Source organism: Aquimarina gracilis, assembly GCF_035285365.1.
Classification (GTDB): domain Bacteria; phylum Bacteroidota; class Bacteroidia; order Flavobacteriales; family Flavobacteriaceae; genus Aquimarina; species Aquimarina gracilis.
Genome location: NZ_JAYKLX010000003.1, coordinates 1 through 115,343, shown reverse-complemented (window position 1 = coordinate 115,343; position 115,343 = coordinate 1). Strand labels below are relative to the sequence as shown.

Annotated in this window: 125 protein-coding genes and 1 pseudogene (1 of these 126 running past the window's edge); 66 read left to right on the top strand and 60 right to left on the bottom strand. The window is 34.4% G+C overall.

What is annotated here, in order from left to right:
* The 4 genes in view from U6A24_RS06530 to U6A24_RS06520 are tightly spaced (at most 47 nt apart) and all read left to right on the top strand, a layout consistent with a single transcriptional unit that may run on beyond the window.
* On the top strand, nucleotides 1-623 hold the 3' portion of the coding sequence (locus U6A24_RS06530; RefSeq protein ID WP_324179140.1) for an NAD(P)H-dependent oxidoreductase. It extends 10 nt beyond the left edge of the window; the window shows 623 of its 633 coding nt (coding positions 11-633); its start codon lies beyond the left edge, outside the window; it ends in the stop codon at nucleotides 621-623.
* Nucleotides 624-642: 19 nt separating this feature from the next.
* Nucleotides 643-930, top strand: a complete 288-nt coding sequence (locus U6A24_RS23200; RefSeq protein WP_407654008.1) for a UBP-type zinc finger domain-containing protein — start codon at nucleotides 643-645, stop codon at nucleotides 928-930.
* A gap of 2 nt (nucleotides 931-932) precedes the next feature.
* Nucleotides 933-1,559 carry an NADPH-dependent F420 reductase gene (locus U6A24_RS06525; RefSeq protein ID WP_324179139.1) on the top strand — a complete coding sequence of 209 codons (627 nt, stop codon included), beginning with the start codon at nucleotides 933-935 and terminating at the stop codon, nucleotides 1,557-1,559.
* Nucleotides 1,560-1,606: 47 nt separating this feature from the next.
* Complete coding sequence (locus U6A24_RS06520) at nucleotides 1,607-1,777, top strand: hypothetical protein (RefSeq protein WP_324179138.1); 171 nt, start codon at nucleotides 1,607-1,609, stop codon at nucleotides 1,775-1,777.
* A 48-nt stretch (nucleotides 1,778-1,825) separates the two neighbouring features.
* Here the strand turns inward: U6A24_RS06520 and U6A24_RS06515 are convergent, their stop codons facing one another.
* A complete protein-coding gene (locus U6A24_RS06515; RefSeq protein ID WP_324179137.1) occupies nucleotides 1,826-2,080 on the bottom strand; it encodes a glutaredoxin family protein in 255 nt (84 codons plus the stop codon).
* Nucleotides 2,073-3,374, bottom strand: coding sequence for a cation:proton antiporter (locus U6A24_RS06510; RefSeq protein ID WP_324179136.1), 1,302 nt, complete (start codon nucleotides 3,372-3,374; stop codon nucleotides 2,073-2,075). Before U6A24_RS06510 ends, U6A24_RS06515 begins: the two co-directional genes overlap by 8 nt.
* 346 nt (nucleotides 3,375-3,720) lie before the next feature.
* Between U6A24_RS06510 and U6A24_RS06505 the strand changes: the two are divergent.
* A pseudogene (locus U6A24_RS06505) lies at nucleotides 3,721-3,879 on the top strand (DUF1905 domain-containing protein); the annotation flags it as partial.
* Nucleotides 3,880-3,921: 42 nt separating this feature from the next.
* Here the strand turns inward: U6A24_RS06505 and U6A24_RS06500 are convergent.
* The 8 genes from U6A24_RS06500 to U6A24_RS06465 all read right to left on the bottom strand — a co-directional run bounded on the left by U6A24_RS06500 (nucleotide 3,922) and on the right by U6A24_RS06465 (nucleotide 17,145).
* The gene (locus U6A24_RS06500; RefSeq protein WP_407654015.1) at nucleotides 3,922-4,176 is read right to left on the bottom strand and encodes a hypothetical protein; all 255 of its coding nucleotides are present in this window, start codon (nucleotides 4,174-4,176) and stop codon (nucleotides 3,922-3,924) included.
* A gap of 320 nt (nucleotides 4,177-4,496) precedes the next feature.
* Nucleotides 4,497-7,370, bottom strand: a complete 2,874-nt coding sequence (locus U6A24_RS06495; RefSeq protein WP_324179135.1) for a WD40/YVTN/BNR-like repeat-containing protein — start codon at nucleotides 7,368-7,370, stop codon at nucleotides 4,497-4,499.
* Nucleotides 7,371-7,382: 12 nt separating this feature from the next.
* Nucleotides 7,383-8,966 carry a hypothetical protein gene (locus U6A24_RS06490; RefSeq protein WP_324179134.1) on the bottom strand — a complete coding sequence of 528 codons (1,584 nt, stop codon included), beginning with the start codon at nucleotides 8,964-8,966 and terminating at the stop codon, nucleotides 7,383-7,385.
* 16 nt (nucleotides 8,967-8,982) lie between these two features.
* On the bottom strand, nucleotides 8,983-10,227 hold the full coding sequence (locus U6A24_RS06485) for a dicarboxylate/amino acid:cation symporter (protein WP_324179133.1): 1,245 nt from the start codon (nucleotides 10,225-10,227) through the stop codon (nucleotides 8,983-8,985).
* Entirely contained in the window at nucleotides 10,224-11,396 is a 1,173-nt protein-coding gene (locus tag U6A24_RS06480; protein ID WP_324179132.1) for a pyridoxal phosphate-dependent aminotransferase, read from the bottom strand. Before U6A24_RS06480 ends, U6A24_RS06485 begins: the two co-directional genes overlap by 4 nt.
* Nucleotides 11,397-11,521: 125 nt before the next feature.
* Entirely contained in the window at nucleotides 11,522-12,652 is a 1,131-nt protein-coding gene (locus U6A24_RS06475) for a hypothetical protein (RefSeq protein WP_324179131.1), read from the bottom strand.
* A gap of 17 nt (nucleotides 12,653-12,669) precedes the next feature.
* Complete coding sequence (locus tag U6A24_RS06470; protein ID WP_324179130.1) at nucleotides 12,670-14,181, bottom strand: RagB/SusD family nutrient uptake outer membrane protein; 1,512 nt, start codon at nucleotides 14,179-14,181, stop codon at nucleotides 12,670-12,672.
* A 12-nt stretch (nucleotides 14,182-14,193) separates the two neighbouring features.
* Entirely contained in the window at nucleotides 14,194-17,145 is a 2,952-nt protein-coding gene (locus tag U6A24_RS06465) for a SusC/RagA family TonB-linked outer membrane protein (RefSeq protein ID WP_324179129.1), read from the bottom strand.
* Between the two features lie 111 nt (nucleotides 17,146-17,256).
* On the opposite strand from U6A24_RS06465, the gene U6A24_RS06460 reads away from it, so the two are divergent.
* The gene (locus U6A24_RS06460) at nucleotides 17,257-18,390 is read left to right on the top strand and encodes a hypothetical protein (protein ID WP_324179128.1); all 1,134 of its coding nucleotides are present in this window, start codon (nucleotides 17,257-17,259) and stop codon (nucleotides 18,388-18,390) included.
* A gap of 188 nt (nucleotides 18,391-18,578) precedes the next feature.
* On the opposite strand, the gene U6A24_RS06455 is transcribed toward U6A24_RS06460, so the two are convergent.
* The 5 genes from U6A24_RS06455 to U6A24_RS06435 form a co-directional block, all read right to left on the bottom strand.
* Nucleotides 18,579-18,941 (bottom strand): hypothetical protein, encoded by a 363-nt coding sequence (locus tag U6A24_RS06455; protein WP_324179127.1) that lies wholly within the window; start codon nucleotides 18,939-18,941, stop codon nucleotides 18,579-18,581.
* A 343-nt stretch (nucleotides 18,942-19,284) separates the two neighbouring features.
* Complete coding sequence (locus tag U6A24_RS06450) at nucleotides 19,285-19,743, bottom strand: DinB family protein (protein WP_324179126.1); 459 nt, start codon at nucleotides 19,741-19,743, stop codon at nucleotides 19,285-19,287.
* A 4-nt stretch (nucleotides 19,744-19,747) separates the two neighbouring features.
* A complete protein-coding gene (locus U6A24_RS06445) occupies nucleotides 19,748-20,098 on the bottom strand; it encodes a nuclear transport factor 2 family protein (RefSeq protein WP_324179125.1) in 351 nt (116 codons plus the stop codon).
* A gap of 2 nt (nucleotides 20,099-20,100) precedes the next feature.
* Nucleotides 20,101-20,676 (bottom strand): TetR/AcrR family transcriptional regulator, encoded by a 576-nt coding sequence (locus tag U6A24_RS06440; RefSeq protein WP_324179124.1) that lies wholly within the window; start codon nucleotides 20,674-20,676, stop codon nucleotides 20,101-20,103.
* A 113-nt stretch (nucleotides 20,677-20,789) separates the two neighbouring features.
* The gene (locus tag U6A24_RS06435; protein ID WP_324179123.1) at nucleotides 20,790-21,641 is read right to left on the bottom strand and encodes an AraC family transcriptional regulator; all 852 of its coding nucleotides are present in this window, start codon (nucleotides 21,639-21,641) and stop codon (nucleotides 20,790-20,792) included.
* A 125-nt stretch (nucleotides 21,642-21,766) separates the two neighbouring features.
* Between U6A24_RS06435 and U6A24_RS06430 the strand changes: the two genes are divergently transcribed.
* From U6A24_RS06430 to U6A24_RS06420, 3 genes are read left to right on the top strand one after another with little or no spacing between them, the layout of a single operon-like run.
* Complete coding sequence (locus U6A24_RS06430) at nucleotides 21,767-23,392, top strand: alpha-amylase family glycosyl hydrolase (RefSeq protein ID WP_324179122.1); 1,626 nt, start codon at nucleotides 21,767-21,769, stop codon at nucleotides 23,390-23,392.
* Between the two features lie 17 nt (nucleotides 23,393-23,409).
* Entirely contained in the window at nucleotides 23,410-25,704 is a 2,295-nt protein-coding gene (locus tag U6A24_RS06425; RefSeq protein ID WP_324179121.1) for a glycoside hydrolase family 31 protein, read from the top strand.
* Nucleotides 25,705-25,715: 11 nt separating this feature from the next.
* Nucleotides 25,716-26,570 carry a phytanoyl-CoA dioxygenase family protein gene (locus U6A24_RS06420; protein ID WP_324179120.1) on the top strand — a complete coding sequence of 285 codons (855 nt, stop codon included), beginning with the start codon at nucleotides 25,716-25,718 and terminating at the stop codon, nucleotides 26,568-26,570.
* A gap of 341 nt (nucleotides 26,571-26,911) precedes the next feature.
* Here U6A24_RS06420 and U6A24_RS06415 read toward each other — a convergent pair whose 3' ends face one another.
* The 4 genes from U6A24_RS06415 to U6A24_RS06400 all read right to left on the bottom strand — a co-directional run bounded on the left by U6A24_RS06415 (nucleotide 26,912) and on the right by U6A24_RS06400 (nucleotide 28,871).
* A complete protein-coding gene (locus U6A24_RS06415) occupies nucleotides 26,912-27,340 on the bottom strand; it encodes a hypothetical protein (RefSeq protein WP_324179119.1) in 429 nt (142 codons plus the stop codon).
* A gap of 160 nt (nucleotides 27,341-27,500) precedes the next feature.
* Complete coding sequence (locus U6A24_RS06410) at nucleotides 27,501-27,761, bottom strand: DUF1801 domain-containing protein (RefSeq protein ID WP_324179118.1); 261 nt, start codon at nucleotides 27,759-27,761, stop codon at nucleotides 27,501-27,503.
* A 53-nt stretch (nucleotides 27,762-27,814) separates the two neighbouring features.
* The gene (locus U6A24_RS06405; RefSeq protein WP_324179117.1) at nucleotides 27,815-28,291 is read right to left on the bottom strand and encodes a hypothetical protein; all 477 of its coding nucleotides are present in this window, start codon (nucleotides 28,289-28,291) and stop codon (nucleotides 27,815-27,817) included.
* A gap of 148 nt (nucleotides 28,292-28,439) precedes the next feature.
* Nucleotides 28,440-28,871 (bottom strand): SRPBCC family protein, encoded by a 432-nt coding sequence (locus U6A24_RS06400; RefSeq protein ID WP_324179116.1) that lies wholly within the window; start codon nucleotides 28,869-28,871, stop codon nucleotides 28,440-28,442.
* 165 nt (nucleotides 28,872-29,036) lie between these two features.
* On the opposite strand from U6A24_RS06400, the gene U6A24_RS06395 reads away from it, so the two are divergent.
* The 10 genes from U6A24_RS06395 (at nucleotide 29,037) to moaA (ending at nucleotide 36,323) form a co-directional block, all read left to right on the top strand.
* A complete protein-coding gene (locus U6A24_RS06395) occupies nucleotides 29,037-29,855 on the top strand; it encodes a helix-turn-helix domain-containing protein (protein ID WP_324179115.1) in 819 nt (272 codons plus the stop codon).
* 157 nt (nucleotides 29,856-30,012) lie between these two features.
* Nucleotides 30,013-31,188 carry a molybdopterin molybdotransferase MoeA gene (locus tag U6A24_RS06390; protein ID WP_324179114.1) on the top strand — a complete coding sequence of 392 codons (1,176 nt, stop codon included), beginning with the start codon at nucleotides 30,013-30,015 and terminating at the stop codon, nucleotides 31,186-31,188.
* A 132-nt stretch (nucleotides 31,189-31,320) separates the two neighbouring features.
* The gene (locus U6A24_RS06385) at nucleotides 31,321-31,656 is read left to right on the top strand and encodes a winged helix-turn-helix domain-containing protein (protein ID WP_324179113.1); all 336 of its coding nucleotides are present in this window, start codon (nucleotides 31,321-31,323) and stop codon (nucleotides 31,654-31,656) included.
* Nucleotides 31,653-32,237: a molybdenum cofactor guanylyltransferase gene (gene mobA, locus U6A24_RS06380; RefSeq protein WP_324179112.1), complete on the top strand. Its 585-nt coding sequence runs from the start codon at nucleotides 31,653-31,655 to the stop codon at nucleotides 32,235-32,237. Before U6A24_RS06385 ends, mobA begins: the two co-directional genes overlap by 4 nt.
* Nucleotides 32,221-32,457: a MoaD/ThiS family protein gene (locus tag U6A24_RS06375; protein ID WP_324179111.1), complete on the top strand. Its 237-nt coding sequence runs from the start codon at nucleotides 32,221-32,223 to the stop codon at nucleotides 32,455-32,457. The genes mobA and U6A24_RS06375 overlap by 17 nt, the downstream gene beginning before the upstream one ends.
* Before the next feature lie 10 nt (nucleotides 32,458-32,467).
* The gene (locus U6A24_RS06370; RefSeq protein ID WP_324179110.1) at nucleotides 32,468-33,562 is read left to right on the top strand and encodes a HesA/MoeB/ThiF family protein; all 1,095 of its coding nucleotides are present in this window, start codon (nucleotides 32,468-32,470) and stop codon (nucleotides 33,560-33,562) included.
* 7 nt (nucleotides 33,563-33,569) lie between these two features.
* Entirely contained in the window at nucleotides 33,570-34,013 is a 444-nt protein-coding gene (locus U6A24_RS06365; protein WP_324179109.1) for a molybdenum cofactor biosynthesis protein MoaE, read from the top strand.
* A 44-nt stretch (nucleotides 34,014-34,057) separates the two neighbouring features.
* Complete coding sequence (locus U6A24_RS06360; protein WP_324179108.1) at nucleotides 34,058-34,327, top strand: four helix bundle protein; 270 nt, start codon at nucleotides 34,058-34,060, stop codon at nucleotides 34,325-34,327.
* 42 nt (nucleotides 34,328-34,369) lie between these two features.
* Complete coding sequence (gene moaCB, locus U6A24_RS06355; protein ID WP_324179107.1) at nucleotides 34,370-35,281, top strand: bifunctional molybdenum cofactor biosynthesis protein MoaC/MoaB; 912 nt, start codon at nucleotides 34,370-34,372, stop codon at nucleotides 35,279-35,281.
* A complete protein-coding gene (gene moaA, locus U6A24_RS06350; protein WP_324179106.1) occupies nucleotides 35,274-36,323 on the top strand; it encodes a GTP 3',8-cyclase MoaA in 1,050 nt (349 codons plus the stop codon). Before moaCB ends, moaA begins: the two co-directional genes overlap by 8 nt.
* A gap of 15 nt (nucleotides 36,324-36,338) precedes the next feature.
* Here moaA and U6A24_RS06345 read toward each other — a convergent pair whose 3' ends face one another.
* Both U6A24_RS06345 and U6A24_RS06340 read right to left on the bottom strand, forming a co-directional pair.
* Complete coding sequence (locus U6A24_RS06345) at nucleotides 36,339-37,262, bottom strand: glycogen-binding domain-containing protein (protein ID WP_324179538.1); 924 nt, start codon at nucleotides 37,260-37,262, stop codon at nucleotides 36,339-36,341.
* 35 nt (nucleotides 37,263-37,297) lie between these two features.
* The gene (locus U6A24_RS06340) at nucleotides 37,298-38,287 is read right to left on the bottom strand and encodes a pepsin/retropepsin-like aspartic protease family protein (protein WP_324179105.1); all 990 of its coding nucleotides are present in this window, start codon (nucleotides 38,285-38,287) and stop codon (nucleotides 37,298-37,300) included.
* A gap of 161 nt (nucleotides 38,288-38,448) precedes the next feature.
* On the opposite strand from U6A24_RS06340, the gene U6A24_RS06335 reads away from it, so the two are divergent.
* The 8 genes from U6A24_RS06335 to U6A24_RS06300 all read left to right on the top strand — a co-directional run bounded on the left by U6A24_RS06335 (nucleotide 38,449) and on the right by U6A24_RS06300 (nucleotide 45,591).
* Nucleotides 38,449-39,285 (top strand): universal stress protein, encoded by an 837-nt coding sequence (locus U6A24_RS06335; protein WP_324179104.1) that lies wholly within the window; start codon nucleotides 38,449-38,451, stop codon nucleotides 39,283-39,285.
* Nucleotides 39,286-39,310: 25 nt separating this feature from the next.
* Complete coding sequence (gene cls / locus U6A24_RS06330; RefSeq protein WP_324179103.1) at nucleotides 39,311-40,729, top strand: cardiolipin synthase; 1,419 nt, start codon at nucleotides 39,311-39,313, stop codon at nucleotides 40,727-40,729.
* Nucleotides 40,730-40,739: 10 nt separating this feature from the next.
* Nucleotides 40,740-41,519: a patatin-like phospholipase family protein gene (locus U6A24_RS06325; protein ID WP_324179102.1), complete on the top strand. Its 780-nt coding sequence runs from the start codon at nucleotides 40,740-40,742 to the stop codon at nucleotides 41,517-41,519.
* Complete coding sequence (locus tag U6A24_RS06320; RefSeq protein ID WP_324179101.1) at nucleotides 41,516-42,148, top strand: Crp/Fnr family transcriptional regulator; 633 nt, start codon at nucleotides 41,516-41,518, stop codon at nucleotides 42,146-42,148. Before U6A24_RS06325 ends, U6A24_RS06320 begins: the two co-directional genes overlap by 4 nt.
* 63 nt (nucleotides 42,149-42,211) lie before the next feature.
* Nucleotides 42,212-43,009 carry a sulfite exporter TauE/SafE family protein gene (locus tag U6A24_RS06315; protein ID WP_324179100.1) on the top strand — a complete coding sequence of 266 codons (798 nt, stop codon included), beginning with the start codon at nucleotides 42,212-42,214 and terminating at the stop codon, nucleotides 43,007-43,009.
* A gap of 120 nt (nucleotides 43,010-43,129) precedes the next feature.
* The gene (locus U6A24_RS06310; RefSeq protein ID WP_324179099.1) at nucleotides 43,130-44,542 is read left to right on the top strand and encodes an MBL fold metallo-hydrolase; all 1,413 of its coding nucleotides are present in this window, start codon (nucleotides 43,130-43,132) and stop codon (nucleotides 44,540-44,542) included.
* Between the two features lie 73 nt (nucleotides 44,543-44,615).
* Complete coding sequence (locus U6A24_RS06305; RefSeq protein ID WP_324179098.1) at nucleotides 44,616-45,173, top strand: YeeE/YedE family protein; 558 nt, start codon at nucleotides 44,616-44,618, stop codon at nucleotides 45,171-45,173.
* A 4-nt stretch (nucleotides 45,174-45,177) separates the two neighbouring features.
* Complete coding sequence (locus tag U6A24_RS06300; protein ID WP_324179097.1) at nucleotides 45,178-45,591, top strand: DUF6691 family protein; 414 nt, start codon at nucleotides 45,178-45,180, stop codon at nucleotides 45,589-45,591.
* A gap of 159 nt (nucleotides 45,592-45,750) precedes the next feature.
* On the opposite strand, the gene U6A24_RS06295 is transcribed toward U6A24_RS06300, so the two are convergent.
* From U6A24_RS06295 to U6A24_RS06260, 8 genes are all read right to left on the bottom strand, one after another.
* Nucleotides 45,751-46,605 (bottom strand): hypothetical protein, encoded by an 855-nt coding sequence (locus U6A24_RS06295; RefSeq protein ID WP_324179096.1) that lies wholly within the window; start codon nucleotides 46,603-46,605, stop codon nucleotides 45,751-45,753.
* Between the two features lie 394 nt (nucleotides 46,606-46,999).
* Nucleotides 47,000-47,137 carry a hypothetical protein gene (locus U6A24_RS06290; RefSeq protein ID WP_324179095.1) on the bottom strand — a complete coding sequence of 46 codons (138 nt, stop codon included), beginning with the start codon at nucleotides 47,135-47,137 and terminating at the stop codon, nucleotides 47,000-47,002.
* Between the two features lie 738 nt (nucleotides 47,138-47,875).
* On the bottom strand, nucleotides 47,876-48,037 hold the full coding sequence (locus U6A24_RS06285; RefSeq protein WP_324179094.1) for a hypothetical protein: 162 nt from the start codon (nucleotides 48,035-48,037) through the stop codon (nucleotides 47,876-47,878).
* A 34-nt stretch (nucleotides 48,038-48,071) separates the two neighbouring features.
* Nucleotides 48,072-48,239, bottom strand: a complete 168-nt coding sequence (locus tag U6A24_RS06280; protein WP_324179093.1) for a hypothetical protein — start codon at nucleotides 48,237-48,239, stop codon at nucleotides 48,072-48,074.
* 112 nt (nucleotides 48,240-48,351) lie between these two features.
* Nucleotides 48,352-48,702: a hypothetical protein gene (locus tag U6A24_RS06275; protein WP_324179092.1), complete on the bottom strand. Its 351-nt coding sequence runs from the start codon at nucleotides 48,700-48,702 to the stop codon at nucleotides 48,352-48,354.
* Nucleotides 48,703-48,725: 23 nt separating this feature from the next.
* The gene (locus tag U6A24_RS06270) at nucleotides 48,726-50,912 is read right to left on the bottom strand and encodes a peptidase domain-containing ABC transporter (protein WP_324179537.1); all 2,187 of its coding nucleotides are present in this window, start codon (nucleotides 50,910-50,912) and stop codon (nucleotides 48,726-48,728) included.
* A gap of 157 nt (nucleotides 50,913-51,069) precedes the next feature.
* Nucleotides 51,070-52,242 (bottom strand): HlyD family secretion protein, encoded by a 1,173-nt coding sequence (locus tag U6A24_RS06265; protein ID WP_324179091.1) that lies wholly within the window; start codon nucleotides 52,240-52,242, stop codon nucleotides 51,070-51,072.
* 184 nt (nucleotides 52,243-52,426) lie between these two features.
* Nucleotides 52,427-52,696, bottom strand: coding sequence for a hypothetical protein (locus tag U6A24_RS06260; protein WP_324179090.1), 270 nt, complete (start codon nucleotides 52,694-52,696; stop codon nucleotides 52,427-52,429).
* A 1,038-nt stretch (nucleotides 52,697-53,734) separates the two neighbouring features.
* Here U6A24_RS06260 and U6A24_RS06255 point away from each other — a divergent pair.
* Nucleotides 53,735-53,860 (top strand): hypothetical protein, encoded by a 126-nt coding sequence (locus U6A24_RS06255; protein WP_324179089.1) that lies wholly within the window; start codon nucleotides 53,735-53,737, stop codon nucleotides 53,858-53,860.
* 103 nt (nucleotides 53,861-53,963) lie between these two features.
* On the opposite strand, the gene U6A24_RS06250 is transcribed toward U6A24_RS06255, so the two are convergent.
* The 15 genes from U6A24_RS06250 to U6A24_RS06180 form a co-directional block, all read right to left on the bottom strand.
* Nucleotides 53,964-54,968, bottom strand: coding sequence for a 2-hydroxyacid dehydrogenase (locus U6A24_RS06250; protein WP_324179088.1), 1,005 nt, complete (start codon nucleotides 54,966-54,968; stop codon nucleotides 53,964-53,966).
* Complete coding sequence (locus U6A24_RS06245; protein ID WP_324179087.1) at nucleotides 54,949-55,614, bottom strand: hypothetical protein; 666 nt, start codon at nucleotides 55,612-55,614, stop codon at nucleotides 54,949-54,951. The genes U6A24_RS06250 and U6A24_RS06245 overlap by 20 nt, the downstream gene beginning before the upstream one ends.
* Before the next feature lie 11 nt (nucleotides 55,615-55,625).
* On the bottom strand, nucleotides 55,626-56,129 hold the full coding sequence (locus U6A24_RS06240) for a hypothetical protein (RefSeq protein WP_324179086.1): 504 nt from the start codon (nucleotides 56,127-56,129) through the stop codon (nucleotides 55,626-55,628).
* A gap of 6 nt (nucleotides 56,130-56,135) precedes the next feature.
* Nucleotides 56,136-56,579 (bottom strand): hypothetical protein, encoded by a 444-nt coding sequence (locus U6A24_RS06235; protein ID WP_324179085.1) that lies wholly within the window; start codon nucleotides 56,577-56,579, stop codon nucleotides 56,136-56,138.
* A gap of 64 nt (nucleotides 56,580-56,643) precedes the next feature.
* Nucleotides 56,644-57,087 (bottom strand): Hsp20/alpha crystallin family protein, encoded by a 444-nt coding sequence (locus U6A24_RS06230; protein WP_324179084.1) that lies wholly within the window; start codon nucleotides 57,085-57,087, stop codon nucleotides 56,644-56,646.
* Nucleotides 57,088-57,182: 95 nt separating this feature from the next.
* Nucleotides 57,183-57,605, bottom strand: coding sequence for a hypothetical protein (locus U6A24_RS06225; protein ID WP_324179083.1), 423 nt, complete (start codon nucleotides 57,603-57,605; stop codon nucleotides 57,183-57,185).
* A 142-nt stretch (nucleotides 57,606-57,747) separates the two neighbouring features.
* Entirely contained in the window at nucleotides 57,748-59,118 is a 1,371-nt protein-coding gene (locus U6A24_RS06220; protein WP_324179082.1) for an MBL fold metallo-hydrolase, read from the bottom strand.
* Nucleotides 59,119-59,125: 7 nt separating this feature from the next.
* Nucleotides 59,126-59,968, bottom strand: coding sequence for an ATP cone domain-containing protein (locus U6A24_RS06215; protein ID WP_324179081.1), 843 nt, complete (start codon nucleotides 59,966-59,968; stop codon nucleotides 59,126-59,128).
* A gap of 74 nt (nucleotides 59,969-60,042) precedes the next feature.
* Complete coding sequence (locus U6A24_RS06210; RefSeq protein WP_324179080.1) at nucleotides 60,043-60,465, bottom strand: hypothetical protein; 423 nt, start codon at nucleotides 60,463-60,465, stop codon at nucleotides 60,043-60,045.
* Nucleotides 60,466-60,514: 49 nt separating this feature from the next.
* Nucleotides 60,515-61,366 (bottom strand): universal stress protein, encoded by an 852-nt coding sequence (locus U6A24_RS06205; protein ID WP_324179079.1) that lies wholly within the window; start codon nucleotides 61,364-61,366, stop codon nucleotides 60,515-60,517.
* 65 nt (nucleotides 61,367-61,431) lie between these two features.
* Nucleotides 61,432-62,280 carry a universal stress protein gene (locus U6A24_RS06200; protein WP_324179078.1) on the bottom strand — a complete coding sequence of 283 codons (849 nt, stop codon included), beginning with the start codon at nucleotides 62,278-62,280 and terminating at the stop codon, nucleotides 61,432-61,434.
* A 51-nt stretch (nucleotides 62,281-62,331) separates the two neighbouring features.
* Entirely contained in the window at nucleotides 62,332-62,823 is a 492-nt protein-coding gene (locus tag U6A24_RS06195) for a universal stress protein (protein ID WP_324179077.1), read from the bottom strand.
* A 65-nt stretch (nucleotides 62,824-62,888) separates the two neighbouring features.
* Nucleotides 62,889-63,737, bottom strand: coding sequence for a universal stress protein (locus tag U6A24_RS06190; RefSeq protein ID WP_324179076.1), 849 nt, complete (start codon nucleotides 63,735-63,737; stop codon nucleotides 62,889-62,891).
* A 17-nt stretch (nucleotides 63,738-63,754) separates the two neighbouring features.
* Entirely contained in the window at nucleotides 63,755-64,606 is an 852-nt protein-coding gene (locus U6A24_RS06185) for a universal stress protein (RefSeq protein ID WP_324179075.1), read from the bottom strand.
* A gap of 12 nt (nucleotides 64,607-64,618) precedes the next feature.
* A complete protein-coding gene (locus U6A24_RS06180; protein ID WP_324179074.1) occupies nucleotides 64,619-65,467 on the bottom strand; it encodes a universal stress protein in 849 nt (282 codons plus the stop codon).
* 140 nt (nucleotides 65,468-65,607) lie between these two features.
* Between U6A24_RS06180 and U6A24_RS06175 the strand changes: the two genes are divergently transcribed.
* Entirely contained in the window at nucleotides 65,608-65,832 is a 225-nt protein-coding gene (locus U6A24_RS06175; RefSeq protein WP_324179073.1) for a hypothetical protein, read from the top strand.
* Nucleotides 65,833-65,893: 61 nt separating this feature from the next.
* Here the strand turns inward: U6A24_RS06175 and U6A24_RS06170 are convergent, their stop codons facing one another.
* Nucleotides 65,894-66,793, bottom strand: a complete 900-nt coding sequence (locus U6A24_RS06170; RefSeq protein ID WP_324179072.1) for a universal stress protein — start codon at nucleotides 66,791-66,793, stop codon at nucleotides 65,894-65,896.
* A gap of 116 nt (nucleotides 66,794-66,909) precedes the next feature.
* Between U6A24_RS06170 and U6A24_RS06165 the strand changes: the two genes are divergently transcribed.
* Together U6A24_RS06165 and pdxH are read left to right on the top strand one after the other, a co-directional pair.
* Nucleotides 66,910-69,306: a heavy metal translocating P-type ATPase gene (locus U6A24_RS06165; RefSeq protein ID WP_324179071.1), complete on the top strand. Its 2,397-nt coding sequence runs from the start codon at nucleotides 66,910-66,912 to the stop codon at nucleotides 69,304-69,306.
* Nucleotides 69,303-69,908: a pyridoxamine 5'-phosphate oxidase gene (gene pdxH, locus U6A24_RS06160; RefSeq protein ID WP_324179070.1), complete on the top strand. Its 606-nt coding sequence runs from the start codon at nucleotides 69,303-69,305 to the stop codon at nucleotides 69,906-69,908. The genes U6A24_RS06165 and pdxH overlap by 4 nt, the downstream gene beginning before the upstream one ends.
* A gap of 35 nt (nucleotides 69,909-69,943) precedes the next feature.
* Here the strand turns inward: pdxH and U6A24_RS06155 are convergent, their stop codons facing one another.
* On the bottom strand, nucleotides 69,944-70,102 hold the full coding sequence (locus tag U6A24_RS06155; RefSeq protein ID WP_324179069.1) for a hypothetical protein: 159 nt from the start codon (nucleotides 70,100-70,102) through the stop codon (nucleotides 69,944-69,946).
* 166 nt (nucleotides 70,103-70,268) lie between these two features.
* On the opposite strand from U6A24_RS06155, the gene U6A24_RS06150 reads away from it, so the two are divergent.
* The 18 genes from U6A24_RS06150 (at nucleotide 70,269) to U6A24_RS06065 (ending at nucleotide 90,130) form a co-directional block, all read left to right on the top strand.
* A complete protein-coding gene (locus tag U6A24_RS06150) occupies nucleotides 70,269-71,054 on the top strand; it encodes a universal stress protein (RefSeq protein ID WP_324179068.1) in 786 nt (261 codons plus the stop codon).
* Between the two features lie 104 nt (nucleotides 71,055-71,158).
* Nucleotides 71,159-72,997 (top strand): SLC13 family permease, encoded by a 1,839-nt coding sequence (locus U6A24_RS06145; protein WP_324179067.1) that lies wholly within the window; start codon nucleotides 71,159-71,161, stop codon nucleotides 72,995-72,997.
* Between the two features lie 31 nt (nucleotides 72,998-73,028).
* Nucleotides 73,029-74,654, top strand: a complete 1,626-nt coding sequence (gene pckA, locus U6A24_RS06140) for a phosphoenolpyruvate carboxykinase (ATP) (RefSeq protein ID WP_324179066.1) — start codon at nucleotides 73,029-73,031, stop codon at nucleotides 74,652-74,654.
* A gap of 149 nt (nucleotides 74,655-74,803) precedes the next feature.
* A complete protein-coding gene (locus U6A24_RS06135) occupies nucleotides 74,804-76,114 on the top strand; it encodes a porin (protein ID WP_324179065.1) in 1,311 nt (436 codons plus the stop codon).
* A 99-nt stretch (nucleotides 76,115-76,213) separates the two neighbouring features.
* Nucleotides 76,214-77,500: an alginate export family protein gene (locus U6A24_RS06130; RefSeq protein ID WP_324179064.1), complete on the top strand. Its 1,287-nt coding sequence runs from the start codon at nucleotides 76,214-76,216 to the stop codon at nucleotides 77,498-77,500.
* A gap of 119 nt (nucleotides 77,501-77,619) precedes the next feature.
* Nucleotides 77,620-77,859, top strand: a complete 240-nt coding sequence (locus U6A24_RS06125; protein WP_324179063.1) for a hypothetical protein — start codon at nucleotides 77,620-77,622, stop codon at nucleotides 77,857-77,859.
* A 4-nt stretch (nucleotides 77,860-77,863) separates the two neighbouring features.
* A complete protein-coding gene (locus U6A24_RS06120; RefSeq protein WP_324179062.1) occupies nucleotides 77,864-80,191 on the top strand; it encodes a molybdopterin-dependent oxidoreductase in 2,328 nt (775 codons plus the stop codon).
* A gap of 4 nt (nucleotides 80,192-80,195) precedes the next feature.
* Entirely contained in the window at nucleotides 80,196-80,897 is a 702-nt protein-coding gene (locus U6A24_RS06115; protein WP_324179061.1) for a nitrate reductase cytochrome c-type subunit, read from the top strand.
* Complete coding sequence (locus tag U6A24_RS06110) at nucleotides 80,887-81,516, top strand: cytochrome c3 family protein (RefSeq protein ID WP_324179060.1); 630 nt, start codon at nucleotides 80,887-80,889, stop codon at nucleotides 81,514-81,516. Before U6A24_RS06115 ends, U6A24_RS06110 begins: the two co-directional genes overlap by 11 nt.
* Before the next feature lie 21 nt (nucleotides 81,517-81,537).
* The gene (locus tag U6A24_RS06105; RefSeq protein ID WP_324179059.1) at nucleotides 81,538-82,620 is read left to right on the top strand and encodes a 4Fe-4S dicluster domain-containing protein; all 1,083 of its coding nucleotides are present in this window, start codon (nucleotides 81,538-81,540) and stop codon (nucleotides 82,618-82,620) included.
* Between the two features lie 17 nt (nucleotides 82,621-82,637).
* Nucleotides 82,638-83,858 carry a sulfate reduction electron transfer complex DsrMKJOP subunit DsrP gene (gene dsrP / locus U6A24_RS06100; RefSeq protein WP_324179058.1) on the top strand — a complete coding sequence of 407 codons (1,221 nt, stop codon included), beginning with the start codon at nucleotides 82,638-82,640 and terminating at the stop codon, nucleotides 83,856-83,858.
* Nucleotides 83,859-83,962: 104 nt separating this feature from the next.
* On the top strand, nucleotides 83,963-84,157 hold the full coding sequence (ccoS, locus tag U6A24_RS06095; RefSeq protein ID WP_324179057.1) for a cbb3-type cytochrome oxidase assembly protein CcoS: 195 nt from the start codon (nucleotides 83,963-83,965) through the stop codon (nucleotides 84,155-84,157).
* 1 nt (nucleotide 84,158) lies between these two features.
* Nucleotides 84,159-86,366: a cytochrome-c oxidase, cbb3-type subunit I gene (gene ccoN / locus U6A24_RS06090; protein WP_324179056.1), complete on the top strand. Its 2,208-nt coding sequence runs from the start codon at nucleotides 84,159-84,161 to the stop codon at nucleotides 86,364-86,366.
* Nucleotides 86,367-86,370: 4 nt separating this feature from the next.
* Nucleotides 86,371-86,562: a CcoQ/FixQ family Cbb3-type cytochrome c oxidase assembly chaperone gene (locus U6A24_RS06085; protein WP_324179055.1), complete on the top strand. Its 192-nt coding sequence runs from the start codon at nucleotides 86,371-86,373 to the stop codon at nucleotides 86,560-86,562.
* Nucleotides 86,559-87,515 carry a cbb3-type cytochrome c oxidase N-terminal domain-containing protein gene (locus U6A24_RS06080; protein ID WP_324179054.1) on the top strand — a complete coding sequence of 319 codons (957 nt, stop codon included), beginning with the start codon at nucleotides 86,559-86,561 and terminating at the stop codon, nucleotides 87,513-87,515. The genes U6A24_RS06085 and U6A24_RS06080 overlap by 4 nt, the downstream gene beginning before the upstream one ends.
* 18 nt (nucleotides 87,516-87,533) lie before the next feature.
* The gene (ccoG, locus tag U6A24_RS06075) at nucleotides 87,534-88,955 is read left to right on the top strand and encodes a cytochrome c oxidase accessory protein CcoG (protein ID WP_324179053.1); all 1,422 of its coding nucleotides are present in this window, start codon (nucleotides 87,534-87,536) and stop codon (nucleotides 88,953-88,955) included.
* A 24-nt stretch (nucleotides 88,956-88,979) separates the two neighbouring features.
* Complete coding sequence (locus U6A24_RS06070) at nucleotides 88,980-89,426, top strand: FixH family protein (RefSeq protein ID WP_324179052.1); 447 nt, start codon at nucleotides 88,980-88,982, stop codon at nucleotides 89,424-89,426.
* A complete protein-coding gene (locus U6A24_RS06065) occupies nucleotides 89,426-90,130 on the top strand; it encodes a sulfite exporter TauE/SafE family protein (RefSeq protein WP_324179051.1) in 705 nt (234 codons plus the stop codon). The genes U6A24_RS06070 and U6A24_RS06065 overlap by 1 nt, the downstream gene beginning before the upstream one ends.
* Before the next feature lie 65 nt (nucleotides 90,131-90,195).
* Here U6A24_RS06065 and U6A24_RS06060 read toward each other — a convergent pair whose 3' ends face one another.
* A complete protein-coding gene (locus U6A24_RS06060) occupies nucleotides 90,196-90,810 on the bottom strand; it encodes a hypothetical protein (protein WP_324179050.1) in 615 nt (204 codons plus the stop codon).
* A gap of 213 nt (nucleotides 90,811-91,023) precedes the next feature.
* Here U6A24_RS06060 and U6A24_RS06055 point away from each other — a divergent pair, with 213 nt between their 5' ends.
* Entirely contained in the window at nucleotides 91,024-91,896 is an 873-nt protein-coding gene (locus U6A24_RS06055) for a sterol desaturase family protein (RefSeq protein ID WP_324179049.1), read from the top strand.
* Nucleotides 91,897-91,959: 63 nt separating this feature from the next.
* On the opposite strand, the gene U6A24_RS06050 is transcribed toward U6A24_RS06055, so the two are convergent.
* The 5 genes from U6A24_RS06050 to U6A24_RS06030 all read right to left on the bottom strand — a co-directional run bounded on the left by U6A24_RS06050 (nucleotide 91,960) and on the right by U6A24_RS06030 (nucleotide 97,233).
* Nucleotides 91,960-92,325 (bottom strand): rhodanese-like domain-containing protein, encoded by a 366-nt coding sequence (locus U6A24_RS06050; protein WP_324179048.1) that lies wholly within the window; start codon nucleotides 92,323-92,325, stop codon nucleotides 91,960-91,962.
* Between the two features lie 208 nt (nucleotides 92,326-92,533).
* Nucleotides 92,534-93,898 (bottom strand): oxygen-independent coproporphyrinogen III oxidase, encoded by a 1,365-nt coding sequence (gene hemN / locus U6A24_RS06045; RefSeq protein WP_324179047.1) that lies wholly within the window; start codon nucleotides 93,896-93,898, stop codon nucleotides 92,534-92,536.
* Between the two features lie 116 nt (nucleotides 93,899-94,014).
* Nucleotides 94,015-94,854 carry a universal stress protein gene (locus U6A24_RS06040; RefSeq protein ID WP_324179046.1) on the bottom strand — a complete coding sequence of 280 codons (840 nt, stop codon included), beginning with the start codon at nucleotides 94,852-94,854 and terminating at the stop codon, nucleotides 94,015-94,017.
* A gap of 85 nt (nucleotides 94,855-94,939) precedes the next feature.
* Nucleotides 94,940-95,998, bottom strand: coding sequence for a response regulator (locus U6A24_RS06035; RefSeq protein WP_324179045.1), 1,059 nt, complete (start codon nucleotides 95,996-95,998; stop codon nucleotides 94,940-94,942).
* Nucleotides 95,999-96,000: 2 nt separating this feature from the next.
* A complete protein-coding gene (locus U6A24_RS06030) occupies nucleotides 96,001-97,233 on the bottom strand; it encodes a PAS domain-containing sensor histidine kinase (RefSeq protein ID WP_324179044.1) in 1,233 nt (410 codons plus the stop codon).
* A 207-nt stretch (nucleotides 97,234-97,440) separates the two neighbouring features.
* Here U6A24_RS06030 and U6A24_RS06025 point away from each other — a divergent pair, with 207 nt between their 5' ends.
* From U6A24_RS06025 to deoD, 10 genes are all read left to right on the top strand, one after another.
* Entirely contained in the window at nucleotides 97,441-98,532 is a 1,092-nt protein-coding gene (locus U6A24_RS06025) for a site-2 protease family protein (RefSeq protein WP_324179043.1), read from the top strand.
* Nucleotides 98,533-98,625: 93 nt separating this feature from the next.
* On the top strand, nucleotides 98,626-99,030 hold the full coding sequence (locus tag U6A24_RS06020; protein WP_324179042.1) for a hypothetical protein: 405 nt from the start codon (nucleotides 98,626-98,628) through the stop codon (nucleotides 99,028-99,030).
* A 17-nt stretch (nucleotides 99,031-99,047) separates the two neighbouring features.
* On the top strand, nucleotides 99,048-99,932 hold the full coding sequence (locus U6A24_RS06015) for a J domain-containing protein (RefSeq protein WP_324179041.1): 885 nt from the start codon (nucleotides 99,048-99,050) through the stop codon (nucleotides 99,930-99,932).
* Between the two features lie 12 nt (nucleotides 99,933-99,944).
* Nucleotides 99,945-100,241 (top strand): chaperone modulator CbpM, encoded by a 297-nt coding sequence (locus U6A24_RS06010; RefSeq protein ID WP_324179040.1) that lies wholly within the window; start codon nucleotides 99,945-99,947, stop codon nucleotides 100,239-100,241.
* 77 nt (nucleotides 100,242-100,318) lie between these two features.
* Nucleotides 100,319-100,606: a hypothetical protein gene (locus U6A24_RS06005; protein ID WP_324179039.1), complete on the top strand. Its 288-nt coding sequence runs from the start codon at nucleotides 100,319-100,321 to the stop codon at nucleotides 100,604-100,606.
* 135 nt (nucleotides 100,607-100,741) lie between these two features.
* Nucleotides 100,742-100,882, top strand: a complete 141-nt coding sequence (locus U6A24_RS06000) for a ClbS/DfsB family four-helix bundle protein (protein WP_324179038.1) — start codon at nucleotides 100,742-100,744, stop codon at nucleotides 100,880-100,882.
* Nucleotides 100,883-101,093: 211 nt separating this feature from the next.
* The gene (locus tag U6A24_RS05995; RefSeq protein WP_324179037.1) at nucleotides 101,094-101,984 is read left to right on the top strand and encodes an RsiV family protein; all 891 of its coding nucleotides are present in this window, start codon (nucleotides 101,094-101,096) and stop codon (nucleotides 101,982-101,984) included.
* Nucleotides 101,985-102,039: 55 nt separating this feature from the next.
* On the top strand, nucleotides 102,040-102,339 hold the full coding sequence (gene trxA, locus U6A24_RS05990) for a thioredoxin (RefSeq protein WP_324179036.1): 300 nt from the start codon (nucleotides 102,040-102,042) through the stop codon (nucleotides 102,337-102,339).
* A gap of 2 nt (nucleotides 102,340-102,341) precedes the next feature.
* Nucleotides 102,342-102,986 carry a deoxyribose-phosphate aldolase gene (deoC, locus tag U6A24_RS05985; RefSeq protein WP_324179035.1) on the top strand — a complete coding sequence of 215 codons (645 nt, stop codon included), beginning with the start codon at nucleotides 102,342-102,344 and terminating at the stop codon, nucleotides 102,984-102,986.
* Between the two features lie 6 nt (nucleotides 102,987-102,992).
* The gene (gene deoD, locus U6A24_RS05980) at nucleotides 102,993-103,691 is read left to right on the top strand and encodes a purine-nucleoside phosphorylase (protein WP_324179034.1); all 699 of its coding nucleotides are present in this window, start codon (nucleotides 102,993-102,995) and stop codon (nucleotides 103,689-103,691) included.
* Between the two features lie 68 nt (nucleotides 103,692-103,759).
* On the opposite strand, the gene U6A24_RS05975 is transcribed toward deoD, so the two are convergent.
* Nucleotides 103,760-104,599 carry a universal stress protein gene (locus U6A24_RS05975; RefSeq protein ID WP_324179033.1) on the bottom strand — a complete coding sequence of 280 codons (840 nt, stop codon included), beginning with the start codon at nucleotides 104,597-104,599 and terminating at the stop codon, nucleotides 103,760-103,762.
* 128 nt (nucleotides 104,600-104,727) lie between these two features.
* Between U6A24_RS05975 and U6A24_RS05970 the strand changes: the two genes are divergently transcribed.
* Nucleotides 104,728-105,177: a DUF2267 domain-containing protein gene (locus U6A24_RS05970; protein ID WP_324179032.1), complete on the top strand. Its 450-nt coding sequence runs from the start codon at nucleotides 104,728-104,730 to the stop codon at nucleotides 105,175-105,177.
* Between the two features lie 8 nt (nucleotides 105,178-105,185).
* On the opposite strand, the gene U6A24_RS05965 is transcribed toward U6A24_RS05970, so the two are convergent.
* Nucleotides 105,186-105,704, bottom strand: a complete 519-nt coding sequence (locus U6A24_RS05965) for a hypothetical protein (RefSeq protein WP_324179031.1) — start codon at nucleotides 105,702-105,704, stop codon at nucleotides 105,186-105,188.
* A 202-nt stretch (nucleotides 105,705-105,906) separates the two neighbouring features.
* Between U6A24_RS05965 and U6A24_RS05960 the strand changes: the two genes are divergently transcribed.
* The 5 genes from U6A24_RS05960 (at nucleotide 105,907) to U6A24_RS05940 (ending at nucleotide 109,423) form a co-directional block, all read left to right on the top strand.
* The gene (locus U6A24_RS05960) at nucleotides 105,907-107,094 is read left to right on the top strand and encodes a hypothetical protein (protein WP_324179030.1); all 1,188 of its coding nucleotides are present in this window, start codon (nucleotides 105,907-105,909) and stop codon (nucleotides 107,092-107,094) included.
* A gap of 108 nt (nucleotides 107,095-107,202) precedes the next feature.
* The gene (locus U6A24_RS05955) at nucleotides 107,203-107,475 is read left to right on the top strand and encodes an acylphosphatase (RefSeq protein WP_324179029.1); all 273 of its coding nucleotides are present in this window, start codon (nucleotides 107,203-107,205) and stop codon (nucleotides 107,473-107,475) included.
* 80 nt (nucleotides 107,476-107,555) lie between these two features.
* Complete coding sequence (locus U6A24_RS05950; RefSeq protein WP_324179028.1) at nucleotides 107,556-108,179, top strand: WG repeat-containing protein; 624 nt, start codon at nucleotides 107,556-107,558, stop codon at nucleotides 108,177-108,179.
* 12 nt (nucleotides 108,180-108,191) lie between these two features.
* Nucleotides 108,192-108,872 (top strand): peroxiredoxin, encoded by a 681-nt coding sequence (locus tag U6A24_RS05945; protein WP_324179027.1) that lies wholly within the window; start codon nucleotides 108,192-108,194, stop codon nucleotides 108,870-108,872.
* Nucleotides 108,872-109,423 carry a hypothetical protein gene (locus tag U6A24_RS05940; RefSeq protein ID WP_324179026.1) on the top strand — a complete coding sequence of 184 codons (552 nt, stop codon included), beginning with the start codon at nucleotides 108,872-108,874 and terminating at the stop codon, nucleotides 109,421-109,423. The genes U6A24_RS05945 and U6A24_RS05940 overlap by 1 nt, the downstream gene beginning before the upstream one ends.
* Here the strand turns inward: U6A24_RS05940 and U6A24_RS05935 are convergent.
* The 6 genes from U6A24_RS05935 to U6A24_RS05910 all read right to left on the bottom strand — a co-directional run.
* Nucleotides 109,400-110,074, bottom strand: a complete 675-nt coding sequence (locus tag U6A24_RS05935; RefSeq protein WP_324179025.1) for a DUF4332 domain-containing protein — start codon at nucleotides 110,072-110,074, stop codon at nucleotides 109,400-109,402. The two genes, U6A24_RS05940 and U6A24_RS05935, sit on opposite strands and share 24 nt — an antisense overlap.
* A gap of 77 nt (nucleotides 110,075-110,151) precedes the next feature.
* Nucleotides 110,152-110,685 carry a flavodoxin family protein gene (locus U6A24_RS05930; protein ID WP_324179024.1) on the bottom strand — a complete coding sequence of 178 codons (534 nt, stop codon included), beginning with the start codon at nucleotides 110,683-110,685 and terminating at the stop codon, nucleotides 110,152-110,154.
* Between the two features lie 216 nt (nucleotides 110,686-110,901).
* Nucleotides 110,902-112,392: a serine hydrolase domain-containing protein gene (locus tag U6A24_RS05925; protein WP_324179023.1), complete on the bottom strand. Its 1,491-nt coding sequence runs from the start codon at nucleotides 112,390-112,392 to the stop codon at nucleotides 110,902-110,904.
* A gap of 472 nt (nucleotides 112,393-112,864) precedes the next feature.
* Nucleotides 112,865-113,167 carry a ribosome hibernation-promoting factor, HPF/YfiA family gene (gene hpf, locus U6A24_RS05920; RefSeq protein ID WP_324179022.1) on the bottom strand — a complete coding sequence of 101 codons (303 nt, stop codon included), beginning with the start codon at nucleotides 113,165-113,167 and terminating at the stop codon, nucleotides 112,865-112,867.
* 816 nt (nucleotides 113,168-113,983) lie between these two features.
* A complete protein-coding gene (locus U6A24_RS05915) occupies nucleotides 113,984-114,511 on the bottom strand; it encodes a hypothetical protein (RefSeq protein ID WP_324179021.1) in 528 nt (175 codons plus the stop codon).
* An 85-nt stretch (nucleotides 114,512-114,596) separates the two neighbouring features.
* A partial coding sequence (locus U6A24_RS05910) for a hypothetical protein (protein ID WP_324179020.1) occupies nucleotides 114,597-115,343 on the bottom strand: 747 nt, incomplete at its 5' end.

Below are 115,343 nucleotides of genomic sequence, written 5' to 3'. Positions count from 1 at the left end.
AAGCACACATCATTTTTGCCCATCCTGAAGAGAAATCTTTTAATGGTAGACTTCGCGACTTAGCTAAAGAAACCCTTGAAAATCAAGGTGTAGAAGTAAGTATTATTAATCTATATCAAGAAAAGTTCAAGGCCATTGCTGACAAGGATGATTTTACATCCATTCACCAGACAGAATATTTTGATTTACAAAGGGAACAATTGCATGCCTTTCGCGAAGCTAATTTTTCTGAAGATATACAGCGTGAACATTTAAGATTGAAATCTGCAGACCTTGTTATTTTTCAATTTCCACTTTGGTGGTATAGCATTCCGGCACTATTAAAAGGCTATTTCGACCGTGTTTTTTCCTTTGGGTTTGCTTATGGAAATGGTGGCCATCACTTAGTAGGAAAGAAAGCATTAATTAGCTTGACTACTGGAGCCCCTGAGTCTATGTGGCACCCAAAAGATAGAGGACATTTAGAAGGGCATTTGCATCACGTACTAAAGGGGACTTTAGAATTCTGTGGGATGGAAGTATTAGCCCCCACCATCGCTTATGGAAGTAAGCTGATGCGTCCTGAAGAACGACAGGTTTATGAGAAGCTATTTTCAGAAAGAATCCGCTCAATCTTTAAATAATTTATTTAAAAACTAAAGAATGAATAGCAAGGATAGATGTGAGCATACAACCAAAATTAAAAATGTCAAAGCATCAGCGTCCTATCAATGTGAGGAGTGTATAAAGACTAATAGTAGTTGGGTGCATTTAAGCACCTGTCAAACCTGTGGAGTAACACTTTGTTGTGATTCGTCCCCTAAGCAACATGCTTCAAAGCATTTTCGCTCAAGTACTCACCCGGTTATTGCACGGCAAAATCTGGAGAACGTTGGCTATGGGGTTATGTGGACAATACCTTTCAAAAATATTAAGAACTTAAATCAATAATTATGCAAATAGGAATCATTGGCTCAGGAAACATTGGCGGCACCATAGGAAGCCATTTTATTAAAGCTGGACATAAAGTAATGTTTAGCAGTCGTCATCCTAATAAACTGGAGGCTATGGCCTTACAATTAGGGATTAATGCACAGGTAGGCACTATTGCTGAGACGGCCAATTTTGGTGAGATTTTATTATTGGCAATTCCTCATGGAAAAGTTCCTGAAGTGAGTAAACAAATAGCACATTTTAAAAACAAAATAGTCATTGATGCTACTAACTATTACCCTCAAAGGGATGGTAATATGCCAAATAAGGAAGCAAATGAAAATAACTTTTCACAATCGCAGTGGACAGCAAGTTATCTGCCCCAAGCACATATTGTAAAAGCATTCAATACCATCTATTTTATGTCTTTAAGACAAAAAGCATTCAGCAAGGTTTTTAAAATGACCATTCCTATTGCATATGATAATGATACTGCTGGAAGTGTGATAAAATCTTTACTAAATGACATAGGGTTTGACAACGTAGTTATAGGAAATCTAAACGATTCGGCTATAATCGAACCCGATGCACCTTTATATGGATTAGAGGCAACTAAGGAAGAATTTATGATGCATTTAGAGGATTAGACGCACGACATAATATATATTTTTAAAGTTCCAAAATCTTACAATACATGAGGACATCCAATGACAGAGACAATCTCTTATACCAGGAGGCTTGGCCTAGGATTACTTATGCATTTTTATCTGTTATTAAAGAGCAAGGAACAACGGTACATCTTGATGAGGATGATGCCCTATTTAAAATAGGAGACTCTAGCTATGATTTTGCGTTTATAGAATAAGCTTGCATTAACATAATTTACCCGATAAACAATAGTGAAGTAATGTCATTATTTTAGATTGAATTTTTTAAGGAAATCATTTACTTCTGATATTGACGGATTTTTTAGAAAATCACTACCATAACTTAATGTTGGAAACTTCAATTCACCATTATAAAATGAGCGAACGGTTTTTTCTGCTTCTGCATTTGTTTCTACATTATAGTCTTCAAAAGTAACCCAAATTGATTGCAGATAGTTACGCAGTTTGGTTGATTTGATGCACCATTGCGTGCCAAAGAGTTTTAGTGTTTGGTCATTCATTTTTTTTGAATTTGATTGTGCTGCTCAGCAAAGGATGTATTGATTCAGATTTAATAACAATAAAAGGCGTTATAGACATTAAGAGAATTGAGACCGCCAGAAAGATTTGATAATTTTCAGCACTAATAAGTTGGTATTCTAAACCACTTTGGGCTAAAACAAAAGAGAATTCACCTATTTGGGCGATTGAAAAACCAACCGCTAAGGCTGTTTTCCATTCCATCTTCATAATTCTTACAGCAAGCATACCAGCAACTGCCTTTACCAAAAGGGTGAATAAGAACCAAAAGGCTATCCAACCAAAATCTGTTAAGAATATTTGATAATCCAAAAGCATTCCCATAGAAATAAAGAAGAAGCTCATAAAAACATATCTAAAAGGTAAAAAGCAAGAAATAGCCATATGGTTATAATCCGTTTCGGCAATAATTAACCCAGCAATAAAAGCGCCTAAGGCAAGTGAAAGCCCTAACTCTTCTGTTAAAAGTGCAATTCCCGTTACGATAAATACAGTAGCAATTAAAAACACTTCTTGACTTTGTATTTTCATAACCGTTTTTAAAAAAAACGGAATGATGAACCTAGCTAACAGATATGCCAGGCCACCCATAAGAACCAATTTACCAAGCAACCATAACAAAGCTTCTAACGGACTACTATCGGCAGCTCCTGCAAGTATGGGTGTAAAAAGCATTAAAGGGACTATCATAATATCCTGAAAAAGCAGGACCGCCAATATGAATCTTCCGTGGGGTGTATTAATCTTATTTGAATCCTGTAAAACTTTTACAACAATAGCAGTACTACTTAATGCATACAAGAAACCCCAGAAGATACTTTCTTGCCAACTTGGTTGCATTAGAACCCCGATTAATATTGCTGTAATGCCTATGGTCAAAAAGACCTGAGAGGCACCGCCAATTAACACGTAGTTTTTTATCTTCTTAAGATTGGTGAATGAAAATTCCAGACCTACAGTAAATAATAACAGAATAATACCAATCTCAGCATACACTTCAACCTCTTCCATATCTGCGAAGTAGGAGGAAGTATTTGGGCTCAATAATACACCTGTAATGAGATATCCTATGATGTAACGAATTTTTAAAAACTTACAGATAATAATTACAGCGGTTGCGACACCAAAAATGGCGCAGATGTTAATTAAAATGTGGTGTTGCATAGTGAAAAAATGTTTGCTTAAAACCATATTTGGTTTTATTTGCAATAAAACAAAGCAAGGTAAAAAGGCTTCGATTAATACACTTAGTAAAAAATGGAATATTACTGTCACATTTTTTCAAGTTTTTATTAATGAACTTTTGTTCGACACTCTATATTGTTCTTTTACCAAAAAGAGCCATTTTAAATATAAGATGTCTTCAGAATGTTTGACTAGTTGTTCACCCTTAGTATTTTGTTGAATAAAAGTATTTTGTTACATAAAGAACAATTAGCGGTTAATTAAAACATCACTTGAAACAAATAATTAGGTATAATTGCAGGCTAAAATTATATATAACTTCTCTGGGAAATTGTGGAAACATAATGGACAAGGTGGATAGCATTTTGTATCACTTCCAAACGAAATTTCAAAAGAAATCAGAGAAAACTTGCAATGACAAGAAGAGGGTTGGGGACGTATGAAAGTATCTGCCCGTATTAAAAACATAGAATGGGATACCGCTATATGGTTCGACAAGAAAAATAACATCTACTTGCTTCCAGTAAAAGTCGAGATTAGGAAAAAGGCATCGCTTAAATTGGACGATATAGTTGCGGTAGGCATAATACTATAAACTAGTCAGAATGAAGAGTTTTATACGCATAGTCTTTTGATGTTAACAGACTTTTCTAATAACGTTCTCCAAAGCGTCGTCAGCCGGTTTATGAATGAAGTTCTCCTGATAATTGATAGTAGTTTTCAAGTCACTATGGCGATATAGTTTCTGTAGCATTAATGGATGAATGTTGTCCCCAGCAATGTTGCCAAAGTTATGCCTTGCGATATGCATGTAAGTGGAACGATGATTTTTGGTTATCCTTATGGCAAGAGGGTACAACCCATTTTTATTGGGCTTTTCTCGTAGAACTATTTGTGTAGTAGCTGCCATTGTTGTCCTGTTTAGAAAGTCAAATCAGGTACAACATTTATTGATTTTTGATGGTTTTAATTGGTTTCAAATGAAATCAATAATAATGTAACTAATTAAATGTCAATGTATTTGTCTTTCTTTAAGCAAAATATAGCGGGAACTTAGGATCTAGTGCCGCGAGGTGTGAGAGTTCGAGTCTCTTCGCCCGCACAGCCTAAAAAAAACCCAGATCAAATGATCTGGGTTTTTTTGTTTTGGTTCAAACAAACAGTTTTTTTGAAACATCAAAAAAATAGTAATTCACTTATCAAACTTTCTGCTCACTTATTAGTAAAAAATTGTAACAGTTTATTATACCTAATAAAAGCATCCTCCCCTGGTCTTTGAGGGGATTTTGTGATCATTTTGTAAAGATATTTAGTATGGTCTAGCAATTTGGGTTGATCATATCTTTGATCTCCTTTAATAAATTTTGCCAATTGTAGTTTTAATATTTGTCTTTGTTCCTCTTTTTTAGTTTTCTGAATAGCTTCTTTCAATTTCTTTACTTTATCTTCAACCTTAATCAGAAACTGTGCAGTTTTTAGAGCAAGTTTTTCTTGCTCTAATAAATCCGAAGTACTGGTTCCTATTTTTTTTAGATTAGGGTGTAATAAAAATTCGAATTCTTCTTCATAGATATGTTCACCAACAGTAAATGATACTGAATACTTCCCAGGTGCTACTTTTGGTCCTGAAAAATCTTTTTCTCCACTCACTTTTAAATAATGTTTTAAATCCCATTTTGTACTTCGCACTCCAAAAACATTCTTTGGAGCATCCTTTAACTTCACCCATTTATCATGCACAATAACATCTTTTTCATTTTTGAAGGTGAAATGAATAGAATCCTGTTCCTTCGCTTCAGCGGAAAAATAAATATTGACATTTTCTCCTAGCGTATTTTCAGGAGTAAAAAGTTTGCTTTCAGAGGCTGTATTAAGTTCTAATTGGCGTAATACAGAAATATCTTCCATAATCCAAAAGGAGCGCCCTAATGTCGCTATATTGAGATTATCCCTGAATATTTTTATATCAGTTATTGGAACAATCGGAAGGTTTTGTTGAAATGGGTCCCAATTTTTACCATCATCAAATGAGACAAATAATCCAAACTCTGTTCCTGCAAACAATAGTCCTTCTTTTTCAGAATCTTCTCTAACCACACGGATGGGGTAATCTGTTGGAATCCCCTTAACGTTAAGTCTCCAACTTTTTCCATAATCATTAGTGATATAAAGATACGGTTTTTCATCCCCCAAATAATCACGATTTACGGTATAATATGCTTTGCCTTTTTGATGAGAGGACGCATGAACCTTTGACACTCTGCCTCCAGGAGGTAGGTTTTTTGGTGTAATATTGCTCCAATTTTTTCCGCCATTATTAGTAATATAAAATAAGCCATCATTAGATCCAGTCCAGATGACCCCTTCTTCTAACGGAGATTCCTCAATAGCATACAAAACATTATAATATTCTTCTCCCGAGATATCCTCATCTATTGGTCCTCCACTACGTATGTTGAATTTAGGATTATTTGCTGTAAGATCTGGTGATATTCTTTCCCAATGAATACCTCTATCTATAGTTTTATGCACATATTGAGAACCATAGTAAACGGTATTTGGATCATAGGGCGAAACCTCAATTGGCACAACACGTTGAAACCGGTAAGTAATATCATCAGGATGGTTGCCATATAGGCTTTCTGCTCCTACATAGTAGTTTTGTTGAAACCCGGTAATGGCATTATATACCCCAAATTGTCCTTTGCAATTAGCATACACGACATTAGGGTCACCAGGTTTTGGAACTACCGGACCTGTCTCACAACCTCCTACAGACTCCCAATATTGAATAGGCCCCAACCCATGTGCATCATTAGAACTTAACACATCTTCTCGAGGTCTTTTACTGGGGACTCTAATGGTTGAATTATCTTGTTGCCCTGAATATAAATAATAAGGGTATCTATCGTCAAGTTCTAATGTATATAACTCTGCTGTTGGTTGATTAAATAATGTAGACCAATTTTTTCCTGCATCTAAAGACACACTTGCTCCACCATCATTTCCAACAATAAAAACATTAGGATTATTAGGGTTGACCCATATATCGTGATGATCTGCATGTGGATAGGATGGGATAGAATCCCATGATTTACCCGCATCTTTGGTAGTCCAAAAAACTTTTGTGCCGGACCATAATTGATTGGCGTTTTTCGGATTTACATCTAGGTTTGTAAAGTAAAAGGGACGATAAGTGATAGATTTATGTATTTTCTTGGGCATTTTTATGTGCTCCCAGGTCTCACCATAATTATCACTTTTATATAATCCTTCGTCTTTGATTGGAGCTTGAATTAGAGCCCAGACTCTTTCTGGTTTGTCTGGGCTTACGGCAAAATCTATTTTACCAATTAAATTTTGGGGTAATCCTTTGGTCATTTTTTCCCAGTTTTCTCCTGCATCCGTAGATTTAAAAACACCACCTGTAGTATCCCCACTAATAATCGTCCATGGCTTACGCTCTACACGCCACATAGCAGCATATATAATATTGGAGTTGCCAGGAGCAAATTTCAGATCTATAGCTCCCACACTATCAGATAAGAATAATTTTTGCTCCCAGGTTTTCCCTCCATTTGTTGACTTATAAACTCCTCTCTCATTTGATTTCCTGAAGGGTTGGCCTATGACAGCAGCAAAAATGATATTAGTGTTTTCGGGATGAATTTCAATTGCACCTATTTGCCCTGCTTCCTTTAACCCTGAAAAAGACCATGTTTTTCCAGCATCTTCAGATTTGTATATTCCTCTTCCTACAATTACATTGCTTCTAATCGCATCGGATCCAGTACCTACATATATTATGTTTGGATTAGATTGATCAACCGTAATTGCTCCAATTGAAGGAGTCGAAAAATACCCATCTGAAATATTTTTCCAGTGGTTACCACTATCTTTGGTTTTCCATAGACCGCCACCAGTAGCTCCCATATAGAATGTGCTAATACTATCATTTACACCACAAACTGCTGTCACTCTCCCCCCTCGAGATGGCCCTATATTTTTAAATTGTAGTGTTTCGTGCTGGGCTACACTTACTACGGTTAGTATAGTACTTACAAATGTCAACCATTTTCTAATCATATCTAATGTCGATTATTTTTCAAGATATTCTTGTGCCTTTTTTAACAAGATGTTTTTATACTCTAGATAATTATCCTTTGTTATGGGGATATATTCATCTACCTGGATTGGGTTGCCTTCAAGAATTTCGTTATTGGGGCGTATTGTATGTCCTATATCCCACATAAATTCTGCTACAGGCTTTTTACTAATCGGAAATATAAGATCTTCGTGCCATTCCCATGTATTACTATATCCTCCATCTGGCATTCCCATAGTATACCCCAGATTATTGTCTTTAATCATGGCGGCAAACTGGCTTAAGTGTGATCCTCCCCAAGGCCCAAAAAACACTACCATTTTACCTGTAAAATGTATTGAAGCAGGTTGCATGATCCAATCTGTATTAGTGTGTGGTAAATGAGCGCATTTAAATGGCACATTCGTAGTGTATTTTTTACCTGCATCAAGCTCTTTCGTTACTGGTCCTTTCATCCAGTTATAGAGATATGAACCATCGTCTTCGGTTTCTTTTACATCATGATCCATTTGGATTTTTTTTTCATCATATCTTTTAATAATACCGTCCCTAAAATCATCGGCTATATCACTTAACCTTATGTTTCCTCCTGTAGTTTTAAAGGGCTTAGAAGTTAACCTGGCAATAGCGTATGCTCCTTGTGAGCCCCCTCTACTATTAATCGCATCAATAATTATGTCATAATCTAACATATTATTTTGTTTGGCATAATCAACCAGTTTATCACTGGCTTCTTTAAGGTCTCCTCTGAAGCCATACCACCATAGTAGTAAGGTTTTGTTTTTTGGATCTTTTGGTGCATACACCCAAAATGATTTGGCTTTCCAGGCAAGTTTGTATCCTTTATAATTTCTTATAAATCTTCCGTATTTTAAGTTAACTTCTTTTTTATAAGGGAGTACTGCTTCATATAACTGACCCTTTCGATTTTTAAGCTTTAGGTATAACTTATCTTTGTAAAAACTTCTAGGGAGAGAATTATCTTTTTTACCAATCCTATCGGCAAGGCGAACCAAAAAGTTGTTGGTAGTAGAATATCGCATATAAGGTTCTACCCATTTTATATACTCGTCGAGTGATGCCCCATTAATCTCTACCAGTTCATCTCCTATTTGAACTTTGTTATTATTTTCTTCAACATCAGACACGAAAAAGACCGTCTTCTCTAAAGAACTAAAATCGGGATAAAATACAATGGGTGCTCTTCCTTTTGAAACCTCTGGAGGTTTTATTCCTTTAGAAACCTTATCAATACTAAGATGGCGATCTTTTCTTGCGTTACTTAATTTTTGTAGAGCATACCATAACTCTTCTTCAGAACTAGCATTTACAAATTCTTGTTCACAGGCTTTCATATTTTCTATTGGACTAAAACCAAGCTTACTTTCTTTTATTGGAGAAAATGCCTCTCGTTCTTGAGTTTTGGTAATGATGTAATCAAATAGTGCTTTACGATCTTCTTTGGTACTAATACTTTCTGGAGATGAAATGTCCTGTCTAGAAGTTAAATTACTTTCATTCTTACAACTTGTTAAGAAGATTGTTGAAAATAGTAATAAAATGTTTAAAAGCTTCATCTTGTTATATATTGTATTATCGTTCTATTTTCTCAAAATCAATATCTTCTGCTTGCCATCCCATTTCATATTTAGATATAATTACGGTTGCCACCATGTCACTCATGCAATTTACAGTGGTATTACCCATATCTATTATTCTATATATGCCCCCTACGATTACTGCAACTTCAATAGGAAGTCCAAAGGCTTGTACAAACATAGTAGCTATAACAAATCCGCCACCGGGAATTCCGGTAGACCCCTCAGATAATAACAATCCCACGAGTATGATCTGTATCATTTCACTGAAACTTATTTCCCAACCAACGGCTTGTGCTGTAAAAATCAGGATAGTCGATAGCATAATCGATGTCCCGTCTTTATTAAATTGTGCTCCTAATGGTAGCGTGAAATTAAAAATACTTTGTGGTAGTTTCAGTTTATTATCGGCCACATCCAAAGCCACTGTAAGGCTTGCCAAACTACTAGTAGTTGCTATGGTAGTAGCATACAGTTCTTTCGTCTTTTTTAAAAACCATAAGGGTGATGTTTTTGTTAATACCAACATTAAAATCATATAAAATATTACCATTACTATTTGAGCTGCTCCTACGGTACCAATAAATTTTGCCACAGAACCTAATACTTTTGCACCATATTCGCCAATAGTTACGGCTATCAAAGCCCCTAAACATAATGGAGCTATTTTCATGATCAGTCCAATCAGCTTTTGCATGGCCTTTGCAATTAACTCAAAACCATTTTTTAGAGGTTCTTTATATTCTCTTTTCATAGATAATATCGCGATTCCTAATAATACTCCAAATACCACGATCTGTATCAGGTTACCATCTGTAAAAGATTTGAATATATTTTTGGGGTACATATTCATGAGGATTTCTACAATATCAGGTACTTCTCCTATTTTTCCTACTGAAACTTCTTTTACTTTAAAACCAATTCCTGGTTTTATAATTGAAGTAAAAACTATTCCTAAAACTATTGCAATAACTGTTGTTGTTATATAATACCCCATTACTTTGAGACCAACTCCTCCTAAAGTCTTGATGCTTTCCATAGAAAGTAATCCTGCTACGAGATTAAAAAACACTAACGGGATCGCAGCCATAATCAGTAGGTCAATAAACATATCCCCTAATGGTTTTAGAAATAGTATTTTATTGCCCCATAATATTCCTGCTAAAGCTCCCAGAAACATCCATATAAGAATTCGGTTTGATAAACTGATCTTATAGTATTTTTTGAAGATATGCATCATAATGTTTCAACAAATTTTTGAAGTCTATCTAGTCCTTCTTTTATTTCTTCCCAAGATTTCACACATGTAAATCTAAAATAATTCTCGCTTGTTTTACCAAAAGAAGCCCCATCTACAACCGCTACTTTATATTCTTCCAATAATCTGGTTGTAAATTCTAGTGATGAAATTCCAGGGATATTGATTTTGGTCCAGGCATAAAATCCTCCTTCGGGCATTTTACATTCTAATCTAGGAATATCATTAATTGCTGTGGTTACATATCTTATCTTATCTTCCCAATCTTTCCAATATTTTAGAACTTCCTTACTAGGAGGGTTTTCACATGCTATGGCGGCTCCAATCTGTACAAAAGAGTTAACACTTGTGATTAAATGTTGTTGTAGTTTCTCTAATTGTTTGATAATTTCTTCTGATGAGTATATGAATCCTACTCTCCATCCTCCCATTGAAAAACTCTTGGTAAAACTTATTAATGTAATGGTTCTTTCTTTCATCCCTTTGATTGTCGAGAGATTAATATGTCTATGCTTTCCCCAGGTAACACGTTCATATACTTCATCAGTGATTACAATGAGTCCATGTTTTATCGCAATATTGGCTATCATTTCGAGGTCTGATTTGGTATGCACTGTTCCGGTTGGGTTATGAGGTGAACACATAATGATTACCTTTGTTCGTGAAGTTATAGCTTCTTCTAACTCTTTTTTATCCCATCTGAAATTATTCTCTTCACGAAGAGGCACTTCGACTACTTTGCCACCTAGATATTGAATTGTTTGTTTATAACTTACAAAACAAGGATCTTCTACAATAACTTCATCTCCAGGGTTCATAGTTGCTAGTAAACCAATGGTTAACCCTTGTTTACAACCCATTGTTGCGATTAATTCTGTATCTGGATTCGCAATTATCTTGTTCTCTCTTGCTAGTTTTTTGGCTATGGCTTCTCGATAGATTGTTTTTCCTTTTGCCATAGTTTGATGAGTATCACCGTTGTTAATCGCATTTATTGTAGCTTTGGAAATATAATCAGGTGTTGGTTCAAAGGCTCTGCCTGCAGAAAAATCAAACACTACTTCTCCTTGTTCTCTCAACCTTTGTGCTTTATCAGCAATCCTTACTGTAGAGGAGGAAATAGATTCTTTTACTCTTTGCGATAATATCATTTCAATTTTTTATTTTTAATTTACACTCTTTCAAAAAGAAAGATTGCATTGCTTAGCAATCTTTCTTGTACGATATCTAGACTATATTGGCTAACTCAAATAAATTATAATGCCTATTATCGTTTTCAATTGGTTATTTTTCCTCCTATAAGAATATCATCAATAAAAGCAATCTCTGAACCGCTATTGGTTCCTATTTGTATTACCAATCTACCATCTGTGACATTGGTCACATCTGCAAAAAAGGTAGCCCATTCGTCTACCAATACATTCCCTGTCCCATCGGGTTGATCAGTCATTAACTCATCAGCATTAGATCTAAAGGACTTGATAAGTTCATCTCCATCATCTGTTCGCCAGAAAATATCAAACTCATCACTACTCTCCCAGGATGACTCTACAAAATAGACTGAAAATTTAACTTTTAACACATTATATGCTGAAGGTATTTTGATTTCATCAAAAACAATTTCTGCAATACCATCAGCATCTGAGGTAATATATGCCTGTGCTCCATCAGCAAAAAAACCAATATTATATTCATCGGGTTCGTTGGTTACATTGGTTACTCCAAAAAACAACCCACTGTCTTCTCCTCCTTCTTCTCCGGGCACATACGAGGTATCAAATCCTAATTCTTCGCCTGTCGAAACATAATCTACCGAATTTAACACATTGCCATCTGCATCTACTACATTTACCTGCTCTACCCCATCTTGTGCGGCATAATTGTTTATATCTCCTGCTCTAGGTTCTTCGAAACTTGTAAAGGCAAATGCATCTAAATTAAAATCCTGATCTTTTATAGTTACCTGATATATTCCTGATGTAGAAGATAATATCAAACCTCCTGAAACCTGATTTATCGATAAATTAATCACTCTGTCTGGTGTAGTGATATTATCTTGTACTATTATTGGAAATAACTGAATCGTAGCTTCTGTAGATCCGGCAGGAATGTCCAAAGTTATAGTCCCCGAAGACCCATCAGGTATGGTAGTATAATCTACTCCATACTCGAGATTGCCTATAGAGGATACTTCTAAAATTACTTGACTATCTTCTTTAGTTACAAATCCAATTGTTAAGGGAATTTCTAAAAATTCCTCATCTTCGAAGAGGATTTCACTACCATTTACTCCTACTAAAAACTGCTCTTTTTCTTCTACCTGATTAACATCATCATTTGCACATGAGGTACCGAGTAAAAAAACTCCTGGCAAAACGCATAAAAAATTATATATCAATCTTTTCATATTTCTATTTTTTGTAATTAAAACCCTGGATTTTGTTTCATATTAGGATTCCCGTTAAACTCATCTTGCGGAATTGGCCAAGCGAATAGTCTATCTTTTGCGTTCACTGTACAATTAGAAGGTAGTGTACAATCTGTACGAGTTACGCTGCGCTGTAATCGTTTAAGATCAAAAAGGCGGTTTCCTTCAAAAGCCATTTCTTTTCTTCTTTCGGTAATGATATCTTCGATTAATTGATTACCAGTAGAAGTAATTACCGAAGCATTAGCTCTTGTTGTTATTTGATTTACAAAGTTTCTAGCGACTTCTTCATTTCCATTACGGGCCTCTATTTCTGCTTTCATTAATATAAATTCTGAAAGTCTCATTATTGGGAACGAATGATCATCTTCATCAAATCCAAAGGTCCCTGGGTACTTAAAAACATGCAGATCAACTCCACTTCCTGAAACTGAGGGCGGTTCTACCTGGTACCAATTGCGCCTTATATCTGTAGCCTCATATAAATTGTATAAATCGTCCGAAATCCCGTGAGCAGCATTTCCTCCATAATTGGTATAAATATCGATCAACGATCTGTTTGCAAACACCCCATCATCGCTACTAATATCGAGCATAAATATGGATTCTTCTGGTATGATTTCCCTTTGAGACCACGTCTGGATCAAATCAAGTTCTGGCAATCCACTACCATCCAAAGTAATAGACGATATCTCATAAGAAGACAAACTATATGGACCATTAATAATAATGTTTACATCTTTTATAGCTTCGCTATAATCTGTGATATAAAAATTGACTTTGGCTCTAATTCCTAAAGCGCCATAATAGTTAAGAAAAAACTGTTCGTTTGAACCTGAACGACCATCTGGAGCATCATTATTTTGAATTAATGGTATCGCTGTATTTATATCATTAAAAATATTATCGAATACTTCCGTCATTGTATTTCTAGAAGGTTGTGCAGTTGCATCTACAATGGTTATATAAGGTACTCCTAGCAAATTATCTGGATCTGATATGGCAGTATTATAATCTTGAGAAAATATTTTCACTAATTCAAAATGCATTAAAGCTCTTAATGCCAAACACTCACCTATTACTCTATCTTTTAAACCTTCGGCAATAGGTATACCTTCTACACTGGTAAGTATAGAATTGATATTATTTATAACCACATAGGCGTCTTCCCAAGTAAAACTAGCAGTATTTACATCGTCTAATTCTAGGTTATATGCATGTGGCAATCGATCAAAGTTGGATCCTGACCCTTCTCTATCTGAAGGAAAAACTGTATTGTCTGCTGCTGCATCGCCAATAACTTCGATATGAGCTCCGTAGAGGCCTTGATCTTGTAGCGAAGCATAAACTCCATTAAGAGCAGAAATCACACCTTCTTCTGTTTGCAAAACTGCCTCAGAGGTAACCGCATTTTCATCTTCTATATCAAGAAAATCTTCACAGGAAATTATAAGCAAAGGCAGCATTATAAGAAAAAGACTCTTTATTGTATCTATTATCGTTTTCATCTGTTTATTTTTTTAAAATGACACGCTTGCTCCAAATGTTATTATTCTGGGGACTGGATATACTTCAGAGGTTGGATCATACCCAGGCCAGTCTGTAAATACCCATAAGTTTTGCCCTGTAATATTTAAGGATAAATCATTCAAATTCAAGTTTTCTTCGATATCATCGGGCAAACTATATGTAAGGCTTACATTTTGTAATCGAATAAAAGATTCGTCATAAAGAAACCGTGTACTCGTGATTTGATTACCAGTATTAATATCAGCCCGTGGGATATTTGTTACATCTCCTGGTTGTTGCCATCTGTTCAATTGGTTTACCCATATGTTGGCAGGAAAGTCTAAACCATCTGAAGACAAATCCAGGCCTAAGTCAAAAAAGCCTTCAGAACCAAAACTTCCATAAAACATAAAAGAAAATGATATTCCTTTATAGGTAAAAGTATTTGTAATTGACCCATAACTATCTGGTGTTGTTTGACCTGTGATTACTCTATTATCAGAATCCGGAGTGGTGGTTTGATTACCGTCTGCATCAAGATAAAGAGCTTCTCCTGTCGTTGGATCAACTCCATCATAACGCTGTAAATACCATGAATCACTTCGCTCCCCTTCTCTCCATATTAATTCGGAATCATTCGGGTTAATCACCTCTCCATCAGGAAGTTTCTTAATTTCTTGGTCATAAAATGCATAATTCACATTTGTAGACCAATTGAAGGTTTTACTTCTAATATTAAACCATTTCATGTCGAACTCCATCCCAGTATTGAGAAACTCCCCTGTAGAATTGATCGTATTGCTACTAAAGCCGGTGGTAAGCGATAAAGGAAGTGCAAAAATCAAATCCTGAGAATTTCTTCTAAAATAGTCTATACTACCAGTAATTCTATTATTAAGTAACCCAAAATCCAGTCCAATATCTAATTGAATATTTTTTTCCCATTTTAGATTGGGATTTGGAGCTCTAGTAGTTCTAACACCATTAAATACATTTCCTGATGGGGTAATACTATTTACACCTATATTGTACAGGTCTCTCCAAAGAAAATTACCTATATCATTATTCCCCGAAGTTCCATAACTAGAACGTATTTTTAATAGATTGACTACTGAAGAATCTTGAAATAAATCTTCTGTTAGAATATAACTAGCACCTACTGCTCCAAAATTACCCCATCGGTTTTCAGGGCCAAAATTAGAAGCTCCATCCCGTCTACCTGATAATTCTAAAAATAGTTTTTCTTTATAATCATATTTCAATCTTCCAAAAAAACCAACTGTATTGAGACCATCAAAATCAGAAGTGATATCTTCTGCTGTGGCTACGCCTCCATTACCAACATTATTTAGGTTTTCAAAAGCAAAATTATTGGCAGAGGCTTCTAAAGAATTAAATCTATCTCTAAAAAGTTCTCCTCCTAATTGTAAAGAGAAACCATGATCGTTACCTAGTTGTTTTATAAACTTTAGAGAACCTGTTACATTAGTTACATTCCTGACACCTCTTTCCTCTACTGTTGTACCTCCTTGGTTTTCTGCTCTATATAACTTGCTAGTTACTTCTTTATTGATGATTGAGTTTATTAAATGCGAAGCACGAATTTCTGCACTTAACCAATTTGTAAACTTGTATCCTGCATTAATCGAAGTATTAATGGTATAGACTTGGTTGTTATCAGAGTTTAATACCGCTGTTGCAACAGGGTTATGTGATGCATTACTAGGAATAGCAAAATTATATCCTGCTCCTTCTCCGTTTGTACCAAACAAATCTGGAGTAGCTAATATGGGTTCTATAGGAGCGGTTTGAAAAGCTCCAGATAATTGACCCGAACGACCCGTATTTGAAATTAGGTTATCTTGATTTCTGTATGTCACCTGTGCGCTACCACCAAAATTAAACCTTTTGTTGGCTCTATGATTAATTCTTATCAGGCCCGTAATTCTTTCAAAACCGGTTGCTACTATTGTTCCTGTTTGCTTATTATATCCTAAAGAAGTATAGAAGTTGGTACTTTCGTTTCCACCTTGAGCAGCAAAATCATATGTTCTATAAATACCTGATTGAAAAGCTTCATCAACCCAATCGGTATCAAACTCCTGTGTTACTGGTAAGAAAAAACCTGAGGTTGTATCATTGGGGTTTCCTCCTGCATTTATTATGGCCTCTCGATAATACTCCACATATTCTGAAGCATTAGCCACTCTAAAATTATTTGGATTTGTTACCTCCGAGATTCCTATAGAAGTACTAATTGTGTACGTTGTTTTACTTGAAGTTCCTGCTTTAGTTGTTATTAACACTACTCCATTACCTGCTCTAGAACCATATATAGAAGATGCGGAAGCATCTTTAAGAACCGATACACTTTCTATATCATTAGGGTTTATTGAAGCCAATGAGGCTTCATAAACCGCACCATCTACCACAATTAATGGTTCTATACCAGCATTTGCAGAACCAATCCCCCGAATTAAAAATTCTGCTGCTGCTCCTGGTTGCCCATTACTATTAAACGTCTGAAGGCCTGGAGCCAATCCTTGTAAACTATTTGTAAAATTAATACTTGGTTGCGAGGTTATTTCCTCTGCTTTAATGTTTAACACAGCTCCTGTAATAGATTTCTTTGTTTGTGAGCCATAAGCTACAACAACTACCTGTTCAAGTTCACTAATCGATTCTACCAAAATAACATTTAGTAAATCCGTAGAGTTGACTATAATCTCTCGAGCTATAAAACCTACATAGGTAAAGGCTAAAACATTACCTTTATTTATGGTTATACTAAAATTTCCATCAAAGTCAGTAACAACGCCATTGGCAGTTCCTTTTTCCACAACCGAAACTCCTGGTATTGGGTAGTTATCCTGATTCATTACAATACCATTCACTTGTATTTCTTGTGCATATCCCCATATTGCTACAAAAAAGAATAGTGATAGAATATATTTATTCCTCATGCTTTTAAATTTTATGTTAAAAACTTGTCTCTAAAGTAGTATCCTATATACTGTGCAGGTGTTAAATTTTGAAAAAAGAAAATTATTTCATAATTTTTCTGAAAATTTCTAATGGATACTCTTTCATCAAAAGAAGCTGCAATACTTATTTCTAAGGTCATTGAGTTCTTAAAAACAAAGAAAATTACGCAACAGGAAATCGAAAGCAGACTTAATTACACTTCTCTTAGTAAAGCTAAAAACAGTGAACGTTACCCACAAAGTGTAATTGAACGAAAAACTCGTCAGGAATTACTAAATGAATTATTAAATGAGTTTTCTCTACACTATAATGAAGTTTATGATCGAATAGAACTAGGGGCAGAAAAAAAAATAAATGCTTCATTAAGTGATGTATCCTATTATATTATGCATTATTATGCGTTTTCAAGAAATTTGGTGGATCGAGCATTGGTTCAAATTATTAATAAAAGAAAGGTTATTATTGATTACCACCTTGGAGATGAGCATTGGGAGGGCACTTTTAATGTTATAGAAAATTATACTTTCATAGAAGCCCAAAAATTAGGATATACCACTCCTGTTAAAAAGCTCATATGCTTATTTTCGGGAACCATGAAGTATGGAAGACCTATTCTATTAGGTACTTATAGTACTGTAAAAAGGGATGGGTATCCTGCAGCAGGAAGAATCGTTTTTCAAAAAATAGAAAATTTAGAATTGGCAGAAAAAGCTCTCAATCAAAACAGTGATGATAGAATTATAGGATATTTAAAAAATGATGTTATTATATCCAAAACAATTACTCCAAATTCATTAGACGAGCTTTTACCTATCAAAATTTCATTACTAAATACCATTTCGGGGGCTTATACCTTAATCTACCCAGTTAACAATAACAAATTAATCCAGACTGATTTAATTATAAAAGAGAATTTTCAGGCAGAAATACTTATCAATAAAACAATAATAAAAGGGAAATTATTTATCGAAAATATAAACACCGTTCAATGTAAATTTAATATCACAAAAGATTTAAATATTGATGATTTTTCTCTTCTAACTTTGATCATTAATATTAGAAAAAAATCTTCGGAGAATATATATTCTGCTACAGCTACTAGTAGTATTATTCATGGGGCAGCTTCTTCTTTTGGATGTTACTTAGTTAGGTCTAAAGATTTTAATAAAGTTGATATTGATAAATTACCTTCCAAACTTATTTTGTGTGAACCTTTAGAATAATGCATTCCATAAAAAAAGCTTCAATTTATCCTACTAATAAAGGTAGTAGCTCTAATTTTACAATAAACCTCTAATTGGTATTATCCGAAAACTCATAGAAAGAAATAATTTAAAATCTATTCAGAATTATATAAAACAGGGTTTTTACAAAACATCTGATTTACTTATAATTAACCTACAATCTTCCATCAAAAAGTTCGACAACTGTCTCTCCGCCCGAACTCAAAAAAATCAAAAGGATACAAATGTCTTTTAGTATTCCAAAGTGGTATGGCCGTATGCCCATCAGTTTTTCCATTACCAATTTTTCTGGTTAGCTTCATAAGTTCTGCTATCACCTGAAAATCTGTAAGATTTGGTAAGTTTGATTTAAGCTGTAATATATCTTTATTAAAATCTGCTTTGGATAGTGTGTGATATAAATCTATATGCTTTTCTTCTAATGTTTTTTGATAGAAATTAATGTCTTTTATCCAATGATCAACATTAACTTTTTGTGCTTTTCCAAAGCCGATAATGCATAAAAAAATGATAGTAAAGAAATATTTCATTCCATTGTTTTTTATTGATGATATAGTATTGATTTCAAATTAATAAGTTTGTTGCAGTTGTTGCTTGTGATATCTCTTATTTAATCACTTTTTAAGAATTATTTAGTAATCAGGACCCTTACACAGCTCTTTCCAAACAAGTTTATGAGCAACCAAGCTGTTCTACATTTCATTAACTAGTTGCTTCTTATTCTGTGATTTGAGTATAAGAATGCTCTGTTTCACTTCTTAAACATCAATGAAAATATTTTATTTGTTTCCTATACATTCGAGTATTTTTATTTTATCGTTTTTAATTTACATGTAACGTCGATTCGAAGTTGCTATGCGAAAAATTTGGTTATTATTTATTATTCCAATTCCACAAGCCAAAATTTACCGATTTGCTGATTTCTATATTGTTTCTTGTTATTGTAGCCATTATTTGTCCTCTATGATGAGATTCGTGGGCAATTATTTGAGAAAAGAAAGCTATAGGATGCGGTTTATAGCCTTTAATCCTTCCTTGTTCAAATATTTGGTGTAGCGTTTCTGACATTTTTTGAGCAGATTTACTGAGAGCTTCTACCAATTGTTGTTTGTTAGTAGCATGCTTTTTATCAATTTTCAAATCTATCTTTTCACCTACTTTACCTATCCAAAACGAGCGCATATTATTAATATGAACAAACTGTTCTCCAATACTCTTACCTTTTCCATTGATTTTTGAAAGAAGCCATAAGGGATCAATATTATCAAGAAGATAAAGTGTAACTTTATTGTTAATATTCCAAGTGTCAACCAAATCGGCTTTAAAATCCATTTTATTAATTTTCTTTGAAAAAACCTGTTATTTGTTGTATTCGTCCATTCTTGTAGTATGCAAAATCAATCCCATTCGCTATCATTTCTTTTTTTTCGTCAACCATATTCCAATGCGCCAAACTTCTGTTGTGATGGAAATTAAAATCTGAAATTACAAAAGACATACCTTTAAATTCTTTCTGAAACTGCTCCATATATTCAGCTAGCTGTTCATGTCCTTTCAGTGTTACATTAGGGTCATGATATTCAAAATCATTCGTCATTATCTTTTCTAATTTATTCATTCTTTCCTGGGGGTCCGTAACATTCCAACAGGCTCTGTATACTTCCCATATCTGGTTAATTGTGCTCATAATTATCTATTTTTAAGGATATTGAAAAATGAAGTCATCGCTTCATGATTAGTTGTCTTAGTACTCTTAGACCTTGTCAGAAATCCAAAAAACGTAGTGTGGATGATCTCTGCTAAGCATTCTGAACTTATATTATTATCAAAATCTCCAGCTTCTTGTGCTTCTTTTACCGCTGGTTCGATAACCATTAAAAATCTTTTGAATTGTTTTGCGGCCATTGCTGCTACAGCATCATATGATGTACCCATTTCAGACATCATGTTATTCACTAAGCATCCCATGTAGTTATTTGAAGTTTGAGCTAACAACATATTTTTATATAGTGTGACCAAGCTGTAAAACGCACTTGTTTTTTTGCCAGATAATTGTGCTTGCAGGTGTGATACAATTATATCGCCATAAGAGGCTATCGTTGTCAACAAAAACTTTTCTTTACTCTTGAAAGTATTATAAAAGGCTCCTTTGGTCATTCCCGTTTCCTCACATATCTCATTTACCCCCAAACTATGGTATCCTTTTACCCAAAACAATTCTACACCCTTTTGTATTACTTTTTCTTTGTTGTGCTTATAATTCATATTGTAAATATAAACAAACAGACTGTTCGGTACAAATTTAATATTATAGTAGCAAAAAAACTCTAGAAGCAATTAAGAAAACTTGCAAAAGCCATACACTTAGGCTGTAATCATTAACCAACTAAATTCTGCTGCCTAAATTTTTTAGGTGTCATTCCTTTTAAGCGCTTAAATTGTTTTATAAAATAAGGAACACTATTAAAACCTACTTCATAGCAAATAGAGGAAACGTTTAAAGACCCTTCGATTAGCAACTTACAGGCATAATCAATTCTCATATCATTTACATATTGACCGAACGACTTTCGTGTATGCTTTTTAAAGAATCTACAAAAGGAAGCCTTGTTCATGTTCGATATTTTAGCAGCCCTTTCTAGAGATATTTCATTATTATAATTTTGCAATATATAATGATTCACAAGACGAAGTCTACCGGGAATATTGCTCTTTTCGATTCTTTCCCCAAACTTATTTATTAAAGTATAAGTGTAATTGAGTTTAAGCAACTCAAACATGTAAGAGAGTCTTAAAAATCGCTCTAGTCCTTTTTCATTGTGTATATCACTCAATATGCTAGGTATTTCATCACTAAGCAACTCTTTAAACTTTATTCCAGAATGGGCATCTTCAACTATGTCTTTAATATTAATGAATTCGGGTAAATCTAGACACGATTCTAAAACATAAAACTCAAATTGAATGACTAAGATTTCAATATTTTGATCTATTATAGTCTTATCTTCAACAAAAAGATGCGGAACATTAGGGCCAAAAATAAATAAACTACCTGGTTCAAAACTTGTCATTGAATGCTCTACAAATACTTTACCTGTCCCTTTTTTAAAATAAACTACCTCAATTTCAGGATGATAATGATAAGGAATATCAAAATGGGTCAACTGGTAAAGTTTAACTTGTATGGATTGTGTTCGTTTTACCTGTACTTTTTCATATATAGGATTCATAATAACACATATTTAGCATCAAAAGCAAACTTAAGCAAATATTATTATGTTTTTGGTCAATGGTGTTAATTAAAACCTTTCTTTTTAGGTATAAATTTGTGGTCACAAACTTGAAAACCTTGGTCATGAAAAAAACGTATATCATCCTTTGTTGCTTCATAGTCTTAATTATGTCTTGTACAAAAAAGACAAAAGAGAAAGTACAGGTAACAGAACAGCGGTCAGAAATTGCATACTCAAATCCAGAAGCAGAAGTATTTTATCATGTATTTCAGCGTAGTTTTTATGACACTAATGGTGACGGTCACGGTGATTTGAATGGTGTTACTCAAAAGATTGATTATTTAAAAGATTTAGGTGTAACATCTTTGTTATTTACACCTTTATATAAATCCATCTATTATCACAATTATTTTCCTGATGATTTTAAAGCTATAGATGAAGAATTTGGAACATTGGATGATTACTTAAACATGGTAAAAAAGCTTCATGAAAATGATATGAAATTTTATATGGATATGGAGATTCATTATGTGACTAAAAACCATCCGTGGTTTAAAGACTCTTTCGAAAACCCTAATTCTAAATACAGCAATCATGTTATTTATAATGGTCCTAACAATACAGTTCCAGAAACCATGATTTTTAATCTAACCAAATTAGAATCGTATGATGGCACCTCTGTAGATATAACAACTGTAGATATGTATAACGAAGCGGTTAAAACGTATTTTACTGATTTGTTTTCTTATTGGGTAGACCCCAACAGCGATGGCAAATTTGATGATGGTGTTGATGGGTTTAGAATAGACCACATGATGGATGATTTGGATTGGAAAGGCATTCGCACCAACCTTTTTAAAAACTTTTGGGCACCTTTGTTCAAACACTTAAAATCTATCAATCCTAACCTTAAAATTTTTGGAGAACAGGCCAATTGGAAAGATATAGGAGAAAACTATTTTAACACTGCCAATGTAGATATGATGTTCGCTTTTGGCTTGAGAGAAGGCATACTCTCTATGGAAAAAGAACAGATTTCAAATAAAATGGATTCTTTGCTAAAATTAACGCCCAAAGAGAAATCACAATTGGTTTTCTTAGAGAATCATGACACGCCCAGATTTGCTTCTTTTGTAGAAAACGATAAAGCAAAATTAAAGTTAGGAGCATTTCTAATGATGTTCAACAAAGGGATTCCAAGCATTTATTATGGACAAGAAATTGGAATGAATGGAAGCGGTGGTTTTGGAAAATTTGGAGTAACCGATGGCAACGACATCCCAATGCGTGAGGCTTTTGAATGGAATGCAAAAATAGAATCAACAGGTTCTGCATTATGGTACAAAAACACTGGTCCTTGGTGGGATAAACGTAGTGTCTTAGACGATGACGGAATCTCTGTAGAAGAACAAAAAAATGACCCAAATTCTCTACTTAATTTTTATAGGAAAATCATTAAGATAAGGAAAACCCATTCTGAATTTATTGAAGGCAACCAAGAAATTATTTCCAATGATAATGACAATATACTAGCCTACATCAGAAAAGATGGCCAAAATACAATGCTAGTTGCTGTAAACACATCTGATAAGGAACAAAAGACTTCGATTACCCTAAATACAGAAAACCCAAATTTTGAGCTAAACGAAGTCTTATTGTCTGATGAAAAGAACGAAGCCGTTAACAATTCCTCTAATGTTGATCTAATTCTTAATAGCCATGGGTACGCTATTTGGCAAATAAAATAAATCGAAAATAGACTTTAATGACACCATTTTTTAACCAAACCATGGACTTATCCTTGGATTGCGAGTTCGAATACAATGAATTCTACTTACCAACCCAGGTTACAGACTTCAATAAAAAAGAAAAATCAGGGTATTTAAAATGGCTTAAGTATGGATTTGAATTAGAATATGCCTTTAACAAAACAGGATTAAAACTTGTAAAAAAAGATGGAAAAGAAATGTTTCAGGAAGATTATGAGACCGACCCCATTCTTAAGTGGGCCATTTCTTTTGTATCTCAAAAAACTTTACGATTACAACTTAACACATCTAAGGTAATGGAAGCAAGAGAACCGTCCTTAATGCTCGATGGAAAGCTAAATGATTCTAATTGGAATTTTATTGAAGGCGCGAGTAATCATCAATTCAAAAGTGATTTTGCAGAGGTTAATATAAATACTTCAAAATGGTGTTTATGTGTCAATGATAAAAATGGAAAAGAAGTATTAAAAACTATTGGTTTACAAGACAACAAAGGTTTACATCAAAAATATTTGCCCTTTAGTTTCATAAGAAACCCCAAGAATCATAAAAAGACTTTTGTGTTTTCAACAGCATTATCATATGACGAGCGTATTTATGGCTGTGGCGAATCTTTTGCTGGATTGAACAAAAGAGGTCAAATAATTAATCTTTTTACTTCAGATGTTCAAAGTGCATCTACTAGAGAAATGTATAAGCCAATTCCACTGTTTATTAGTAATAAAGGATATGGTGTATTTGTACATTCTAGCGCACCTATGACATTTGATTTTGGTCACACCTATGATTCAGCATCAACACTTTACATTGAAGATGAACTTCTGGATGTCTTTATTTTTATAGGTACACCTAAAGAAATTTTAGAAGAATACACCACTATTACAGGTAAAAGCCCACTACCACCCATTTGGAGTTTCGGTTTGTGGATGAGTCAATTGAGTTACAGTTCACAAAAAGAAGTCGAAAACATTGCTCAAAATTTAAGAAGTTATAAAATTCCATCCGATGTTATACATATTGATGCTGGCTGGTTTGAAAACGGTTATAACTGTGATTACAATTTTAGCAGTGCTTTTAAGAGTCCAAAGGCAATGATATCTAACCTTAAAAACTTAAGTTTTAGGACGTCATTGTGGCAAATACCCTATTATAATTCTACAAATTCTGTTTATAACCAAATTGTAGAACAGCAGCTATTTGTAAAAGAAGCTAATGGTCTTAGGGAAGACATCGTTTTAGATTTTAGTAATCCACAAGCAATAGCATGGTACACAAAAAAAATAAACAGTTTATTGAAATTAGGCGTTTCTGCAATTAAAGCAGACTTTGGTGAAAGTGCCCCAATAAATGGATGCTATTACTCAAAACAATCTGGAAATTATGAACATAATTTATACCCTCTTCGTTATACGAGTTCATTGTATAAAACGCTTAAAAACCATGATTCTGACACATTGATATGGGCAAGAAGTGCATGGGCAGGCAGTCAACGTTTTCCTGTTCACTGGTCTGGCGATCCTGAAGTTTCTAACGAAGCCATGGCATCGACATTAAGAGCTGGCTTGTCTCTTGGGTTAAGTGGATTTACATATTGGTCTCATGACATAGGTGGGTTTTCCGATAAACCTGATTTAGAACTTTTTTTACGCTGGACATTTATGGGTGTGTTTTCCTCACATAGTCGCGTACATGGTTTACCACCAAGAGAACCTTGGGCTTTTGGTGAGCAATTCCTCATTAATTTCAGAAAATTAATTGAAATTAAATATTGCCTATTGCCATATATTATTTCCCAATCAAATTATTGCAGTCAAAAAGGCTATCCCCTGCTAAGACCATTATTTTTTGATTTTGGAGAGGATTTAAACACCTGGCATATTGAAGACCAATATCTTTTCGGAGATAGTATTCTAATCGCCCCATTTTTCGAATCCAATGTCATGGCTAGAACCATTTACTTACCTCATGGAAATTGGTTCGATTATTTTACAGGTGACTACTACAAAGGCGGACAATGGTATCATATAAAAAGTAAAAACTTTGGAATAGCCCTTATAAAATCTGGCTCGTGTATACCTCATATCGAATTAGCACAATCCACAAGTTCTATAGACTGGACAAAGATAAATTTGAATATATACAGTAAAAAAGAAACCCAAATTAGTACTCAGATTTATTTACCAAACATCAAAACATCTCACATTCTACAACTAGATAAATTAAAAAACAATGAGTGGGTTATCAATAAAAATGAAACCTCAATCCACTTTAAAATTCAAACAATAACTTAAAACATAGAAAAATGGAAACGACAAAAAACACTTCGGGAAAACACCGAAGAGATGGTGATACATATGAAATTACATCTAGCGAAATTGAACATTACAATGATTTGGGATATTTGGTCCTAAAAGAAGTTTTAACTGATTACGAATTGAAAGATTTAGATTATTGGTTCGATCATTTTATCTCTGGTAAGGAAATACACCAAATGAATAAAGACTTTTGTGATATGTCTCAACCCTATGGAACGCCAGTAGAAGAGTTTCAGTTGGTAAATGCCATGTGCCCAAGTATGTATAGACCAGAGCTGGCTAATAACATTTATTTTAGAGTAGCACAATCAATTGCAAGTCAAATCTACAAAGCAGGTAAAGCTGAAATGGATTATGAACAGTTTTTGGCAAAAAAGCCCTCAAAAGCAGGTGCAGAATTTGCAATGCATCAAGACTTGGGATACTGGCCAAAAACTAAAAATACTTGGACAGCGACTTTTTCTTTGGCCTTGAGCGATTCAAATATTATTAACGGATGCTTACAAGTAATTCCTGGAACTAATAAAGAAAAAGAACTAAGGGTGCACCTGCCTAAACCCTATAATGGTAATGAGGGTGAAACTATGAATAGAGACACTTCTCATACATTAGTTATTGAAACTAATAAAAAAGACCAGCCAATATTTTTACCCGTGAAACGCGGTGATGTAACAATCCATGACGAGCGTATTATTCATGGCTCAGCAGGTAATTCATCAAGTGAATGGAGAAAGACCTATGTAATGGCTTTTAGAGATTCTGAAACTATAAAGCAAGAAAGAGCTATGGGTTACACACATTCACATAATGACAAATTAGATTGGAAAGAGGTTTTGGGTTAGTCCATTAGTGAAAGCTATGAATCGCCAATCATGAATACTCTGCATAATTGAAATGGAAAAAAGAAGATTTTTATTCCTTGTAATAGTTACTTCAGCTTAAAGAAGATTATTATTTGGTTAACATACAGGCGCAATAAACAGAATCTCGATCGCTCAAATATGATTGGCTAGTCTGCGACTAGTGAAGCATGAGTAAGTAATACAAAAACAAGCTGGTTTTAAAAATGAAACTGGCTTTTTGTATTTTTAAGTTGTTGATATACCTTTGTGTGGTAACTAGCCAGCGGGAAAACACAAGTCTTACTTTTCTTTTTGTTGCGTTTGTAAACTAAGACATGCCTTCAGTTGTCCACATATTTGTGATCCCACGTCTTGTTTCTGTTATGATTTCGTAAATCAATATTATAGTCAATCGCTGCCTTTAATATAAGCAGCAATGAAACCCAACCGGCATAATTTGTTTGATAGTCTTTTTCTGAAACTTTTGTATTTCTTATTTTCAAATCGGTTCCCCCTAATTCATCTTCAGTAAGATAAAAATCAACTATAGAATTAAAGTACTCAATTCGAAAATGGGTATAAGGGTTATTTACTATTATTTTACCTTTATATTGTTGTCCGTTCGGAAATGTAAAATCGATATAGTTATTAGAATCGGGAGCAGATTCTGCCCAAAATTTTTCTCTCCCATCTTGAGTAGACAGATACTTATAAACTTTCTGAATACTTGAATTTAAATGGAGGTTCCATTCAATTATGTTATCTGACATTTTAAAATGTTTTTCACCTTATGTTAAAAAGACTATCGCATAACCGTCTAAGCAATTTAGACATTTCCTTCACCCTCTGTATTGTTTTAACAATCCAGATTATTACCTTTTTTCCATAATTCAATAACTTTATCAATAAAGACAGCCAGGTTAGTACTTTCTATGGCAATGTTTTTTTAATTCTAATACAGCCTTTACCCATATCAAAAGGATTTAGTAATTCCCGCGCTTTTTCAACTTTATCAATATTCCCTACATAAAGGCTTACATAATTTTTTTGAGCATTGAGATGAAGAAGTGGTTCTTGTTTACCATCTCCGTAGGCCAGCATTTTGTAATTGATATATTCTTTCAGTCCTTGTTCTTTCAGGATCATATTATGAATAAGGATTACCTTTTCTTTTCTCCAATCTTCTTCCATTTTTTCTAAATATTCATCTGGTGTTTGAACATCATAAGCATAATCCTTATTTTTTACTGTTTTTCATAGCTTGCCTTTCCAAATTGTATTAATTTTCCATCTTTGAGAACATAGTCCCTCACAGAAACAGAACCACCTTCATTAATAGTGTAGATAGTTTTTCCTTCTTCAGTTTCTGGGGTACCCCAATATACAACAAGTTCATTTTCAGAAAAACTTCCTTTTATCGGAAAAGAAAAACCTCCCGAATCGAACCAAGTTCCTGTAAATGTATCATCGCTATTGGGTTGATATACTCCCATAGCCCTGAATATGTATTCCTTGGATTGATCTCTTTGATTCTGAAATGAGAGTCTAAAAAATTTCCCCTCAAGAATAGGTTCCCAGTTCATGCGAAAAGATGCAGTACTTCCTAGTAGTTCTCCTTTACCTTCCCATTCGTTTTTTGAAGCAGTTTCGAAGAAACTTTGTGACATCATGCTTTGTATCATGAACAAAGTAACTAGCCCCAAGTAAAATGTTTTTTTCATAAATATTGGTTATTGCTAATTAATGTAGAATGTTCTATATGCTTCTCATTTACCCTAAATAAGTGACTCATTTAACCCTACTACTATATAGACGAATACACCTATTTTTTTTGGACAAGGAATACAAAAAAAATGTTAATTTTTGATGCTATTGATTTTCTGCATATTGCTTAAACGCCTGTACAAACTGTTCGGTTTGCTTTTTAAAAGAACCTGGCATTAAGAACCCAATGATTTTCATAAAACCTTTTAACTGAAAAGATTCATTTACCTGGTAAAGTGTATTGCCGTTTGAAGTTTCAGAAAACAATGTGCATTGAATATTCACAGTGCCATTTGCAACAAATTGAGAAACTATTTCAGTATTGCGATTCTTAATAATGGTTTCTTCTATATTAAAATTCTTTCCATTCATTTGAAATTTAAACACTGATTTTGTTCCTTGCTCTCTTTTATTTCCCGAAGTAATAGTATGACTAATTATTCCAGGCATCCAATCACGATAATAAGTTGGATTGTTATAAAGTTCAATTACTTGGTCCAGAGGTTTTTCAATAATAGTTTCGACAGTGTATTTCATAATTTAAAAATTTGTGATCGCCATTTTTCATTGAAATGTGTTATAAACGAAAAGGGTTATAACCATCATTCCAACAAAGAAACTATTTATTAAAAATCAAGTATTGTAAAAAAACGAAATCCCGATAATTAACTTAAATCCTTAAATTAGTGTATTTTACAAACTATGCGTATTATCCCTCTACCATTAGACAAAATCTCTAATATTCTTATAAGAAATATGTGGATTATAGAAGAAACTAATGGAATTAACATCAACGTTAAAGCTTTTCCCACAGGTTATCCCTATATTAATGTAATATCGGGAACAAGTTTTACGATTAAAAACATCAATAATAATGTGCTAGAAACAAGTTCATATCTCTCTGGAAACGCATTGACACCATTTGAGTTGAACATGAGTGTCATTAAAAGGGCATTGACCATTCAGCTTCAACCCTATGCCATACCTTATTTGACAGGTATTCCAGCAAATGAGTTTTCTGAACTTAGAGTTCCTATTCATTGCTTTTCTAAGTATCTATCCGAACGTCTTGAGGAGTTAATTAACTCTGATTTAAATAGCGAATTGGTATTGCAAAAAGTTTTGACGATTCTTAATCAATATAAAAATGAGGCTCTTGTAGACAAAAGAGTTTATGTCGCTTTAAATAATATCTTATCCAATCGAGGTCATATTTCTATTAATGCAATTAACTCAAAAATAAATTTAACGCAAAGAAGGTTGCAACAACTGTTTAAAATGTATTTAGGAATGTCTGCAAAGTCCTATACACGCATAGTAAGAATGCAAAGTCATACATTTAAACTATTAAATGGAGAGAAATTAGATACTATAGTACCCGATGGCTATTTTGATCAATCTCATTTTATACATGATTTAAAAAAACAAACTTCAATGTCGCCGTTAGAGTTTCATAAATTTATTACTTCTTCAGAACATCATGCTGCCTATTATGTTTCTAACTTATTTTATGGGGTCTAGTAGTTGCTTGATTTCTTAAAATATAACGTCTCGGGCCTTGTGATAATTAACTTGTTAAGATTTCTATTAATAAAAGGTTTTTTATACCAAATTTTACAAACTATTTATCACTCTTCACAATTCGCAGTATCTTTACATCAATAATCAATCACAATTCATGGTACCCGTAGAAAAAGCACTTCAACTTGTTGACAATCATATAAAGCAAACCAAAGAAATTACTACCCTATCTATATCCAATGCTATAGGGTTTGTATTGGCAAAAGATGTATTGTCTCCAATCAATATGCCTCCATTCAGGCAATCGGCTATGGATGGATATGCCCTGGGGTCCATTGAAGAAAAAACCTACTCACTTATTGGAGAAGTTCAAGCAGGTGATGATAAGGATCCTGTATTAAAAAAAGGGGAAGCTATTAGAATTTTTACCGGGGCCCCGGTACCCGCTGAAGCAAAGGCCGTAATTATGCAAGAAAAAGTAGAAGTAATCGATAGTAACATACTTGTGCAAGAATCTCCTACCCTTGATGCGAATATTCGACCTGCCGGAGAGCAAATTAAAGAAAGGGAAATTGCACTTGTTGCGGGAACCACTATAACTGCTGCTGCTATTGGTTATTTGGCGACCCTGGGAATTACAGATATCGAAGTATACAAAAAACCTTCTATTGCAATTATTGCAACCGGAAATGAATTAGTACCACCAGGTCAAAAATTAAAATACGGGCAAATTTATGAGAGTAACTCTGTAATGTTATCTTCCGCCCTTACGACTGCTGGTTTTACAACCATAAACTTTCATAAAGTTGAAGATCAGTATGATGCTACCCGATCGATTATAGAAAAGGCAATACAAGAATATGATGTTGTTTTGATCTCTGGTGGAATCTCGGTTGGAGATTATGACTTTGTGGGCAAAGCCCTGCGTGATATTCAAGTAGAAGAAATTTTTTACAAAGTGAAACAAAAACCCGGCAAACCGCTTTATTTCGCCCAAAAAGATAATACCACCATTTTTGCACTACCGGGTAATCCCGCTTCTTCGTTAAGCTGTTTTTATATTTATGTGCTTCCGGCATTACAAAAAATATCCGGCTTGCAACAATATCATTTAAAACGTAGCACAGCTATCTCAAATTCAGACTATTCAAAAAAAGGAGAACGCGCAGAGTTTTTAAAAGCTTTATTAAAAGACGATAAAGTTACCATTCTTGACGGGCAGGCTTCTTCAATGCTTCGTTCTTTTGCATTGGCAAATGTCTTGGTATACCTTCCAGAGGAAGTTTCAAAAGTTAAACCTGGAGATAGTATACAGATTATTAATTTGTCATGAAACCTCCGGGAAATGATTATTATCATAAAAAAACCAAACGCTAAAATCTTTATTTGCTAAAATTTAAATAAAGCGAGTACAAGCACCAAAAATTCGTTGTATCTTTAAAAACCAAACGCTTTATTTGGAACAATGGATTATAAGATAAAAAGCAGAATCTGGATAGAATCAGAGCATGGAGTTTTTCTTGGCGAAGGAAGGGTGCGTTTATTAAAAGCCATTTCCAAAACAGGATCATTACGTAAAGCAGCCGTAACACTTGATATGTCTTATAAAAAAGCATGGAATCTTATGGATAGTATGAATAAAACGGCTCAAAAACCCCTGGTGATTACTACAACAGGAGGAAAAGGTGGCGGAGGCGCTCGGTTAACAGATTATGGCGAAGACGTAATAAACACTTTTGACCATATCAATCAAAAATGTTGGGAATTTTTGGATAATGAGCTGAAACAAATTTCTTTATGAGTTCTCAAAGAAACAAAACAGGAATTATATTGGCCGGAGGCAAAAGCTCAAGAATGGGTAGTGAAAAAGGATTACTCTTATTGCAAGGCAAACCTTTTGTACAGCATATCATAGAGGCTCTTCGACCTTTGGTAAGCGACATCATAATTGTGAGCAGCAATTGGCAATATGATGTTTTTGGAGTAAAAAGAGTTGAGGATATCATTACAGAATCTGGTCCTGTTGCCGGATTGCATACGGGGTTGACAAATTCAGAAACTGATGATAATTTGGTGGTAAGTTGTGACGTACCTCTCGTTACTACTTCCCTATTAAAAAAGTTGCTTCAATATAAAAATGAAGATTATGATGTTTTTCAATTTGAGGCCCAGGGAAAAACCATTCCGCTAATTGCTTTATACAAAAAGCATTGTGCAGAAAAATGTTTCGAATTATTGTCGAAAGGAGAAAAACGTTTACGTAAACTGGTCTCAGCATTAAATACCAAAACCATTGCCGTAGATAACGAAGACTTGTTTTTGGTAAAAAATATAAACACAATTGAAGATTTAAAAACCATTACAAATGCAATTGACTATTAAATATTTTGGAATGTTGGCAGAAGCGACTGCAATCACAGAAGAACAATTGCATATCGATGTGTGTTCTGTTGCCGAGCTTTTAAATACCCTCAAAGATGAGTATCCGAAGCTTAGAGATAAGGATTTTAAAGTCGCCGTTAATCAAGAACTTGTTGGTAATAATTATACAATTAATACTGAAGCTGAAGTTGCATTATTACCTCCCTTTGCAGGAGGATAAAATATGACAAATGAATACATTTAATTCTAGATATCATAGACAAATCATACTCCCCGAGATTGGAGAAGAAGGGCAAAAAAAACTTAATTCTTCCAAAGTTTTGGTGATAGGTGCCGGTGGATTAGGTTGTCCTGCATTGCAATATCTCGCAGCGGCAGGTGTAGGCACCATTGGAATCATAGATTTTGATGTTGTTGAAATTTCCAACCTTCATCGTCAAATTCTTTATGGGGATAGTTCTGTAGGAAAGAATAAGGCCCTGGCCGCCAAAAATCGTCTCGAAGATCTTAATCCAACTATACATGTAAATGCATATCCCGAGAAATTAACTCCAAAAAATGCAATTACTATTTTTTCTAAATATGATATCATTGTAGACGGATCTGATAATTTTTCTACTCGCTACCTGGTAAATGATGCCTGCGTAATTACCGATAAACCTTTGGTATATGGAGCTATTTTTAAATATGAAGGACAGGTTTCTGTTTTTAATTATAAAAAAGGCCCAACCTATAGATGTTTGTTTCCCGAGCCTCCCAAAGCAGGTAGTATTCCTTCTTGTTCAGAAATAGGAGTTTTGGGCGTTTTGCCCGGAATCATAGGCAGTTTACAGGCCAATGAAGTTATAAAAATAGCGTTAGGTATTGGAGAAACTTTGCATGGAAAATTATTAATGTATGATAGCCTTTCGACCCAATTTTCTACATTTTCAATACATCGTGTAGATGCCGAAGTATTGAAAGTAAAGGCAATTACCAAAAATTTTGAAAATACCGATTATGATCTTTTTTGTGGTATTGAAAGGATTAAGGAAATTCTGGCAAAAGATGTTTTTCGAATAGAAAATTGCCAATGTATTGACATTCGTGAACCACATGAACAACCTAAAATAGAAAGTTTGAATCCTGATTATATTCCGCTAGCTACTCTTGAGAAAAACATTTCATCGTATAAAAAGGAACAGGAAATCATTCTCTTTTGTCAGTCAGGTGTTAGGAGTAGAAAAGCTGTAGAAATTCTTCAAGATCATGGATTTACAAATGTATCCCATGTAAAAGGAGGTGCTATAGCGCTTCATGAAGAACAGATTTTAAAAGAAGTATAAAATTAAAATGGAAAAGACGAAACCAAAAAACGTATTTAGACAAGGCGCGATCTCTTCAGAATTTATAGGAGAATCTATTGCAAAACACCAAGCCAAAACCAGTATTGGAGCACACAATATTTTTCTTGGACAAGTACGTGCCGATGAGATCAACGGTAAAGTTATTACCGCTATTGATTACACGGCATATGAAGAAATGGCAAATCAAAAATTTCATGACATACGAGAAGCTACCTTCGCCAAATTTGACCTTACGTGCATGCATATTTATCATAGCCTGGGTACCGTAAAAACAGGTGAGATTTGTTTATTTGTTTTTGTGTCTTCACCCAGACGACGGGTAGTTTTTGAAGCCCTAGAATTTGTTGTAGAAGCAATAAAAGCAGATGTTCCTGTTTTTGGAAAAGAAATTTTCGAGGATCAGACACATCAATGGAAACAAAATAGCTAACGCTATTTTGTAAAATTCAATAATTCAAATTTCAAAAAGAAGTAATGCTTAAACAAAAATATGATTTACAAGATAGAACTTTCAACTTCGCGCTAGATGTTAGACATTTTTGCAAAAATTTAGAAACTTCACTGATTAACTCAAGTGATATTAAACAGGTGGTACGTTCTTCTGGCTCAATAGGAGCAAATTATATTGAAGCTAATGAATCTCTAGGGCCTGAAGATTTTAAGATGCGGTTAAAAATAGCGCGGAAAGAAGCAATGGAGTTAAATAAGATTCTTTCCAGTATTATTAATAAAACTAAAGATTGATTTTTGAATTTTGGATCTTGTAATTTGTAATTTATTATTTCTATGGTAGACATTACACATAAAGCATCAACGCTGCGAATAGCCACAGCTCAAGCTATTGTAAAAGTAAGTAGGCCGGAGACTATAGCGGCTATCCAAAATGGCACCGTGCCCAAAGGGGATGTATTTGCAATGAGTAAAGCGGCTGGATTGCTGGGCGTAAAAAAAACTCCAGATTTGCTGCCAGATTGCCATCCTTTACCTATCGAGTATACCGGTATTGAGTATGAAATAAAAGGTCTTGAAATTGCAGTTTTGGTTACTATAAAAACTATATATAAAACAGGAGTCGAAGTCGAAGCAATGCATGGAGCAAGTGTGGTAGCTCTTAACATGTATGACATGTTAAAACCAATAGACAAAGGAGTTGAAATTCATCACATCAAATTGTTAAAGAAAAAAGGAGGAAAATCAGATTATAAAGATAAATTTCGTAGAGATCTTAAAGCTGCAGTAATTGTCTGTTCCGACTCCATTTCTGAAGGCAAAAAAGAAGATAAAGCTGGTAAAGCTATCATTACGAAACTAGAAAAATGCGAGGTTGAAATTTTAGATTATAGTATCATTCCCGATGAAGTTGAAACCATTCGGGAAAAGACCAAACAATACCACGAACAAGCAGCAGATCTAATTATCTTTACTGGGGGTACGGGTTTATCAAAACGAGATGTTACTCCAGAAGCTTTAAAACCTCTCTTAGATCGAACCATTCCTGGTGTAGAAGAGGCCATTCGCAAATATGGGCAAGACCGCATGCCCTATGCGATGCTATCAAGAAGTGTGGTTGGAACTATTAAAAACACCCTTGTAATGGCGCTTCCGGGTTCTACCAATGGTGCGAGAGAATCAATGGATGCAATTTTTCCAGAGATTTTGCATGTATTTAGAATTTTAAAAGGCGCGAGACATGATTAAATCAAATACCAGATCCCAAGGATTTTCAAAACCCTTGGGATCTAAAGAAAAAAATATACTTACCGACACCTTTGGTAGAAAACATAACTATCTACGTATTTCTCTAACCGAAAGGTGCAATTTGCGCTGTACGTATTGTATGCCTGCTGAAGGCATTCAATTGTCCCCTAAAGAACATATCATGACGTATGAAGAAATTTATACGATTGCTCAAGAATTTGTAAACCTTGGGGTAACCAAAATACGTCTTACAGGTGGAGAGCCATTAGTTCGAAAAGATGCGGCCAATATTATAGAAAAACTTGCCTCTTTACCAGTAGAACTTACACTTACAACAAACGGAGTGATTGTAGATAAATTCATTGATCTTTTCAAGAAATGTGGTATTAATAATCTAAATGTAAGCCTAGATTCTTTGAGTCCTCAAAAAAACAAAGAAATTACTCGTAGATCATATTTCGATAAAGTATACAACAATATACTTTTATTAGTCAAAGAAGGATTTAATGTAAAGATAAATTGTGTTTTGATGAAAGGCTTTAATGACGATGAAACCATTGATTTTATTAAGTTAGGAAAAGAATTACCAGTGCATATAAGATTTATTGAATTTATGCCTTTTGATGGTAATCGATGGAATATGGATAAAATGGTTTCTTTACAAGAAATTCTGTCGGAAGTAAATACAGCATTTACCAAAAACGAAATAGTAAAACTCGAAGATGCTCCTAACGATACTACCAAAAGTTATCAAATACAAGGGTATCAAGGTACTTTTGCGATCATAAGTTCGGTTACCAATCCTTTTTGTGACGGCTGTAATAGAATTAGATTAACTGCCAATGGGCAAATAAAAAATTGTTTATTTTCTTCAACTGAATCCGACTTATTAACACCGCTACGTGAAGGAAAACCAATAACACCAATTATTGAAAAATCAGTACAAAAAAAATTCAAGGTTCGTAGTGGCATGGACACATTGGATAAATTTAAAGACATCGACGGGCATAACAATCGAAGTATGATAACTATCGGCGGATAACTTTTATTATGAACTTTACTTCACCATACAAACCGAATTAACATTGCCATCATAATCATATTCGCGAACGGGATTATTAGGATCCAATATCCATTCATTATCTACTATATACTTATAATGATGCTTCCCCCCGGATAACATAAGAGTCATAACCCACCCTTTTTTAGTACGCGTCATTTTATACTCATTTTCTGACCAATCATTAAATGTCCCCGAGAGAATTACTTCTTCTGCATCAAAAAATCCATTAAGCATAAAGTTAATTGGTGCTTTAACATTAATTATAGAGTTATAGCCGTTAAACTCATTTAACTTCTTATTTGGATTCAAAGGATCCGCTATCCATTCACCATCTATGATAAACTTATATTGATATTCTCCAGGTCTGATATTTAATGTGATAGTCCAACAATCTTTACCTCTTACCATGGTAAACAAATCCTCATTCCATTTATTAAAACTACCACTTAACACTACTTTCCTGGCGGTATCATAACCATTAAGCTTGAACGTTACATTACCACTTTTATCTGGGTAAGCCAGATACATCTTCAAATTATATGTAGGTAACTTGTGACCATTTTCAAAGGCTCTTACTGCATTTTCATCTCGACGAGAAGGTTCTGCCCAATATCTATTATTTATTACGAATTTAAATTCCCATGAAAATTCATCGGTAAAATCACTTAGTTTTTTTCTGAGTTCATATCTATTTTCATCAATCTGAATCATACTCCATTTGTCTTTCGACCAGTTGTTAAACTCTCCAGAAACAACAACATTTTTTATATTCAGATCTTCGAGATCAAATAGGTGACTGGCCATTGAAGCTTGTTCATAATCTCTTTTGTCAAAAACAAATACCAACATATCTCCTTCGATCTTATACCCTTTAAACACTTTAGTTTGGGCATAAGTGCAGCAACTGGCGAAAGCCACAATCAAAAAAATGACGTTATGTACTATTCTTTTTATCAATGTCTTAGTATTGGATACTTTACAAAGTAAAGCTTTTCTTTTTGATAATTAATAATGGTCCTCTTTTGTTGAAAAAATTCATAGCCTAATACACCATCCAAATTGGTTCCAAAAGCTTCGTTCATTTTATTTAGATTAGTCAAAACGGTATACATTGGTCCAAAATAAACAGTTTCGCTTAGTTTAACACGAAACAATTTTCCTGCCAAAACTTCAATCTTATCATTACTGGCGCCCATTAACACCAATCGCCTTTTGGGATAAAAATGCTTTAACACTTTTTTATCCACTTTTTTATTTATCTGATTAAATTCTGCTGCACTATCTAGCCCAAATCTAACTTCCTCATTGTCAACTTTTCCATTAATCACAATGGTATGTTTCTTAAGGTTAAAATTAATACTATCGATTATTTTTTCTGCATATACATTTTTATCTAATAGATCACCATGTTTGTTTACTTTGGAAAGCGTAATTTGGTTTAGATGCATATCTATAAATATCTCATAATCTTTTAGGATATTATATCCTATTACTCCTAGTAAATGCATTTTTTTTGCCTTCTCAATATGTGACAGATTAACAATATCTGAAACTTTATTCTTTAAGTTGAAATTTTGCAAAATGAAATCCTTCACATTTTTCTCAAAAGTATCGTCCATTACTGCAATAACTCCAGAAGTTCGTTTCTTTTTTGAGTAAAAGCGTTTTTTAAGGGGAAAATGAACTTCATTAAGTATTAAAGTCTCCGATCCCGTATCAATTATGAAATCTCCTTTTTTGTCAAGAACTTCGGCCTCGACAACAATTAAATGATCAATAAGTTTGAAGGGAATTCTAGCGGTGTATTCATTAAGAACTTCAGCTTTTGAAAAAATGACTTCATCATGGGTTGAAAAAAAACTATTTCCAGGAGGATTGATACTTGCAAAAACTTCTGTTATGCAGATCAAATAAAACAATATCCTATAAAGAATTTTCTTCATAACAGATATGACCCACCATGAGTAACTTATGTTACATTTTTTAAGACTATTGGCAGTAAGTTTAATATAAAATTAAGAGTCTGGCTTGCGCAACAACCATGATAAATATCATAGTACATTATTCGTATCAGAGTTACATTTAGCATATAAATTTAACTACAATGAAAAATATTCTGCTTCCCACCGACTTTTCAGATAATGCAAGAAATGCTATAAATTACGCTATGGAGTTTTTCAAGAAAGAACTCTGTACATTTTACATTCTTAATGTTCAAAAAGCATCTCGCTACACGACCGATGATTTGATGGCAGCACCTGCTAACACAACAATTCATCAATCTGTAATTGGCGATGTGAAAAAAAAGCTCGCTATACTGGCAGAAGAATTAAAATCTGAATATCCAAACGAAAACTATACATTTCATACGGTCACAGATTATGACATCTTCACCGATGCTATTAAACAAGCGGTGAGATCCAAGGAAATTGATCTTATCGTTATGGGAACCAATGGCGCTACGGGAGCAGCAGAAGTCGTTTTTGGGAGCAACACGCTCAATGTAATCAGAAAAGTAGATTGTCCTGTACTTGCTATTCCACAAGGGTATGGTTTCAAAGATCTTAAAACAATTTTATATACCATAGACTATGAAGATCATTTTAATACCTCGGGAATAGCTCCTTTAATGGATGTATTAGCAAAGTATAAATCTTCTCTTCGAATTCTTAAAATTAAAGAGGATGATACAATTACCATCGCCGATTTTGACGACAAGAAACATATGAAAGAGTTCTTTAAAGGAGTAAATCACACTTTTCATTCTATAGTAAATGTTCCAACTGCCTTGGCTATTAATAGTTTTGTGCAAATCATGAATATAGATCTTACGGCTATGTTCATAAAAAGAGAAACTTTTATGGAACGTTTTTTTAAAGGTTCAGAAACTTCGAAAATTAGTTATGGTACTCGTGTTCCATTATTAATTATGCATAGTTAACTTTGTAAAAAACTATTTACAATAGATGATTTTTTCCATTTTTCTTGCACTCTATATCCTAGTAGGAATTTTTATCATTGGAAAGTTGCTTGTGAATGGAATGCGACCCACCAAAACATTAGCATGGATGTTGGCCGTTTTTACTATTCCTGTAGGAGGAATGTTATTGTATTTTTCTCTTGGAAGAAACCGAAGGAAAAACAAACTTTTTGAACAAAAAAATCGTCAAATTGAAGCTTATGTAAGGCGAACCGAAGAAAGCTATGAACCCATGCCCGTTTCAGAATACCACGAACATCGCAGGATTATAGATTTAATCTCAAATAATAGTGGTTTCTCACCCAGTTCAAATAATAAAATCACCTTGCTCAAAGACGGTGAAGTTACTTTTAATGCCATATTTTCGGCATTGGAAAAGGCCGAAAAATTTATCCATTTACAATATTACATTTTCGAAAATGGTGAATTGGCGAATCGACTCTTACAACTTTTTGAATCCAAAAGTAAAAAAGGGGTTTCTATTCGTATTTTATATGACGGTATCGGAAGTTTTTCTTTAAGCAAAAACTATATTCGACAATTAAAAAATATAGGGTGCGAAGTATATAGTTTCTTACCAATCAGATTTGGAAAATTTCTGTCTTCTATTAACTACAGAAATCATCGTAAAATTATTATCATCGATGACAAAGTCGCTTTCACCGGAGGAATTAATGTTTCTGATAAATATATCAAAGGCGACCCTTACCTGGGGATATGGCACGATAGACATATTAAACTCGAGGGGCCAGTTGTAAATAGCATACACGCCGTTTTTGCTATGGACTGGTTTGCCACTACCAATGATGATCAAATTTTGAGTTCAGAATATTTTTTGAAACATCCAAAAGTTGGTAAATCCAGTGCTCAAATTGTACATAGTGGGCCTGATTCAGATTTTTCTTCTACACAACAAGCATATTTTTCAATTATTAACCAGGCAAAAAAGTATGTATACATTATTAATCCGTATATCATCCCAGGAGAAGGAATTTTAAAGGCTCTGCAAGTGGCTGCATTAAGTGGTGTAGATGTTCGTTTATTGCTTTCAGATAAATCAGACAGCAGTATTGTACGTTGGTGTGTGCGATCCTATTTCGAAGATTTATTAAAAGCAGGCGTTAGTATTCACCTTTTTCCTGAAAACTTTTTACATAGCAAGATCATTGTTTCAGACGATACAATTTCGTCTATTGGTACCACTAATATGGATATTAGAAGCTTTGAGCATAATTATGAAGTAAATGCGGTCATTTATGATGACGCTTTTGCCATAGAACTTAAAAATGATTTTTTGAATGATTGCAATAAAAGTATTCGACTAAACTATGATACCTTTGCAAAAAGATCATGGCAAGATCGATTAAAAGAAGGAGCCGCCAAAATTTTTAGTCCGGTTTTATAATATAATAGCGATGAAAGACTCAAAAAACATAGGCCTGGTACTCTCTGGAGGTGGTTTCAAAGGAGTTGCACATATTGGCGCAATACAAGCCTTTGAAGAAGCCAATATTGTTCCCAAATATGTTTCTGGCACAAGTGCCGGAGCTATTGTAGGTTCTTTATATGCCGGTGGATACACCCCCGAAGAAATCAAAGGCTTCTTCAAGAAAACTTCATTATTCAAATTCAACCGCTTTACAAGAAAAAAAGCAGGCTTTTTAGATTCAGAAAAGTTTCAGGATGATCTTGAGGTCTTTTTCCCAGATAATTCTTTCGAAACGCTCCAAAAAAAACTGTTTGTAACCGCAACCAATCTTGTTGAAGGAACCGTAAAAGTTTTTAGTAAAGGGCCTTTAATAAAACCCTTACTTGCCTCTGCAGCTTTTCCAGGAGTATTTACTCCGGTACTTATTAACGGAGAACTATTCGCTGACGGTGGTATTCTTGATAATTTTCCAGTTACACCTCTCGAGAAAAAGTGTGATTTAATCATTGGTATTGATGTATCTCCAATAAAAAAGCCAAAAATTACCGATTTTAAACACTCATATAATGTAATGCAAAGAGCCTATTATCTTAGAGCCGTCCCGAATGCAGAAGCAAAATTTGACCGTTGTGATTTGGTGATACAACCCAAAAAATTAGTGAACCACGGGTTATTCAGCAATAGCGGCCTCGACAAAGTATATGATCTAGGGTATCAAGAAGCCAAAAAGCAAATAGCTTTGTATGTAAAAAATCAAAAGCAATGATTCATGAGTTAAAGAATAACTACGGTTCGTTTTTTGAAACTGACCTCATAGAAGAAATCAATCAAGTAGGTGTATTTAAAGAAGTGCCCGAAGGTTTTGAGTTGATCCGCCCAGGAAGCTATATAAAGTCAATGCCATTAATCATTAGCGGAGCTATAAAAATCCTAAGACAAGATGAAGATGGAGATGAGTTATTGCTTTATTTTTTGGAAACCGGCGACACCTGCGCAATGACACTATCCTGTTGCCTGGGACATCACAAAAGCGAGATTAAAGCAATAGCCGAAACCGATGCCAAATTGGTTATGGTACCCGTAGAAAAAATGGAAGAATGGACCACTAAATACAAATCCTGGAGAAATTTTGTATTTGATAGTTATCATAAGCGTCTCATTGAAGCCATTGAAACCATAGATAGTATTGCCTTCCTTAAAATGGATGAACGACTTCTTAAATACCTTAAAGATAAATCCAAAGTGAATAGTGATCATGTGATACACAATACTCATCAAGAAATTGCTTATGATTTGCACACCTCCAGAGTTGTTGTTTCCAGGCTCCTAAAGAAATTAGAAAACGACGGCAAGGTAAAATTGAATCGAAATAATATTGAAGTGATCAATATTTAAGCTATGTAACAAAAGTTACTGCAATGGCCAATTCCTGAAATTATTTTTGACAAAAAGTAATTGATGGAAATAACAGAAACTATTGGTTTTATAGCAGCTTTGGTAATAGGCATTATTCTTGGACTCATAGGCGGAGGCGGTTCTATACTTACTGTCCCTGTATTTGTATATCTTATTCATCTTAATCCCATTACTGCTACGGCATATTCTCTATTTGTAGTTGGAGTTTCGGCATTTGTAGGAGCTATTAACAATATAAGAAAAGGATTGGTAAGTTTTCGTACAGCGATAGTGTTTGCTATTCCCGCTTTTATCGCGGTATACGCAACCCGAAAATACCTTGTCCCTATAATTCCTGATCAAATTTTCAGCATAAAAGAATTTATGATTACCAAAGAAATCGGAATCATGATTTTTTTTGCAATTATCATGTTGTTGGCCTCTATTTCGATGATCAGAAATAACAAAAAGGATTCAATACCAAAAACCAATGTACGATACAATTACCCCATAATTCTTTTGGAAGGCGCAATTATAGGGATTTTAACAGGAATCGTAGGTGCCGGTGGCGGGTTTTTAATCATTCCCGCCTTAGTCCTATTGGCAAAATTACCTATGAAAAAAGCCGTAGCAACATCCCTGTTGATTATAGCCATTAAATCTCTAATTGGTTTTATAGGCGATGTAGAAAATCTAGAGATAGATTGGTCTTTCTTATTACTCTTTACCTCTATATCAATAGTTGGTATTCTCATCGGGATGTACCTCTCAAATTTTATTGAAGGGAAAAAACTCGAAAAAGCATTTGGATGGTTCGTTTTGGTAATGGGGATCTATATAATTGTTAAAGAACTTACCTGAACAAGGCTTTGTAACAATTGTTACTGTTTTAAAGCAATAATTGCCTTATTTTTGGTAAATAAATAATAAAGAAGTGATATTCGTATCCCCAATTAAGGAATACGCAAAAAAATAGAAAAAATGCAGATAGAACAAATATATACAGGTTGTCTTGCACAGGGTGCATACTATATCGAAAGTAAAGGAGAAGTTGCAATCATTGATCCACTAAGGGAAGTGAAACCATACATTGAAAAAGCAAACGAAAATAATGCAAAAATTAAATACATTTTTGAAACGCATTTTCATGCTGATTTTGTGAGTGGCCACCTAACGTTAGCCAAAGAAACTGGAGCCGAGATCATATATGGCCCTCTGGCTAATCCATCTTTTAATGCCACCATTGCCAAAGATGGACAAGAATTTAAACTTGGAGACCTCACCATTATTGCGTTGCACACCCCTGGCCATACTATGGAAAGTACGACCTATCTTTTACGTGACACCTCTGGTAAAGACCATGCTATTTTTAGTGGTGATACTTTGTTTCTTGGTGACGTTGGCCGTCCTGATCTAGCACAAAAAGCTGCAAATATGACCCAAGAAGAGCTTGCAGCAACACTTTATGATAGTTTACGCAACAAGATTATGCCTTTGGCAGATGATGTAATTGTATATCCTGCTCATGGCGCGGGTTCTGCTTGTGGTAAAAATATGATGAAAGAAACCGTAGACACCTTGGGTAATCAAAAGAAAATGAACTATGCACTTCGCGCAGATATGAGCAAAGACGAGTTTGTAAAAGAGGTAACCGAAGGACTGTTACCTCCTCCATTATATTTTCCGTTAAATGTAAAAATGAACAAAGAAGGGTATGCCGATATCGATGAAGTTCTAGAACGAGGGATTAATCCATTATCTCCTGAAGACTTTGAAGCATTGGCCAATGAGACTGGAGCCGTAGTCCTTGATGTAAGGCATCAAAATGAATATATAAAAGGCCATATCCCAAGATCCATATTTATTGGTATCAAAGGAGATTTTGCTCCATGGGTGGGTGCTTTGATTGCCGATGTGCAACAACCTATTTTGCTAGTAACTCCAGAAGGAAAAGAGGAAGAAGCGATCACTCGTCTATCAAGAGTAGGTTTTGACAATACACTAGGATATCTTAACGGTGGATTCGAAGCATGGAAAAATGCTAGTAAAGATTATGATACCGTAACCTCGATTCCTGCTTCAGAATTCAAAAGCATCTTAAATAAAGAAGAAGTTCCAGTTTTTGACGTACGTAAAGATGGTGAGTTTATTGCAGAGCATATAGATAAGGCCACCCATACACCTTTAAGCTTTATTAATGAGTATTTGGCAGATTTTCCAGATGAGAAAACTTTTTACGTGCACTGTGCCGGAGGGTATCGATCTGTAATTGCCGCTTCAATTTTAAAGAGTCGTGGTATACATAACCTAATTGATGTTGCAGGAGGTTTTGCAGCTATCAAAGAAGTAGGGATCAAAACTACAGACTATGTTTGCCCTACTACTTTAAAATAAATCTTTGTTATGTAACATAAGTTACTGATACCACCTTTTGATTTTAATTTCTTTGTATCAAAAGAAGTTATAAATGAATTGGATATACACTCCCTGGCCCTGGTACATCTCGGGGCCCTTACTTACCCTGGTAATGGTTTCCTTATTGATGATTGGCAAACGATTTGGTATGTCATCAAATCTTAGAACCTTATGTACCATTTGTGGTGCTGGAAAAGTATCAGATTTTTTTAGATTTGATTGGAAAGCACAACGCTGGAATCTTATAGTAATAACCGGAATCATAATTGGTGGATTCATAGCTAGTAATTTCTTATCCAACGACGCTAAGGTCAACCTAAGTTCCAAAGTGGTTACTACACTCCACGCTCAAGGTTTTGCAAGTGCTGGAGAAACGTATATGCCCGATATGTTATTTTCTAATGAAGCATTAACCGATCCAAAAGTTTTATCATTACTAATTATAGGAGGTTTCTTGGTGGGTTTTGGCGCACGCTACGCAGGAGGATGTACTTCGGGACATGCAATATCTGGATTAAGTAATTTACAGGTACCATCGCTTATTGCTGTAATTGGTTTTTTTATGGGCGGTTTAACGATGATACATCTAATTTTTCCTTTAATTTTTTAGTCGTATGCGCTCAATAATATATTTAGCAATTGGTATTTTCTTCGGAATTGTATTATTCAAATCTGAAGCTGCTTCGTGGTTCAGGATTTATGAAATGTTTCAGTTTGGTTCTTTTCATATGTACGGGATTATTGGGTCTGCCGTTGGACTTGGTAGTATAGCTATCCAAATCATCAAGAAATTTAAAATAAAGTCAATTTATGGAGAAGCAATAAATATTCCTCCAAAAGAAAGAAGCTTTACCAGATATTTAGTGGGAGGAATCCTTTTTGGATTGGGATGGGCACTTGCCGGTGCTTGCCCGGGACCAATGTTTGTTTTGGCTGGGGCAGGATACATTCCAATACTTGTCGTTATAGCTTCCTCTATTTTAGGGACTTTTATATATGGGTTGGTAAGAAACAAATTACCTCACTAGCTCAAGAGTACGTTCATTATTACTTTCTTCGTTATTTTCCCAACAATTGATATTGTAAAATGTATCCCCGACCGCACTGGAAGTATTCTGTACTAAAAGAGACGGAGGAATTCTAGGAAACTCACAATTAAACAACGCTATATATCTTTTCAACACATTTTAGTTATGCTTTATTAATTCTTCCAACTTTAATCTGGTTTTGCTACCATCTATATTAGTATAGAGTAATTCAAGAAAACCATATTCAGGATGAAAAAAAGCGGTTAACTGTGTTTTGCCTATTCTGCTTAGTGCTTCAGCTTCAATAATATAAGAGTCTAATTTTCCAAATACTGTATTTATTCGATTTTTACCCTTGATTTCATAAGTATATTTGTTTTCAATTACCCCTTTCCATTTTACCCATCTTTCATCTCCCCATATATCTCCAATCCGCAAACCCCACTTCCATTTATTTCCGATCTCATAGGGTTCCTTAATGAAAGGAAATGGGTTTAATTCAAGAATTCTGAAATATTTATCCCTTGGGGGGTGTATCCATATATTTTTTTCGTTTTCTATTAAGCCGGAAATTGAATTAAATGATTCCGGTTCTTTTCTTTTTAAATAACTATATTCAACAAGAGTCTGATTATAATTAGGAATATGCTCAATCATAGGTTGAAGCCCTTTCTTTATTTTTATTTTCACTTTTAGAATTGTATTATCATCTATTGAATCAGCATTCACAAATTTCCAAGCATATCTACGATCATTTATCAGAGTATCTATCGCAAAAAGGTATTTCACGTTATTCTTTGTAAAATGCTCATAAGAATAAACAAATTCAAATTTCTCCTTATATATATGATTGTTTTTCGTGTATCTATTTTGATCTATATTAATTGAATCGAACACTTCTACATATATTCCCTCTTCTTGAATTAATTTATATTCCTTAGAGTTATTATTAAAATCTGATTTACAACTTATCGCTGCAAAAATCAATATTCCAAAGTTCAAAAGTAGTTTCATATTAATAGAAGTATGTTTTAATGACTTTTTTTTGATCCAATTTCTGGTGTATAGCTAACAAGGATTTGTTATAATCTTTTGGTTATACTATTATAATAATTAAACGTTTTCTCTTCATTATTTTAAATTTAGTAACTTAATCTTAAGGAAAGAAGCTGCCTTTTTAGACAGCTCCTTGGATTTCAATAAATATTAATTTGTAGTATAAATATATGTTTTCACTAAAAAGTAAATGATCATTACTAAAGTTGAAACAATTGTAATTACAGCTATTCCTGTTTTTATGGCTTTGCTTACATTTTGTTTGAGTATTATAAAATATAATGCGGCGAACAAAATTGGAATTGATGTTAAATACAGCATAATTTATCTATTTTTAAAATTAATTATTACATTAATCATGAGCTCCTCCAGAAGCATCATGATAGCCTACATAGGCTGCTATTCCAGGAATCCCAAATATCAATAGCCATTTATAAAAAGCCTCATCATTTTTTGAAATTAGAAAAAATTGATTAACTAAAAAATTCAAAAGAGGTTACGACCAAATTATGTACAGAGTGTAGCAATATCGAAAAAATAAGACCATACTTCAATCTCACAAAAGCAAAGTATCCGCCGATAACAAATTGTGGTAACACTAGTACAGGTATATATAAAAATTGCCATGAATGTTGAAAATCATAATTATTAGCATGGATTAATGCAAAAAATAAAAGATGGTAGTAAAAAAGATAAGTGTACTTATTTCTTAATGAAGAAATTACTCTATCGGATATCAAAAAATTCATTAAGATTAGTGCAAAAACTATGATAAATCCAAGTAAAATATAGTTAATTTCTGATAGTTTGTAAAAAACAATTGCAATATAGAAGATTTGGATTGGTATACTAATTAGAAAAAATGATTTTTTGATTACTAGAGATAATCGAAAACCAAGCTCTTCTAATATTGGCGCTATCAAAATAGCTTGTAAAATTCTCATCTGAGTTAATCTAAAGTCCGTGGGTTTTTTTTCAAAAATTAGTGTCCTCAAGGAATCATCCAAAAAAATTAATATCAATAAGAAAAAAGCATAAAGAAAAATAAATGGCACAACAATTTTTACAAAAGAAAAGATTATTTGATTAAACGGTCTTTTTAATGTATCATCTTCATATCTTTTAGGTTGCTTTAGAAATTCTATAAATTCTTTCATTCGAGATGTGAATTTAAATAGGGCAACCTTAATTATGATTGCCCTAAAGTAATTGTCAAAGATAGCATATTTTAATGCATTATGCTTTCATATACATCTTCGAAACCTTTTATAAAACCTGAAAAGAATCGGCTATTATCCCATAGACCACCAACTCCTATTAAAAGCCCTCCTTGTAAATCAATAATCTCTTTCTCGTTCAGTTCGGTAACATTTATCATTTGTAAATCCATAATTCTAAATTTTAAAATTAAATTAACTTTTCTATTATAATATTTGTACTAACATTCTAACTGTTGACACTGCTAATGCAGCTACCGTACCAGCAACCGCGCCAACAATATAACCACCTCTGTATCCTTGGTCACCTCCATTAATTTCTGTAATTTCTAAAGAATTCATTTCCTGAACTCCAAACTCATTTAAATTTTTCATTTTTTTTATTTTTAAATAATTTAACATTGTGCTTATGTGTATGATCTCGTCAAACCAAATTAATAAGCTTTAGTAATTGTTACGGTAACAATAAAAGAACTGCGCTGTTCTTTTATACTGCAATACTACTATACCAGCGTACCATTTTTCGGGACGCTGTCATAAAATTTGTATTTTTTTCAATAAAATTTCCTCCATAAATAGATCGTACCTCTTTGGCATCTAAATCTTTGGTAACAAAGCCAAACCTGAACCGTACTTCTTCTTCATAAATAAAGCTTTGTAATCCTATTTTATAGATGATGGGCGCATTTAGATCTTTCATAATATCAATTAATCGATATACCTGAGTTTTGGATATCCCTAGCTTTGAAGCTAATGCTCCGGGAGAACCTGTTGCTTGCAATCGTATTAGTTGATCAATTCTTTCTATTAATTCAATATGTTTGATGACGATATTCATTTCTCGTTTTTTTAATTCAACTTTTATGCTACATCTACGGTTTTCTTCTTAATCTCAGAAAGGTCAGGCATTTGTTTTTGCCATAGGTCATAGTATTTTTCTTGTCGTGCATACAATACTTCGTGATTTCCTTCTTCAACCACAGCTCCTTTTTCTAGCACCACGATCTTATCAGCATTGACTACTGTACTTAATCGGTGTGCTATAATGATGATGGTTTTATCCTGATCTCGTAGGGATTGTACTGCATTTTGAATGTAATTTTCTGAAGTGCTATCCAACGATGAGGTAGCTTCGTCTAATACCAGGATCTCTGGATTTTTGTATAAGGCCCTTGCAATAGCGATGCGTTGCTTTTGTCCTCCAGACAGGGTAGCTCCGTTTTCTCCTAGGTAGGTATTAAATCCTGAAGGAAGGTTTTCGATAAATTCTAAAATTCCGATGACTTTACATACCTCCATAATGCATTGTATATCGGGTGCAAATTCTCCTACAGCAATATTTTCGACTACATTACCAGCAAAAAGATCAATTTTTTGTGGCACCACACTTACAAGGTCGCGTAAGCTCATGTTATCGATATATTTTAGATCTTGATCACCAATCAAGATTTGTCCTTTTTGAATAGGATAAATATTCTGTAAAAGTGACATTAGGGTTGATTTTCCAGAACCGCTATCGCCAATAATAGCTGTAATTTTTCCTTTCGGGATTTGCAGGTTGAAATCTTTAAACACTTCAACTCTGGATCCATATCTAAACCCGACATTGGTAAATTGAATATCCCCAATACTGTCTTTGGTCAATTTTATTTTTCGCTCTTCGTCTTCGCGTTCCAGATCCATGATTTCAAACAAACGGTCTGCTGCGATCAAGGCATTTTGTATTTGTTTGTTTGACGTAATCAAACTGGCCACCGGATTGGTAAGATACCCTACAATGGCATAAAAAGCCATCAATTCTCCAGCTGTTATTTCATTCTGTATTACAAAGAAAGACCCGCTCCATAGTAATACAATGGTAAACAACTGTGCTGCCGTTGTCGTACTGGCCCCAGAAAACACACTGTTTAACGCTGATTTGTATCCTGTTTTTAATAGGCTAATAAAACGGGTTTCAGTTTTGATGTTAGCAAAATCTTCTAGTCCGAATCTTTTGATAGTTCCCACAGCATTCAAAGATTCTACCAACTGGCTCTCCAAATCGGCCGACTTTTCCATGATGCCACGTTCGGTTTGTTTGTTTAGCTTGTTTGTGATTGTATAAATGATTGCATATACCGGAATGATGGCCATCATGATTAAGGCGAGCTTCCAGTAGTACGAAAACATTAAAGCAAACGAAAATACCAGGATCATTGCATTTACGGTCAGATTCAAAGCAACTCCGTTGATGAACGTTCTGATTTTTACCGCATCACTGATTCTTGAGGTTATTTCTCCCACACGCATGGTATCAAAAAATTGCTGTGGTAGTTTTAAAAGGTGTTTGTAGTACCCTAGGATCAATCTCGAATCGATTTGCTGCCCGGTTTTGATCAAAAACACATCTTTGTAAGCACCTACAATAAACTTTAGCACCAACAAAGCTACCATGACTACACCTAGTAAGTTCAAAAGCTTGGTACTGGTGCCCATAAATACATGGTCGGTAAGTTTTTGTACATAGATCGAGGTTGAAAAGCCAAGCAAGGTATAGATAACGGCGCCTATCAAAGCTTGTACCAGGGCTCCTTTGTGTGGCTTTAGTAAGAACCAAAAACGTTTAAAGACAGATACTTTTTCGTTTCCCGTAGTAAAATCTTCTTTTGGTAATAGCAATACTAATACTCCGGTCCATGCTGCGGTAAACTCTTCATGGGTTTTCTTATGGAATTTCCCATCTCCCGGATCCATGATTAAGATGTGTTCTTTTCTTACTTCGTAGATCACCACATAATGATGTAGTTTTTCACGGACAATTACATGAGCGATTGCCGGTTTTGGGATTTTGAAAAGACTCTCCAAATCCCCTCGTACCCCTTTGGCATCAAAGCCTAGTTTATTGGCCGCTTCGATAAGCCCTAATACATTGGTTCCCTTTTTGTCGGTACTTGCAAACTGACGAATACGAGCGATTGGAATTTGTAATTTATAGTGTGCCGAGATTGATGCCAGGCAAGCAGCACCGCAATCGGTGATATCGTGTTGTTTTATTTTTGTTTTAGCCATTTTGTTTTCTTTAGTAGTGAGTATTGAGAGGTATGAAGTTCGGGCTTCGAGAGCCTCAGTCCTCATACCTATTTTGGTTGATAACTCCCTATGGTTCTCGAAGGACATTTCCAACTTCCGTCTTCATACTACTTTTACATTTTTCGTTTATCATTTGTCATTTAACAGATGCCTGCGTAATAGTCGGACTTGATGGGTTTAACCAGTCGTCGACTTTATCATACAACAGATCAAATAAGGTGCACTCGGTCAATTGAAATCGTGCACTTAGGGTCATCCCTTTATTAAAGTGTCCTTCAAAACCATTTTTGAGTTGCAACTGCTTCTGGTCTATGACACAACGCACCTTAAATACGGGTTGCTCATTGATTACATCTACATCTTTACTGATCTCCAGGATTTTTCCAGTGGCCAATCCCCATTGGTTATAATTGAAAGCATCAATCTGAAAGTTTACAGGCCTCTTTTCGCTTACCAATCCGATATCGGCTGGCGACAAATAACACTCTGCGATAAGACCAGTATCAGGTGAGATCTCTGCAATAGAATTACCTCCCAGAATAAGAATTCCGGCTTCGATCCCGACTACATTTTTTAAGACCCCATCAATGGGAGCTGTAATTACCAATTCTTTTTGGTTTTGTTCCAGCTCGGTAATCCCCCCTTCCAGCTCACGGATGGTATTTTTGTAATCGGTTACCGTAGTTTGCCAATTGTTTTTTTGTTGTTTTTTATATTGCTTTAGGTTGTTGGCGGCCAGTTTGTGCTCATAGGCACTTTCTTCGTATTCTACTTTGGCAACCACCCCTTTATTGTATAATTTTTCGTTACGCAGGTAGTCTACTTTGGTTTTTTCAAACGTGGTTTTAAGCTCATGCATTTTTTGTGCGAAATACAAAAACTCTTTTTGATAGCGAACCGACTGTATTTTGGCAAATTTTGGTTTTTTGGTATTGATCAGGTATTCACAATCGGCAATAAACTGTTTGGTTTCTTCTAGCTGGGTGGTGGTACGTTCCATCTTTTTGTTAACTAAAGAGGCATTGGTCATCAAAAGGGTATCACCTTGTTGAACTTTTTGGTTATCCAACATATTGACAAAAACTACTTTACCCGATTGTAGTGGTGTAATTTTGATACGCTCTTTGCTAGGTTTTAGTATCCCCCTGGCGGTGGTATAAATGTCCACCTTGATAAACGGCAATAAGATCAGGGCGATCAAGATAGCAATCAGGATCGTGGCATAAATCATTTTACTAGTGTTACTATGCTGAAACTGGTGTACCTCGGTAGTATGCTCTATAATTTCTTTTGGAAATAACTGTTTCATCTTTTTAACGGTTTTCTTGATTAAAAAATAAGTTGATGAACAAAGATTAGCGACTCCAACAGAAATTGTGAGAGGTTTAAGATAAAAATGGTGAGTACATTGATCATTTTGATCGGATTTTTACAGTTCGATTTTTGATGGATGAGAATGCGAAATAGATATGCAAAAGTTTATTAACCGATCTTCACGCATACGATGGAACTCCAGAATGATGACTGTCTTTAACATAAAAACCAAATCTAAACCCAACGGATGTTTCGTAAATAAAACTTTGTAGGGTCATATCGTATAGAACAGGCGCATTTAATTCTTTCATGATATTAATGATGCGATATACCTTGGTTTTTGAGATTCTCAATCGCACCGCCAATTGGTCTGGCCATCCTGTGGCTTGTAAACGAATTGATTGATCGATACGTTCGATTATTTCTATATGTCCGATGATAATACTCATAGTGTGTTTCCCTTTTAATGGTTCGTACTTTTTTATTTCTTCTCGTGATGCAACACGACTATGTTTACGATTTGTTTAGTTCGTTAAATTTTGCGGGGTAGCTTTTTTTTGACGATATGCTATTATTTGGGTTGTTGGATTATTAGAGTGTTGGATTCTTTAGATCTTTCAATATTTCACTCCTGACTTCTTAACTTCTTCATTCTTGCTCCTTAACTCCTGACTCCAACAAATGCTTCCTCTTGACTGTGCAAACAAGTTCGCATTGTTTTGGGAAAATTTACCTCGTATCGTAAGATGGTGCTATTACAATTACTTTACATCAAATATTAGCTCTTATACACAAATTGTCTTAGAAAAAGTGCTGAGACCAATTAAAAATGGGACGAAAAAGAAATAAAAAGGGATTCTGAAACCTGAATATTTTCCAATTTTTAAGCGTTCACCTTAAAATCTGGTGTTTTGACTTTTAGTTTTTTTCAAAACCATATTTTTTTTAATGCTAAAATGTGTCAAACGGGAACAAACAATGTGTTTTTTTTGATGGTGAAGACACTATATTATATGTAACATAGAAACTCAAGGTAATTATTATTTGTCAACAATCATAAAGTAAGCACCAGCAGCCCATTACTACTAAAGAACAATACAAAAAGCCCTTATCACATAACGATAAGGACTTTTTTATTGCCTCCTGCTACACTTTAAATACATTTTCAAAAAAATCATCTTTTTTCTTCAGTTTCAAAAAGTAAAACTCACGTCGCATATACTTGCGCCATGAAAACAGAAATGAGATGTAAGAGATTAAGTCTGAGGAGTCTTTGATTAACCTTGAGGAGTACATAATCGATGATGAGGAACTCGAAAATATCGTTGAGGAATGCAATATACCAGGTGAGAAGTCAATTATACCGGATGAGTAATCGATTATACCAAGTGAGGAGCCTATTATACTATGATCGTATTAAATATACCCGTTGAGAAACCAATTAAATCAGTAAAACTTAAAAAACAATTAATCTAAGCCAAAATAATATGAAACCATTAAGAAAAGCTGAAACAACGCTACTAGAAGTATACCGAGTAGCCCTTGAAAATGTCAAAAACCAACCTGTGATCGCCCAGGAGACGGTAAAGCAAGTTTCAAAAGCTACGAATTAGGTGAAAGTCAGTAGCTAGGGGGCAAAATGCAGGAGTTAAGAATTCAGAAGTTAAAGAGTATAAAGTAAAAAGTCTAATGATCAAAATCCAACCATCAACTAAATCACCCCACTAATTCCATGGTAAGCTCATTTTTACTTTCTTTTTGCTGTTCCCAACAATCTATATTATAAAAAGTAGTTTCAGCAATTTTGGTAAGTGCTTCTTGGGTTGCAAAAGCCTGATGTGGTGTTATAATCACATTAGGTAATGCGATAAGTTTTTGTAGCATCTCATCTTCTGGAATATCCTTAGAATGATCGTAGAAAAAAACACCACTTTCTTGCTCATATACATCTGTACCGTAGCCTCCAATACTCTTTGATTCTAGTGCTTTGATAACTTCTTTGGTATTAACCACAGCGCCCCTGGCTATATTGATAAGAAGCACATTTTTCTTCATTAATTTAATTGCTTGAACATCAATCATATAATGCGTTTTGGTAGTAAGTGGTATACACAAGAATATAACATCGGCTTCTGTATAGATGTTTTCTAAGGTTGTATAATTGGCACTGTATCTTGTTTTTAGATCTTCATCTTCAAAAATATCATTGGTCAAAATGGCACATCCAAATCCATGCATGATCTTTGCAATTACTTTTCCGATGCTACCGGTACCGATAATTCCCACAGTTTTTTTATTAAGATCGAACCCTACGAGATTACTTAAGGAAAAATTATACTGCTGTATCTGTTGATTTGACCGTAAAAGCTTACGGTTAAGTGCCAACAATAAGCCCACCGCATGCTCTGCTATCGAATGTGGAGAATATCCTGCAGCATTGGCCACTTTGATCCCCAATTTTTTTGCTTTGACAAGATTTACATTGTCATAACCCGTTGAGCGAAGTGCTATATGTTTAACTCCAAAATCCTTTAACCTCTCCAGGACCATAGAAGATGCGTCATCTGCCGAAAAAATTGAAATTACATCAAAACCCACAGCCAAATGAGCCGTTTTTGTAGTAAGTCGCTCAGGGACATATTTGATATGATATTTTTCACCATTTGCTTTTTCCAGAAACGGAATTTCAAAATCCTTTGCGCTATATATCAAGATCTTCATCTGCCAATTCTTCTATAATTAATAGTTGTTGTCCTTTAAGTGCCCAGATTAACACTTTTACATAATCGGTTACTGCCTTTTTTGTGTTTTCGGGCTCGGTAATATCAATAGATCCTTTCCAGATCAATTCTCGTTCTTTATCTGGACAAATGCAGTACAGGGAAGACTCTGCATGAAAAATTTGATATTCCTCATAATAATCCTCATCCTGAAAAATTTCTTGGTTCTCAAAATAATCTTCTTTAAAACTATCGAAAGTTCTATCCAGATTTCTGTAAGCCTTCACCACTGTAACTCTGTCTTCTACACCTACTACTTTTGAAAGCAAAATCGCATCAAACCCTTTCTCGATCAAATCTTTTTCGAGCATCATTAACTCATCATCGGTTCTTGGCGAGGTGGTAAAATTTTCTTCAAAAAAGTCAAGGCTTCTTATAGCATTAACGCCATTTTTTTTCAGCTCAGAAGTCAATTTTTTTTCAAAAACTTTTCTATTTCCATCTTCGTTGGTTATTCCGATTACCAAAACCTTTTGAGCTTCAAAAATATCAATATCAGGGTTTTTCCAGTTTTCTACTAGTTCACTTGAAGAACAACTAAAAAATAATCCCACAAGTAGCACTAAGTATGTATAAGATTTGTTCATGTTTTCTTGGTTTATTTTATTATTTCATTTAATCGTTCTACGACAATGTTGGTGTATTTTGGTGTTTGTTCTATGATAGATTCTCCAGATATCACATCCACGTCTTTTAAGGCAATATTGCTACTACCCACAGTTGAGAGAATAATAAGTTTGTCTAATTTATCGGGATGATTTTTTATAAATTTTTTTACATTGCGAGGTGGGCTTCCATACTCCCAGGAATTGATAATAATTAAGGCATCCCATTTATCAATATTTACTGTAAACATTGTATACACATCAATTACCTTGAAATAAATGGTGTCATTTTGATAATGTTTCAAAACCCCCTGAACCAATGAATCTTTAAACCGACTTCCTTGAGAGGCTATCAAAACTTTCGTTTTTAGTTCTGGGTTATTAACTTCAAAAGGTATTACTGTATCCATAGAATAGGTGTACTCATACCATACCCAAAATGCAGCAAACAATACTAAAATGGTCACTATGGTGATCTTTGCTATACGTTTTACCAAAATATGCTAGTTTAATAATCGTTTTTGTTTGCTTTGTTTCATAATCATTTTGATTAGATCAAAAATGCTGCGCTTGATCTCTTTGTAGGCTATAAGATATTCACTCACCTCTTCTAGTAATTTACCATGATCTACTTTATACTTCTTTTCTTCTGCTGGTTGGTCAATTCCATCTACAAGAATTGTAAGCTCATTATAATGGTTGATAATGCGTTTTAGTAAAGGTTCTATCGCTTTTCTTTTTTGAACTAAATCATCTACTACTTTCTTACTTTTTTCAAAAGTTTTGCCCGAGATAAGTTGTAATGTATTGTTTTCGATAAGTTCATCAAGAAAATGCTGTTCATCTTTGATGAATTTGAGTTCAGATATCCAATGTAACGAGGCCTCATGTAATTCTTCGGGACTTCGCCACTCTATATACTTTACATTTGGTTTTTTAGGTTTCATCTTTATTGGATTTAGTTAAAGAAGGCAGAAAATCATACCCCCATATCTTCTGCCTTTGATCAGGTTAAGCGATATCAATTATTCTTTTTGGCGGTTCTTTGGTCTCTTCTTTTTTCATAAGATTAAGTGTGAGAATACCGTCTTTGTATTTAGCTTTAACCTTTTCATTTTGATCTACATTGTTGGGTAACTGTAGTTTTCTGTCAAACGAGCTATAGTTAAACTCTTTACGTGTATAATTTTCTTCCTCTTCTACTTCTTCCTTGCTTTGTGTTGCACAAATATGCAAAACGTCGTCTTCCATGGTTACTTCAATATCTTTTTTTGAAAAACCAGGAACCGCAAGTTCGATTTCGAAGTCTTTTTCATTTTCCTTGACATTCATCGCAGGAAGATTTCTATCTTTTATAAAAAAATCATCTGCAAAAAAATCATCTGTATCCAACCACGTAGCAATTCTGTCGTTGAACCAGGGGAATCTGTTCTTGTTAAATTTAATTAGTGACATGTTTTACGTTTTTGATGTTATTAATTGATTTTAAGTATGCTAAAGTTAATTTGACAAGTATCGTATTAAAATGATAATTATCAGTTTGCAGTCTTTTAACTTTTATCTCTTTTCGTTTTCAGGATACCACCTGCATAACCAAATACATTGGATTTCAACTCTCTGAACTTTTTATATAATGTATTGTATGAAGTTTTTAGTAATTCATGCTCCATATAATATTCGTGATCACATGAAATCGTATCACACTCAAGCATGCCTCCTAGTTCACTTTCATGTTTTCTGATGCTTTGGTGTAAACTTTCTATTTCTTCTTCTACTTTTTGGATTTGTGCTTTATACTCTTGTAATCGCTCAAAAAGATTAGGCGTATTAGGTTCAAATACATAAGAGTTTAAAAGTTGATTAATAAACTTCAGTTCTCGATTAATAAACTGTAAACTCGATTTCCATTCGAGAGCGTCCAGATGAATTTCTTTTAACTCTTTTTCTGCGGTAGGTTTTATAGTCGGCTTCATTTTTTTCGGGTTTTAAAACTGAGAATAATGTACTGAAACACTTGTGAGAGGGAAATGATAATTATCAGGTTATTAAATATTTATAAAATAATTAAGAAACCGTTTTTGATTATTTTTTTGGAGCTATTCTTATTGGTGTCGGTCAAACCAAAATTTCGATTGTTTCATATAATTTGGGTACATGAACATTCCATTTATAAGTGTCCTGTATCTTCACTCTTAGCGCATCTGAAGCAGAACGTTCTCCATGTACAAGAAATATTTTTTCGGGGACATTTTTGATTTCACTCATCCAATCCAATAATTCCTGTTGATCGGCATGTGCAGATAGGCTCTCTATTTGATGTATTTTGGCTTTAACCGGGTGGTATTTTCCAAATAATTTGATTTCATGAGCTCCTTCTTGAAGCAACCTACCCCGCGTTCCCTCAGCTTGAAATCCAACGAGAACTACAGAAGTTGTTGGGTTGTCTATTAATTGTTTTAAATAGGTAAGCACCCTTCCACCAGTAACCATACCACTACCAGCAATCACAATTTTTGGTCTGGGGTTATCTATAACCTCCCAAGTTTCTCGATATGAAGTAACAATGTTGATATGGTTACAAACCGCATAATAGTCACTCATTGGTAATTTATGCCAATCGGGAAAAAGCTCAAAAACCGAAAGTACATTGTTGCCCATTGGGCTATCTACATAAATTGGCAGGTTCGGAATTCGATTCTTTTTGTACAGTCGCCATAAAAGGTACATTAACGTTTGCAACCTTTCTACTGCGAATGATGGGATAATTAAGACTCCTTGATCATCAAGAGTTTTATTGATTAATGTTATTAATCTTTCTTCTATGTCTTCATCGGGATGAAGTTTATTACCATATGTACTTTCAATAAATAGGAAATCTGCCCACCTAGGCCTATCAGGTGATCTAAGCAATACATCATTGTTTCTTCCTAAATCCCCTGAAAAAACAACTATTTTTCCATAAAGACTCAGTTCTATAAATGTGGATCCTATAATATGGCCATTGTATTGAAATCTATATTGAATATCTTCAGAAACCGAAATCCACTCATCTCTCTTTTTACTTTTAAAATGATTTATTGTTTTTTCGGCATCTTTTTCTGTATAAAATGGTAGCGCTGGATCGTGACTAGAATATCCTTCTTTATTTGCTCTCTCGGCCTCTTCTTCATGAATTTTTGCACTATCCCTTAAAATAATTTCGGTAATAGCAAGTGTAGGTGCACTCCCTATAATATCGCCAACAAACCCTTGCATTACCAACCTTGGCAAATATCCTGTGTGATCAAGATGGCCATGAGTAAGTAAAACAATATCAATATCTGCTGCATTAATAGGAAGTCCTTTCCAGTTTATCTCGCGAAGTTCTTTGAGTCCCTGAAACATCCCGCAATCAATTAATATGTTTTTTTGAGGGGTTTCTATATAGAATTTAGAACCCGTTACAGTACCTGCAGCTCCCAGAAAATGAATTTTAATAGTTGGCATGGCAGACTTATACGTTACAGAGTAATTTGATTTCGCTCATTATTTTTTCTTTACGCCGTTCTGAGACACCCAAATGATCCAAGTAGAAAACATCTCCAATTAATTGCTTACATAATACTACATCTCGACTTAATAAAAATTGTTTCTCACGGTTGGTTAAAAGTGTAGAGACTGTAATTGGATATAATCCCAAACGGTCTATCCTATCTTTTAATCCGTTTTCTTTGGGGTAATCCCAACTAAGCAAATACAGTCCCGCACATTCTCCATAATTGATAGCGTCTTTTGTAAAACGAGTATTGGTAACCACCCAACCTTCATCGGGTGGTAATTCTTCTTTATTCTGATCACCATAATATGCAACAATATCCTGATATCGAGAGTGAATATATAATGGAATTTTCACATTACAATTACGTCCTTCTTCTCCATGAAACTTACATTCTACTACAATATAATTGCTGTTCTTTCTGGCGATGACATCCACTTCATGAGATACACATTTCCCATTAATGATTTGCCCGATATTGGTTTTATAACCCGAATAATGAAGTATTGCAGCAACAAAACGTTCAAAAGGAAAACCTGTTGGGCCTAATTCATAGATAGCTTTTTTGAGTTTATACTTTGATGCGAAAACCGATTTTTTCTTTTTAAGTAAAGCAAAAGCTCTATTATATATTTCTTTGGTTGAAATGCCCTGATATAATTCATCCCGAACGATATCAAGTATATGTTCGACCGAATGATCATCGGCACCACTTCTCCTTAAAGAATTACGAAGTTTGTGCAGTGAAAATTTAACCTTTTCACCTGAAGATTTTATTATATCAAAATCTTGATTTTGCATTTGTTTGTTTTTAAATGAAATGCAATGACCTGATCTATTGTTATTTTAAAAGATATCTTGTGTGCTAGTCGAAATTAAATGGTATCTCGTTTATATTTTTTAAAATAATCTCTTACCAGTGCTTTTGTTTGATTATCGGTCATACTATCGGCCCTAAAAACACCTTCAACTTTATTGAATATATCTTTGTAATTCTCTTGTAGTTCTTTATTAAACTTTTCTCCTGCTTCTGCAGGTCCAAAAATGGCAACTTTATCAGCATCTTTTATATAAGGAACGAGTTCAGAAAAATAAACTCTAAATTGGTTTTTTTCTCGTTCCAAATATCTACTATCCTGTACAACATCTTGTGGCCCTCCTTTTAACCGGGTTCCCGATCCACCATGTATTCTGAAGTTTTCAATATTTGATTGAATGGTTGTCATGTCTTCTCCATCATCTTTTACATGAATAATGTGAGCCTTTTCTTTATCTATCCAGATTCCTATATTTTTCATCTTTTTCAATATTTTTATGTTATTAAACTAATGCTTTATAAAGCTCTTACTATCCTCTTAAATCATGTATTGCCAATACAGGTACTTTGGCATATCTCCCCAAGCTTTTAACCATCGGTTTAGAGAAAATACTTCCAAAAAAGCTATGTTTTCTATTAAAAAAGGCTATCATGTCACTTTCTCTACTTTCTACAAAACATCGTACTGCAGACGGAGCATCCAGGTTAGTTAATGTATGAAACGTGTAGGTTAGCCCTTCAAAATATTCTTTGAGAAGGTTTTGATTGTTTTCTTGTTCTTCGCTCAGCGGATCCCCATCAGAAGCATACAATACTCGAATGGCAGCTTTACTCATTTTGGCCACTTCGATGATATTCTGAAGTTCGCGCCGTTTAAAATTCATCTTATAATCTGTTGGAAAAACTATTTCTTCGAGATCTTTATATGTAGCATCTTCTGGTATAGCCATTACAGGACAATTTCTAGACTTTTCCATCACCATTACTGTATTGCTTCCAAAAATCACATCTACCGCATTAGAGCTTCCTTTTGTACCCATAATGATCATCTCGATGTCCTGTTTATCTACAATGTCTTTAATCGCATCAAGCAACCCATTAAACTGGGATACCATAAAAAACTTATGTTCTCTTTCATCATTACGAAAACTTAATCTTTCTAGAATTTTACTTAACCCCTGTTCTGACTTCTCTTTGGCTTCTTCATAGAGTTTTTCTCCAGGTTCGGGAACCATCATACTTTCCAGGGCATAGCCCGAAGCATTAAATGCATTAAGAATATAAAAATCACAGGTTTCGTTTTTGTATAATTCTGTAGCATATTCTATAGCATTCCATGCGTTTTGTGAAAAATCGGTAGGTAACAGAATCTTCTTTTTCATTATTTAAGTTTTTAGATTTATAGTATAAATTTATAGGTACTACCACATGAAAACTATGATAATTATCAGCCTGCAGTTGGGATTACCAAAAAAGGGATGCTTGCCTGGAAACCTATTTTTTTCAATACTGGTTCGTGAGTAATGCTTTCAATAAGACTGTGTCTGTAACGCAACATTGCCAGCATATCAATATTCATTTCTGCGATAAACTTTTTGATGACTTCGGCTTTTTGATTGAATTTTGAGATCCAGTGCACACTATAATTTAGGCCTTCTAAATGTTCTTTTAGTTTTTTGAAATTATGCTCTTGTATCTCATCCAACTTTTCTTCTTCATGAATATGCATGATTCTTATGTTGGAATTGAAAAAAGAGGCTATTTTTACAAGTGGTTCTAGCTCTTCTTTACTATAAAAACGTCTGAAAGCCGTAGCGAAAGCGATTTCGGCAGGTACCTTAAAATCATATTCATGGGGTACAGCAAGTATTGGACACCCTTTAACTTTTTGAATTACCCTAACAGTATTGCTTCCCATAAAAACTTCTTTAAGACCACTAGCTCCTTTGGTCCCCATAACCACTAGGTCAATCTCTTTGTTTTTTATGGTTTTATTAATAGTTTCTGGTAACTTTTTGGAAACAGATACGGTCTCAAAGCTATGATCAAGATCATCGGTATCTCTTACTATCGAATGTAGGGTCTCTGTAAGCTTATCTTTTGATTCACAACTTAATTTTTGATACAAAAGGTCACCTTTACTGGTATTAATTCTGCTGGTTAATACCGAAGTATCTACATCGAATGTATTTAGAATAAAAAATTGGCACGCTTCGTCTTTAAACAACCTAGTTGCATAAAAAAGTGCACAATAAGCATTGTCTGAAAAATCTGTGGGAACAAGTATCCGTTTCATTTTTTAAGGTTTTAAATTTATATCTTGAAACCAATAGTGTTTTTGGTATTCTTAAACTAATTTCTGACCAGAGAAGGCAATTTCTCTTGTGTCTTCGAAATTAAATTCATCGGGTACAGCCAGTACCGGGCAACATTTAGTTTTTTCGATAATATTAGAAGTGTTACTTCCTATGAAAAATCCTTTGGCTCCTGTTGCTCCTTTGGTACCCATAACAATCAAATCGATACCTTCACTTTTTACTGTTTCTTCGATTGTTTCCAAAAGTTTTTTGGCCGATAAAATTGTCCCGAAAGTATGATCAAAATCTTCGGTATCTCTTACAATAGAATGCAGTGTTTCGGTCAATTTTTCGTTGGCTCGCTTGCTTACTTCTTGATCTAAATCTTCAGAATCCTTATTTCCTGAAATAGCAGATCTATTAATATCGCATGTATTAAGAATATAAAATTTACATGGCTCATTTTTGAATAAGCGGGTAGCATAGTAAAGTGCATTATATGCATTGTTAGAAAAGTCTGTAGGAACAAGTATTCGTTTCATGACATATGTTTTATAAATTATATCATAAAACTATTCCCAAATCATCAAAAATTCTATGACAATTCTCAGTTATCGGAAGGAATTACCAAAAATGGTATTGTTGTATGAAATGTCATTTTTTTTATGACCGATTCTCTGGTTAATCGCTCAATGAAACTATGTTCATAATTAATCATCACTAATAGATTAACTTCTAATTCTTCTATAAATGATTGAATGGCTTTTTCTAAATTCGAGAAATTATGAATTACGTGAAAATCGTGCTTAATATCTTTAAAGTATCGTTCTAAAGAAGTAGAGTTGTAGGTTTGTACAATATCTAATTCTGGCTTATCGTAAACATGTATCATTCTTACAGTAGCTCCTTGCTGTTTTGCCAGTTGTAATATAGGTGTGATTTCTGATTTATAGTACACTCTTTCAAAATTTGTAGCAAAAGCAATATTGGTGATATTTTCGAAAAAAACATCATCGGGTACCACCAAAATAGGGCAACACTCTATGTTTTTTATAATTCTGTGTGTATTACTACCTAAGAAAATTTCTTTGGCTCCCGTTGCTCCTTTGGTTCCAATAACAATTTGGTCAAAATGATCCGCAACTGTCATTTGCGCAACAATTTCTAGCAATGATCCCGATTTTGAAAAAGTTTTAAAAATATGTTTAGGATCAGGACCAGAATTGCTTATATCTTCTAGTATCATTTCTAATCCTTCTTTGGATTCTATCTTTACTGCATCATAATAGTGACCAACTCGTTGTGAACTTACAGTACTAATAAGCTGTACTGGTTTTACTTCATATGTATTTAAAATATGAAACTCACAAGGCGTATTTTTATACAACTCCATCGCATACAATATGGTATTCCAGGCATTGGCCGAAAAATCTGTTGGGATAAGTATACGTTTCATAGGTATTATTCTTAAGGTTATTTTATCCTCTTTTCTGAAGGAATGACTAAAAACGGAATATTGGTGTGATATGCAATTTGATTAATTACAGGTGTAAATAAGAGATTCTCGAAAAATGAATGTTTATTGTGAATCATCACTAATAAATTGACCTTGTATCTTTTCTGAAAATCTTCTACAGCTTCAATTACATCAACTCCTTCTTCAATATGAAAAACGTGGGCATTACCTTTAAAATACTCCTCCAAATAATCTTTTATTTCCTTTTGTGCATCATTCAACGGTACTCCATAATATGCATTCAAAATATTAAGTCTGCAAACATGCGAATCACATATTTCTTTGATAAGCGGTAAATACTTGTTGGTCTTGCTAAGTTTATAATCTGTAGGAAATAAGATATCTTTTGGTTCTTCATACTCAAATCCAGAGGGTATGGCAATAACCGGGCATTTTACTTTCTTAATCGTATACATGGTATGGGTACCTATAAAAACCTCTTTGGCTCCTGTGGCACCTTGAGTTCCCATAACAATTAGATCGATGTTGTACTTTTCGATAACGTCTTTAATCTCACCAACCAGTGTATTAAAAGCCGATAATCGTACAAATTCATGCTTCGGATTATTAAACTCTTCTTTAATTTTTTCTTCGATTCGCTCTATATCTCTTTTCGAATTTACCATCGCCACATCTTCCATCCCATAAAGTGTAGGGTTTTCGATAAGATAGCCCGCATGATATGATACAGGAGTAAATGTATTTAGCAAATAAAAAGTGACTTTGTCATTTTTGAAAAATTGCATAGCATACCTGATTGCATTATATGCATTGTCTGAAAAATCTGTTGGTAATAAAATTCGTTTCATCGCACCATGTTTTTAATATCGTTGTAAATTTTGCATCGTTAAGAAAGGTATTTTTATATGCAATCCAATTTTATCTATTGTAGATTGATATAGAATACTCTCTAGATAAGATCTTCTCGAGTTTACCATGACCAAAAAGTCGATTTCATGATCTTCTATAAATTGATTAATCGCACTGGTAAGGTCATCTGATGATATCCTGTTAAATCTTAACTCGGCATCTGGCAAAGATTCTTCCAGAAAAGCTTTATTATCTTCTTGTCTTATCGATAATTTTTCAAAGCCTGAAATATGTAAAAAATTAATTGTTGATCTAAAACTTTTGGTAAGTGTACTCAGTAATTTTAATTCTCTGCGCTTATATGGAATCAAATAATCTGTTGGAAATAAAATCCTTTTCGGAGAATCATATTTACAACCATTAGGCACTGCCAATACAGGACATTTTACATATTTTAGTACTTGCAATGTATTGCTGCCAAAGGTAATATTTCGATCATCGGTTTTACCTTTTGTGCCCATAATCAAAATATCAATATTTTCTTTATCCACCAGATCATTTGCCTCATCTATTAGCGTTCCAAATGTGGATACTATTTGGTATGTATGCCTGGGATTGGGAGATATTTCTTTTACATCCTTTAGTATTGCCTCCAATTCAACATCAGCGTGCTTTTGAACGGTTTCTTTTAACTCTTCAAAAATCTCCCTGGACACCAAAGTATTATGATCGTATACCTCATCTGCAAAGGCATGCATGATAAAAAAATCACTGCGTTCATATTTAAACAACTCAACGGCATACCGAATAGCATTCATTGCATTTTCTGAAAAATCTGTAGGTATCAAAATCTTTCTCATCGTACAGTATCTTTGATAAAGTTCTATTCAAAACTATATAATGAGTAAAGGAGAAACTATGACTTTTGTCAGCTATGTATTTGATTTTGGCGAATCCTTAAGAGTGTTTGTTCTACAAAAACGGTACCTTGAAAATAAAAATGAAATTTTCTGCAATCCCTATAGTTTTTATAACCTCAGTGATACTACTAGTGCTTACTATTATGGTGGTCATGAATGTATCATTTAGCTGGGTGTTTTATCTTACTTGTCTAGGCCAACTTATGGTAATTATCATGGTGTATAAGGTACTTAGAGATACGTATACAACTACTAAAACATTCAAGGATTTTTATGAGGATTATCCCATTTCTGACCATACATAAAAGGACTCATTTTTAAACGAATTAAAGAATGAGTCCCTTGTAATTAATTTCTTAATTACAGCTATACTTTGTCAACTTCAGAAACCCTCGTTGTTTTACGAGAAAATGCCGAACTCATTCCTAATTCTGGAATGGTTAAGAATGGGATTTTGATTTGAAAAGCTATTCGTTTTACAATGGGCTCTCTTGTCAATCTTTCTACAAAGCTATGCTTGTAGTAGAGCATAGCCAATAAATATATATTCAGTTCTTCAGTAAAATCTTTAATAGAATCTGCTACCGAATCACCTTTGTTTATGGTATGATGATAATGTTTAACATCTGCAAGATACTTTTCCAACATGTTTACATTAAACTGTTGTTCTTTGGTCAAAGGCTCATCTTGTTCTTGAACATAAACTATTCTTATGGTCGCGTCGAATAGTGCTGCAAAATCAATAAGAGGTTGTAACTCATTATAACTATAAAAACGTTTAAAATCTGTGGAAAAAGCAATTTCTGAAGGAACAATGAAATCTGATCCCTCTGGAACAACAAGAACAGGGCAATTTTTTACAGTTTTTATAACGCGAACCGCATTACTTCCCATAAATACCGAAGCCGCCCCAGTAGATCCTTTGGTTCCCATTATAACAAAATCTATTTTTTCCTTTTGCACTATTTCTTTTACTTCGTCGGTTAGAGAATTTGCAGAAACTTTATTTACAAAATGATGCTTTAGAGCTGGTAGTTCTTTTTTGATCCTGGATTCCAACTGCTTTAATTTATTCAGAGAAAACACCATTGATGCATCCTCCATACCTGTATTTGCGGGAACTCCTTCTATAGAAGAAAAAATAGCCGGAGTATATACATGTAGTAAGAAAAAAGTACATTCAATATCTTTAAAAAGTTTACTGGCATATTCTATAGCATTCCATGCATTTTCAGAAAAATCTGTGGGTATTACTATTTTTTTCATCATAACAAAGTTTAAGATGGAATTCCAAAACTAATAGGCCAACTCTGCTGAAACTATGATATTTATCATTTTACACCATTTGATACTTTGTCATTTTTGTAACAAATAATGAGTCTATGATAGCATCGACTTGTTTTCACTGCGGAAGTGATTGCGGTAAAACAATTATAAACTTTGATCAAAAAACATTCTGTTGTAATGGGTGTAAAACTGTATATGAGATTTTTTCGAGTAATGATTTATCCTGTTATTATGACTTACAATCTGCTCCTGGAGCCATTCCTAAAGAAATTGAAGGGAAATACAATTATCTCGATAATCCTGATATTATTGAAAGATTAGTAGAGTTTGAGGATGAAAATATACAAATTATAACCCTTTACATACCCCATATACATTGTAGTTCCTGTATCTGGGTTTTAGAGAATTTACACAAACTTCAACCAACCATCACGTCTTCGCAGGTAAATTTTCCTAAGAAAACCGTTCGTATAACATTTAATAAAGAACAAATTTCTCTTAAAGAAGTAGTTACTTTATTAAGCACTATTGGTTACGAACCTTATATTAGTTTAGAAGATTATTCTACAGGAACAACTACAATTAATCGCAGCCTTATTTATAAACTAGGGATAGCCGGTTTTGCCTTTGGCAATGTGATGTTTTTATCGTTTCCAGAGTATTTCGAAGTATCAGAATATTGGCTTGAACAATACAAACATGTTTTTCGATGGCTTATGTTTGCTTTTTCTTTACCTGTAGTATTTTATGCAGCCCAGGATTATTTTATTTCGGCTTACAAAGGATTACGATCCAAACTATTAAATATTGATGTACCTATTGCTTTAGGAATCTTAGTTCTATTTATTAGAAGTACCACCGAAATTGTTTTTGACCTGGGAACAGGTTTCTTTGATAGTCTTACCGGGCTTGTATTTTTCCTGTTACTTGGAAAGTTTTTTCAACAAAAAACATATTCATTCTTATCTTTTGAAAGAGACTACAAATCATATTTCCCGATTGCTGTGACACGTATTACAAAAACAGATCAGCAGAAAAGAAAGGAAGAAAATATTAAGGTATATGATATTAAACAAGGAGATCGTCTTTTGATAAGAAATGAAGAGTTAGTTCCTGTAGATTGCATTCTTATCGAAGGTAACGCCCAAATTGATTATAGTTTTGTAACCGGCGAGAGCGAATCTGTTGGTAAACAATCTGGTGATAAGCTTTTTGCAGGAGGGCGACAATTGGCGGGTGCTATCGAAATTGAAGCCCTAAAATCGGTAGAACAAAGTTATCTCACTCAATTATGGAGTAACGATATCTTTAACAAAGATAAATCGACATCATTTACTAACCTTACAGATACTATTAGTAAATATTTTACTATTGCTATTTTATGTATAGCGGCAGTATCAACTACTTTTTGGTTGTTTACCGATCCAACAAAAGCGATTAATGTTTTTACCGCAGTACTTATTATTGCCTGTCCATGTGCATTGGCGCTGGCAAGACCTTTTGCGCTAGGAAATATCCTTAGAATTTTTGGAAAAAGTAAGTTTTACCTCAAAAATGCAGATGTAATCGAACAATTAGCACAAACAGATACCATAATTTTTGATAAAACCGGTACCATAACCACCAATAAAAAAAGTAATATCGAATATCAAGGATTACAACTCACTCCCGAGGAAGAGTCATTACTCAAAAATACACTTCGTGCTTCGAATCACCCTTTAAGCCGATCTCTTTATGATATCCTGGATGAGCATAATATCATAACACTAGATGATTATCAAGAACACATCGGGAAGGGCATTAAAGGTAAATCTGCGCAAAATACGATCAAAATTGGTTCTTCTGGTTTTGTGGGGAATACCAAAGACTCTGAAGCCCTAAATACTTCAGTACACATAAGCACAAATAACAAATACAAGGGGCAGTACATTTTTCATAACCAATATCGAAAAGGAATCAAAGAGGTATTCAACACGTTATCAAAAACCTATAATTTGTCTATTCTGTCAGGTGATAACGAAGGCGAAAAACAATATTTAGAACAACTATTGCCAAAAAAAACAAAGCTGTTCTTTAATCAAAAACCACAAGACAAACTCAATTACATTGAGATATTACAACAACATCAGCACAAAGTAATTATGGTTGGCGATGGACTTAACGATGCAGGAGCGCTGGCACAAAGTGATGTGGGTATTGCCGTTTCAGAAAATGTCAATGTATTTTCTCCTGCTTGTGATGCTATTTTGGATGCTTCTCAATTTGAAAAAGTGACAACCTATCTTGGTATCTCCAAAAAAGCGATAAAAATTATTAAATCAAGCTTCGTTTTATCATTTTTATACAATATAATTGGACTTTACTTTGCCGTTACCGGGCAACTATCACCCATTGTGGCTGCAATATTAATGCCTTTAAGTTCAATTTCTATTATTATCTATGTTACCGTATTAACCAATATCCTAAGTAGAAGATTGAAGCCAATAAAATGAATGCATCAAAAGACCATAATCCTATAGAACACTTCCAGAAATGGTTTCATGAAGTGGATACACAATTTCCAGAAGAAGAGACCAATGCAATGTTTCTTTCAACAATAGGAAAAGATGGGTTTCCGAAAAGTCGAATTGTATTATTAAAAAGATTTACCTGGGAAGGGTTTATCTTTTTTACCAATTACAACAGTGAGAAAGGAAAAGCCATCGCTCAAAACGATAGGGTATCTATTTCTTTTCATTGGGCATCGGCCAAGCGTGAAGTTTTTATAAGTGGAAAAGCCGAGAAAATTCCTAACAATCTTTCTGAAGGATATTTTGAATCTAGACCCGAAGGAAGTAAGTTAAGTACATGGGTATCTAATCAAAGTGAAACTATAGCTTCGCGTAAAGTTCTTGATGATCGTCTGAAACATTTTGAAAGTAAATTCAAAAACAAAACCATTCCCAAACCAGAATATTGGGGTGGATATATTATTAAACCTTATACTTTGGAATTTATAGAAAACCCTAAATCGGCTCGCTTTTGTATGGTTACAAAATATACATTACAGCAAGATTATAGCTGGTCAAAGCATATTAATTATCATTTTCAGTAATGTATCGAATCAATAAATATTTGTTCTCATAATTATCACATTTGGTTTTCTGGATATGGAGAAAACAAGTCTAATACCATTTCGACTATTTGAGTGTTTAAGAACAAATATGCTAGTAGTATCCCCAGGCATACAATAATTAATGCCTTTATAAGTTTTCCTTTAAGGTCAATTCTTCCTGAGTGCTTTTTCATAGTTTAAAATTTTAGTCGGTTAGTGAATACATACAAATTTCATTAACAAATAGAAATTAAAACCTGACGAATATCATTTCCTGATTCTTTTAATAAGGCAACCTTTGTACTAAGAAAACCAACAAAAGGACATAACCACAATCGTCCAAAAACTAAAACTTGAATCATGAAAGATATTACCAAAATTCTTGTTCCGTTCGATGTATCGACTTCTACAAACAATGCCATTGAATATGCAATTAATTTTGCCAGGGACGATAAAAACATCGAGATACTACTGATACATGTTAATGAATCTGGCGATAACTCATTACAAAAAAGTATAACAGAGACCATCGGGAATATTAAAAAAGCGTATCCCCTTTTCAGAGGTACTATTAATTGGACTCTTAAAACTGGTGATCTAATAGACAATATCTTAGAAACCCAAAAGCAAGAGCAGATGCATTTGGTGATTATGGGAACAAAAGGTGCCGATGAGGAAACCGAAATCACCAATACCTCTAGACTTGTATTAAAAGCTGATTGCCCTGTAATTGCTATTCCTGAAAATTCAAAAGAATTCGCAGTAGAAAAAATAGCTTTGGTATTAGGAAAAAATGAAATTGACGATGCATCTGTGCTTGAAATACTTTTGGATATTGCCAGAAGGTTTCACTCTGAAGTACATGTTTTAACGATTTGTAACGAAAATGAAAGCTATGGGTATTCTGAAGTTGATGAAAAAAACGAAAAGGTCCTAGAATACTATTTAGAGAAGTTTTATTCTCATCATACTTTTCAGGAAAACACAGATATCGAAAAAGGGATTTTTGACTATATCAATGATAAAGGAATTGATCTATTGGCCATCTTGCCCAGAAACCATGCAACAAAAAATAAACCTTCTGAAGGTAGGCTTACCAAACTTTTGACGCTTCATACCGAAATACCTCTATTAACTATTGATTAACTAGCTCTGTAAGTGAGTATTGTTCCTTACAATTTTAATCAATAAAATAATGAATGATCCTATGTAAGGATGATTCCAGGTAAACTTCAAAAAAGAGGTGTCAGATGTATGTAATGTTAATCATTTTTGTAATCACAATAGGCTTATTTATTTGGGGTAAATATCCTCCAGATGTTGTAGCAGTATTATCCATGCTTAGCCTATTCTTAACGGGTATTTTGAGTGTTACAGAGACTTTTAGTGGTTTCAGTAATTCGACTGTAATTATGATAGCGGCGTTATTTATTATTGGCGAAGGGCTTTCTCAAACTGGGTGGACAGCACTGGCAGGTAATAAATTTATCCAATGGGCTGGTAAAAGTGTTCCAAAGTTACTCGTTATTGTGACATTGGGATCGGGTATACTATCAGGTTTTGTAAGTAATACGGGAACCGTAGCGACGTTGCTTCCGGTTACTATCTCGGCAGCATGGAATATAGGAACCTTACCTTCAAAATTATTAATGCCCGTTGCTTTTGGCTCTAATACGGGTGGGTTACTCACCTTAACAGGAACTCCACCAAATATTATTGCCAGTAATGCCCTTGTTGAACAAGGTTATAGCGGGTTTTCGTTTTTCGAATTTGCGTTGATAGGTCTACCACTACTGGTAATATCCATATTGTATTTCAGATATTTTGGCTTTAAGATACTCCCTAAATACAAAACTAGAAATCGACCGGTAAATATAGACTCTGAAATGCATAAATGGATTGAAGCGTATCAGGTAAATCAAAATTATTTTAGACTACGTGTACGATCGATATCTCCATTATTAGGGACCAAAATTAAAGATTGGAACTTCGAAAACGCCTATAATGTTTCGATTATCCGTTTAAAAAGAAGACATCCCAATGTATTTAATGGCACTCCCGCATACATAGAATTTCCAAACGAAGAAACTGAATTCTTATATCATGATATTATAACTGTAAAAGGAGAAACTGAAGCTATCAATAAAATCATGATTGACTTCAGGCTCGGTTTATGGAGACTTGATCCTATCGAAAAAGAGCTAAAAAACAACCTTATAAATCAAGAAGTAGGTATGGCTGAAGTGATTGTAACTCCCAAATCTCTTTTTGTAGGTCGAAAAATCAAAATTGGCGATTACTTTGAACGATTCAATATTCAACTTCTAGGAGCTTCCAGAAATAATGAACCTCTTCAAGATAAAGAAATTGCAGTAAGAGCTGGAGATGCTTTTTTGATTAGAGGTACATGGCAAGATATTGGGGAACTAAAAGAATTATATGAAAACCTAGTCATTTGCGGTAGTCCCGAAGGAATGGCAAAAAATGTAGAAAATCTTACGTTCAAATCGTACATCGCATTAGGAACTTTATTGTTGATGATTTTTTTATTGGTATTCAAAATAGTTCCGGGGGCAATAGCAGCCTTGGTCTGCGCTGGTATAATTTTGATTACCGGATGCGTTCCTATTTCAAAAGCATATAAAGGAATAAGCTGGACCAGCGTGGTTATGATCGCAGCGATGATTCCGATGGGAATCGCATTACAAAAAACAGGTGTAGCACAAATAGCAGCAGATAGTTTGGTAACCTATCTAGGAGCTATTCATCCCGTAGCACTATTAGGAGGTATTTTTTTGTTGACAACCGTCTTCAGCCAATTCATAAATAACTCTGCTACAGCGGTATTAATGGCACCAATTGCAATTCTGGCAGCAACCAGTTTAGGGATTTCTCCTAAACCAGTAATGATAGCTGTTGCTATTAGCGCTTCAACTGCATTTTTAACTCCAATCGGAACTACCACCAATGCCATGGTACTTTCTGCAGGAGGTTATAAATTTTTGGATTATGTAAAAGTGGGAACACCCTTACTGATATTATTTTTTGCAACGACCCTATTCCTGGTGCCAATAATATGGCCCTTTTAACCAACAGTATTAAAACTTAAATTATTAAAAAATGGAAAATGTATTAAAAACAAATGTCGATCTTACAAAATATGGACTAAAAGACAATACGGTTCATTATAACCTGTCTCCCGAAAAGCTACAACAAATAACTGTAGAAAAAGGAATGGGTAGAGAAACAGCCGATGGAACCCTGGCTATAAATACCGGAAAATTTACAGGACGATCTCCACAAGACCGTTTCCTTGTAAAAGATGAATATACCAAAGATAAAGTATGGTGGGGCAAAACTAACAAACCCATTGATCCTGATAAATTTGATTTACTTCAAGATGAGATTATTAATTACTTATCCGGTAAGGAGCTTTATGTGCGAGATGCCTATGTATGTGCCGATCCAGAATATAAAATGGACGTGCGAGTGATTACCCAGTACCCTTGGTCAAACATGTTTATTTACAATATGTTCTTGAGATATGAGCCATCAGAATTAGAGAATTTTAATGAAGAATGGTTGGTACTTTGTGCTCCAGGATATGAAGCTAAAGACCCCGCCACATACGGAATTAGACAAGGTAACTTCTCCATCTTGAATTTTACCAAAAAAATAGCATTAGTAGGTGGTTCTGCCTATACCGGTGAAATGAAAAAAGGTATTTTCTCTGCATTAAACCTAATTCTTCCAGTCGAAAAGAATGTACTACCCATGCATTGTTCTGCCAATGTTGGCGAATTAGGGGACACTGCCATCTTTTTTGGATTATCAGGTACAGGAAAAACAACACTATCTGCCGATCCCGATCGCAAACTTATTGGAGACGATGAACATGGATGGACAGCCGAAAATACTATCTTCAATTTTGAAGGGGGTTGCTACGCAAAAGTGATTGACCTTACCGAAGACAAAGAACCAGATATTTATAGAGCTATTAAACCAGGAGCCATCCTTGAAAATGTGGTTTTCAAAGAAAATGGTGAGGTAGACTATGAAGATAGCTCTATTACACAAAATACTCGTGTAAGCTACCCTATTTATCATATCGATAATATTCAACAACCTTCTTACGCAAAAAATCCAAAGAATATTTTCTTTTTGACCTGTGATGCTTTTGGTGTATTACCTCCGGTATCCAAATTAACTCCCGGGCAGGCTGCTTATCATTTTATTTCGGGATATACAGCCAAAGTAGCTGGTACCGAAGCTGGAATTACCGAGCCAGTGCCCTCTTTTTCTGCTTGTTTTGGAGAACCCTTTATGCCTTTACATCCAACAGTATATGCCGAGATGTTAAGCAAAAAAATGGAAGAAGCTAATGTAAACGTTTGGTTGATCAACACTGGTTGGAGCGGCGGTCCTTATGGAGTAGGTTCGCGTATTAGGCTTAGACATACAAGAGCTATGATAACGGCAATTCTGGAAGGAAAATTAAACAAAGTAAATTATGAACAGCATCCAATTTTTGGATTGTTCATGCCAGAGTATTGCCCTGGAGTACCTTCAGAAATTCTGGACCCTATGAATACTTGGTTACAAAAAGGTGCTTATGTAAGTAAGGCTATTCAACTAGCACATTCTTTCCACCTTAATTTTGAAAAGTTTGCCAATCAAGCTTCTCAACAAATCATTGAAGGAGGACCACTAATTGACGAGCATCATCACTTAAGTGAGCATGTATAATCTTTTGCTAATATTCAAATACTGATTTTCTAAATGTTGTTGAAAGAGCACTCCTTACTTTTGGAGTGCTCTTAACGACAGTCGTATCATCCTATATCATTTCATTAATGAATTTCAAAAAAAACATATTGATTTTCATAGGGGTTTTTATGTCCTTATCTCTCCATCTCAATGCTCAAAAAATCAAGCAAGAAAAAACTAAATCCTTTCCCAACAAACCCCTAAAGTGGTATCTAAACAAAGATCAAAATCATTGGATTGGCATACATACGTATGCACAATTATCCGGGAGAGTCAATCAGAATAATCCGGGTAGTCTTGTTAATAATCAATTAGAAAAAACAACTACCGATATTTCGATTCGAAGATTTCGCCTAGGGATCAAAAGCCAGGTTTCTGATCATCTTTTTATTTATACGCAATTTGGAACGAACAATCTTAATTATCTCTCATCCAAGGGACCTTCTATAAAATTACTAGATGCGTATGCCGAGTATAATTTCTCAGAAGAATTCAGTATTGGCGCTGGTAAATCTCTATGGAACGGGCTATCACGTTTTTCTGCACCAAGCACATCAAAATTAATGGTAGTCGATGTTCCATTTATTGCACTTCCTACGGTAAATACTACCGACGATCTATTAAGGAACCTTAGCATCTTTACCAAAGGTAAATTTCATAAGTTCGATTACCGCTTTCTGGTATCCAAACCATTTCCTATTCAGGCAAACAGTAGTATTCCTGCCGATCCAAAAGAAGGTATTGCAGAGTTTACTTCAAGCCCGTCTAAAATACAATATGCAGGATATATAAAGTATGAATTCTTGGGCTCTGAAAGTAACAAATACGCTTCGCACTCTGGAACCTATCTAGGGGCTAAAAAGATACTTTCTCTTGGAACTGGTTTTAAATTTCAGTCAGATGCATTATGTTCATTAGAGCAAGGAATAGAAAGTTTTCATGATATGACTTTGCTAGCTGCCGATATATTTGTTGAGTTACCCATCAATAAAAGTAAAGGTTCCACTTTCACTTCGTATTTAGGTTTTTTTAAATATGATTTTGGGCCTAATTATTTGCGCTCTATAGGAGCCAATAATCCAACAAATGGATTGGATTCTGAAAATGCTTCTTTTAACGGTAAAGGAAATGCATATCCCGTCTTGGGAACCGGAACTTCTTTCCTATACCAATTTGGATATTTGTTCCCCAAAATGGGTAAAAACAATACAAAAGGACAACTGCAACCCTATGGAAGAGTTCAATATTCTGATTTTGATCGTTTGTCTGACCCAATGATTGCTTTTGATCTCGGGGTTAATTGGTTCTTGAATAATCATAAGTCAAAGCTGACTCTAAATGCGCAAAATCGTCCTATATTTTATAACCAAGAGGATAACCTTGAGGAAGACAATCGTAAATGGATGTTTGTGCTACAGTATCAGTTTAAAATACAATAATCTCATCTCAAATTCAGCGACTTAATATATGACACATATCATGTTTTAACAAAAATTTTAGAACAACATTTGTGATATACAACCAATATCACACCTTTAATGAAAATATCCAAACCACTACTTCTTATACTCTTTTTTACTCTATTCACAGCAAACATATTTTCACAATTGACCGTAGATGCAGATCTAAGAGCACGATTCGAATACCGACATGGTTTTAATAATTTGTTTCCCGATGATGCAGATCCCGCAGCATTTGTTACACAACGTTCTCGACTTAATATTGGATACCAGCAGGAAAGACTCAAGCTGTTTCTTAGCATTCAAGATGTAAGTACCTGGGGAGATACTCGCCAAATATTGCTTAATGATGGGAACGATTCTTTTTCACTTTTTCAAGCATGGGGGCAGATTTTTCTTAATGAAAACTGGTCTTTAAAAGCAGGACGGCAAGTGATTTCTTACGATGATCAACGTATTTTTGGTGAGCTGGACTGGGCTATGCAAGGACGTTTTCACGATGCTGCTTTGATTAAATATGAAAGTGAAAACTTCAAAGCTGATATCGGAGCAGCTTTTAGTCAAGAAGGACAACCCAACGAGGGTACAGGGTTTAATATCCAGGGATTCTTTAGCTATAAAGCCATGCAATATGCGTATATCAAAAAGAACTGGGAAAAGATTTCTGCCAGCTTTTTGTTTCTTAATACTGGATTCCAAAAATTTACTGGAGTTAATAATGATGAACCCGACGGAACTTTTTATCGACAAACTGCTGGCTCTTATTTTACATTTCCCGTAGGTAAAATCAATTTTGCGGGAAGTGCCTATTATCAATTCGGAAAAGCCAATGCTGATAACGATCTAAGTGCTTATCAAGCGTCACTTGAAGCTACTTATAAACCTGGAAAAATACTTTATGGATTGGGGGTTGAATTGTTAAGCGGAACAGATCAAGATGGTGACGATAAAAACAAATCTTTCTTCCCTCTCTACGGAACCAATCATAAGTTCAACGGGTTTATGGATTATTTCTACGTAGGTAATCATGCTAATAATGTAGGATTGAATGATCTCTATGCCAAAGTGGTTTTTACCACTGGAGAGAAATCTAATTTATTAGTAAAAGGACACTACTTTATGGCAAATGCAGATCTAACTGCAGACGAAGATAAGTATCTGGGTACCGAAGTAGATCTTGTTTTTACACAAAAGATCATAAAAAACGTAAAACTGAATTTGGGGTATTCTCACATGTTCGCTTCAGAAAGCATGAGTTTGGTCAAAGCAGGAAGACCTCATGATAATACCAATAACTGGGGTTGGGCGCAATTAATCATTAACCCTAATCTTTTTACTACCGATTTTAAGAAGAATATTGAATAAAAATACCTATCTTATTAGTCACGTAATGAGGAGGTTGTTATAAAAACAAGAAGTTTTCGAAGAAGGAAACAGAAACTATCTATTATAGATGTTATAATAAAGAACCTTAAACCAAAAATATGCCTATTAAGAGCTATTTGGCCCACCCATATTCGGGCAAAAAAGATGAACTCATTCAAGCATTATCTTCCATAAAACAATGTGAAATTATGCCCGCCCAGAATAAAGATCTGCTCATTTTGGTAACCGAAACCAATAATGAAGCCGAAGAAGATATTCTAAAAGAAAAACTGGATACCATTGATAGCCTAAAACTACTGGCACTGGTTTCAGGATTTAACACACCACAAAACCATTAATCCTATGTATACTTCTCTAACCAATCGCAGAAAATTTATCAAAAAAATGGCACTGTTATCAGCTATGACTGCGGCAGCGGCCATGTTTCCGGGAATATTATTCGCAGACGAACAGGAAAAGGGAATTCCTAATGGGGCAAACTTAGATTGGAAAAAAGCTCCTTGCCGTTTTTGTGGTGTTGGATGCGGTGTTCTGGTAGGAACCGAAAACGGAAAAGCAATTGCCGTAAAAGGAGATCCTAAATCACCCGTAAATAAAGGACTTTGTTGTGTAAAGGGGTATCACTCTATTATGGCGCTTTACGGTAAAGATCGATTAACAAAACCCTTGATAAAAAAGAATGGACAATATGTAGAAACTTCGATGGAAGAAGCTTTGGACCTTATCGCTTCCAAAATGAAAGAAACCATAAAAGATCATGGCAAAGATGCCGTATCTATATATGGATCGGGTCAATGGACGATCCCAGATGGATATGCCGCTTCCAAACTTTTTAAAGGATGTATTGGTACTAATAATGTTGAAGCCAATGCACGTTTATGTATGGCAAGTGCCGTTACTGGTTTTTTAACCTCATTCGGGATGGATGAACCTATGGGATGTTATGAAGATATCGATTATGCCGATGTATTCTTCTTATGGGGAAACAACATGGCCGAAATGCATCCTGTACTTTTCTCAAGATTATTGGATCAACGATTAAAACGAGGAGCTAAAATTATCGATTTTGCCACTAGAACTACACGCACCAGTAAAGCAGCAGATAAATCTATTTTGTTTAGACCCCAAACAGATCTGGCAGTAGCCAACGCAATTTGCTATGAGATCATCAAAAATGGTTGGGTAAACAAATCCTTTGTAGAAAAACACTGTAATTTCAATAAAGGACTTACCAATATGGGCTATGGACTTGAGGATAACTATAAATTCAAAGACAAACCCTCAACAATTAATTTTGCAGCTTTTAAGCAATTCTTAGAAGACTACACTCCCGAAAAAGTTGAAAAAATATCAGGTGTATCTGCCAAGGACATCAAATACATGGCGGCTTACTATGGAGATCCTAATAAAAAAGTAATGTCGCTTTGGTGTATGGGAATGAACCAACATTCTCGAGGAACATGGATCAATAATCTGGTATATAATATTCATCTTTTGACAGGAAAAATTTCATCTCCGGGGAATAGCCCATTTTCACTAACAGGGCAACCAAGTGCCTGTGGTACGGTAAGAGAAGTAGGAACACTAACCCACAAATTACCTCATGGTGTTGTGATGAAAAAGGAACATCGCGAGTTTGCTGCTAAGATTTGGGATGTTCCTGTAGAAAATATTCCATCTAAGCCAACATATCATACCGTAGAAATGTTCCGGGCATTAGATAGAGGAGATATTCGATTTATGTGGATCCAGGTAACCAATCCAATGGTTACCATGCCCAAATTAAAACGTTATCGTGATGGAGCTAAAAAAGAAGGACGATTTATTGTTGTTTCAGATATTTATCCTACTCCAACCACAGATATTGCTGATGTGATCTTACCATCTGCTATGTGGATCGAGCGTGAGGGGCTTTTCGGTAATTCAGAACGCAGGACACAGCATTTTGAGCAAATGATCGACCCCCCAGGAGAAGCTATGAGTGATACCTGGCAATTAGTTGAAGTTGCAAAACGAATGGGATACGAAAAGCAATTCTACTACAAAGAAGAAACCCATATTGAAGAGATTTACAATGAGTACCGAAAGCATCATGTGGGTAAAAAACATAATATGGCACCATTGGAAGTATTAAAATCCCAACCCGGTGCCATGTGGCCTTTTGTTGACGGAAAATCCACCAAATGGAGATTTAACTCAAAATATGATCCTGCGTGTAGCAATGGCGAAGATTTTCATTTCTACGGAAAACCAGACGGAAAAGCCATCATCTGGCAACGCCCATATGAACCTGCTGCCGAAGAACCTAATAACGAGTACCCATTCTGGTTAAATACAGGCCGTGTAGTAGAACATTGGCATACTGGGTCTATGACACGACGAATTCCCGTATTGCACAAGGCGATGCCTCATGCCTATGTCGAGTTACATCCCGATGATGCAAAACGAATGCAAATCAAAACCGGTGATAAAGTAAAACTCACAACAAGACGCGGAGAAATTGTACTTCCGGCTTCTATTAATCAACGAGGAGTCCCGGCACCAATGCAGGTTTTTGTGCCTTTCTTTGATGAGAATATGCTAATCAATGATATCACATTAGATTCTTTTTGCCCGATATCAAAAGAGCCAGATTATAAAAAATGTGCTGTCAAAGTAGAAAAAGCATAGAGCTATGAGGAAAAGATTAGGTATCATATCGCTGTTTACACTCTTGTTTTTGGCTTTCATTATCATATGGAATTATAGTTACCAAACAGGGCTTAAAGAAGCCTATATTCCTATTGAAAATGGAGATATAAATGGAGTTTATCTTACCGAAAATGGAGTTTTTGAAAATTCTTTAAACGCTCTAGAATATGCCAACATGCCAATTGATGAAAATCATCAAAGAACTTTAGATACGTACTATAAGAATAGAGCTTATTACGGTGCTCCTCCATTTATTCCACACCCCGTAAAGGAAGAAATGAGTATAGGAGGCAATACTTGTTTACAATGCCATCAAAAAGGAGGGTTTGTCCCTAAGTTTAATACTTACGCACCTATTACACCTCATCCAGAGATGATTAATTGTAGGCAATGTCATGTTAAAAAAACATCTGAAGCACTTTTCGCTCAAAACAACTTTGCTAAAACTCAGGCACCAAAAGTGGGTGTAAATAATGCGCTCCCTGGTAGCCCGCCAATGATTCCTCATCAAATACAAATGAGAGAGAATTGCTTATCCTGTCACGCAGGACCTGCTGCGCCCAAAGAGATTAGAGTCACACATCCTGAACGTATTAACTGTATGCAATGTCATGTTCCTAATAATGCACAACCGGATATAAATATGGCGATTTTTACCCGAGATAATAAAAATTATGATGAATAAACATATCACACATATTCTAGTTGGTGCTTTCATCCTTCTTGCTACATTGTTATCCTGTAAACATGGAGAGGGTGAATATCATAACATCACCGATAAAATAGAAGCTGAAAGTAAAAATTATCATGGCACCTCTATTTCTTCAGAATCCTTAATAGAGGGTATTCATACTGTTGAAATCACAGAAGGCAACCATACCTTTTTAATTCCAGAACGAAAAAGCCAGATAACATCATATGCTTGCACCGAATGCCATAACAGACCACTAAGTGAAATGCAAAACACTCAAAGTGCCAAAAAAGCGCATTGGGATATTAAACTAGCACATGCAGATTTAAACACAATGAATTGCATTACCTGTCACAATGGTAACGACATGGATAATTTACAAAGTTTAACGGGTAATTCGATCGATTTTAATCGCAGTCATAAATTATGTGCTCAATGCCATACCAAACAATTTGAAGATTGGAAAGGCGGTGCTCATGGTAAAAAAGTAGCTGGCTGGGCTCCCCCAAGAGTTTCTATGACTTGCGTAAACTGCCATAATCCACATAAACCAGGATTTGAAAGCCGTTGGCCATCAAGATTTAATACTCAAAAAGTAAAAGAAAGAGAATAGCTAATATCATCGATAGTAATTATGAGCGATCAAAACAACAAAAAATGGTTTTCACTAAATCTTGGTAAAACCAAAAAACAAGAAACGAGCTCTTGCAGCTGTGGAAAAACTTCTGGAGGGTGCGGGTCGCATCAAGCGGCTATTGGTGAAGAAAAACATAAAGATGGTTTTGATCAGGTTTTTGATGTAAAAATGAACCGTCGTACTGCTTTTAAACAATTAACGGCAAGTTTGATGATCGGTGCTGGAGCCGTAAGCTCTTCTTGTAGTATGGTCGCCGGTGATGAAAGCAAAGAAAAAGCACAAATCGATTGGGAAGAACAATTTAAGGGCAACTACAAATTGATGACCAATGATGAAAAGAAAGCTACCGTAGATCGATTGGTACGTTCATATCAATTACGTAAAGGAAAAACCATCGATATGTCTTCAAAAAATGCTGAAGAAGATGTGCTATTCGGATATGCTTTTAATATCTCAAAATGCCAAGGGTATATGGATTGTGTAAGTGCATGTGTCGAAGAGAATAATCAAGATCGCAATTCGCAAATGCAATACATTCGAATTCATGAAATGAAAGACGGAAAAGGTTTCAAATTTGATGAAGCCGATGACAACTATTATCATGAGGTCCCCGCCGAAGGGCATTTCTATATGGGTACGCAGTGTTTTCATTGCGACAACCCACCTTGTGTAGATGTATGCCCCGTGCAAGCTACCTGGAGAGAGGATGATGGTCTTGTAGTTATAGATTATGATTGGTGTGTGGGTTGCAGATATTGTATGGCTGCCTGCCCCTATGATGGCCGACGATTTAATTGGAGTACACCCAAAGTACCAGAAAATGAAATTAACAAGAATCAGCATTACTTAGGGAATCGTATGCGTAAAAAGGGGGTCATGGAAAAGTGTACGTTTTGTGTACAACGTTCCAGAGCTGGAAAAAATCCTGCTTGTGTAGATGCATGCCCTACTGGTGCCAGGATTTTTGGGAATTTACTTGACCCAAATAGTACCATACGCTGGGTGCTTGAAAATAAAAAGGTTTTTAGACTAAAAGAAGACCTAGGTACAGAACCTAAGTTCTGGTACTTCATGGATTGATCAAAAAAACACTCAAGATGAGAAGACTTAAAGTTTTTACAAGTTTAGTAAAAGACAGCCTTGATATCACCACTCAAGGATCCAAAAAATATCACGTCTGGATGGCATTCTTAACCTTTGTAATGCTAGTAGGTATGTATTGCTATTCGGTTCAATTAGAATTTGGTCTAAGTGCTACCGGTATGACTGACCGTGTAAGCTGGGGATTATACATTTCTAACTTCACATTTCTGGTGGGAGTTGCAGCGGCGGCAGTAATGCTAGTGATGCCAACATATGTGCTAAAAGACATTGATTTTAAGCAAGCAGTGCTTATAGGTGAAGGACTAGCAGTGGCAGCATTAATTATGTGTCTCGCTTTTGTAGTGGCAGATATGGGAGGTCCGTCAGTTTTATGGCATATGATTCCTGGGATTGGTGTGTTTAATTTCCCCAACTCTATGCTTACCTGGGATGTGATTGTACTTAATGGTTATTTATTCCTGAATATTTCGATCCCGTTTTACATCCTATTCAGACGGTATCAAGGAAAAACCCCAAACCCAAAAATATATGTTCCTGGCGCAATACTTTCTGTATTTTGGGCTGTAGCCATCCATTTGGTAACTGCTTTTTTATACCAAGGTTTACAAGCACGACCATTTTGGAACAACGCATTGTTAGGGCCTCGATTTTTGGCTTCAGCTTTTGCAGCTGGTCCTGCATTAATTATTCTAGTACTAGCTATTATCAGAACTTTTACAGAGTTTACAATTGAAGATAAAACCATAAAAAAAATAGGGATGATTGTCGCAGTCGCCGCTCAGATTAATCTCATTATGCTAGTCTCAGAATTGTTCAAGGAATTTTATGCGCCAACGCATCATAGCGAAAGCGCTTATTATTTGTTCTTTGGCTTACAAGGTAAAACGGCTTTATTGCCTTGGATCTGGACAGCGATCCCATTAAACATATTGGCCACTGTAATACTTACTTTTGGGAAGCTTCGCAATAATTTCAATGTATTGTATTTTGCTTGTTTTATTCTTTTTGTAGCCATCTGGATCGAAAAAGGATTTGGCCTTATTGTTCCCGGTTTCATTCCTGGGCCTTATGGAAAAATTGCAGAATATACTCCTACAGGAATTGAAATAGGCGTTACTCTTGGTATTTGGGCCCTAGGAGCTTTCATATTTACCATTCTTGCCAAAACCGCGATCAAAATAGAAACAGGAAAATTACAATTCAAAAAGAAATAAAACCTTTCTGAATCCCACATACTTTCTTTTCAAAATAAAACCTGACAAATGTCATTTTTTAAGAAAAGGTTCACACATACTTTTGATGCATAATCAAAATAAGTATGGGTGTTATCTATGTACTCTTAACGATTAGTATTGTCGTAGCTATTGTCTTTTTTGTAGCCTTTATCTTTTCTGTACGAAATGGTCAGTACGACGATGTTTATACGCCTTCCATACGAATGCTTTTTGAGGACGAACTCGTAAAAGAAAGCAAAGAAAAGTCTTCAGTATCACCTAAAACTAAACAATCTTAAAATGGAAATGGAACAATTCTATTACGATAACAAAATCGTAAAAAAATTCATATATGCTACGATGCTCTGGGGTATCGTTGGGATGTCGGTTGGTCTACTATTGGCATTTATGTTTTTATTCCCCAACCTCACCGATGGGATATCCTGGTTAAGTTTTGGTCGATTACGGCCATTGCATACCAACGCAGTAATATTTGCTTTTGTTGGTAATGCAATTTATGCCGGGGTCTATTACTCTACACAACGCTTATTGAAAACCAGAATGTTTAGTGATGTACTTAGTAATATTAACTTCTGGGGCTGGCAATTGATTATTGTAGGAGCCGCAATTACGCTTCCGTTAGGATTTACAACCTCAAAAGAATATGCAGAGCTAGAGTGGCCTTTTGATATTGCAATTGCTCTAATTTGGGTAGTTTTTGGGTGGAATCTTATCGGAACCATTTTAAAAAGAAGACAACGTCACTTGTATGTAGCCATTTGGTTTTACATTGCAACTGTTGTAACGGTTGCCGTGCTTCATATTTTTAATAGTCTTGAGCTTCCGGTAAGTGCTCTAAAGAGTTATTCAGTTTACGCAGGAGTACAAGATGCTCTGGTACAATGGTGGTACGGGCATAATGCAGTAGCATTTTTCTTAACCACGCCATTTCTGGGATTGATGTATTATTTCATCCCGAAAGCAGCCAATAGACCTGTATACTCATACAGACTTTCGATTGTACACTTCTGGTCGTTAATCTTTATTTACATCTGGGCAGGACCACACCACTTACTATATTCCTCTTTACCGGATTGGGCTCAAAATCTGGGTGTAGCATTCTCGGTAATGTTAATTGCTCCATCCTGGGGAGGTATGATTAATGGATTACTTACACTTAGAGGAGCCTGGGATAAAGTGCGTACAGACCCTGTTTTAAAATTTATGGTTGTGGCAATTACCGGGTATGGTATGGCTACGTTTGAAGGGCCAATGCTATCCCTTAAAAATGTGAATGCTATTGCCCACTTTAGTGATTGGGTAATTGCTCATGTACATGTTGGGGCATTGGCATGGAATGGATTTTTAACCTTCGGGATGGTATATTGGTTAATTCCTAGATTGTTTAAAACCAGATTATGGTCTACAGGTTTGGCAAATGCACATTTCTGGCTAGGTACCCTAGGTATTATCATGTATGCATTACCTATGTATGTTGCTGGTTTCGTTCAAGCTTCTATGTGGAAACAATTTAACCCAGATGGTAGCTTGGTATATGGTAACTTCTTGGAAACCGTAAATGAGATTATTCCTATGTATTGGATGCGGGCCATAGGAGGTAGTATCTACATCTTCGGAATATTTATCATGTTGTATAATATCGTAAAAACAGTAAGAAGTGGTAGTAAAGTAACCGACGAATTGGCTGAAGCTGCTCCTCTTACCAAAGTAACAAGACATAGAACTGCCAAAGAAGGATATCATACCTGGTTAGAAAGAAGACCTGTAAAACTAACCATCTTTGCTACAATCGCTATTCTTATTGGAGGTGCCGTACAAATCATCCCTACGTTGATGGTAGATTCAAATATTCCTACAATTACAAGTGTGAAACCATATACTCCTCTTGAGCTAGAAGGTAGAGACCTTTACATTAGAGAAAGTTGTGTGTCTTGTCATTCGCAAATGATACGACCTTTCCGAAGTGAAGTAGAACGTTATGGTGAATACTCCAAAGCAGGAGAATATGTATACGATCACCCTTTTCTTTGGGGAAGTAAGCGTACAGGTCCTGACTTGATGCGAATTGGTGGAAAATATTCTGATAACTGGCACCTTAACCATTTCTATGATCCACAAAGCACCTCATCTGGTTCAATTATGCCTAGTTACAAGTGGTTGATTCAAAATGAGCTAGATCGTTCACAAACCGAAGCCAAAATGGAAGTCATGGTATCATTAGGGGTTCCATATACCCCTGAAGAAATTGCTCGAGCACAGCAATGGATGGATGAGCAAGCAACACAAATTGAGAAAAACCTATATACAGATCCCGATTTTGCTAAAACTTATGAAGCCGATAAAAAATATGCAAAAGAAAACGGACTGGATTTTGTAGAAATGCGAAATCGCGAAGTCGTTGCCCTAATTGCATATATACAAAGATTGGGTACCGATATCAAGGTAAAAAATGAAAACGAAGAAACAATAGTTCAAAATAAAGAATAAAGCCATGCTAAAATTTATAAAAGGCCATATGGAAAGTATTGAAGGCATAGAAATCTACCCTATGATTTCCTTACTCATATTTTTCATCTTCTTTGCCGCATTATTTTGGTGGGTATTCACTGCCAAGAAAGAACATATCAAAGAAGTAAGCAACATCCCATTAGACACCAAAACCGATAAAGACTATATACTATGAGGACAACCGCATCATATTTAAGAGTACTTGCTTTTTTACTCATTGCATATGTATTAATAGAGCTCACCGTTGATTCCGGATCAACATCAGCCTTTATTGCCGAGCCACTTACGTGGTTGATACTGGGCATGGTATTGCTATTTTCAATTGCTATAGAAATTAGTTTAGCGGCATTCAAAAATGTGTTATTTCAATCTTTAAACCCAGAAGCACAAGAGCGATATCTACGTGCCCAAAAAGCAAAAAAAGACAAACAATTCAAATGGGTAAAAGAAACCTACTTAAAACTCCTAGACAGTAAACCAGTTGAAGAAGAAGAAGAGATCATTTTAGATCACAACTATGATGGTATTAAAGAATTGGATAATAACCTCCCACCCTGGTGGGTATGGGGTTTTTATGCCACTATCATTTTCGGAGTAATATATTTAGCTCGTTTTCATGTATTCAATGATTATACCCAAACAGAAGAATATGAAACCGAGGTTGCTGCTGCCAAAATTGCCATCGAGGAATACAAAAAGACAGCCAAAGATCTTGTAGATGTAAATACGGTTACTTTACTTACCGATGCATCTGATATCAGCGCAGGAAAAGCCATATTTGCTACCAACTGTGTAGCTTGTCATAAAGCCGATGGTGGTGGTGGAATTGGACCAAACCTTACCGATAAATATTGGATTCTAGGAGGAGGTATTAAGAATGTTTTTCGAACAATTTCTGAAGGAGGACGTGACGGAAAAGGAATGGTTGCCTGGAAACAAACCTTAAAACCCGCAGAAATGGCACAGGTTGCCAGTTATATTATCACATTAGAAGGTACAATACCTGCCGAACCTAAAGAACCTCAAGGAGAAATCTGGACAGATCCAGATGCACCCAAGGAAGAAACCCCGATTGAAGAAATTCCAGAAGTGGTTTCAGATTCGACAGCCGTTGTTCTTAATGAATAATTAAAAAATCTATCCCAATTGGAAACACCCGTAAACGAAAAATTTAGAGACTCGATTGCTACCGTAAATGAAGAAGGAAAACGTGCATGGGTGTATCCAAAAAAACCCAGTGGTAAGTTTTATGAGTACCGCAAATGGGTGAGCTATGGATTACTGATTTTTTTGTTTTCTGCTCCATTTATCAAAATTAACGGAAATCAATTTCTTCTTTTCAATGTATTAGAACGTCGGTTTAATATTTTTGGCGCGCCCTTCTGGCCACAGGATTTTCACCTTTTTGTAATCTCGATGATAATTGGAGTGATTTTTATCACCTTGTTTACTGTAGCATTTGGAAGGCTATTTTGTGGTTGGGTATGTCCCCAGACCATTTTTATGGAAATGGTTTTCAGAAGAATTGAATATTGGATCGAAGGCGATCGCGGGAAACAAATTCGATTAGATAAACAACCCTGGAATGCTGAAAAAATAAGAAAAAGAGTGACCAAATGGGTTATATTCTTTATAATTTCATTCTTGATTGCCAATGTTTTTCTGGCATATCTCATAGGAAGTGATCAACTATTACAATATATTATTGATGGACCATTTAAACATGTAAGTACATTAATATCATTATTAATATTCACAAGTGTTTTCTATTTCGTCTTTGCTTGGTTTAGAGAACAAGTATGTATTATCGCCTGTCCATATGGACGATTACAAGGAGTTCTATTAGATTCCAAGTCGATTGTTGTCGCCTATGATTACAAACGAGGAGAAAAAGAGGCTGGTCGAGCAAAGTTCAAAAAAAATGAAGATCGCCCAGCTACCGGAAAAGGAGACTGTATCGATTGTTTTCAATGCGTTCATGTCTGCCCTACTGGAATAGATATTCGCAATGGCACACAATTAGAATGTGTAAACTGTACGGCTTGTATCGATGCATGTGACCATATGATGGAAAGTGTAAATCTACCCAAAGGACTTATTCGTTATGCCAGTGAAGAGAATATTGCAAAAAAAGCCAAATTTAAATTTACGGCCAGACTGAAAGGATATAGTGCAGTACTTTTCATATTAACCGGTGTCTTAATAGGAATGCTATTCTTAAGAAATGATGTAGAAGCCAATATTTTAAGATTACCCGGGCAACTCTACGAACGAAAAGAAAACAATATGATTAGCAATGTATATACCTACAAGTTGGTTAACAAAACTACAGATGCTATTGAAGATGTCCATTTTAAACTATTATCCCACAAAGGAAAAGTAGAACTTGTAACACACAAGAATTTTACAGTTCCCAAGCAAGGCTTGGCAGAAGGTACGCTGTTTATTGAAGTTAATGCTTCTGCCCTTAGTGGTGATAAAGATAAAGTGAAAATAGGGGTTTATAGTAATGATAAACTAATCGAAACCACTACTGCAGCCTTTTTGGGTCCAAGAAGTTATCGATAATATGAAAATTAAATTCAATGTGTTATGAAAATAAACTGGGGAACAGCAATTATACTGGTCTTTGTAGGATTCATTTCCTTCATTATGTTTTTTGTGATAAAAATGAATACCAACGAAAAATACGAACACGATCTTGTAACTGAAGAGTATTATAAAAAAGAACTTGCATTTCAGAAGGAAATTGATGCTGAAAAAAATGCTAAAGCTTTGGAAAATAATATCACAGTAAAAAAAGCGATCGAAGGATTGATAATTACTTTTCCTGAGGTTAAAAATTATCAAGACATTTCGGGTACCATATCCTTATATCGTCCTTCAAACAAGAAATTAGACTTCGAAATTCCAATTGTACTTCAAGATAACCGCATCTTAATACAAGATGAGAACATGATTGAGGGTCGTTGGAACATCACGATTGATTGGACGCATAAAGGCATATCGTATTTGTTTAAAGAATCTCTTACCTATTAATGTTAGTATCTGCATTCATATTAGGTCTTTTAGGAAGTTTTCACTGTCTAGGAATGTGTGGTCCTATTGCTTTTATGTTGCCAGTTAATCAATCTAATGCTACCAAGAAATTCTTTCAGATTTTTCTATATCATTTTGGAAGATTATTAGCATATAGTGTTATCGGATTGTTTTTTGGATTAATAGGTAAAAGTCTTCACATTTTTGGTTTACAACAGGGACTTTCTATTGGGGCTGGTATTTTAATGATTCTTATTGTATTGATTCCTTCTTCAATATTTCTGAAATATAATTTTTCTAAGCCGGTTTATAGCATCATTTCTAAAGTAAAAAGTGAATTGGGTGCAGCACTTAAAAAGAAAACCCCAGATACTTTTTTAACAATTGGTTTCTTAAACGGTTTCCTACCTTGTGGGTTGGTTTATATGGCAGTATTTGGTGCTATCGCAACTGGCCATTTACGAGATAGTAGTTTATATATGATGTTTTTTGGTTTAGGAACCATCCCTTTAATGACAGTTGCGGTATATGCTGGAAACCTATTGCATGGAAAGATGCGACTACATGTTCAGAAAGTGATTCCGGTTTTTGTGGTTTTGATCGGTTTGCTTTTTATCCTTCGAGGCATGGGATTAGGTATCCCCTATATCTCTCCAAAACCAGTATCTGAAATTGTATCTGCAAATTTTGAGTGTCACAAATAAAAAAACCTTCCGAAGGTAAATTTAAATCGAAAGGTTTTTGTTTTTATCTGGTATCGTTCTGTCTACTATAAAGCGGTAGATTTTTTAGTCTTTTGTTGCGTTTTACTTTTTTTGGCCAATACTTTTCGATACTCACTAATTCCTTCAAATTTCACTCCACTGCTGTTTAAACACTCTCCATCTTTAAATCGTATTTCTTCCTGTCCTGGTGTCTTATACGTTCCAAAAGGATCTACAATTGTATTATTTTTAAGAGTAACTGGTTTACGAATACGTTTCTGATATCTATTTTTTATCTTGAAAACATCACCATTTAATTTTATGTAGTGAACTTTATCCTGATACCTGTTCTGTAATTGCACAGGCGTGAGGTCCTTATTTTCTTTTTTCATTTTATATCTGTACTGGTATTCATTTCGATATCGAATCCCATACATATCAAGACACTCTCCGTCTTTTAGTCTAAATTGCAAGCCATCTGCAGTTTTAAAGCTTCCATCAGGGAATAGTGTTGAGCAGTCCAGCAACATGGTACTTTCTTCTAACAGTTCTTGGTTATTATCTTCAAATTGAATCATATCACCATCGATATAAACTAGGCTAGATTGATCCATATTTTGAGCGGTTAATGACAAGGTTCCAAGAACCATTATCACCAAAAATAGTGGTATTTTTCTCATGATTTTTAGGTTTTAGTTTATAACAAATGTATCTCGCAACCTCCTAAAAAATGATGACAAATATCATCTTAAAAATAAATTTCACATAGAATGAGGCACGTAATGAACCAGCATCTTTACTCGACTCTTATTGTGACAAAAGTTACACAAACAAACTCAGAAAAACCTTAAATTTAAACACCTGAAAACGTCTCATTAAAAAATAGTCAGGCTATGGAAAAATACATCACGGCATTTACAGATGCATTTATAAATAGTATACAATGGACCTGGAGATCAATATTATTTGAAGTTCCTTGGTATACCAACTATTTCTGGGGACTTACAGCAATCTCATTACTGGTTTGGGGACTGGAAATTGCATTCCCCTGGCGAAAAAACCAACCCATTTTCAGAAAAGATTTTTGGATGGATGGATTCTATATGTATTTCAATTTTTTTCTTTTTGCTATAACAATTAGTGGATTTTATAAACTGCTTGAGTTAGTTTTTGGAGAAGTTGGAATTTCTTCAAAAAGTCTCATGATTATAGACATTTCAAATCTTCCTATGTGGGTTCAACTTGTGATATTCTTCATTATTTTGGACTTTGTACAATGGTTTACTCATGTTCTACTGCACAAATATTCTTTTTTATGGAGATTTCATAAGATCCATCATTCGGTAAAAGAAATGGGATTTGCAGCTCATTTGCGTTATCATTGGATGGAAAATATTTTTTACAAACCATTAAAAACTCTTGGAGTGATGATCCTGGGAGGTTTTGAACCCGAGCAAGCCTATGTTGTTCATTTCTTTGCAATTGCCATTGGCCACTTAAATCATGCAAATATTAAGATCACCTGGGGACCATTGAAATACATACTCAATAATCCGGTAATGCATTTGTACCATCATTCATATGTATTACCAAAAGGATCTTATGGGGTAAATTTCGGGATTAGTTTAAGCCTATGGGATTATGTTTTTAAGACCAATTATATTCCTGAAGACAGCGGAACTATCGAAATTGGTTTTCCAGGAGATGAAAAGATACCGAAAAACTTCTTTTCTCAAATAATCTACGGTTTCGGGAAACGAAAATAAAAAAGTTAAATAAATTCAGTAATAAAATAGGTGCTTATATTGGTATAAACACCTATTTTATTACTATTTCCAAACCAAATACCCTCCTTTTAAATCATAAATCTTTGTAAATCCTATTTTTATCAACCTTCTTGCAGTCACTTTGCTTCTTCCACCTGAGCGACAATAGATGTACACAGGAAGCTCTTTATTTAACTTATTAAATGATGCTTCGAATACATCTCTTTGAAAAAAATCTATATTTATTGCTCCTTCAATATGTCCATTTTCATATTCTTTGAGAGTACGCACATCCACAAGTTGTACTTGTTTGTTTATGATCGATTTTTTAAAAGTCATAACATCCAAAACTTCTATCTTTCCAGAGTTTTGAATATCATGACCAAAAAATAACCTAGATAAAAACATCATTATAAAAATACTTTTCATTCAATTCTTATAAGAAGGAAGTAGTAAGCATATAGCAAACTACTTCCATCAACAACCAATCAATAAAACTTACCTATTATAGTTTCTTCTGGCACAAATATATATCTGGATTATTCCAATCGCAGTAACAAAAGTTACATAAGGATAGATAACATGACTGATTAATGAATAAAGTTGTTATTCCATGAAAACTCGTAAGCTTATTTTTTTAGACAGTCATAGAAAATAAACGTGTTTCTGGTTTTTTACGCTGTAAATGAAGATCAAAAGCCATACAAATATTACGAATAAATGGCTGGCCCTTTTCTGTTACTTTAATTCCAAATTCAGATATTTCCAGCAAGCCGTCCAATTCCATTTCTTTTAATTGAGTTAAAGTTTCGGGTAACTTATCAAAATACAATGAACTCTGTCTCCAGTCGGTTTCAAAATGACACATAAGATTAAGTATATGTTTTCTAATAACTTCATCTTCTGAATTTAAAATATGACCGCGATATACTGGAATTATCCCTTCATTAATTAAATGCTGGTACTCTTCTACTCCTTTTACATTTTGAGCAAAACCATACCAACTATCGCTAATTGATGAAACACCCAAGCCTATCATCATTTGTGTTTTTGAAGCCGTATATCCCATAAAATTGCGATGAAGGGTTTTGTTTTGCATTGATTTGTAAAGTGAATCTGTCTGCAAGGCAAAATGATCCATGCCTATTTCAACATAACCCACCTCAGACAGTAAACTTTTACCGATTTCATATTGTATACGTTTTTGATTGGCCGTAGGAAGGTTGGACTCATTAAATCCACGTTGTCCGTTACCTTTTTGCCACGGTACATGCGCATAACTATAAAATGCTAAGCGATCGGGAAGTAATTCCTTCGTTTTAAGAATGGTATTTACGACCGCTTCTTCTGTTTGAAAAGGTAATCCAAAAATAATATCATGCCCGATAGAAGTAAACCCTATTTCTCTAGAAATTTCAGTAATTCTTCTTACATTTTCAAAAGGTTGTACTCGATTTATTGCTTTTTGTACTTTTTCATTATAATCCTGTACTCCAAAACTTACTCTTCTAAAACCTACATTATATAAAGCTTGTAAATGTTCTCTTGTTGTATTATTAGGGTGTCCTTCAAAGCTAAATTCGTAATCATCTGCTCTCTCGGCATGTAAAAAAATACCATTAATTAAGTACTCCAGATTTTCGGGAGAAAAAAAAGTGGGTGTACCTCCTCCCAAATGTAATTCTTTAATTTTTGGTTTGGATTCAAACAGGTTAAGATATAACTGCCATTCGTTAAGTAGCGATCTGATATAAGGTCTTTCTATATCGTGCCTTTTTGTGATTCGTTTATGACAACCACAAAATGTACACATACTTTCACAAAATGGAAGATGAATGTAAAGGCTAATTCCTTCTGAAGTATTGCTTTCTCTGAAAGATTGCCGTAACGATTTTGTCCATTCTTTTAAAGAAAATGTGGTGTTATCCCAATATGGTACGGTAGGATAACTGGTATACCTTGGTCCAGGGATGTTGTATTTACTAACTAAATTTGTACACATTATGTCGTTTTTAATTTCTACTGTCACATTGGGCGAAGTCGAAATGTTTTATTGCGACTATCTCTAGACTCCGCTCGAGATGACATATTGTTTTTTATAGCTTTTCTTAATAGAAATCATTCATGCAATACCAAAAATGGAACATCGGTATGGTAACTTATCTTCTCTACCGTTGGATGAAATAAAATGCGTTGAAAAAAATTAAGGTTTTTGGCGATCATAGTAATCATATCAATATTCCTGCTTTCTACAAAACACTGTACAGCTTCTTCGATATTGGGATTGGATAAAAAATGAAAACTATGCTCTATTTCTTCTCCCAGATAATCGTTCAAAAAATCTTTATTCTTTCTTTGTAAATCGGTTAATTCCTGTTCTTTTTTGGCAACATGCAAGACTCGCAGAGATGCGGTGTTCATTCTCAAAACATTTGTTATCGTATTTAACACTCTGCTTCTATAAAAAATATTATAATCTGTTGGAAATGCAATTTCTTTCGGTTTGATATACCTGGCCTTTTCAGGAATTACCAGGACCGGACACTTTACTTTGGTAATCACATCACCAGTATTGCTTCCTACCGTTTTCTCTTTAAGGCCCGATGCGCCTTTGGTACCCATTACAATAAAATCAATACTTTTTTCGGCAACCTGTTTTCTTATTGCATCAATGAAAAAAATGTATTCGTGAAGGGAAAAAAAACGATGTTTTGTATTTAATGGCAGTTTTTCGATTTTTTTTAATAATCGTTGCATTTGTTCCTTATCGCTGTGGGTGATCTTTTCGACAACTGTATCCTTGGTATCATAAAAAGAATCACCCCCCGTCATTTCTTCATAAGTGGATACATGCAAAAAATAAAAATTGCATTTTACTTTTTTAAAAAATGACAGCGCATATATAATGGCATTCCAAGAGTTTTCCGAAAAATCGGTAGGAATAAGGATGTTCTTCATCATTAATACTTTCTAATACAACAAATGTATCAGGATGCATTGATGAAAAGTATGATAAAAATCAGTTTACCTGTGGAATGTTTTTTTATTCAACCAACTGAAGGCCACCCAAATCAAGAATTCGAATATTACGACCTTCTATTTCTATCAAGCCATCTTTTTTGAAACTCGACAATGTTCGAATTAAACTTTCGGTAGCAATTCCTGCTACGCTTGCCAGATCGTTTCGGGATATTTTTATGCTTTCTTCGGGTTTTTTGTTAAGGATTTCGGCAAATTGAAGAATCGTCTGTGCTGTTTTTTTACGCACAGAACTATATGCCATTTGTAATAGTTGCTCTTTTATTTCTGAAAGATTATCGGTAAGTAGCTCCATTAATTCTAAAGAAATATTTTTGCTTTTCTCTAGAATTTCTTTTAGACTACTTTTTGATATCCCGGCCAGCTCGGCATCTTCGACTGCTGTAGCCGACTCTTGATATGGAGTATTGTCTATAAATGAAGTAAAACCAAGAAAGTCATCGGCCTTGTATAATGCAGTAATCAATTCCTTACCATTTTCATCCATTTTATGAGATTTAATTACTCCTTTGAGGATCAAATAAATGTTATTAGAGTGATCGCCTTCTTTATAAATAATTTCTCCTTTTTTGTATTCTGAAATCTCTCCGTGATCATCAAAGAAATTCTTTAACTCATGCAAATTTCTAAGTCCATCATCCTCTTTTTGTTGTGGAGTTGATTGACTTTGCTCTTCAAGCAAGTTTGCAATAATTTGAGCTTTGGCCAAGCGACTTTCAATTGCACTTAGTAGCTCTTCTTCTTCAAAAGGTTTGGTGAGATAATCATCGGCTCCCAAATCCATCCCTTTTCGTATTTCTTTGTGTTCTGTCTTTGCAGATAAGAATATAAAAGGGATTTGATTTGTATTTTTATCATAAGATAAAGCCTCTAGAACACCATAGCCATCAACCTCTGGCATCATGATATCACAAACAATGATATCAGGCTTTTCTTCTTTTGCTTTTGTAATGCCTATTTTACCATTAGGAGAAGTGATCACTTTATAATCTGAAAGCTCTAAAAGCTCTGCGGTATTTTCTCTAAGCGCGGTATCGTCTTCTATTAATAAAATGGTTTTCATGATTAGCTGTTATTATTATTTACAGGAATTTTAACAATAAATGTAGATCCTTGGCCTTCTTTACTTGTAAAAGTAATGTTACCTCCAAGGTTTTCCAAATGACTTTTTACAATATTTAATCCTATTCCGGTTCCTTGGTCTAATAATGCATTTTCTGCTCTAAAATATCGCTTAAAAATAAACTGTTGTTCTTTTTCTGGAATACCAATTCCTTGATCTATGATCTTAAAGGTAAGTATATCATTTTCAAAATCGACTTGTAGGTCGATGGTAGTATTTTCTCCAGAATATTTTACTGCATTATGTATAAGATTAGACAATACAAGTTCCAGGATTTTTTCATCAAATTCTATTACATAATCATCTATTTCCTGGGGGTAGTTTATGCGTTGCCCATCTTTAAGTAGCATATTAGCGTTATAAACGACCTCATTTACTACTTTGCTTAATGGAAACTGGCTAAATCTGTAATTCACCTTACCTGTCTCGAGTCGTTCTACAGATAAGAAATCATTAAGAATGTTATCCAAATACTTTACTTTATTTTTGATTGTATCCAGATGTTTTTCTCTTTTGTCTTGCTGTTCTTCTTTCTTGTATTTTCCTATAAGTGTAGCCGAAGTAAGAATACCTCCCAAAGGCGTTTTAAACTCATGAGATACTAGCGATAAAAATTTGGTTTTTAACTCATTAAGATCCCTTTCTTTTTGTAAAGATTCTTTGGCTCTTGCCTCTGCCTCCACGCGAAGTTTTACTTCTTGCTTTAACTCTTCGATGGTACAATGTAATTCTTGCGTACGCTCTTCTATTTTTTGCTCTAACCGGGAGTTTAACTCCTGGATTTTTTTTTCCTGTTCTTTACGCTCGGTAATATCAATAACCAGCGCCATTACATAGTTATTATCATAAATGGTGAACGGATTGAGACCAGCCTCGACAGGAAACTCTGTACCATCTTTTCTAACTCCAAAAAGATCTCTACCACGCCCCATATGTCGTTTTTCGCTATTCGCTACAAAACCTTCAAAATGAGCTTTATGGTTGTGATGAAATTTTTGAGGTATTAATACATTCAAACTTTTTCCTAATAACTCTTTGGTATCATATCCAAATATTGCATCGGCAGATCCATTGGTTGCGACAATAATCTGATCTTTATTTACCACTACTATTCCTTCGGATACTGCTTCGGAGAGAATCCTAAAAACATTGCTCTGTTTTTCAAATACCTTCATATAAGGATTTTGGTTGTTTATTACTTTTATAGGTTGTGTCTACAAGGTAGTTTTAGATTATAAATATAGGGCATCTCTCTCAGACAATTCCTACAAAACCTTGTTAAATTATTGGTTTTTCAAAAATACCACAATCCATTATAAAAACTGACATTCATCATTTCTAATTAACACCCCTTTGGATACTTTAACCAAAAATTATGAATCATGAAGGGTGTATTAAATTTAGGAAAACTATTTAATGTTAAAATAGAAGTTCATTGGACCTTTATATTCATCTTATTATGGGTGATATTTTTAGAACTCAAGTCAGGCGGAACACTTCAAAATGCCATGATGAGTATTGTTTTTATTGCATTATTATTTACATGTGTGGTCTTTCATGAGTTTGGACATATACTTACTGCTCGAAAGTTTGGGGTAACTGCAAAAAAAATAACACTGCTTCCCATAGGAGGTGTGGCTTCTATGGAGACTATTCCTGAAAATCCCAAACAAGAACTTTTGATTTCATTGGCAGGTCCAGCAGTAAATATTTTTATCGCCTTGATATTATCTTTATTTATAAACATTTCCTTTTTTTTTGATCAGGATCCTAAACAATTGGAAGAGGCTTTAAGTCATGTGACTCCCCAAAATTTGTTAATCTACCTCTTTTCTGCAAATATAGCACTGGCAATATTCAATTTTATCCCTGCTTTTCCTATGGATGGCGGCCGTGTTTTAAGAGCGATTCTTGCTATGAAGACCGACCGTGTCACCGCCACTAATATAGCTTCTGGTATTGGTCAATTTATTGCCCTAATCTTCGTATTTGTTGGTATTCTCTACAATCCATTTCTTATACTTATTGCTTTGTTTATCTTTTTTGGTGCTTATGGCGAAAACAAAATGGTTAGACAACTTGCACTATTGAAAGGCCACAAGGTTCACGATGCCATGCTTACCAACATCTCTGTTTTAAAACCAGATGACACTATAAAAGATGCTATTGAACTATTACTTTCGGGTACCGAAAAGAATTTTGTAATCACACAAAACTCTCAAATAGAAGGTATACTTTATCATCAAAACATCATTAAGAATTCCAAGAAGCCGGATATAGCGCTTCAAGATGTTATGGACAGATCCTTTACATCAATTGATGTTAATGCAGATCTTAAAGACATCTTTAAGCTCATTAATACCGAGAAAAGAGATTTTTTTGTTGTCAAAGATAATAATGCACTAGTTGGCGCAATTGACTTAAGTAATTTAAGTGAGTTCATGCTAATACAAGCCAACCTAATTTCTAGATAATATTTTTTTAACCAAACTCAACTGATTTATATCATATAAAACTTGCCTTTGGGTAGCTACCTTTATTCTATAGAATTAATAAATAAGTAAGACATGACAACAGCACAAAACATAGAAATGACATTTTATCAAAACCTAGGCAAATTATTCTATGCAATTGCTGCATCAGACAGAGTAGTTCGCGAATCAGAATATAAATCGTTAAGAAAAATTGTAAAATCTGAATGGTTGAAATTGGACGAAGTCGAAGATGAATTTGGTGCAGATGCTGCCTATCAAATTGAAATTGTATTCGATTGGTTGGATTATCAGGAACTAGATGCTCAAGAAGCATATGATCAATTTGAAGCCTATTACAATGATCATAAAACACACTTTACAACCAAAATTAAAGAGTTGGTTTGGAGTACATGCAATGTTATTGCAGGAGCATTTTCTGGTAAAAACAAATCAGAGTTAATGATGCTTGGAAGACTGAAACTCATATTCGAGAAATAAAAAATTCTTTGTAAGAAATGGAGTTTATCGATTATTATAAAATACTGGGGGTTTCTAAAAATGCTTCGGAAGCCGATATCAAAAAAGCATATCGAAAATTGGCTCGAAAATATCATCCTGATCTTAATCCAAATGATAAAGAAGCAGAAAAAAAGTTCAAAGAAATTAATGAAGCCAATGAAGTATTGAGTAATGCCGAAAATCGAAAAAAATACGACCAATATGGTAAAGATTGGCAACATGCTGAAGCATTTGAGCAAGCTAGACAATCACAACAATATAGTCGTCCAGGCAAGCAGCAATATTATAGCGATTTCGCTGAAGGTGATTTTTCAGACTTTTTTGAATCGATGTTTGGAACAGGAAGTCGGGGTTATCGCCGTAGCCAAGTCAAATTTCGAGGTGAAGATTACAATGCCGAATTACGGCTTGACCTAATGGATGTGTATAAAACACATAAAAGAACCCTTACAGTAAATGAAAAAAACATTAGAATTACTATTCCCGCAGGGGTCGAAAATGGACAAACTATAAAAATCAAAGGGCATGGCGGACCTGGAATTGGAGGGGGACCAAATGGAGATCTATATATTACGTTCGCCATTGATAATAATACCTTTTTTAAACGTGATAAAAGTGATCTGCACCTTACTAAAGAAATTGATCTTTACACCGCCGTTCTAGGAGGAGATATTACTATAAATACCTTGGATGGTAAAGTAAGATTAACCGTAAAACCTGAAACGCAAAGTGGGGCCAAAGTGAAACTTAAAGGGAAAGGATTTCCCAAATATAAAAAAGAAGGACAATTTGGTGATTTGTACATAACCTACACGGTCAAAATCCCAAAAAATATTTCCGAAAAACAAAAAGAATTGTTTAGAGAGTTATCCAAACTATAAAAGAATACCGCTATGATGAAGGAAAATCTAATACCGGCCATAGAATTTTGCACCCGTCACCAGGTAGAATTCGCATTCATAAATTCGTTGCATGAATTTGGGTTAATAGAAATTATAGAAGTTCAGCAAACCGCATTTTTGAATCCTGAAGAATTACCAAAACTAGAACAAATCGTACTCTTTAATAAAGAACTTGAAATTAATCTAGAGGGAGTCGAGGTTATAATACGATTGCTTGAGCGTGTTAACCAAATTCAAAATGAAATGAATATTTTAAGAAATCGATTACGGCTTTATGAAAGTCTATAATCAAAATTTGACATGATTTTTATCATATTTTAGAAACCATTCCATGTCTACTTTTACTCCAAATTAAAAAAACAAATATGATGACACTATATGCAAAAATAAACGCCGACTTTTCTGAAAACTATATTGGCTATTCTGCTTTGGCAATTATTGCTTCAACCTGTTTGGGTTCTATTGCGATAATGATGACACTGTTAAACGGAAATGCGGCTGCACAAATGTTTCTGGTTTTTCTTAGTGTAATTGTTTGTAGTGCTCATAATGCCGCAATCTTAACAGTTCAAAAACCCAAATTGGTACTAGATCTTTTGATTATAAGCCTTATTGTAAACTCCCTGATTATTGTTGGTAACGGACTTTTTTAATCACACTACATATTATTAAGCAAAAGGTGGGTTTCTCTTTAAAACCTACCTTTTTTATTTGATTTTACTAGCTGATCAATATCATATTTTTATACAAGAAACTCTATTAATTTTAGCATGTAAAACCATCGTAATATGCCAAGACCAAGGAGTAAAAAGGAATTAGTAGTGTTAAGCAATAAAGACTATAACAAACTACTTGAAATGATTCGTTCTTTTCCTGAAGAAAAACAGCACGCAGACTTTCCAGAAGGAACTTTAAATAGAAATATCTAGGGAGTACTTACTCACTTGCATCACTGGCACCTAATGATGATAGATTGGCATACTGCAGGGTATGGAAGGAGATTTAAATGGACGGGAACTACCTCACTAGCAGCCTATTTAATTTCTGCTACTTCCAGTCACATTACGATTGGGCATTTAAATTAATTAAAAAATCGATCAAGTAGTTTTAAAACTATTTGTACATATAAATATCTATCTTATGAGAACGTTAATCATTGGTCTTGTTTTTTTAAGTTTTATGGCTTGTAAAAATGAGACTTCGCCTCAAAAAAACAATGAGTCCAAAGAAATAGAAAACGAACAAACTATTAAAAAAGATACTTCAGACTCTACAATAGTTTTTTCTGAAGAAATTCTGGAACTTGAAAAAGAAAAGACAAAAGCATTGAAAAGAGACCGTTTGTTGAAAGCAGAAGACGACAAACCAAATCTACAAGAACTAGTAGTTTCAAAGAGTTTTTTTAAAGAAGAAGATCAGTATCTTCTAGATTACAAATACCCATACCTTAATGAAAAAATAGATCCTGGATACGCGGTCTTCAACAATTTTATTAAAGAGAATTACTTAAACATCGAAAAAACCGAAAATCAAATTCTTGAAGATAAAGAATTGCTTTGTGACACCTTAAAAATTAATAGGTTCAGAGACAAAAGGATTATAGATTATAAAATATACGATGTCAATCATAATTTAATAAGTGTCGTGCTTTATAAGGAGAATTATTATTCGGGAATGCGTTATTCAACCTATCTATTTGATTGTGTAAACTTTGATCTTAATAAGCATAAGTTCATTTATTTTGATGATTTTTTTGAAGTTAATACCGAAGAACAAGTGTACAATACAATCAATTCGATTATTAGAGAAGGTATCGAATCAGGAGATTTATATTATGACTGTTGGGAATTATCAAAAGGAGACTTTAAAGCCTATAAAAATAATTTTGTTGTTAATGACGATACGGTTACCTACTATTTTGACGACTGTATAATTTGCCCATCGTATACAGGCACCTATTCTATTGAAATACCGATTAAGGATATTTTACCTTTGATAAAAAAATTCAACTATCATCCCAAATTGGGTTAGTTGCATAACAACATTTTTTATTAGATTATCATAATTTTGATATCAAATTTAGAATATGAAAAGTAGTTTCAGCAATATCATAAATTCGAAAACCCCTGTATTAGTAGATTTCTTTGCCGACTGGTGTGGACCATGTAAAATGCTTGCTCCGATACTTAAAGAAGTTAAAGATGAGTTAGGAGATACCATTAAAATCGTAAAGATTGATGTTGATAAAAATCAACCTTTATCTGCCAAATATCAAGTTCGTGGGGTACCAACCATGATTTTATTCAAAGACGGGAAACAATTATGGAGACAATCCGGGGTATTGCAAAAACATGATATTATAAGCATTATTAATTCATATCAATAGTCATGCAACTTAATAAATACATAGACCACACCCTGCTTAAAGCTAATGCGACTGTAGAGGATATCAAAAATCTTTGTGCAGAAGCAAAAAAGTATGACTTTTATGCTGTCTGTGTGAGCAGTTATTATGCTGCTTTGGCCGATAGTGAATTGATGCATACAGATATCAAAGTAGCAACTGTAATTGGCTTTCCATTGGGATCAATGACCAGTCGCGTTAAGGCGTTCGAAGCACAACAATGTATTGATCAAGGCGCCGATGAGATTGATATGGTCCTTAACATAGGTTTACTAAAATCAGGGTATTATAAGATTGTAGAAGACGAAATAAGATCTATAAAAAAAACAATTGGAAACAAGACGTTAAAAGTAATTTTCGAAAATTGTTACCTAACCGATGAAGAAAAGAAAATTGCTTGCAAACTATCTCTTAATGCAGGAGCCGATTTTATAAAAACCTCAACAGGTTTTGGAACAGGAGGAGCGACTTTGGAAGATGTTGAACTTATGAAAAACGAAGTTCATGATTATCTTAAGATAAAAGCCTCAGGCGGAATTCGTGACTTAAAAATAGCCAAAAAATATATCGATTTGGGTGTTTCGCGAATAGGTACTTCATCTGGAGTGACTATGGTAACTTCAAATTAAAACATCATGAGCATACATATTGCAGCCAAAAAAGGAGAAATTGCCGAAACAGTTTTGCTTCCTGGGGACCCCTTGCGTGCCAAATGGATTGCAGAAACTTATCTTGACGATCCTTTTTGTTATAACCAGATACGAGGAATGTTGGGTTATACAGGCACCTATAAAGGCAAACGTGTTTCAGTCCAGGGAACCGGAATGGGTATCCCTTCTGCATTAATCTACTGTCATGAATTGATTAATGATTATGGTGCCAAAAATCTAATTCGAGTGGGCTCTGCAGGATCCTATCAAAAGAATGTAAACATACGTGATATTGTAATTGCTATGGCAGCTTCTTCGACCTCTGGGATTAATAATTCAAGATTCATTAATTCTGATTACTCCCCCACGGCCAATTTTGATCTATTCATGAAAGCAGCTCAATATGCTCGTGACCACAATATCCCAATCAAAGCTGGAAATGTTTTATCGTCTGATGAATTTTATGAAGATGATCCTGAATCGTATAAAGAATGGGCCGATTTTGGCGTATTGTGTGTAGAAATGGAAGCCGCCGGTCTTTACACCATCGCAGCAAAATTTAATGTAAAAGCATTAGCCATTCTAACTATTTCTGACTCTTTGGTTACAGGTGAAAAAACTTCTTCTCAAGAACGTGAAACTACTTTTGGGAAAATGATAGAGATCGCCTTGGGAACCCTCTAAAAAACAAACCGGCAAGGTCACAATCACCCTTACCGGCTCAACTAACGCTATTATGAAAAGAGGGTTACTTAAATCTTGAATGTAATTACGGGTTTATTGGCATGATTAGCAATATCTTCACCAATACTACCACTAAAGAAATGCGCTAGTCCTCTACGTCCGTGTGTTGGTATTGCAATCACATCGGCATCAATCTTATTGCTATAATTAAAAACTCCGCCTTCTACTGTGTAATCGCTATAGTAAACCACTTTGTCATACATATCCAAATTTCCAGAATCTGCCTTGAAAAGGAATTCTTTTACTCGTTCTTCTATTTGACCAGAACTTTTAAACCGATCTCCAGGTAAGTTTACATATAGCAGATGTACATTGGCATCCATAGTTTCAAACAACTTCATGGCATTACGATAAGAACGCAGGTTTTCCATTTTAAAATCAAGAGCAAAGACCACTTCTTTCATTTTAAAATCATCTCCAGGATTTTTAATTACCAAAACGGGAATATCCGAGGTGCGTACTACTTTTTCGGTATTAGAACCTATAAAAACTTCTTCTCGTAAACCACTCACACCGTGTGATCCCATTACAATAAGATCAACATCATTTTCGTGGGCTACTTCATTGATTTCACTAAAGATTTTATAATTCTGAACCGTTTCTGACACTTTAATACCTTTTAAATATTCTCTATCCAAGAATGTTTTAAAACGCTTTTCGGCAAGTTTCATATAGTATACAGCTTCGGCTACTTCCTGGCTTTCATCCTTTGTAAGTACAGCTTCAGAAAGGCCCAACATATGAAGGACTATAATCTCTGCATTTTGTTGTTTTGCAATGGTCGCAGCTACCTGCAACGCATATTCCGAATATTCAGAAAAATCAATAGGTACAAGAATTTTTTTCATCATTTCTGTTTTTATACTATCAAAATTAGAAGATGTAATCTTCATTTAATATGACAATTATCATAACTATACTTGTTTGAAGCTTATAACTTTATGTATCAGTCACTTAAACCATAAAAACCACAGTCATGGCACTTAATTTTAATCAATATGCAATAGAGGCGAATTCCTTTTTAAAGGAATATGCACATGAGATGAACCTGGAAGATAATCCCGATAAAGCAGCCCGAATTCTATCCTCGGTATTACACGGCTTACGAGAAATTATTTCTGTGGAAGAGTCTTTACAATTATTAGCACAGTTACCAATGTTCTTAAAGGCAGTATATGTTAATGGATGGAAGATAAAGACCAAAAGGAACAAAATAAAACATATGGAGCAATTTATAGATTTGGTACGGTCCTATGATGGGGTGACTTCTATATATGATTTTGAATCCAATGAAATAGCCGAACATTATATACAGACTACATTCTTTCTACTTCGAAAGTACATTTCGCCAGGAGAAATGCAAGATATAAGAGACGAATTACCTAAAAACCTCAAAAATATGATTTTTGACAAATCGTTTTTTTAGGATGACTATTATTGTGAATTTAATTGGGAAATCCCCTGTAATCTTTCAATCACTTGATCTGCAAAATCTTGTGCTTTTTCTGTATTCGATTCTCCGGTAATAGCATCAACTTCTTTTATCTTATAGGTTCCTTCACCAGAGGTAGTTAGTACAACAATTTTATTATGCTGATCTGTGGTTCTTTCTATAAATTGTCTTACAACAAAAGGTGGTTTCCAATTCTCCCAGGTATGTAGAATAACAATACCTGAATATTCTTTTGGTGATACATTATCCAATAAAGAAATATCAACAACTTCTATAAATATCGAATCAGACTTATAATGATTCACAATTTTTTGGGTTACCCTATCCTTGAAATCGCTTCCTTGTGTGGCAATTAGAAGTTTACGTTCAAAATCCGGAGTATTTACCTGATACGATTCTGCAACAGCCATAGAATACTCTAATTTGTACCAAATCGAAAACAGGAAGAATATCACAATAACAGATAGGATTATCCACAATACTTTTCTTGGGTGTTTCATTTTATACTACTTAAGAGTTTACCAACTAAAGTATAGAACTGCATGTAAGAAAAATATGACATTAATCATTTTACATAGAATAAACTAATAATTCAAGAAACCAGAATTTTCAACTTACTAGAAAAAAGGTACATGATAACGGTCATTTTATAACCCTAATGTTATTAATACATTAATAGCAACAACCAAAACCTTACGTAACATGAAAACTAAAAGTCTAAGCATATTATTTGCATTACTATCCCCATTTCTTGCTGTATCCCAATTGGAAACAGACGAAGAAATAGTAGTAAAACAAGAGCAAAACGATGATGTATACCTCTCTGGAAGCAAAGTAAAAGTAAACGCCAAAATAGACGGTGATGTAGTTACCGCTGGAGGTAACATAATTATAAATGATTCTATTAGCCAAGATTTAATTGCTGCAGGTGGCGAAATTATAATCAACGGGTTTATAGCCGATGATATCCGTACTGCAGGTGGAGACCTAACTATTGACAGTAAAATCGGAGATGATTTGGTAGCTGCTGGTGGACAAATCGTTATTACCGATGAAACCATTGTACATGGTAATCTTATTTCTTGTGCAGGTCAACTAGATATTGATGGAGAAATAAAAGGATTGGCCAAAGTATGCGGTGGAAATATTACATTAAACGGGAAAATTTCTAAAACGGCTTCTTTCTATGGAGGAACCGTTACTATTAACGGAGAAATTCGAGGTCCCGCCAAAATAGTTGCAGAAACTATTAAGATTGGAGATAATGCAAAATTCTATTCAGATGTAGAATACTGGGCGGAAGATCGCGATGTAGATTTTAAAAATTCACTTGTCGAAGCGTCTGCTATTTTCAATGAAAATTTAGAGCGAAAAGGACATCGATTTTCTTGGGGACTATTTGGAGCAGCTGCATTAAGTTTTTGGATATTTTATATTCTTTCGGCATTTCTTATTTTGTTACTTTTTAATGCGTTATTCAAAAACTGGTTTTCTGAAGCCGTAACCAATTTGAATAAGGATATATGGAAAAGTTTAGGATATGGCATTGGCTATTTGATAGGTATTCCTTTATTGATTTTAATAACCTTCATGCTTATTATCGGTATACCCGTAGGGTTATTCTTAACGGTACTATACCTTTTTAGTTTATTGTTTGGGCATTTGGTGGTAGCTTTATTAATGACACATTATTTAAACAAAAGAAACAAACAATCCTGGAGTTTCTGGACAATAGTTTTTTTGGCTGTTGCTATAGCTGTAGTAATTCGCTTAATCACCTTCATGCCTTTGTTGGGCGGAATAGTTTCTTTTCTTATTATCGCTATAAGCTATGGTGCTTTGGTAATTACTGTACTGAAACATAAAGCTTCTTTACAGCCCAGTCCATAAAATTCTTAAAAATGGGCCTTTTAAAATATATGAAGAATATAATCATGTGATACAATTATTATTACAAACATTAGTATTTTAGTTATGACAAGCAGAAACAAATAATTCATGCTAAAACACTATAACATTACCGTAAAAGGAAAAGTACAAGGAGTTTGGTACAGAAAAAGCACGCAAAATAAAGCTCAGGAATTAGGTGTCACCGGTTTTGTAAAAAACCTACCAAACGGAGATGTTTATATTGAAGCCGAAGGAAATGAAAATCAATTAAAATCTTTATTGGATTGGTGCGCTATTGGACCAGAATTTGCCAAAGTGACTCAGGTTTTATTTGATGAAGCCATATCACAATCCTTTACTCATTTTGAAATCAAGCGATAATGACATAACATGATATTTCTCATTGTATTACCCTCTTTCAGGTGGTATTTTTAGGAGTATAATTCAAAAAATACCTAGCAATGAAAAGAATACTAATAATAATAGCATGTTTACTGTTGCTTCCTGTTACAGGGTCATCGCAAGTCTTAGAAAACATAGATCAGATTACTCCTTTTCATGAGGATCTTGCAGCAATACGAAAAGGAGATAAATGGGCCTTTATCAATACAAAAGGTGATGTTGTTATAGATTACAGAGAAGATCTAGTAATATCCCCTGCTACTGAAAATGCCAATTATCCTTATTTCAGTGATGGAAAATGCCTCATTAAACAAAAAATAAATGGGGTAGACTATTATGGATACATAGGTGCTACGGGTAAAATTACTATCAAGCCACAGTTTCTAAATGCAACCAATTTTAATAATGGACATGCGATAGTACTTCGCGTCGCAAAAGAAGAACTTGGAAAAAATGACCTTCTGGATAAAAAAGTGGTGTCCTATAGTTATGACGAAATGGTTATTGATGCCTCAGGCAATAGTAAAACATTTTTGTTAGGCCCTACTCATCTTATTTATAAAAAAGATAGACTTAGAAAACCACCAATGATTCAATCTCATTTTTTGGCTCCAAATTTAATCGCAACAAAAAGTAAGAATAACTCTTGGACTCTTTATACCCTTCAAACCTCAACCAACTAAATAATCAACATTATGAAAACAATAGAAATGGAAGCATCAGAAATAGAAATGAATATCATGCCTCGAATTGGTGATGACGCACCAGACTTTGAAGCAATAACTACACATGGGAATATTAAATTCTCTGAATTTGCAGAAAGCAAATGGGTCGTTTTATTTTCGCATCCTGCAGATTTTACACCGGTTTGCACAACCGAGTTAAGTGGTTTTGCAGAAAGAAAGCAAGAATTTGAAGCTTTAAACACCAAACTCATTGGATTAAGTATTGATAGTATACATTCTCACCTCGCCTGGGTAAATAATGTACGAGAAAAAACAGGCATATACCTGGACTTCCCTATTATTGCCGATCTAGACATGAACGTTGCCAAATTATATGGCATGCTACAGCCTAATGAGAGTGAAACCGCAGCGGTGAGAGCCGTATTTTTTATCGATCCATACCTTAAGATTCGTCTTATCATGTACTATCCATTAAATGTTGGCCGCAATATGGACGAAATCTTGCGAGTATTAGAAGGTTTACAAGTTTCAGATAAGCATAAAGTTGCATTACCTCTTAATTGGAAAAAGGGAGACAAAGTCATTGTACCGCCGCCCAAAACCTTAGAAGAAATGGAAGATAGAATCCAAGATACTTCGTGTGAAAAAGTTGATTTTTATTTGGCTCGAAAGGATTTACAGTTAGACTGATGAAAAGGAACAAGCAATTTTTTGTAGCAACACTACTTATTTGTGCTTTGAGTATACAAAGTTGCGGGCCTGTGGTTATATCTTCGAGCCTGGACAACCCACCACCGCCTTGGTTTTATCCAAACCGTGTAGAGGTGGTTCGATATGTGTATTTCCCTGATTATAATATCTACTATGACCTCACTTTACGACATTACATCTATTTTGAAAATAATGTATGGGTCACTGTAGATGTACTCCCGCCAAGGTATCGATACATCAATCTAAACCGAACTCGTTATGTGAGAATTCGTGGGTTTAGAGGAGATGATATCAATCGTTATCATAGTACCAATAGATATTACAACCCAAATAGAAGTACGCGAAGCAGATACGAAGATAGAAGTCGATATAATAGAAATAATACCACCAGAAGCAGAAGATCCAGAAGTAGTAACACCTCAAATAGAGAAAAAGGCACCCGCAGCACCAGAAACAAAAATACAACAGGAAATAGAACTACCAGAAGCAGGGATAGTATCCAATACTTAATAAACAATCTCCCGAGGTAGCATTTTTGCAGATTCTACAAGCATTTTCATATCGTTTAATCCAATATGTGCATGGTAAAAATTTCTCTCGGCGTTTAATTGTTTTACAGTTGCAAACAATTGTTCTGGATTCGCTTTTGCCATTTTTTTTACCGTATCATAACCCGCTTCATATAAAACGTATGCAAACGTATGATTTACCCATCGAATTCTGCACAGGTCGGTAAGTTTGGTAAGTCTCAAAATTTCGTCATGATGTATTCCTGTTTCTTTTGAAAGTAGCATTCTGTCTGCTTGGGTTTTTACGTTATCGAACACATGACGCGTATTTTTGATCCCCATTTCCTCTAATTTTGATATAACATCTAGCGAGGTTTCAGGAAAATCTTTGATTCTATTGGGTCTTGGATGGTATCCATTAATCATTCTTCGTAATACATTAAGATAGTCCCCGGGCAAACCACTTAATTTCGAAAATTCCTTAAGCTTACTTTTATCTTTAAGTAGATTTTGTAATATCTGAAGGTTAGTAATGCCTTGCTTTTTGATAGTTTCGAGATTACTATCTATATTTTCTTTTAAAATTTTCCAACTAGGGATCAAATGGGTCGATTTTAAGATATCCTTATAATCATCAATACTTACTTTCTCCAAATCTATGTAATAGCCCATAGTCTCTTTTTTTACTTCAGATTAGTTCAATTCGGTAAACAACACCGTATCGTTATATCGCTTTTCCGATAGGGTAATTATACCGCCTCTTTTTTATGCGTGCTCACCTTTACAAGTTTTCGATATGCATCTTGCTGTTTGAAAAATTCTATATCGACTTGAGTCACTTTATACATAGAATTACGTTGTTCTACGTAATTAGGAAGCTGCAAAATCTTGAATTCTACAATGTCTTTAGGTTCATAGCTAGTCAACTTTTGTAATTGTGTTGCGATCTTTTCTTTTTGTATCTCTCGCCCAGAACAAAGTGTGACAAAGGAATAGTTTTTTAGATGTTCTTTATTTTCCTTGATAAATGTTTTCATTGGATGTGCAATCTCATAATTCCAGATAGGAGCAATTAAAAGGGTGTGGCCATACTCTTGCCATGAAACATTCAGGTCATTAATCTTCGGAAAGCGATTAAATAACATATCCAGCATGATCTTAAACATGCCCCGTTTTTTGGGTTCTGTGATTTGTAATACCTCTGAATCAAGATCATTAACCATAGTGTTGGCCAACAATTCATTATTGCCGGTATACGAAAAATAGACGATCAAAGTTTTCATGATTACTTACTTTTACGAGTTATTTCAACACATAAATTAAGGGTCCTACACCAGAGAAAACATGATATCGATCAGCAGGAATTTATTTAACACCTAAAAAAATCTTAAATCCACAAAGAATTGAAATTGGGCTCATTGATTTTGAGAAGAATCAATTTACATTTACCTCTAAAAGATCATAATTTGGGCTATCTTTTTGTAGATAATGAACTCTATTTATTTTAATAATGCCTCCAATTTTGCAGCTTTGTCCTTGGCATAGGTAAGGGTGGTATCCATCTGGTAGCATTTTTTAAAATGCTGCAATGCTTTGAGCGAATCTCCTTTAACAAGCAAGGCATCTCCATAACTATCATAGGTATTTGCAGAATTTGGATATTCATTTATATTGAGCTCAAATATCTTTAGTGCTTCTTCCAAATGATCCTGAGCCAGGAATTGGTAGCCTAAAACATTTATAGTACGTTCAGAAATATGGTAAGTCGTTGTATCTAATTTCTTGGCTTGATAATGACGTATTCCACTTTCAATATTTTCGGCTATGATCTTTTGAGCCATTTCTTTATGTAAAGCTCGTTTTGGCAGTACTACTGGTTGATCTGTAAGTATGTTTTTTGCTCCGTTAAGAATATCAAAGAAATTATCGTTGCTATTATTGGTAAGTAATACTAACCCGCTTTTGGTTTTTAGATCATTGAATAAAAAAGTTCGAAAACCTACCCATCCTCCAGAATGAAAAACCTCTTCTTTACCATCATCTGAGTTTAATCCCCAACCAAAACCATATCTTGTTTTCTCGCCGTTATTCAAAACGCCAGGGGTAAAAGCCTCGTCTAGGTACTCTTTTGCTATGATCGTATGGTTAGCAAGGGCCAGATTCCATTTATACAAATCCTCTACTGTGGAATAGATACCTCCATCACCTCTCACATCGTTAACTAGGTGATAATCATCTGATACCAAATCTACTTGATTCAATGCTGTGTTATACCCAAAAACACGGTTGGGCATAGTAGGATCTGCATCAACTTGATACGAATACAGTAGGGTATTCTTCATCCCCACAGGTTCAAAGATATTTTCTTTAAGAAATTCTCTAAAATGTTGCCCCGAAATCTTTTCTACAATCGAGGCCAGTATCAAATAACCTGTATTACTATATTCATATTTATCGCCAGGCATAAAACGCAGTTTGGGATTACGCTCAAAAAACACTTTCATGATCTTATTGTTACCAATAGTCTCAGTGCCGGTAGTGTCTTGTGATTGCCAATGCTCATGCATCATGCGCTCATAATCTTCTAAACCGGATACGTGATGCAACAAATGCCTGATGGTAATAGTATCATACGGAAAATCGGTTAAAATGCTATTTACTTTTTGATCATAGTCCAATTTACCGGCTTCCTTTAATTTCATGATAGACATCCCTGTAAACTGCTTGCTCACCGATGCTAAGCGAAATTGAGAATCTAGATTTAGGCTATCTATGGGGTTAATACTACGTAATCCACTGGCGCTTTGATGCACAATCTGACCGTTTTTATATACCAATAAATTGCCTGTGGAAATACCAAGCGTTTTAAACTCTTGTAGTAAATTATCATAGGTGATAGAATTCGTAGTGGCGTCTTGATTTTTGGTTTTACAAGAAAGAAAACATACCAAAAACAGGCATCCCCAGGTGAGTTGTTTTACTGAAATCATTGTTTTTTAATTGATTGATTTTTTAAATGTACATTTTATTTGTACACGATTAGTATCACCTTATTAAAAATCGATTCCTTTAACACTTTATTTATTAACTAAAATCAATAAAGTTTACCCTCTCAAATGTAGCAAGCTGATCGTTAGTATATGTAAGTCTATATGTCGCAAAAATCTTGACCGCTTATAAAAACAGAAACAGGTAGACCTTCACTACCTGTTTCCTTCGAAGAAATTAATTTTATTTTGCAGTAGGATCATCTTCAATATTCAGTCGTTAGACATCCAAAATCAAATAATTTTCCTGAAAAAACCTATTTAATTTCCTCGATTTGGTTTTTGCCACATTGCTATTACAAAAACCCAATTCTTTTAATTAATACAAAACAAAGAATCATTTTTTAACTACATGTACCAAAGTAGTTCATTTGTGTCTCAAAAAATATGACAAAAGTCAGTTTTTGGACTTTTTTCACATATAAGGTTTCATTTCTTGTTTGCGCTTTTTGAGTTGTCTTTCTACGTCTTTTAGACTTTCTTTAAAAGCCAATTCATAATTCTTTTCATTAGAGGTCGCATATATTTTTGGTCCCGGTAGACTCAACTCCAGATCACAAATTTTTCCTGCTCCCTTTGGATCATTTTCTTTTTTAAAGAAAACATCAGATTTAATGACCCATTCGTATTTTTTATATAGTTTATCGAGCCTTTCATGTACATAGTTTTCCATGGTTTCGCTAGTAGGCATTTGTACAAATTGAATGTTTGTTTTCATCTGTTTATATTTATTGTTTTTCAATGGTCAAACGGAATCGCCATATAATCATTTAACTCCAGTTTAAAATTGTTTTAAGAGTCGTTGAACCTTCGGTTTCGGTTGGGTATCAACTTGATTGTTATGGCTTATTTCATAACTGTATGTTTTAAACCTTTTCAAAAATAACTGCTCAAATTGATATTTAATATGATAAATATCATTCAAACAAAAGGCTTTTGTCTTCCTCTTTCTGTAGTTTGTTTTGTAGTAATGGGTCGTACAAAGCTTTAAAAACAATTCAAAATACAACAAGCTAGTTTCATTTTTTTTGAAACTAGCTTGTCTATATACTTCTTATTATAACAGCTAATATTTATTAAGTCTAACTTGCCATTAATTCAAAGTTTTCTTCCATTTTTAAAGGCCGAAATAATTTTTGTAATCAAAAAAGAAAAGATAATAATTCCAACTATAAAAAGACCTATAAAAAATAACCTATCACATAATAAAGTATCTTTAATATTGAAATCAAGAGTTTGTTCAGAAAAGAAACATCCTACTAATAGAATAGATAAACTTACAATAGATAGAATATATACTTTTTTCATTATTTACTTTATTTTTAGTTATCATATACCTTATTTATTTCAAATAACATACTATTGATAAAAATATACTAATTTTAATTTTAAGAATATTTTTGTGTATTATGAGAGAAGAAAAGCACTTAATAATAACAATAAAGAAATGATTAAGATTTTAAGGTTCATTTTATATGATTTAATTAAAAAAATACCCCTAAAAGTTTTTCAAGTCTTTTAAGGGTATTACTGCTTAATTTTCTTTATTTGGTTTTACATTGAAAGGTGGGCTATCCAAGCTAAACATAATTTCACTAATGTTTTGCTCATGCCTTAAAAAAGCTTGAATATAATAACCATCTTTTTCCCATATAATCGCTAAAGGTTTATCGTCAAAAGTCCCTTCTACTAGATCCCCTTCTCTTTTTCGTAAATTGGAAGAAAATCCATCATCACTCTTATATAGTCCTTCGCTTACTACTTTCATATTAGACATTACATATGTATGATCTGGTTCTCCATATTTCTCAACAAACAAATCATAAAATTGTTTATTAATTATTTCACGAAAATGAATTGATATCGATCTGACCATATTATCTTCATTTTTTGATATGGTCATAATATTATATTTGATATTAAAGAAATCTTTTTTTACAAATTCATCTACCGTGTAATAAAAAGTTTCTCCAAAAAGTTTATTTTCAAATTCATTTCCAATTGTTGTTTCGAAAGTTGATATATGCGTTCCTAGTAATTCTTCAAATTCAAAAATGTTCATTAAACAAGTATTTGGACTTATACCCACTATTATCAATATGGTTGTAAAAATTTTCATTTACCTAAGTTAACAAAAGTTTTATTGATTAACAATCATAGGGATTTCCAATACCTAAAATACTTGTTATATATGGAGCGGGACTAGGTATAAGGAAAGGTGCATTTGTAGTCATACTCCCTCCAAATGCTGCCATTTTAGATTTAATTCTCTGTTTAAAAAATTCTGCTAAACTATGCTTTGAAATATCAGGATTTTCAAAAAAATGAATATCTGTTTCATTTATTGCAGCTGAAACGGCCGCAGCGGTAGCGTTAGCTGCTTGGCTATTCGTCATCCAACTCGGGGCAGTAAAATATATTAAATCCTGTGGAACAGAGATATCACCAGCGTAAGGGCTTCCATTTGATCTTATCCCAGCAGTATAAAATGTATGATTAAAATTTTTCACTGCACATGCTCTTTGCAAAGCCCCCGGTGGTTGTGCATATTCAAAACTTCTGCAATCTGCACTTAAAAAAGGATTTGCATTGGGATATACCTCAAAAATGTCAATTGCCCTATTTGCTCTATCTACCGCTTCATCGCTAACATCATTTTGATTTATATAATACAGTATTTGCAAACCAACCACCTCATTTAATTCTTTTGATTTTACAGCATCCTGCAATTTCTTGGCAAACGATTCTTGGCCTCCAGCATTTTTAAAATCTAATAGTGGCGTTAAAAACTCTCTGTTACTTTCCATCCAACTACGATCCATAGAGCTCCATTGTGAATCTAGTACTTCCAGTCTAAAGTCTACCAAATTAAGCCCCACATAATCTATGGGTTC

Excerpts from the sequence above, each read along its gene's own strand:
- U6A24_RS23200 (WP_407654008.1), top strand. The coding sequence starts at position 643 with ATGAATAGCAAGGATAGATGTGAGCATACAACCAAAATTAAAAATGTC.
- U6A24_RS06525 (WP_324179139.1), top strand. The coding sequence starts at position 933 with ATGCAAATAGGAATCATTGGCTCAGGAAACATTGGCGGCACCATAGGA.
- U6A24_RS06520 (WP_324179138.1), top strand. The coding sequence starts at position 1,607 with ATGAGGACATCCAATGACAGAGACAATCTCTTATACCAGGAGGCTTGG.
- U6A24_RS06515 (WP_324179137.1), bottom strand. The coding sequence starts at position 2,080 with ATGAATGACCAAACACTAAAACTCTTTGGCACGCAATGGTGCATCAAA.
- U6A24_RS06495 (WP_324179135.1), bottom strand. The coding sequence starts at position 7,370 with ATGATTAGAAAATGGTTGACATTTGTAAGTACTATACTAACCGTAGTA.
- U6A24_RS06490 (WP_324179134.1), bottom strand. The coding sequence starts at position 8,966 with ATGAAGCTTTTAAACATTTTATTACTATTTTCAACAATCTTCTTAACA.
- U6A24_RS06485 (WP_324179133.1), bottom strand. The coding sequence starts at position 10,227 with ATGATGCATATCTTCAAAAAATACTATAAGATCAGTTTATCAAACCGA.
- U6A24_RS06480 (WP_324179132.1), bottom strand. The coding sequence starts at position 11,396 with ATGATATTATCGCAAAGAGTAAAAGAATCTATTTCCTCCTCTACAGTA.
- U6A24_RS06475 (WP_324179131.1), bottom strand. The coding sequence starts at position 12,652 with ATGAAAAGATTGATATATAATTTTTTATGCGTTTTGCCAGGAGTTTTT.
- U6A24_RS06470 (WP_324179130.1), bottom strand. The coding sequence starts at position 14,181 with ATGAAAACGATAATAGATACAATAAAGAGTCTTTTTCTTATAATGCTG.
- U6A24_RS06465 (WP_324179129.1), bottom strand. The coding sequence starts at position 17,145 with ATGAGGAATAAATATATTCTATCACTATTCTTTTTTGTAGCAATATGG.
- U6A24_RS06460 (WP_324179128.1), top strand. The coding sequence starts at position 17,257 with ATGGATACTCTTTCATCAAAAGAAGCTGCAATACTTATTTCTAAGGTC.
- U6A24_RS06455 (WP_324179127.1), bottom strand. The coding sequence starts at position 18,941 with ATGAAATATTTCTTTACTATCATTTTTTTATGCATTATCGGCTTTGGA.
- U6A24_RS06450 (WP_324179126.1), bottom strand. The coding sequence starts at position 19,743 with ATGGATTTTAAAGCCGATTTGGTTGACACTTGGAATATTAACAATAAA.
- U6A24_RS06445 (WP_324179125.1), bottom strand. The coding sequence starts at position 20,098 with ATGAGCACAATTAACCAGATATGGGAAGTATACAGAGCCTGTTGGAAT.
- U6A24_RS06440 (WP_324179124.1), bottom strand. The coding sequence starts at position 20,676 with ATGAATTATAAGCACAACAAAGAAAAAGTAATACAAAAGGGTGTAGAA.
- U6A24_RS06435 (WP_324179123.1), bottom strand. The coding sequence starts at position 21,641 with ATGAATCCTATATATGAAAAAGTACAGGTAAAACGAACACAATCCATA.
- U6A24_RS06430 (WP_324179122.1), top strand. The coding sequence starts at position 21,767 with ATGAAAAAAACGTATATCATCCTTTGTTGCTTCATAGTCTTAATTATG.
- U6A24_RS06425 (WP_324179121.1), top strand. The coding sequence starts at position 23,410 with ATGACACCATTTTTTAACCAAACCATGGACTTATCCTTGGATTGCGAG.
- U6A24_RS06420 (WP_324179120.1), top strand. The coding sequence starts at position 25,716 with ATGGAAACGACAAAAAACACTTCGGGAAAACACCGAAGAGATGGTGAT.
- U6A24_RS06415 (WP_324179119.1), bottom strand. The coding sequence starts at position 27,340 with ATGTCAGATAACATAATTGAATGGAACCTCCATTTAAATTCAAGTATT.
- U6A24_RS06410 (WP_324179118.1), bottom strand. The coding sequence starts at position 27,761 with ATGGAAGAAGATTGGAGAAAAGAAAAGGTAATCCTTATTCATAATATG.
- U6A24_RS06405 (WP_324179117.1), bottom strand. The coding sequence starts at position 28,291 with ATGAAAAAAACATTTTACTTGGGGCTAGTTACTTTGTTCATGATACAA.
- U6A24_RS06400 (WP_324179116.1), bottom strand. The coding sequence starts at position 28,871 with ATGAAATACACTGTCGAAACTATTATTGAAAAACCTCTGGACCAAGTA.
- U6A24_RS06395 (WP_324179115.1), top strand. The coding sequence starts at position 29,037 with ATGCGTATTATCCCTCTACCATTAGACAAAATCTCTAATATTCTTATA.
- U6A24_RS06390 (WP_324179114.1), top strand. The coding sequence starts at position 30,013 with ATGGTACCCGTAGAAAAAGCACTTCAACTTGTTGACAATCATATAAAG.
- U6A24_RS06385 (WP_324179113.1), top strand. The coding sequence starts at position 31,321 with ATGGATTATAAGATAAAAAGCAGAATCTGGATAGAATCAGAGCATGGA.
- mobA (WP_324179112.1), top strand. The coding sequence starts at position 31,653 with ATGAGTTCTCAAAGAAACAAAACAGGAATTATATTGGCCGGAGGCAAA.
- U6A24_RS06375 (WP_324179111.1), top strand. The coding sequence starts at position 32,221 with ATGCAATTGACTATTAAATATTTTGGAATGTTGGCAGAAGCGACTGCA.
- U6A24_RS06370 (WP_324179110.1), top strand. The coding sequence starts at position 32,468 with ATGAATACATTTAATTCTAGATATCATAGACAAATCATACTCCCCGAG.
- U6A24_RS06365 (WP_324179109.1), top strand. The coding sequence starts at position 33,570 with ATGGAAAAGACGAAACCAAAAAACGTATTTAGACAAGGCGCGATCTCT.
- U6A24_RS06360 (WP_324179108.1), top strand. The coding sequence starts at position 34,058 with ATGCTTAAACAAAAATATGATTTACAAGATAGAACTTTCAACTTCGCG.
- moaCB (WP_324179107.1), top strand. The coding sequence starts at position 34,370 with ATGGTAGACATTACACATAAAGCATCAACGCTGCGAATAGCCACAGCT.
- moaA (WP_324179106.1), top strand. The coding sequence starts at position 35,274 with ATGATTAAATCAAATACCAGATCCCAAGGATTTTCAAAACCCTTGGGA.
- U6A24_RS06340 (WP_324179105.1), bottom strand. The coding sequence starts at position 38,287 with ATGAAGAAAATTCTTTATAGGATATTGTTTTATTTGATCTGCATAACA.
- U6A24_RS06335 (WP_324179104.1), top strand. The coding sequence starts at position 38,449 with ATGAAAAATATTCTGCTTCCCACCGACTTTTCAGATAATGCAAGAAAT.
- cls (WP_324179103.1), top strand. The coding sequence starts at position 39,311 with ATGATTTTTTCCATTTTTCTTGCACTCTATATCCTAGTAGGAATTTTT.
- U6A24_RS06325 (WP_324179102.1), top strand. The coding sequence starts at position 40,740 with ATGAAAGACTCAAAAAACATAGGCCTGGTACTCTCTGGAGGTGGTTTC.
- U6A24_RS06320 (WP_324179101.1), top strand. The coding sequence starts at position 41,516 with ATGATTCATGAGTTAAAGAATAACTACGGTTCGTTTTTTGAAACTGAC.
- U6A24_RS06315 (WP_324179100.1), top strand. The coding sequence starts at position 42,212 with ATGGAAATAACAGAAACTATTGGTTTTATAGCAGCTTTGGTAATAGGC.
- U6A24_RS06310 (WP_324179099.1), top strand. The coding sequence starts at position 43,130 with ATGCAGATAGAACAAATATATACAGGTTGTCTTGCACAGGGTGCATAC.
- U6A24_RS06305 (WP_324179098.1), top strand. The coding sequence starts at position 44,616 with ATGAATTGGATATACACTCCCTGGCCCTGGTACATCTCGGGGCCCTTA.
- U6A24_RS06300 (WP_324179097.1), top strand. The coding sequence starts at position 45,178 with ATGCGCTCAATAATATATTTAGCAATTGGTATTTTCTTCGGAATTGTA.
- U6A24_RS06295 (WP_324179096.1), bottom strand. The coding sequence starts at position 46,605 with ATGAAACTACTTTTGAACTTTGGAATATTGATTTTTGCAGCGATAAGT.
- U6A24_RS06285 (WP_324179094.1), bottom strand. The coding sequence starts at position 48,037 with ATGGATTTACAAATGATAAATGTTACCGAACTGAACGAGAAAGAGATT.
- U6A24_RS06280 (WP_324179093.1), bottom strand. The coding sequence starts at position 48,239 with ATGAAAAATTTAAATGAGTTTGGAGTTCAGGAAATGAATTCTTTAGAA.
- U6A24_RS06275 (WP_324179092.1), bottom strand. The coding sequence starts at position 48,702 with ATGAATATCGTCATCAAACATATTGAATTAATAGAAAGAATTGATCAA.
- U6A24_RS06270 (WP_324179537.1), bottom strand. The coding sequence starts at position 50,912 with ATGGCTAAAACAAAAATAAAACAACACGATATCACCGATTGCGGTGCT.
- U6A24_RS06265 (WP_324179091.1), bottom strand. The coding sequence starts at position 52,242 with ATGAAACAGTTATTTCCAAAAGAAATTATAGAGCATACTACCGAGGTA.
- U6A24_RS06260 (WP_324179090.1), bottom strand. The coding sequence starts at position 52,696 with ATGAGTATTATCATCGGACATATAGAAATAATCGAACGTATCGATCAA.
- U6A24_RS06255 (WP_324179089.1), top strand. The coding sequence starts at position 53,735 with ATGAAACCATTAAGAAAAGCTGAAACAACGCTACTAGAAGTATACCGA.
- U6A24_RS06250 (WP_324179088.1), bottom strand. The coding sequence starts at position 54,968 with ATGAAGATCTTGATATATAGCGCAAAGGATTTTGAAATTCCGTTTCTG.
- U6A24_RS06245 (WP_324179087.1), bottom strand. The coding sequence starts at position 55,614 with ATGAACAAATCTTATACATACTTAGTGCTACTTGTGGGATTATTTTTT.
- U6A24_RS06235 (WP_324179085.1), bottom strand. The coding sequence starts at position 56,579 with ATGAAACCTAAAAAACCAAATGTAAAGTATATAGAGTGGCGAAGTCCC.
- U6A24_RS06230 (WP_324179084.1), bottom strand. The coding sequence starts at position 57,087 with ATGTCACTAATTAAATTTAACAAGAACAGATTCCCCTGGTTCAACGAC.
- U6A24_RS06225 (WP_324179083.1), bottom strand. The coding sequence starts at position 57,605 with ATGAAGCCGACTATAAAACCTACCGCAGAAAAAGAGTTAAAAGAAATT.
- U6A24_RS06220 (WP_324179082.1), bottom strand. The coding sequence starts at position 59,118 with ATGCCAACTATTAAAATTCATTTTCTGGGAGCTGCAGGTACTGTAACG.
- U6A24_RS06215 (WP_324179081.1), bottom strand. The coding sequence starts at position 59,968 with ATGCAAAATCAAGATTTTGATATAATAAAATCTTCAGGTGAAAAGGTT.
- U6A24_RS06210 (WP_324179080.1), bottom strand. The coding sequence starts at position 60,465 with ATGAAAAATATAGGAATCTGGATAGATAAAGAAAAGGCTCACATTATT.
- U6A24_RS06205 (WP_324179079.1), bottom strand. The coding sequence starts at position 61,366 with ATGAAAAAGAAGATTCTGTTACCTACCGATTTTTCACAAAACGCATGG.
- U6A24_RS06200 (WP_324179078.1), bottom strand. The coding sequence starts at position 62,280 with ATGAAACGGATACTTGTTCCCACAGATTTTTCAGACAATGCTTATTGT.
- U6A24_RS06195 (WP_324179077.1), bottom strand. The coding sequence starts at position 62,823 with ATGAAACGAATACTTGTTCCTACAGACTTTTCTAACAATGCATATAAT.
- U6A24_RS06190 (WP_324179076.1), bottom strand. The coding sequence starts at position 63,737 with ATGAAACGTATACTTATCCCAACAGATTTTTCGGCCAATGCCTGGAAT.
- U6A24_RS06185 (WP_324179075.1), bottom strand. The coding sequence starts at position 64,606 with ATGAAACGAATTTTATTACCAACAGATTTTTCAGACAATGCATATAAT.
- U6A24_RS06180 (WP_324179074.1), bottom strand. The coding sequence starts at position 65,467 with ATGAGAAAGATTTTGATACCTACAGATTTTTCAGAAAATGCAATGAAT.
- U6A24_RS06175 (WP_324179073.1), top strand. The coding sequence starts at position 65,608 with ATGAAATTTTCTGCAATCCCTATAGTTTTTATAACCTCAGTGATACTA.
- U6A24_RS06170 (WP_324179072.1), bottom strand. The coding sequence starts at position 66,793 with ATGAAAAAAATAGTAATACCCACAGATTTTTCTGAAAATGCATGGAAT.
- U6A24_RS06165 (WP_324179071.1), top strand. The coding sequence starts at position 66,910 with ATGATAGCATCGACTTGTTTTCACTGCGGAAGTGATTGCGGTAAAACA.
- pdxH (WP_324179070.1), top strand. The coding sequence starts at position 69,303 with ATGAATGCATCAAAAGACCATAATCCTATAGAACACTTCCAGAAATGG.
- U6A24_RS06155 (WP_324179069.1), bottom strand. The coding sequence starts at position 70,102 with ATGAAAAAGCACTCAGGAAGAATTGACCTTAAAGGAAAACTTATAAAG.
- U6A24_RS06150 (WP_324179068.1), top strand. The coding sequence starts at position 70,269 with ATGAAAGATATTACCAAAATTCTTGTTCCGTTCGATGTATCGACTTCT.
- U6A24_RS06145 (WP_324179067.1), top strand. The coding sequence starts at position 71,159 with ATGTATGTAATGTTAATCATTTTTGTAATCACAATAGGCTTATTTATT.
- pckA (WP_324179066.1), top strand. The coding sequence starts at position 73,029 with ATGGAAAATGTATTAAAAACAAATGTCGATCTTACAAAATATGGACTA.
- U6A24_RS06135 (WP_324179065.1), top strand. The coding sequence starts at position 74,804 with ATGTCCTTATCTCTCCATCTCAATGCTCAAAAAATCAAGCAAGAAAAA.
- U6A24_RS06130 (WP_324179064.1), top strand. The coding sequence starts at position 76,214 with ATGAAAATATCCAAACCACTACTTCTTATACTCTTTTTTACTCTATTC.
- U6A24_RS06125 (WP_324179063.1), top strand. The coding sequence starts at position 77,620 with ATGCCTATTAAGAGCTATTTGGCCCACCCATATTCGGGCAAAAAAGAT.
- U6A24_RS06120 (WP_324179062.1), top strand. The coding sequence starts at position 77,864 with ATGTATACTTCTCTAACCAATCGCAGAAAATTTATCAAAAAAATGGCA.
- U6A24_RS06115 (WP_324179061.1), top strand. The coding sequence starts at position 80,196 with ATGAGGAAAAGATTAGGTATCATATCGCTGTTTACACTCTTGTTTTTG.
- U6A24_RS06110 (WP_324179060.1), top strand. The coding sequence starts at position 80,887 with ATGATGAATAAACATATCACACATATTCTAGTTGGTGCTTTCATCCTT.
- U6A24_RS06105 (WP_324179059.1), top strand. The coding sequence starts at position 81,538 with ATGAGCGATCAAAACAACAAAAAATGGTTTTCACTAAATCTTGGTAAA.
- dsrP (WP_324179058.1), top strand. The coding sequence starts at position 82,638 with ATGAGAAGACTTAAAGTTTTTACAAGTTTAGTAAAAGACAGCCTTGAT.
- ccoS (WP_324179057.1), top strand. The coding sequence starts at position 83,963 with ATGGGTGTTATCTATGTACTCTTAACGATTAGTATTGTCGTAGCTATT.
- ccoN (WP_324179056.1), top strand. The coding sequence starts at position 84,159 with ATGGAAATGGAACAATTCTATTACGATAACAAAATCGTAAAAAAATTC.
- U6A24_RS06085 (WP_324179055.1), top strand. The coding sequence starts at position 86,371 with ATGCTAAAATTTATAAAAGGCCATATGGAAAGTATTGAAGGCATAGAA.
- U6A24_RS06080 (WP_324179054.1), top strand. The coding sequence starts at position 86,559 with ATGAGGACAACCGCATCATATTTAAGAGTACTTGCTTTTTTACTCATT.
- U6A24_RS06070 (WP_324179052.1), top strand. The coding sequence starts at position 88,980 with ATGAAAATAAACTGGGGAACAGCAATTATACTGGTCTTTGTAGGATTC.
- U6A24_RS06065 (WP_324179051.1), top strand. The coding sequence starts at position 89,426 with ATGTTAGTATCTGCATTCATATTAGGTCTTTTAGGAAGTTTTCACTGT.
- U6A24_RS06060 (WP_324179050.1), bottom strand. The coding sequence starts at position 90,810 with ATGAGAAAAATACCACTATTTTTGGTGATAATGGTTCTTGGAACCTTG.
- U6A24_RS06055 (WP_324179049.1), top strand. The coding sequence starts at position 91,024 with ATGGAAAAATACATCACGGCATTTACAGATGCATTTATAAATAGTATA.
- U6A24_RS06050 (WP_324179048.1), bottom strand. The coding sequence starts at position 92,325 with ATGAAAAGTATTTTTATAATGATGTTTTTATCTAGGTTATTTTTTGGT.
- hemN (WP_324179047.1), bottom strand. The coding sequence starts at position 93,898 with ATGTGTACAAATTTAGTTAGTAAATACAACATCCCTGGACCAAGGTAT.
- U6A24_RS06040 (WP_324179046.1), bottom strand. The coding sequence starts at position 94,854 with ATGAAGAACATCCTTATTCCTACCGATTTTTCGGAAAACTCTTGGAAT.
- U6A24_RS06035 (WP_324179045.1), bottom strand. The coding sequence starts at position 95,998 with ATGAAAACCATTTTATTAATAGAAGACGATACCGCGCTTAGAGAAAAT.
- U6A24_RS06030 (WP_324179044.1), bottom strand. The coding sequence starts at position 97,233 with ATGAAGGTATTTGAAAAACAGAGCAATGTTTTTAGGATTCTCTCCGAA.
- U6A24_RS06025 (WP_324179043.1), top strand. The coding sequence starts at position 97,441 with ATGAAGGGTGTATTAAATTTAGGAAAACTATTTAATGTTAAAATAGAA.
- U6A24_RS06020 (WP_324179042.1), top strand. The coding sequence starts at position 98,626 with ATGACAACAGCACAAAACATAGAAATGACATTTTATCAAAACCTAGGC.
- U6A24_RS06015 (WP_324179041.1), top strand. The coding sequence starts at position 99,048 with ATGGAGTTTATCGATTATTATAAAATACTGGGGGTTTCTAAAAATGCT.
- U6A24_RS06010 (WP_324179040.1), top strand. The coding sequence starts at position 99,945 with ATGATGAAGGAAAATCTAATACCGGCCATAGAATTTTGCACCCGTCAC.
- U6A24_RS06005 (WP_324179039.1), top strand. The coding sequence starts at position 100,319 with ATGATGACACTATATGCAAAAATAAACGCCGACTTTTCTGAAAACTAT.
- U6A24_RS06000 (WP_324179038.1), top strand. The coding sequence starts at position 100,742 with ATGCCAAGACCAAGGAGTAAAAAGGAATTAGTAGTGTTAAGCAATAAA.
- U6A24_RS05995 (WP_324179037.1), top strand. The coding sequence starts at position 101,094 with ATGAGAACGTTAATCATTGGTCTTGTTTTTTTAAGTTTTATGGCTTGT.
- trxA (WP_324179036.1), top strand. The coding sequence starts at position 102,040 with ATGAAAAGTAGTTTCAGCAATATCATAAATTCGAAAACCCCTGTATTA.
- deoC (WP_324179035.1), top strand. The coding sequence starts at position 102,342 with ATGCAACTTAATAAATACATAGACCACACCCTGCTTAAAGCTAATGCG.
- deoD (WP_324179034.1), top strand. The coding sequence starts at position 102,993 with ATGAGCATACATATTGCAGCCAAAAAAGGAGAAATTGCCGAAACAGTT.
- U6A24_RS05975 (WP_324179033.1), bottom strand. The coding sequence starts at position 104,599 with ATGAAAAAAATTCTTGTACCTATTGATTTTTCTGAATATTCGGAATAT.
- U6A24_RS05970 (WP_324179032.1), top strand. The coding sequence starts at position 104,728 with ATGGCACTTAATTTTAATCAATATGCAATAGAGGCGAATTCCTTTTTA.
- U6A24_RS05965 (WP_324179031.1), bottom strand. The coding sequence starts at position 105,704 with ATGAAACACCCAAGAAAAGTATTGTGGATAATCCTATCTGTTATTGTG.
- U6A24_RS05960 (WP_324179030.1), top strand. The coding sequence starts at position 105,907 with ATGAAAACTAAAAGTCTAAGCATATTATTTGCATTACTATCCCCATTT.
- U6A24_RS05955 (WP_324179029.1), top strand. The coding sequence starts at position 107,203 with ATGCTAAAACACTATAACATTACCGTAAAAGGAAAAGTACAAGGAGTT.
- U6A24_RS05950 (WP_324179028.1), top strand. The coding sequence starts at position 107,556 with ATGAAAAGAATACTAATAATAATAGCATGTTTACTGTTGCTTCCTGTT.
- U6A24_RS05945 (WP_324179027.1), top strand. The coding sequence starts at position 108,192 with ATGAAAACAATAGAAATGGAAGCATCAGAAATAGAAATGAATATCATG.
- U6A24_RS05940 (WP_324179026.1), top strand. The coding sequence starts at position 108,872 with ATGAAAAGGAACAAGCAATTTTTTGTAGCAACACTACTTATTTGTGCT.
- U6A24_RS05935 (WP_324179025.1), bottom strand. The coding sequence starts at position 110,074 with ATGGGCTATTACATAGATTTGGAGAAAGTAAGTATTGATGATTATAAG.
- U6A24_RS05930 (WP_324179024.1), bottom strand. The coding sequence starts at position 110,685 with ATGAAAACTTTGATCGTCTATTTTTCGTATACCGGCAATAATGAATTG.
- U6A24_RS05925 (WP_324179023.1), bottom strand. The coding sequence starts at position 112,392 with ATGATTTCAGTAAAACAACTCACCTGGGGATGCCTGTTTTTGGTATGT.
- hpf (WP_324179022.1), bottom strand. The coding sequence starts at position 113,167 with ATGAAAACAAACATTCAATTTGTACAAATGCCTACTAGCGAAACCATG.
- U6A24_RS05915 (WP_324179021.1), bottom strand. The coding sequence starts at position 114,511 with ATGAACATTTTTGAATTTGAAGAATTACTAGGAACGCATATATCAACT.